This window comes from Streptomyces sp. NPDC055239 (assembly GCF_053606205.1).
The window spans coordinates 54,855-165,101 of sequence record NZ_JBSGRD010000015.1 but is presented as its reverse complement, the minus strand read 5'-3'; the positions used below and the strand labels follow the sequence as shown (position 1 = coordinate 165,101).

Genomic DNA, 110,247 nt, shown 5'->3' with positions numbered 1-110,247 from the left:
CCCCGGCTCCTGGCGGGCGGCGACAGCTCGCACTTCGGCCCCTCCGTCTTCCACTCCGACGACCTCGGCAGGACATGGACGGAACCGGCCAAGGCGGCCGTCAAGTTCCCCAAGGACACCGGGGCATCGCTTGAGCGGGTCTGGCAGCTGCATCCCTCGGCCGCCGAGCCCGATGTCGTCTACGCGGGCACGGAGCCCGCCGCGCTCTACCGCTCACAGGACCGCGGCGAGACCTTCGACCTCGTGCGCCCCCTCTGGGAGCACCCCACACGCGACAAGTGGGTGCCGGGCGGCGGCGGTGAGGGCCTGCACACCGTCCTGACCGACCCGCGCGACCCGGACGCGGTGACCGTAGCCGTCTCCACCGCCGGAGTCTTCCGCACCCTGGACGGCGGCAGGAGCTGGGCCCCGTCGAACAGCGGCGTCTCGGCGGTGTTCCTGCCGGACCCCGACCCCGAGTTCGGCCAGTGCGTGCACAAGGTCGCCAGGGACGCCGGTGACCCGGACCGTCTTTATCTGCAGAACCACTGGGGCGTGTTCCGCAGCGACGACGCGGGTGCACGCTGGACGGACATCGGCGAGGGCCTCCCCTCCGACTTCGGCTTCTCCGTCGTCGCCCACCCGCACCGCGCGGACACCGCCTACGTCTTCCCGATCAGCGCCGACATCGACCGCGTCCCCGCCGACCACCGATGTCGCGTCTACCGCACGACCGACGCGGGCAAGAGCTGGGAGCCGCTCAGCGCGGGCCTCCCGGCCGACGACCACTACGGCACGGTGCTGCGGGACGCGATGTGCAGCGACGACCAGGACCCCGCCGGCATCTACTTCGGCAATCGCAACGGCGAGGTGTACGCGTCGGCGGACGACGGGGACACCTGGCAGGAGTTGGCGTCCCATCTGCCCGACGTACTGTGCGTCAGGGCGGCGGCCATCGGTTGATCGGCGCCCCCGTTACGGCAGTAGGGTGACGCCGTGGCATCACGACCCTTGCATGAAATCGTCGAAGCGGGCTGGGCGAAGGCCCTCGAACCCGTCGCCGGGAAGATCACCGAGATGGGCGACTTCCTGCGCGCGGAGATCGCCGCGGGACGCACCTACCTCCCGTCCGGGCCGAACGTCCTGCGGGCGTTCCAGCAGCCCTTCGACGAGGTGCGGGTGCTGATCGTCGGTCAGGATCCCTACCCGACCCCCGGGCACGCGGTGGGTCTGTCGTTCTCGGTCGCGCCCGAGGTGCGTCCGCTGCCCGGCAGCCTCATCAACATCTACCGCGAGATGGGCTCCGACCTGGGCGTCCCGCAGCCGTCGAACGGCGACCTCACGCCCTGGACCCAGCAGGGCGTCCTGCTGCTCAACAAGGCGCTCACCACGGCTCCGGGGCGTCCCGCCGCGCACCGGGGCAAGGGCTGGGAGGAGGTCACCGAGCAGGCCATCAAGGCGCTCGCCGCACGCGGGCGGCCCCTCGTGTCCATCCTGTGGGGGCGCGACGCCCGCAACCTGCGCCCACTGCTCGGCCCGCTGCCTTCGGTCGAGTCGTCGCACCCCTCGCCCATGTCGGCGGACCGCGGATTCTTCGGCTCGCGCCCCTTCAGCCGGGCCAATGACCTCCTCGTCCAGCAGGGCGGTCAGCCGGTGGACTGGCGGCTTCCGTGACGGACGACGCCGCGTGTGTCATCGGGGTCGACTCGGGCGGCTCCGGGATGCGGGTCGCCCTGGACCGTCTTGACGGCCTCGCCCGCCCCGCCCCGGTGAGCTCCAAGGAGCCCGTGCGCACCGGCGCGTTCGGCATCGACGCCGAGCACTTCATGGAACAACTGGTTCCGCTGGCGCGGGAGTTGCTCGAACACGCGGGCGGCGGCCGGATCACCGCCGTGGCCATCGGGGCTTCGGGCATGGCGACCCTCGGCGACGACCTGCGCACGCAGCTGCCGTCCGAGCTCCAACAGGCTCTGGGTGTACGGCGCTCGGTGCTCGCCGCGGACGCCGTCACCGCGTACGCGGGCGCGCTCGGCGACCGTCCCGGCGCCGTCGTCGCCGCCGGTACGGGCATGATCGCGATCGGCACGGACCTGACCGCCTGGCACCGCGCCGACGGCTGGGGGCATCTGCTCGGCGACTGCGGCGGCGGCTCCTGGATCGGCCGCGCGGGCCTGGAGGCGGCGATGCGGGCTTCCGACGGCCGGCGCCACGGTTCGAAGGCGCTGCTCGCGAGGGCCGAGGAGCTCTTCGGCCCCGTGTCGGGACTGCCGGGCCGGCTCTATCCCCGTACGGACCGGCCCGCGATGCTCGCCTCGTTCGCGCCCGAAGTGGCGCGCTGCGCCCCTGACGACCCCGTGGCCGATGCGATCCTGCGGGACGCCGCCCGGCACATCGCCGATGCCGCGGCCGCCGTCTGCCCGGCGCCCGGCGCGGTGGGCCCGGGTGAGCGGCCCGAGGTCGCCCTGACCGGAGGCCTGTTCAAGATGGGCGACGCGCTGCTCCACCCGGTACGGGCGGAGCTTGAGGACCGCCTGCGGCACGTACGCCTTGTCCCCGCCGCGGGAGACCCGCTGGACGGCGCCGTGCGCATAGCCGCCGATGTCGCCATGAACCGGCTGCGCCTGCCGCTCGACCCGCGCATGCTCACCGTGCACACGGTGGACGCCCAGTAGGACAATTGACCACCTCGGATGACCACTCCGTCATGTGACAGGCGACCTCCACGTAACTCATAAGACAAAAGTGGACTTATACCGCCCACCTGTACCCTCCCCGAACAGTGAAGCCCCGAAGACCAGTAGCATGCGGGGCCATGAGCTCCCCCACCGGGCCCGCATCAGGCCTGCCCGTACGAATGCCGCGACCCCGCCAGCCAGGGCGGCACCGCCGCCCTGAGCCCGTGGCGGCTCCCGAGAACGCGCCCGCGCTCGTTCTCGCCGTACCGGGCGTACCCAGCACCGCCACGCGCAGTCTCGCCGAAGAGGTCGTGAGCATCGCCCGCTCCGAGCTGCCCGGCCTCGACGCCCGTATCGGATACCTCGACGGGACCGAGGACGCGACGGTCACCTCGTTCCCGGAGTTCCCCTCGCTGCAGTCCGTGCTCGCGCACGCCGCCACCGAGCGCACCGCGCGCTATGAGCAGGCGCGCGAGGCGGGATCGGACGTCACCGAGCCCGACGGCCCCGTCGCCGTCGTGGTGCCCCTCCTCGCGGGCCCCGACAGCGCGCTGATGCGGCGCGTGCGTCAGGCCGTGATGGACAGCCGCGCCCCGGCCGAGCTGACGGACGTCCTCGGCCCGCACCCGCTGCTCGCCGAGGGGCTGCACGTACGCCTGTCGGAGGCCGGGCTCGCCCGCGCCGACCGCGCCCGCCTGTTCACGGTGGCCACCGCGGCGGACGGCATCGTCCTCGCCACGGTCGGCGGCGAGGAGGCCGTGCAGGCCGCCGGGATCACCGGCATGCTGCTCGCGGCCCGCCTCGCGGTGCCGGTGATGGCTGCCGCGCTCGACCAGGAAGGTGCCATCGCGGACATGGCCGAGCAGCTGCGCGGCTCCGGCTCCACGCAGCTGGCGCTCGCCCCGTACCTGATCGGTCCCGAGATCGACGACAGCCTTCTCGAGGCCGCCGCCAAGGAGGCCGGCTGCTCCATCGCCGAGTCGCTCGGTGCCTACCCCGCGATCGGCAAGCTCGCCCTCGCCAAGTACGCGACGGCGCTCGGGATCGCCCCGCAGCAGCCGTCGGGCGCGCCGGTCCACTGACCGCACCGCGCCTGGCAGACCTGATGCCGTTACGCCGATGGGCCCGCCCCCTGATGCAGGGAGCGGGCCCATCGGCGTACGCGGGTGCCTCAGCCGAAGATCACGCAGGAGGCGGCCGGAGCCTCGATCGAGCCCTCGCGGCGCGGGATGCCCGTCTCCGGGTCGACGGAGAACCAGGTCACGTCGCCGGACCGCTCATTGGCCGCGTACAGGAACCGCCCCGACGGGTCGACGGCCAGGTCACGCGGCCAGTGGCCGCCACAGGGGACGGTGGCGGTGAGCCTCGGCCGCGCGCCCGCCTCCTCGAGGGCGAGCACCGAGATGACGTCCTGGCCCCGGGTCGCGGTCCACAGGAAGCGGCCGTCGGGCGCGACGACGACCTCGGAGGGGTAGGCCTCGCCGTCGCCGTCCGTGGGTCCCGGCAGGACGGCCGCCTCGCCGAGCGGCTTGAGGGCTCCTTCGGCGGCGTCCCAGGCGCAGATCGTGATGGTGGGCGCGAGCTCGTTCAGGACGTACGCGAGATCTCCGCGCGGGTGGAACGCGAGGTGCCTGGGCCCTGATCCCGGCCGCAGCGCGACCTCGCGGTGCAGGGTCGGCTCGCCCGCCGCCGTGAGCTCGCAGACGCGTACGGAGTCGGTGCCGAGGTCTACGCTCACCACCCAGCGTCCGCTCGGGTCGGGCAGGACCTGATGGGCGTGCGGCCCCTGCTGGCGCTGCGGGTGGGGACCCGCGCCGGTGTGCGCCAGGACGCCGGACGGGGTGGCGGCGAGGCTGCCGTCGGGGCGCACGGTCACGGCGCTGACGCTGCCGGAGCCGTAGTTGGCGGTGAGGACGTGCCCGGCGTGCAGGGCGAGATGGGTGGGAGCGGCCCCGCCGACCGCCACCGGCTTCCCTGCCTGCTCGGGCTTGTCGCCGTCGACGCGGTACGCGGCGACGGTGCCGTCCGAGATCTCGCTGACGGCGTAGAGCATGTCACCGGCGGCCGAGAGCGCGAGGTACGAGGGGTCGGCGAGCGTGTCCGTGGCGCCGAGGACGGTCAGCGCGCCGCTGTCCGCGTCGACGGCGGCGGTGAGGATCCCGGCCCCGCCCGCCGCGGTGAAGGACCCGATGTACGCCCGTCTGCTGTCGCCGTACGCCCGTTGACTGATCCCGTACCTGCCGACCACTGCGTTCCCCTCTCGACTCTCGACCGAGCACCGCGTCCAGGGGGCACTCGTGCGGCAGACGCTAGCAGCCGGTCTAGACCAAGGGGGCCCGGGTCGGGGCGTCCCGGACCAGGACGTCGCCGCTCTCGCCGCGCGCCCTGGCGAGGGCCTCGGGGTGGTGGACGTAGGCGGGGTGGCGCTCAACGGTGTCGTACGTGCGGTGGAAGACGGGGGTCGCGCTGCCGGAGAGCGGGGGCACGATCCAGGACCAGTCGGCACCCACGGTGCGGCCCCTGCTCTCCTCGCGGGCCAGGTGGGCCAGGAAGCGCCGGGACTCGGTGTGGTGGTCGGTCATGGTGACACCGGCCCGGTCGAAGGAGTGGAGCACCGCCCGGTTGAGCTCGACAAGGGCGCGGTCCTTCCAGAGCGAACGGTCGCTCGCCGTATCGAGCCCGAGCCGTTCGGCGACGCGCGGCAGCAGGTCGTAGCGGTCCCTGTCGGCGAGGTTGCGGGCACCGATCTCGGTGCACATGTACCAGCCGTTGAAGGGCGACGAAGGGTAGCAAATACCCCCGATCTCCAGGCACATGCAGGCCAGCGCGGGTACCGCGTGCCACCGCAGTTCGAGCCCCGCCCACCAGGGGTGATCAGGGTGTTCGATCGGGACTTCGAGGACGGCGTCGGGCGGCAGCCCGAACCAGCGGGGCCTCTCGCCCGGGCCCTGGACCACCAGGGGCAGGACGTCGAAGGGGGTGCCGGGGCCGCCCGGCCAGCCGAGGCCGCGCGCGAACTCGGTGATCCCGACGTTGCGCGGGTCGCCGACGACTCGTCCGCCGGGGCGCCGGTACCCGGCGTACCGGATGAGCTGCTCGTTCCAGATGCGGGGTCCCGGGCGGCCGGGCGCGTCGGGCGCGAAGACGGTGATGAGGGGCCTGATCCGCCGCCCGCCGCTGACGGCGGCGCGCAGATGGTCCGCCGACGCGGCGGCGATGTCCTCGGCGGCGGTCAGCTCCCTGCGGTCAAGGACGTGCAGGGAGCGCCAGTAGAGACGTCCGATGCAGCGGGCGGCGTTGCGCCAGGCGAGCCGGGCGCCGAAGACGAGCTCGTCGTGGGTGTGGCGGTACGTTCCCGTCCCCGCGATCTCGGCGAGCACCTGGGCGATCCGTGGCGCGGGGTCACCGCGATGGGTCTCGTCGTGGTGCAGGCGGACGAACTCGGCGGCGGCCCGGCGCAGGGCGGACCCTGTCGGCGCACCGTCCGCGGGGCACGGCACCGGCGGGGTGCCGTCGCCCTCGTGGCCCGCAAGACGCTCCGGGCAGGCCGTGTCGGCGGCACGCCGGTGCGCGCGCGGCAAGTTCCGCATGGTGCACCCCCAGGAGGCAGCTCCGGGGCACGAACCGCTCAACCGCTCCCGCGCGGTCCGCACGTCTGTTAGCCGCGGAGTTACCCCTCCGACGGAGTGATCCACCCTGTATGTGCCCGGTGAACATGCCTCAGACGCGGGCGAACTGTCCACGCCGTGTTCGCGGCCAGGGAGGTCTTCGCGACCAGGGAGATCAAGGAGAGGTTGCCGTGGCCGTGGGCCGCGCGGCGTCCTTGATGGCGGGCAGTGCGAGGGCGCCTGCCAGTTCCACCAGTTCCTCGTCGGTCGGGCGGACGGGCCCCTCGGTACCGTCCTCGGCGAAGGCCCGGATGCGTGGGGTGCGGATCCCGGTCTTGTCGGCGATCGCCTGCGGCGTCAGATGCCGGCGGCGCATGGTCTTCTGGAGCAGCTGAGACAGGTCATCCATTGACCTCTCCTGCCCCGCTCGCGTGCGCTCATGCCGTGCGTCTGCGCGCACGGTGTCCGGCGCACGGCGCCGCGGACCCGCTACCCGGGCACGACCGCTACCTGGGCATGACGGCCCGGATGGTCTTGCCCGTGGGTCCACTGGCCACGGAGACCGCCTTGGCCATGTGCTGCACCATGGGCCAGCCGAATCCGCCGGTACCACCGGCCAGATCGGGCGCCCGCTCCTGCGGCGGTCGCGGATCGGCGTCGCCGACCACCACCGTTATGGCGTCCGGCTGCGCCTCCAGGCGCAGGGAGCACGACGCCCCGCGTGCGTGCCGTACGACATTGGTGACGAGTTCGGAGACCGCGAGCTCGACGCTCGCGGCGTCCTGGGAATCCACGGCCGGGTGGAGCCCGCCGAGGAAGGAGCGGGTGAAGTCCCGCGCGTGGGCGACGGCTTCCGGCCTCTTGTCGAAGACCGCCTTGACCGACGGTCCGGCGTCCAGCTGCTCCGGCGGGCCGGTGTTCAGCTTGTCAGACGGTCCGGTTTCCAGTCGCGTCCCTTGCGTCCTCATGAGCCCTCCTCGTACTGGGGGTGGCCTCTGTCCGAATATGGGGTGGCCGCTGTCCGAGATGCACACTTGCCCGGCAATGCGGAACCTATAACCCGTCGACACATAACGGATCTTGTTGCCTCGCGGGGCGCATGAAGCACGCGCGCGGGGGTACGTGCGCCTCATCGGTCGGTCGGGGGACGACGGAGGGCCGGGTGACAGGGGAGGGAATCCATGACAGCGGCAACCGGGACATCCACGGACACCGGGATCGCGGACACCGGCATCGCGGAACTGCCGGACATCGCTTCCCCCCAGGGGATCGGGCCGAAGGACGCCCGCGACCTGTCGAAGCTGTTCTTCAGCAGGCTCGCCGTACTCGAAGAGGGCACGCCGGAGCACCAGTACGCCCGCAACACCCTCGTCGAGATGAACATGTCCCTCGTGCGGTACGCCGCCGGACGGTTCCGCCACCGCAGTGACGACATGGAGGACATCGTCCAGGTCGGCACGATCGGCCTGATCAAGGCCATCGACCGCTTCGAGCTCTCCCGCGAGGTCCAGTTCGCCACGTTCGCCGTGCCGTACATCGTCGGTGAGATCAAGCGGTTCTTCCGGGACACCTCCTGGGCCGTCCACGTTCCGCGCCGTCTCCAGGAGGCCCGCGTCGAACTGGCCAAGGCCACCGACGAGCTCAGCTCCCGCCTCGGCCGCGCCCCCAGGACCAGCGAACTCGCCGAGTTGATGGACCTCACCGAGGAGGAGGTCATCGAGGCCCGGCAGGCAGCCAACGGCTACAACTCCACCTCCCTCGACGCCACCCTCCACGGCGACCGTGACGACAGCGAGGCGGCCCTCGCCGACTTCATCGGCGCGGAGGACCCCGCCATGGAGCTCGTGGAGGACTTCCACGCCCTCGCCCCGCTGCTCGCCCAACTCGACGAGCGGGACCGGCAGATCCTGCGTCTGCGGTTCGTGGACGAACTCACCCAGTCGCAGATCGGCGAACGTCTCGGCGTCTCCCAGATGCACGTCTCACGCCTGCTGAGCCGCACGTTGGCCCGGCTGCGCGAGAAGATGCTCACCACCGGCTGACACCCCCGGTCGGGGGACGGCGGAGGAAGGCGGGAGTTCGGCCGCGCGCGGAGCGCTAGCATCAGTGCGCCGCTGACGTCCGATCGAGAAGGCGATTCCCCCCACGATGGCCGATGACGCTTACCTCTTCCTCCTCCCTGACCGCCACCCCAGGCTGGGGACGGCGCTGGCCGCCGTCGGCCCCCTGGAGTGCGCGGAGATCCCCGCCGTGCACGGCTGGCTGCAGGCGCACGACGTGTCGCCCTCGTCGGAACTGGTCCGGATCCTGCCCGCCGAAGCGGAGGCGTTCATCCCCGAGGAGGCCGAGCGCCTCCTCGTTCCGTTGCGCGAGGAGGAGGCACTGCGGGTCCAGCAGGAGTGCGCGCCCCAGTCCGTCACGGACGTGGAAGGCGAACTGCTGGCGTTCCGGGAGACGACCCAGGACTGGGAGGCCCTGGTGCACCGGGCGTTGGCCGCGGGCGTCCCCGCGCACCGTATCGCCCGGCTGACCGGCCTCGACCCGCAAGTCATCGGCCGCCTGACCGCTGCCCTTTGACCGCTGACCGCGAGGACTTGCCCCCCGGCCGTCGGCCGGCGGCGGTCGGTCGCTTCGTGAAGCGGTGCCACCAATGCCGGCGGCGAGGATGCACGGCGCGTCCCAGCCTGCGGCCGATCAGCAGGTAGCCGAGGACCGCGCCGGTCGTGTTGAGCAGGACGTCGTCGACGTCGAAGGCCCGCCCGGTGACGAGAAAGCCCTGGGCCAGCTCGACGAGCAGCATCACCAGTGCCGTGACGGCTATGACGCGCAGCAGGCCCCGGGCGCGGGGCACGAGCACCGGAAGCAGCATGCCGAACGGCAGGCCAAGGACGATGTTGCCGCCGAGCTGCTTGAGGGTGTCGCGGAACGCGGGCTGTGCGAGATAGTCGCGGATCGAGTCGCCGGGGCGCAGGTTGCTGTGCGTCAACGACTCGGAGGCGGCCGAGGGCTCAAGCGTCAGCCGGGCGAGCAGCACGGCGAAGACCACCGTCCCCGCGAAGGCCAGGAGCATCGCCATCGCACGCGCCCATCCGGAGAGCGGGGGCGCGCCGGGAGCGCGCTGGCTCCCTGCTTCCTTCACGGTCTTGCCCTGCGGAACGGTCTTGCCCTGCGGAACTGTCCGCGCCATCACGAGCCTCCAATTCAGGGGGTGTTCTGTCTGCGCCTTCCGGGCGTCATGTGGGGTCCGTCCGGCCGAACAGACCGGCGTGTCCGGGCGGGAGCTGCGTGAGTATCCGGCGCAGCAGCGCGTCGTCGACGACCTCCGCGACCGTGGCGAGCACCGCGGTGACGGCTCGGCGGGCCTGTCCCGCGTCGACGTCGACGCGGGCGCCCACCGCCGCGACGAACGCCGCGGGCGTCAGAGGTTCGCTGGCGGACGTGCCTTCGGTGAGCAGGGGTTCGTACTGGTGGGGCAGCAGGCGGGCGAGGTCCGTCCGGTCGTCCCCCACCAGATGCGCCCCCAGGACCTCTAGGACGCTCTGCACCGCCCCGGCGGCCTCGTGCCGGATCTCGTAGCCCCCGCGTTCCTGGACGCGGTCAAGCAACACTTCCACCGACTCGTTCACGGCCCATCCCCTCCTCGCTCTCGTCGGCATGGTGGGCGCGCGGCGGCTGCAGGACCGTATCGGCCACGTCGAGCAGCGAAAGCCCGTCACGCGCGCTGACCTCCTGGAGCCACGCGAGCCCCTCGGCGACGGCGCAGTCCTGGCGGGCGGCGACATGGTCGGCGGCCTGGTGGATACGTTCCCAGCGCGCCGCGCGTGTGCTGGTGGCCCACACCGGGCGCCGGTGGCCGGTGGTCTCGTGCACGGGCCGCCAGCGCATCAGCGCCTCAAGGGCCAGAGCTGCGGCGCGCTGCGCGTGGGTGATGTGAGTGGGGGTCACGTCGGTGCGCTCGGTGTAGTAGAGGCACAGCACGCCGACCGGTGTGTCACGGGCGTGCAGCGGGAGCGCGAGGACCCGCCGGGTGCCGGGCAGTTCGTCCGACAGGGGCGGTCCCGTGCGGCACGGGTAGTCGCGCAGGTCCGGCACGAACACGGGCCGCATCCCCAGCGCGGCGCTCACGGAGGGGCCGTCGGCGCGGGTGAACTGTGCGGCCTCGGCCTGCAGGGCGGGTTCGTCGGTGGCGTGCAGGAGCTGCCAGTGCTCGAGCCGGGGCAGCCAGGACAGGGCTGCCCGCTGTGCGCCGAGTGACTGCCTGAACGCCGTACAGAGCCGGTTGGGCAGCGCGCGTCGCCCGACAGCCGCCGCGACCGACACGTCATGCACGATCGACGGTGATTCCTCCGGCATGGTCAACATCCCTCTCCGTCGCGCGCCTCATGGTCCTCCGGCACCCTCCGGGCTGAGGCGCACGGCTTGGCCCGGCGCCCGAAGGAGCGGAAGTTCGTCTACCACGCGAGGGGCCACCTCATGTCTCCTGAGCCCTCATCGGCCGGGCGACATCAGGCAGTCGAGGGGAACGTGCCTGCTCAGGCCCCGATCAGAGGCGTACGAGTCGAAGTGCGCAGCGGCACTGCCAGTTCGACGAGTGCCTTCTCCAGGCCGTGCAGATGGGCCAGCACGGGCTCGGCGGCGGAGGGATGCGGCAGGGCGACGGTGTCGGTGGCCGGTCCGCCGGGCGCCTCGGGCGCGGTGAGTGCCTCCACCGCGGCTTCCACGCGCCAGCAGGCGGCGGCGAGCCGGTCGTCGTGCGAGGCCTCGGGGTCCGCGGCGATCGAGGCGAGCCCGCGCACCTCGCGGGCGCAGGCGTCGAGCAGCGCGAGCACTTGGCGGGCGCGTTCCTTGCGGGCCCGCAGCGGGCTGAACGGGTGCACCAGCGGAGCGAGCGAGAACCGCACCTTCCCCAGGAGCTGCTCCAACTCGGCGACGCGCGGCGCGGGATCGGCGTGCCGGGATCCGGCGAGCCGGGCCGCGGCCTCCTCCGTGCAGGCGTGCACACAGCGCAGGGCGCGCTCGATCCAGGCGTTCGTCGTGGCGTGCGTGGTGACGGGCAGCACGAGGAGCACGGCGAGTACGGCACCGAGCGCCCCTACGCCGGTCTCCGCGACCCGCAGGGCGAGCAGCCCCGGGTCAAGGACCCCCAGCAGCCCGTAGAGCACGCCCGCCATCACGGTGACCGCGAGCATCATCCACGTGTAGGAGACGGCGGCCGTGTAGAAGATCCCGAAGACGCTGACGGCGACGATGACCGCCGAAGGGACCGGCGCGCCGTGCAGCGGGACCGCGAGGACGAAACCGGCCCCGATGCCGATGACCGTGCCGAGCACCCGCCGGAAGCTGCGTACCAGCGTCTCCCCGCTCGACGCGGTGTTCACGAACACCCACCAGGTGGCGCCCACGGCCCAGTACCACCGCTCGTGGGAGAGCACCTGCCCCGCGGCAAGGGCGAAAGCGCCGCCGAGCGCCGCTTGGACCGCCTGCCGGGTGGTCGTCCTGGCAAGGCCCCTGCCGCCCGGCGCTGCGGGCACGGCAGCGGGCGGCAGGTGGCGCTCGTAGCACCACAGCCCGAACCGTACGGACGACGAGGCGCACAGGGACAGCAGGATCGCCGCGAACAGTTCGGGCAGCTGCTCCGGCACCGTGTGCAGGAACTGCGTCGCGAAGAACATCATGAACGCGAACACGCCGAGCGAGTGCCCGCGCGGCCCCCACCGCCGCGCGTACACGCCAAGGCCCATCACACCGAGGAAGGCGATGTCCCGGGCCACGGGTACGTCGTGCAGCAGCGCCGCGAGGGCGAGCACGGGGAACCCGGCCGCGGGCAGCAGAGCCGTGGTGACGGCCTGCCCCTTCACCGTCGCGTCGCCCACGGTGAAGAGAGCGAGCAGCGCCGCGAGCCCGCCTGTGATCGCCGCGGCGAGCGAGTGCCCGGCCAGACCGCACACGGTCACCGCGAGCGCGATGCCGATGACGGCCCGCGCGGCGAACCGCAACCGCACCCGCCCCGGATCCGGCGCCACGAACACGCTCCTCAGCACAGCTTCCCCGCCCCTTTCGCATCAAGATCGGCCTGCTCGCACGCGACCTGCCCGCATGCAAAAGGCGCCGCGGGAATCCGCAGCGCCATCGACAGCCACATCACACCATCAAGAGCCTCACTGGCTCAACAGGCATCAGTTCTACTGAGCCATTGGCCCACCCATGCGTCCATACGCCGCGCCACGGGAGGGCCAACGGACCACGTGTCGGAGAGCGCCCGGGCCGGGGCCATGGCGTAAGCGCCGCTGACCTGGGTAGCTCCCGAGCACCCCGTCGTAGGGCGGTGGTTCTCACGTCTCAGGAGTCGCCATGCCCGGAATGATCGACCGCATCAAGCAGTTCGTCCGCAGCCCTCAGGGGCAGCGGACGATCCGTCAGGTCCGCCAGGCCTCGGCCGACCCCAAGAAGCGGGCCCAGGCCAAGCGGATGCTCGGCAAGATCCGGGGACGCCACTGAGCCTCGCCGAGGGGCTACGGCGCCCTCGGCGGCCACTGCGGGCGCTCGTCCTCCGGCAGGGTGAGGAGGGCCTGGCCGACCGTGCGGTGGGCGGGGAGGAGTTCCGTGCTGCCGGTCAGCGCCAGCATTTCCGAGAGGCGCCGCCCCGCCCCGGCGAGGAGCAGCCTGCCCTCACGGCGGGCGAGCAGCCAGCGCACGGCGAGCAGGCAGTTCAGGCCGCGCGAGTCGCAGAACATCAGCGCCGTCACGTCAAGGACCAGATGCCGGTGCCCGGCCTCGACAGAGGCGCCGAGGGTACGCAGGAAGAACTCCTCGCAGGACTGGTCGAGCTCGCCGCTGACCCGCAGCACCGCGGAGTCGGAGCAACTCGCGAGCTCGGTGATGGTCAGGCGATGGGTCTCTGTGGACATCGCACCCCCATGAGCCATCGTACCGAGACCGGCACAGAAGCCTCTCCCGGCACAGCTCGGCGTGGTTCGCGCCCCGTCGCTACCTCTTGTCGAGGAGCTTGACCCGCAGCCGCCCGAGGATCCGGGTGAGGATGCGCGAGACGTGCATCTGGGAGATTCCGAGCTCCGCACCGATCTCGCTCTGCGTCATGTCTGCGGCGAAGCGCATCGCGAGGATCTTGCGCTCGCGCTCCGGGAGCGCGGCGATGAGCGGCTTCAGGGTGTGCAGGTCCTCGACCTTGTCCAGCTCCGGATCGCGGTAGCCCACGTGGTCGGCCAGCGTGTCGTCGGAGTCGACGCCGTCGGCCGGGAAGTCCAGGGAGGCCGTGGTGTAGCCGTTGGCGGCGGTCAGGCCTTCGCTGATCTCGGCCTCGTCCAGGTCCAGATGCTCGGCGAGTTCCGCCGTGGTGGGGGTGTGCCCGTTGGTCTGCTCGAGGTCGGTCGTGGCCTTCACCAGGTCGAGACGGAGCTCCTGAAGCCGACGGGGAACGCGTACGGCCCAGGTGGTGTCGCGGAAGAACCGTTTGATCTCGCCCATGATGGTCGGCAGCGCGAAGGTGGGAAACTCCACGCCCCGCTGGAGGTCGAAGCGGTTGATGGCCTTGATCAGGCCGATCGTGCCCACCTGGACGACGTCCTCGAACGATTCGTCGCGCGGGCGCATCCGATGCGCCGCGTACTGCACGAGGTTGAGGTTCAGCTCCACCAGCGAGTTGCGTACGTAGGAGTGCTCGGGCGTGCCTTCCTCCACCGCGTCGAGGCGGGCGAAGAGCGTCTTGGAGAGGGCCCTCAGATCGGCCGTGCGCTTGGTGACGGCGGGGGGCAGGGAGTACTCGGAGGCCGTCGGGTCGGCTGCGGCGATGTCGGGGCCGGCGGTATGTCGTTCGGCGAACGACATCGTGGGTCCTTGGCTGCTCGTCGTCGAGGCCACCATCGTCACTCCCGAAACACAAGGCGCCCCCGGGGTGAGAGCGCACCGTGCACGGGCTCTTACCCACCATCTGCCGTTACATTCCCGTGACTTGACTCTCCGTATAAGAACCCTGGAAGTCAGCGCCGGATGCCGGCCTGCCACCCCATCGGGTGAGTGTGCGCCCTGGAGAGCCGGGCAGCGGAAGCGCCATGCAACTCATCAACCGGATCGAACACACCATGGAGCGATGGACGACCAACCTGTGGACTCTGCTGCTTCCGCCCCGGCACAAGCGCGGGGAAGTGGTCGCCATACTGCGCCGACAGTGCGATGACAGCGCGCTGATCCTCGGCCGCGAGCGTGTTCTCGTGCCCAACTCGTTCGTCATCGAGCTGCCGCCGGAGAGCCACCGTCAGCTGAGCACCACCAGTACCGAACTGGGTCGCTACCTCGCCGCTCAGGTGCACCGCCACGCCGCCGAGCAGGGCTACACGTTCGCGGGACCCGTCGCGGTCAGCCTGCGCCCGGCCGGTGGCGACGCCGTCGGCAGGTTCCAGGTGCACGGCCGCATCACCCCCGCGGAACACGAGGTGATCCTCGGGATGATCCCCGGGCAGACCCCTGCGGCAGAAACGCTGTGTTTCGAGCCGACCAATATGTGTGCCGGCCGTGAGAGAAATCAGCGCGACGCGCTCTGAGGCTTTCTTGCGCGACGCCCGGAAGGCATTTTTTACCACACAGAGCCGATCGCACCGTGCTACTGTTGATCTCAGTTGCAGTTGTGGTTCCCAAAAAACTTCAAGTGCCCTCACCAGTCATTCCTTGGCCGGTGGGAGCACTTTTGTATTTCCGGTCATTTCCGGCGGGGCAATCATCGCGGCGACACGGAGTCCGCACAGTGCGGGCTCCGGGCACTGCCCCGAAGGAGATTAAAAATGGCTATTGGCACCGTGAAGTGGTTCAACTCGGAAAAGGGCTTCGGCTTCATCGAGCAGGACGGCGGCGGCCCCGACGTCTTCGCCCACTACTCGAACATCGCCGCCCAGGGCTTCCGTGAGCTCCAGGAAGGCCAGAAGGTGAACTTCGACATCGCCCAGGGCCAGAAGGGCCCGACGGCCGAGAACATCGTTCCCGCCTGACGCTCACGCGTACTTCGTAGCTGGGGCCCGCACCTTGGGTGCGGGCCCCAGCTCGTTCATTTACCGCCATCCAGGCCACGGATTTCCCGCGCATCCGCGCGCGCAGAAATTACCGTCTGCCGGATCGGCTTCACGAATTCGATCCAAGCATTCGCTTCACGAATTCGCTTTACGCATTCCCCCGGCCCGTTCTCGCGATTCTCCGCGCTGTGCTTTCGCTGCGGAAATTCCTTGGTACGTGCCGCATCAAGGAAGGTTCCGCATGAACCGCACTCGTACGAACGACCGCTCCTACCGCTCCAACTCCGGATCAGGCTCCGGCTCCGGCAGGAGCGGGAACCGCTACGGCGGCGCGCCGTCCGGCGGCCGCTCCGGCGGCCCGAACCGTTCGGGCGGATACGGGCGCCGACCGTCCGCGCCCCAGGGCGAGTTCGCCCTGCCGGTCACGGTCACCCCCGCACTCCCCGCCGTCGAGGCGTTCGCCGATCTCGCGATGCCGGCCCCGCTGCTCACCGCGCTCGACCGCGAAGGCATGACCGTGCCGTTCCCGATCCAGGGCGCGACGCTGCCCAACTCCCTGGCGGGCCGCGACGTACTCGGCCGTGGCCGCACCGGCTCGGGCAAGACCCTCGCCTTCGGGCTCGCGATGCTCGCCCGTACGGAAGGCCAGCGCGCCGAGCCGCGCCAGCCCCTCGCCCTGGTCCTCGTCCCCACCCGCGAACTGGCCCAGCAGGTCACCGACGCGCTCACGCCCTACGCCCGCGCCCTGCGGCTGAAGCTCGCCACGGTGGTCGGCGGCATGTCGATCGGCAGGCAGGCCGGTGCGCTGCGATCCGGCGCCGAAGTCGTCGTCGCCACGCCGGGTCGGCTCAAGGACCTCATCGACCGCGGCGACTGCAGGCTGAACCAGGTCGGCATCACCGTCCTTGACGAGGCCGACCAGATGGCCGACATGGGCTTCATGCCCCAGGTCACCGCGCTGCTCGACCAGGTGCGCCCCGAGGGCCAGCGGATGCTGTTCTCGGCCACGCTCGACCGCAACGTCGACCTGCTCGTCCGCCGCTACCTCTCCGACCCGGTGGTCCACTCCGTCGACCCGTCGGCGGGCGCGGTCACCACGATGGAACACCACGTGCTGCACGTGCACGGCGCGGACAAGCACCGCACGACGACCGAGATCGCGGCCCGCGACGGCCGGGTGATCATGTTCCTGGACACCAAGCACGCCGTCGACCGGCTCACCGAGCACCTCCTGAGCAGCGGCGTCCGCGCCGCCGCCCTGCACGGCGGGAAGTCACAGCCGCAGCGCACCCGGACCCTGTCCCACTTCAAGACCGGTCATGTGACGGTCCTCGTGGCGACCAATGTGGCCGCACGCGGCATCCACGTCGACAACCTCGACCTGGTCGTGAACGTCGACCCGCCCACCGACCACAAGGACTACCTCCACCGCGGCGGCCGTACGGCCCGCGCCGGTGAGTCCGGCAGCGTCGTCACGCTGGTCACACCCAACCAGCGGCGCGACATGAGCCGCCTGATGGCCGCCGCGGGCATCACCCCGCAGACCGCCCAGGTGCGCTCCGGCGACGAGGAGTTGAGCCGCATCACCGGCGCCCAGGCCCCTTCGGGCATCCCGGTCACGATCACCATGCCGGCCGCGGAGCGCCCCCGGCGCGGCAGCTCGTCCTCGTCCCGGGGCCGCCGCAGCCGCAGCGCCCAGGACCGGCGCACCGACCGTGCCCCGCGTCGCCCCGCTCAGGGTCCTTCCGCCTCCAGCTCGGCGGCCTAGAGCCTTCGCGCGTTGATCGCTCAACTCTGTCAGCCGTCCCCCTCCTCACCTGTGAGGCACCATGCGCTGCGTCATCGCCCGTTTCCCGTTCGACCTCACCAAGGGTGGCGTCCTCGAAACGATGAAGGGCATCAAGCCCGAGCCGATCACGGGTGACTCCGTGATCATCGGCCGCCGCCACTACCCCATCAAGCAGGTGGGCGCGGTCATCACCCGGCAGGACCGGCGTGACTTCAGCGCCGCGGAAGTCACCCGCGCCATGACGCTCCTCGGCTTCACCTGCCGCACCCCTTCCGAGGACGCGGCCCCGAGCGGCCTCACCCCGCTCCAGACCGCTTCGGCGCTGCTCGGCGCCTCCACTCCCGTGTAGCGGGAGACGCAGGACACGACAGCAGAGCAGCAAGGAGGGCCCCACCGGTACGCCGGTGGGGCCCTCCTTGCGTGCATGCCCCGCACGCATCCGAGTGACAGCACACAAAATCTATGCTCGCCAGCGTAGACATTGGGCTGCCACATGATTAGGGTTTCTCTCGTAGTTGTAGACCAAGAAGGAGGACGGAGGAGCAGACGCCATCAGGATCGCCCGGCCCGCGATCGATTCGGCCCGGGTGCCGCAAGACCCCGGATTGGAAGGTGGTCCTCGGTCACGCATCAGCGATCCCCGCATTCCCGCCTGTTAACGGGCCGGAGAGCGGAAACAAGAGGTCGGCGCAGCAACGAGGCCGACCGATGGTGTTGAATTTCCTTCGGGGCCTTGGTGCCGTACGGCATCAGGGCCCCTCGACGCGTGCCATAACGAGGTGACATGACTGCAGATACCCCGCTCGGTGGTCGTCTGGACGACGACGACTACCCCGCCTACACCATGGGGCGGGCCGCCGAGATGCTCGGCACCACACCCGGTTTCCTGCGGGCCATCGGCGAGGCCCGGCTGATCACACCGCTCCGCTCAGAGGGCGGACACCGGCGGTACTCCCGCTACCAACTGCGGATCGCCGCGCGCGCCCGCGAACTGGTGGACCAGGGCACCCCGGTCGAGGCGGCCTGCCGCATCGTCATCCTCGAGGACCAGCTCGAGGAGGCCAAGCGCATAAACAGCGAGTACCGCCGCGCCGCCGACGAGTCGAGCGGCACCCCGCACTGAGACCGCCCGCGCGCCGTCGTCAGGCCGTCGGAGGCCACACCCCCGGAGCGAGAACTCCCAGCGCATACGCCCGCGCCACCAGTTCCGTCCGGTTCGCCGCGCCCCAGCGCTCCGTCAGACGGCGCAGGTGGTAGGTGACGCCGTCCGGGGTGAGGCCCGTCTCGCGGGCCGCCCGCGCCGTCGTGGCGCCGCCGGCGAGCAGGGCCAGGATGCGCGCCTCCGCCGGCGTCGCGGCTTCCGCGGGGGCCGGATCGGGGGCACGGTCCTCGCCAAGGACGCGGAGCAGCACGAGCAGACCGGGAACCTCGTCGGCCGTGTCGCTCACCGGCTCCGCCGTCAGCTCGCCGTGGCGCCGCACACCGTCGGCCGCCGTCCAGTGCACCGCGACCGGATAGCGCGAGCGGTGCCGCAGCCGCAGCGCCTCGGCGATCCGCAGGACCTGCGTCTTCTCCTCGGGACGGAACAGTTCCAGTACGTTGCGGCCCCGCAGCGTGCCGGAGGTCTCACCCCACTCCGCCGCCATCGCCGAGTTGGCGATGATGATCGCCCCGCTCGCCTCGCAGACCGCGACCGGCATCGGGATGCGGTTGAAGAGGAGCATGGCGCGGTTGCGCCACAGCACGGAGTCCACGGAATTCGCGGGGTCCACAAAGCCCTCGGAGTCCACAGGGCGACTCCTTTCAGCGAGGAGCAGTCAAGAGGGGTGCGTGATTCGTCACTACACAATCATGTAGTGGCGCGGCGCGGGCCCGCGGGGGCCCGCGGTCAAGCTGGGTGTGCAGTGACTTCCGTACGGCGAAAGGCAGTTGTCACGCCATGCCCCCCACCACCATCGCACCGTTCCCTCAGGACGCCGGTCCCGACATCGACGGCGTACCGCTGATCGACATTTCCGCCACCGGGCAGGGGCCTGCCCCGCTGCAGCAGATCATGGAGATGCTCCGCCGTCACGGGCCCGTGGTGCGGCGGCGTCTGCACGGCCGCGAAGCGCTGTTCGTGGGCGATCTCGATCTCGTCACCGAGCTCGCCGACGAGACCCGCTTCGCCAAGCACGTCGGCCCCGCCCTGCAGAACGTGCGCGAGTTCACCGCCGACGGCCTTTTCACCGCGTACAACGACGAGCCCAACTGGGCCCGCGCGCACGACATCCTGATGCCCGCGTTCGCGCTGGGTTCGATGCGTACCTACCACCCGGTGATGCTGCGCGTCGCCAACCGCCTCATCGAGTCCTGGGACCGCGGCGCGCGGGACGGACTCCCCGTTGACGTACCGGGTGACATGACGCGGATGACGCTGGACACGATCGGGCTCGCCGGGTTCGGCTACGACTTCGGGTCGTTCGAGCGTGCCGAGCCGCACCCCTTCATCGACTCCATGGTCCGCTGCCTGGAGTGGAGCATGACGCGCCTGAGCCGTACGCCGGGCACCGACCAGTCGGCGGCGGACGCGGTCTTCCGCGCGGACGCCGACTATCTGGCGCAGGTGGTCGACGAGGTCATCTCCGCGCGAGCCGGTGGCGCCCCCGGCGCCGGACCCGCCGATGACCTGCTCGGTCTCATGCTCAGCGCCTCACATCCGGGCGACGGCACGAAGCTGGACACCGCCAACATCCGCAACCAGGTCATCACCTTCCTGATCGCGGGCCACGAGACGACGTCCGGCGCGATGTCGTTCGCGATGTACTACCTCGCCAAGCATCCCGCCGTCCTCGACCTCGTACGGCGCGAGGTGGACGCCGTGTGGGGCGACACGGCCGACCCCGAGCCGACGTTCGACGACATCGGGCGGCTCACGTACACGCGTCAGGTGCTCAACGAGGCGCTGCGTCTTTGGCCGACGGCTGCCGCGTTCGGACGGCACGCCCGCGAGGACACGCTCCTCGGCGGCCGCATCCCGCTCCGTGCCGGGCAGGGCGTCAGCGTCCTGGCGCCGATGCTGCACCGCCAGCCCGTGTGGGGCGACAACCCGGAGCTGTTCGACCCGTCGCGCTTCACCCCTGAGGCGGAGGCCGCGCGCTCCCCGCACGCGTTCAAGCCGTTCGGAACCGGTGAACGGGCCTGCATCGGGCGGCAGTTCGCTCTCCACGAGGCGACCATGCTCCTCGGCATGCTGGTGCACCGCTACCGCCTTCACGACCACGCCGACTACCGGCTCACCGTCAAGGAGACGCTCACCCTCAAGCCCGACGGCTTCACGCTCACGCTGACGCCGCGCACCGCCGCCGACCGCGTGCACGGCCCGCTGCCCGGCGCGGCATCCGGCCCTGCAGCGGCGGAGCCCGACGCCACCGTGCTTCCCGCACGCGTCGTTCCCGGCACCCGCGCGCTCTTCCTGCACGGCACCAACTACGGAACCTGCCGGGACTTCGCGGCCCGACTCGCCGACGAGGCCGCGTCAGTGGGCTGTGAGACCGAGGTCGCGCCCCTTGACGAGTACGCCGGGGCGCTGCCCGCCGACCGCCCGGTCGTCATCACCGCCGCCTCGTACAACGGGCGTCCCACCGACGACGCCACGGTGTTCGCATCCTGGCTCGACGGCGCCCCGGCCGGCACCGCCGAGAACGTCACGTACGCGGTCCTCGGTGTGGGCGACCGCAACTGGGCCGCCACCTATCAGCACGTCCCGACGCGCTTCGACGAACGCCTTGCGGAGCTGGGCGGCACCCGGCTCCTGGAGCGCACGGCGGCCGACGCTTCGGGCGATCTCGGCGGCACCGTACGCGCGTTCACGTCGCGGCTGCGTACGGCGCTTCTCGAGCGGTACGGCGACCCCGACGCGCTGGAAGCGTCCGATGCCGCCGCTTCCTCGGACGCGTACGAGGTCCGCGAGGTGACCGGTGGTCCGCTGGACGCGCTCGCCGCGCGGCACGGACTTGTTCCGATGACGGTCAGCGAGGCCTATGACCTCACCGCGCCCGGCCATCCCCGTAGGAAGCGCTTCGTACGGCTCGCCCTGCCGGATGGCGTGACCTACCGCACCGGCGACCATCTCAGCGTCCTTCCGGTCAACGACCCGGCGCTCGTCGACCGCGCCGCCGCCGCACTCGGCGTGGACCTGGACGCGGTCATCGACATCCGCGCGAGCCGCCCGCGCCGCGACGGCCTCGCCGTCGACCGCCCGCTGACGGTACGCCAACTGTTGTCACGGCACGTGGAGTTGCAGGACCGGCCCACCGATGTCCAGCTGGCCGTGCTCGCCGCCGCCAACCCCTGCCCGCCCGAGCGGGCCGCTCTCACCACCCTGGCCGACGACGCATCGGCCCGCGCTGCCGACGGGCGCACACTGCTCGAACTGGTCGAGGACTGCCCGGCCCTGCGCGGGGCCCTGGAATGGCCGCGGCTGCTCGACGTGCTCACACCTCTGCGGCCCCGCCACTACTCGGTGTCCTCATCGCCGGGGATGAGCCCCGGCCACGCCGACCTGATGGTGTCCCTTCTGGAGGCACCGGCCCGCTCGGGCAGCGGGCGGCTGTACCGCGGCACGGGCTCCGGCCATCTCAACGGGGTGCGTACGGGCGACACCGTCCTTGCCCGCGTCCAGCCGTGCCGTGAGGCCTTCCGCATCGACCACACGGACGCGGCGCCCGTCATCATGGTCGCCGCGGGTACCGGCCTCGCCCCGTTCCGCGGCACGATCGCGGACCGCGCGGAACTGAGGGCGAGGGGTGCTGAACTCCCTTCTGCTCTCTGCTACTTCGGGTGCGACGACCCGGATGCCGACTTTCTGCACGCCGAGGAGCTGCGGGCCGCGGAAGCCACCGGTGCGGTCTCGTTGCGCCCCGCCTTCAGCGCCTGTCCCGTCGACGGGGTGTCCTTCGTCCAGCACCGCATCGCGGCGGAGGCCGACGAGGTGTGGGACCTGCTGACCGCCGGAGCACGGGTGTACGTCTGCGGCGACGGGTCACGCATGGCACCGGGCGTGCGTGACGCCCTGCGCACGCTCCATCAGAGCCGTACGCCGGGGGCCACAGCCGCGGACTCCGAGCAGTGGCTCGGTGAGCTGACCGCGCAGGGGCGTTACGTCGAGGACGTGTACGCGGCTGGATAAGGGGGGCGGAACAAGCGGCTCACGCCGGGTCCGGGGCGCCGGGCCCGGCGCTCGGGGTGACGCCGCTGCCGAACAGCTCCCCCAGGGCGCGCGTCGTCTCGTCGCTGTTCAGATGGTGCAGGCCCCGGATGCCGAGCCGTGCCGCCCCGCGCAGGTTGTGCTCCAGGTCGTCGATCATGACGCAGGCGGAGGGTTCGACGCCGAGGCGGTCGCAGGCCGTTCGGTAGATGCGGCGGCCCGGCTTGCGCGAACCGATCTCGCTGGAGATGACGACGACGTCCGCGAGCGCGTCCAGGTCGTATCCCTGGTAGCAGTCGTCGCCGAGCGCGTTCGACACGATCGCCACCGGCACACCCTGGGCGCGCAGCCCCCTCAGGGCGGCGAGCATCGTCTCGTCCGGCCGCATTCCCGCCGCGATCGCGGCGACGAGGCCCGTCGGTTCCACGTCCACGTCCACGCCCTTCGCGCGCAGCCGCGCCGCGATGCCCTTCTCGAACTCGGCCTCGCTCATGCGCCCGCACTCGTGCTCCACGAGCAGCGCCGACGACTCCGCGTCCTCGCGGAACAGCCGCTCGATCAGCAGCGGATCGTCGCTCACCCGCGCGGAGTAGGAGCGGAACGAGTCGAGCACGCTGGTGGTCAGCACACCGCCGAAGTCGGTGAGCACCGCACTCGGGGGCGCGTCCGGCCGCTCCTCCGCCGCGTCGGGCACTTCTTTCAACTCTTCCACTTCTGCCTCCTCAGGTGCCGCCCTTGGTGGCGTAGTCGAATCGTCGGTCGATGATCTCAAGGACCTGCTCGCCCCAGCGCAGGTTCGACTCCTCCAACGAGCGGCCCGCCATCAGCGTGAGGTAGGGGCCGATGCGCTCGGCGTCGCGCAGGTACTCCGCCTCTTCGCGGCCGCCGAGGAGGTGGCGGCGCAGCCGTTCGTACCGGGCGAGCTTGCCGCGCGACCACTCCATGCGCTCCTCGATCAGCGCGCGGGTGGCGGCCGGATCGCCGCCGTCCATGGCCTGCACCTTGACCATGAGTTCGTCCCGGATGGCGATGGGCCGGGGCGGCTGTGCGGAGAAGGCGTGCAGATCCCGCAGACCGGCATCGGTGAGCGTGAACATCCGCTTGTTCGGCCTGCGTTCCTGCTGCACCACGCGGGCGCCGATCAGGCCGTCGCCCGCAAGGCGCTCCAGTTCGCGGTAGAGCTGCTGGGGGGTCGCGGACCAGAAGTTCGACACGGACACGTCGAAGATCTTGGCCAGGTCGTAGCCGGACGACTCGCCCTCCAGGAGCGCCGCGAGCACCGCGTACTTGAGAGACATCTGGACACCGTATACCGATGTGATTACTCTCCTTCACACCTATTCAACAAATTGACTATCAACGATTGATTGCGAGGTGTGCGGACATGCAGGCTTTCCGCAAGGCCGTCGAGGCCGACGATCACGCGGCGATGGAGGCCCTCCTGGCCGAGGACGTCGTCTTCTCCAGCCCGGTGGTGTTCCGGCCCTACCCGGGCAGGGCGACGACCGCCGCGATCCTGCGCGGCGTCACACGGGTCTTCGAGGACTTCCGGTACGTGCGCGAGATCAACGACGCCGGAGGGCGCGATTCCGCGCTCGTCTTCGAGGCCCGGGTAGGCGACAAGCAGATCACCGGGTGCGACTTCCTCCACCTCGACGAGAACGGACTGATCGACGAGTTCACGGTGATGGTCCGCCCCCTGTCGGCCGCCCAGGCGCTGGCCGCGGCCATGGGTGCCCAGTGGGAACAGATCATGGGGGATGCGGCGGACGCGTAGGCAGCGGACGCGTAGGCGGCACCCGCCGGGAGATTCCCGCCGCTACCAGGCGCGGGCCGACTCGACGAGACGGTCCCGCACCAGGGCGACATGCGGGTTGTCCGCGGAGCCGGGGCGCTGCACCAGAAAGCCCGTGTTGATCGGGGCGTCCTGCGGGTCGTGCAGGAGCACCAGGGTTCCGGCGGCCAGTGCGTCACGGCAGAGGTAGCGGGGCAGCACGGAGAATCCGGCGCCCGCGGTGACGGCCGAGAGCACACCGCGCAGGTCGGGGACGGTGACGGACGCCTCGCAGGTCAGCCGCTTGCCGAAGACGTGCCGCCAGTAGCGGCGGGCGATCGGCAGGTCCTCGGCGTAGGTCACCAGCGGGACGCCGAGCAGCACCCCAGGACCTTCGGCGGCGATGCGCGCGTCGCCGCCGATGCGCTCGGCCCACGCGGGCGCCGCGACCAGGACGAACTCCTCGTCCGCAAGCGGCACGGAACTCAGGGAGCGCCCACGGGGGCGGTCCGTGGCGATCACCAGGTCATGTCGCCCCGCACGCAGCTCGTCCAGGAGCCGATCGGTAAGGCCGGTGGTCACGCGCAGCCGGACCCCCTTCTCGACCAGCGGTGCGAGCGCGGGCAGCGCGCAGTGGCAGAGCATCTCCGCCGGGCCCGCCAGATGGACGGGCTCCGCCGGGGCGCCGTCGAGGGGGCCGCCGTGCCCGGTGACAGCGGCGAGGGCGTCGAGGGGGTCGACGACACGGGCGGCGAGCGCGTCGGCGTAGGGCGCGGGGGCGACACCGCGCGGCAGGCGCTCGAAAAGCTCCCGGTCGACCTGCCGCTCCAGGGCCCGGATCTGGGTGGTGACGGTCGGCTGCGAGAGGCCGAGCAGGCGGGCGGCGGCGGTGAAGGAACCCGACCGGTACACGGCAAGGAACGTACGCAGGAGGTTCAGGTCCAGCGGGCCCCCGGCTGCGGCTATTCCCGCCGATCCATCGGAATTTCTATCTCCCATATGGGTCAGCCTATTGGATTTCGTTGGGCATCCCCACCTACGTTCGAGGACAGCACCGCCTGACGTTCTGAGCACAGAACGTCAGAGGTTCCAGCCAGACCCCAGCCAGATCTCAGACAGACCCCAGACAGACCCCAGCAAGACCCCTGACAGATCCAGCCAGATTCCAGCCCCGGAGAGACACATGTCCAAGATTCTGTTCGTCGTGACCGGCGCCGACCACTGGACGCTGGCCGACGGCACCCAGCACCCCACCGGCTTCTGGGCCGAGGAGGCCGTCGCGCCGTACGAGGCGTTCAAGTCCGCCGGGCACGAGATCGTCGTCGCGACGCCGGGCGGCGTCGTGCCGACCGTCGACCAAGGGAGCCTGGCGCCCGAGTTCAACGGCGGCCAGGAAGGCGCCGACAAGGTCGCAGCGACCCTCGCGGGCATCAGCGAGTTCCTCCAGCCGCTCAAGCTGCAGGAGGTCGACCTCGCCGACTACGCCGCCGTCTTCTACCCCGGCGGCCACGGCCCCATGGAGGACCTCGCCGTCGACGCCGAGTCCGGCAGGCTCCTCACCGCAGCCCTCGAGTCCGGCAAGCCGCTGGGCGTCGTCTGCCACGGCCCGGCCGCACTGCTCGCCGCCACCAAGGAGGACGGCTCCAACGCGTTCGCCGGGTACGAGCTGACCGGCTTCACCAATGTCGAGGAGACGCAGGCCGGCTTCGCCGAGAAGGCCAAGTGGCTGCTCCAGGACCGGCTCGTCGCGGCGGGCGCCGACTTCAAGGAGGGCACGCCGTGGGCCCCCAAGGTGGTCGTCGACCGTAACCTGATCACCGGTCAGAACCCGGCTTCCGCAGCTCCGTTGGCGGACGAGCTCGTCAAGAAGCTGGCCTGACCCTCATGGGTACCGACCGGCTCGACGAGGTCCTCGACGCCACCTACGACTCCCTCACCCGGTATGGCGTACGGCGCACGACGATGGACGACATCGCCTCCACGATGGGCGTGTCCCGGTCAGCGGTCTACCAGTACGTACGCAACAAGGACGACGCCTTCCGCAAGCTCGCCGAGCGCCTGCACGCACAGGCGCTCGCGCGGGCCCGGCAGGCTGCGGCCGACGACACGTCGAGCGCCGAGCGCATCCGGGGCGTCCTCGAGGCCAAGCTCGACCTGGTCCTGCGGCTCGCCGGGGACTCGCCGCACTCCGCGGAACTCCTCGACGAGAAGGCGCGCCTCTTCGGCGACATCTGCCACGGCTTCACCGGCTCGCTGCGGGGGCTGCTCATCGAGCTGTTCACCGAGGCGGGGACCCCGGCCGCGGTGGAGCCCGCCGAGGCCGCCGACACCTGCATAGCCCTGGTCATCGGCCTGGAGTCCGTGTCCGAAGGGCGCCACCTCTTCGCCCCCGCCACGGACGCGCTCCTGACCGGCCTTCTCGGCTCGCCGGTGACCACTACGGCGACCGGCTGACCGACCTCACCTTCCCCCACTCCCCACATACAGCTCTCCCGAGGAGACCCCTCATGCACCACCCCGAAGCATCCGCGTCCGAAGCGCTCGACCCCGTGGCACTCGTCGCCAAGCTCCGCGCCACGTTCACCACCGGCCGCACCCGGCCCCTGGCCTGGCGCGAGCAGCAGCTCACCCAGCTGCGCTCCCTGTTCACGGAGCACCGTGAGGACATCGCGGACGCCCTCTACACCGACCTGCGCAAGCCGCACTCCGAGGCGTACACCGCCGAAGTCGACCTCCCCGTACGGGAGATCGACCACACGCTGGCCCATCTGGAGGAGTGGCTGAGCCCGCAGCAGCTCGCGCCCGGCGCGCTGGCGGGGCTGCCCGAGGGATCGACCGCCGGTACGCAGTACGAACCGCTGGGCACCGTCCTGATCATCGCGCCGTGGAACTACCCCGTCCAGCTCCTGCTCACCCCCCTCGTGGGCGCGCTCGCCGCGGGCAACACGGCGGTCCTGAAGCCGAGCGAAATCACCCCGTCCGTCTCAGAGTTGATCGCCCGGCTCGTCCCCGAGTACCTGGACACGGACGCCGTCGCCGTCGTCGAGGGCGGCGTGCCGGAGACCACCGCGCTGCTCGCCCAGCGGTACGACCACATCTTCTACACCGGCAACGGCGCCGTCGGCCGCATCGTGATGCGCGCCGCCGCCGAGCACCTCACCCCGGTCACCCTCGAACTCGGCGGCAAGTCCCCGGTGTTCGTGGACCGGGACGTCGACGTGGCCGCCGTGGCCACACGCCTGGCCGAGGCCAAGTTCCGCAACGCGGGCCAGACGTGCGTCGCCCCCGACTACGTACTCACCGACCCGGACACCGCCCCCGCGCTCGCCAAGGAGCTGCGCACGGCCGTGGAGCGGGTGTTCGGCGCGGACCCCAGGTCCTCGGAGACGTACGGACGCATCGTCAACGAGAGGCACTTCGACCGGGTGTCCGCCCTCCTCGGCTCCGGGACGACGGCGTTCGGCGGGCAGAGCGACCGGGACGACGTGTACATCGCACCGACCGTGCTCACCGACGTGAAGCCCGACGAGCCGGTGATGCGGGAGGAGATCTTCGGTCCCGTACTGCCGATCGTGAACGTCGAAGACCTCGACGAGGCCATCGCCTTCATCAACGACCGCGACAAGCCGCTCGCCCTCTACGGCTTCACCGAGAGCGAGACGACGCGGCAGCGTCTGGCCGCGGAGACGTCGTCGGGCGGCCTCGGTTTCGGCCTTCCGATGGCTCATCTCCGCGTCCCGGAGCTGCCGTTCGGCGGAGTCGGCGAGAGCGGCGTCGGCAACTACCACGGGCCGCACTCCATCGCCACGTTCAGCCACCGCAAGGCCCGGCTCGACGTGCCGCTGGGCTGACGGTCAGGAGCGGGGCGAGGCGGAGGTGAACTCGGGTGCCTCCGCAGTGAGTTCCGGCGCCTCCACGGCGTCGGAGCTCACTTCTCCCTCGCGCCGGGCGGGCAACCCGTGCCTGCGGGCGGCGATCACCACGACGAGGACCGGCCGCCCGCGTCGCCGACAGCGGTCTGCAGGAGTGTGGGCGCGGCGGCCACGGCCACCAGGAGGGTGGCGGCGATGGTGAGCGTACGCAGCCTGCGGTGGATGTGAGCGCCCACGATCCAGATGCTCACGAGCGACGCGGCGCCGAAGACCAGCAGGACGACGTCGGTCGAGCCGCCCATGCCGAGGTGGTCGAGGAACGTGGCGATGTACGTGTAGAGGATGGTGTGGGCGAGGACGAAGACCAGCGTGACCGTCAGGACCGGGGTCACGCCGGGCAGCCGCAGGGTGCTCAGGACAGGGGTGCGGCCTTCGCGCCGCTGCCCGGGGTGGTCGGGGACCGACGCGGTGATCCAGCCGAGCCGTTGCTCATGTCGCCCATGCTCGAACCCTCACATTGATGTGAAGGTCAAGCGAGAGGCCGCGAGGTGGTTCGGATGCTGCGGATCGGGGAGCTGTCGGAGCGCACAGGGCCGCCCCGGCGACTGCTGCGCTACTACGAGGAGCAGGGCCTCATCATGGCCGGGCGCGCGGCGAACGGCTACCGCGAGTGCGACGAGCGCTTCGTGGACCGGGTCGTGCAGATCAGAGGCCGCGTGGCATGCCTGACCCGCAACCGGGACGCCATCGCGGAGTACCTCGACGCGGTGCGGGACGGCAGCCCTCCGGACGTGACCGTCGCAACGGCGGCAGCACCCTGAGTGGTTGGCTCCCCAAGGTGCTGCACGCGTATCCGCAGCCGGTGGGTGGTACCCCGTGGCACCCCTACTTCGGCGCCTGGAAGCCGCCGATCTTCCGCTCGAGCAGTTCGGCAAGACGCAGCGGGGTGCGGTCCTCGAACATCGGGCCGATGAGCTGCACTCCCACCGGCAGCCCCTCGGGGGACCGGCCCGCTGGTACGGCGGTGGCGGGCAGGCCGGGCATGGTGGCAAGACCGGCCCAGACGAGCTGGTCGAAGTACGGGTACCCGACGCCGTCGATGTCGAGCCGGCGTCCCAGCACATCGGGGTTGTGGTCGTGCGGGAACGCGGGAGTGGGCGTGATCGGACACACCACGGCATCGAACTCGGCGAAGAGCTGCCGCCAGCCGTGGCGGTGGAGTTCGCGACGGTTGTTCGCCTCGATCCAGTCGCGGTGGCTGAACACCATGCCACGCAGCCGCGTCGCGTCGAGGCTCTGGTCGTCCGCGCTCAGTCCGGCGGCCCGGGTCCGCAGCTCTTCGTACGCGTCGACGGGAAAACGCGCGACGGAGCCCGAGAACAGGAACTGCATGTAGAGCGTCGCGGCTTCGGTCAGATCGGGCAGCAGCGGACTGTGCCGTTCGACGCGGGCGCCGCCGTCGGCAAGCGCGTCGGCCACCCGGTTCACGCCCGCCCGCACGGCGGACCCGGTCGCAATGAGCGGATGCTCCTCGAGCACCAGGACCCGGAAGTCGCCGAGCCGTTCGTGGCGCGCGGGCGGCAGCGTCACGTCGTACGCCTTGCCGTGCGTCATCGGGTCCGGTCCGGCCATGACGTCGAGCAGGAGCGAGAGGTCGCGGGCAGAGCGCGCCATCGGACCGGCGACGGCGAGGTCGAGGTCGACCGGCAACGGCTGCGACGGCGGCACGACCATGCCGCGGGTCGCCGCAAGGCCGACGGTCGGCTTGTGCGCGTAGATGCCGCAGAAATGCGCGGGGGTACGCAGCGAACCGGCGAGGTCGGAGCCGATGGACAGCGCGCCGAATCCGGACGTCAGGGCCGCCGCTGATCCGCCGGAGGATCCGCCCGACGTGCGGTCGTGATCCCACGGATTGTTGGTGGTGCCGTAGATCTCGTTGAAGCTCTGGATGTCTTGCAGCCCCAAGGGCACATTGGTCTTGCCCAGCACCACCGCGCCCGCATCCTTGAGCCGCGACACCTGCACCGCGTCCTCGGCCGGCACATAATCCCGGTGCTGCGGCATACCCCAAGTAGTGGGCAGTCCAGCCATGTTGTAGGACTCTTTGACCGTCACCGGAATACCGAGCAGCGGCCGGACCTCACCGCGGGCGCGCGCCTGGTCGGCGTCGCGCGCGGCGGCCCGCGCACGGTCGAAGTCCGGCACACAGATCGCGTTGAGCACCTTGTCGTCCCGCTCGATCCGGGCGATCGCCTCATCGGTCAGTTCCGCCGAGGTCACTTCACCGGCACGCAGGGCGGCCGACATCTCTTCGGCCGTCTGAAAGTTCGACTCCATGAATCCGACCGTATGGGCCTCCTGAGCAGGGCACCAAATACCAATTCGCGCAACGGAATGGGTGTCTTCATACGCATCGACTTCCCCTCCCACCGCCTCCGCCGTCAGGCCCCCGCTCCGGGCACCACGAGTCCCGACTCGTACGCCGCCACGACCGCCTGGGTGCGGTCCCGCAGCCCGAGTTTGCCGAGCACCCGGCTCACATGGGTCTTCACGGTCTCCTCGCTGACGTGCAACCGCCCGGCGATCTCGGGGTTGGAAAGGCCCTCCGCCATCAGCCGGAGCACCTCGGTCTCTCGCGGTGTGAGCGCGTCGAGGCGGGCCGCTGGTCCCGCGGGCGGTCCGGGTCTGAGGCGGGCGAACTCCGCGATGAGGCGGCGGGTCACGGTAGGAGCGAGCAGCCCCTCCCCCGCGGCCACCACACGCACCGCGTCGAAGAGGCGCTCCGCCGTGACGTCCTTGAGCAGGAACCCTGCGGCGCCCGCGCTCAGCGCGTCGTACACGTGCTCGTCCAGGTCGAAGGTGGTGAGGATGAGCACGCGCGTGCCGGTCCCCGCGAGGTGTCCTGTCGCCTCGATGCCGTCCATCACCGGCATGCGTATGTCCATCAGGACCAGGTCGGGCAGTAGTTCCCGGCAGAGTTCGACCGCCTGCGCCCCGTCGGCCGCCGTGCCGACGACCGTGAAGTCGGGCTGGGTGGCGAGGAGTCCGGCGTATCCGACGCGTACGACTTCGTGGTCGTCGGCGATGACGAGGCGCAGCGGAGCGGATGCGGAAGGGTGGCTCGGGATGCTCATGCGGCATGCTCCCAAGCGGTCGTACGGCGTGCTCCCTCAACGGTCATGCGACATGCTCCCTCACCGGTGCCGGGAACACCGGTGCCGGGAAACTCGCCTCGATGAGGAATCCGCCGCGCCGCGCGGGGCCCGCACGCAGCTCTCCGCCGACCATGGCGGCACGCTCCCGCATGCCGACCAGACCGTGCCCCACATCAAGGTCCGCCGAGGTGTGCGGACTTGGGCCGTTGTCGCGTACGCGCAGGCGCAACGTCGCGTGGGTGTAGAGGAGTTCGACGTCCACGGCGGCGCCCGGCGCGTGCCGCCGGGTGTTGGTGAGGGCCTCCTGCACGATGCGGTACGCGGTGAGTTCGAGGCCGGGATCCAGGGGGCGTACCGGGCCCTCGACGATGAGGCGCACGGCGGCGGCCGACGCGTCGCGGGCCTCGTCGACGAGCTCGCCGAGCTGTTCGAGCCCCGGTTGGGGGCGGCGGTCCGGCGCGGCGGAGCCCGCGTCCTCGCGCAGCACGCCGAGCAGCCTGCGCATCTCGGTGAGTGCCGTACGGGCGGTGTCGCCGATGGCCAGGAAGCGTTCGGCGCCGACTGGGGGCAGGCCGGGAGTGGTCAGCCTGGCGGTCTCCGCCTGCACCGCGATCATGGAGATGTGATGGGCGACGACGTCGTGCAACTCCCGGGCGATCCTGGCCCGTTCACCGCGCGCGGCGTGCTCCAGGAGAGTGTCCGCGATGGCCTGCTCGGCCGCACTGTTCACGAGGGCGGTGTCCCGCGCGCCGCGCGCGAGACCGGTACCGGCTGCGACGGCGGCGCCCACCGCGGTGAGGACGGTGAGGAAGCGGTCCCCCGCCCCGGCGCCCGTGGACGCGGTGGCCGCGTACGCGATGAAGGGCAGAGGGAGAAGGGCCGCCAGGTATTTCAGGCCCCGGCGCCCCGCCTGATGGAGCGAGACGAGCAGCGCGCAGAGACCGGCGCCCGTCAGCACGTGGAACGGCGCGAGGGAGAGCATGCCCGCCACCCCGGCGAGTACGGCCGCGGCGGCGAAGAAGCCGCGCGAGTGGCCCGGGGAGGCGTACGGGCGCGTCCGGTCAGCCTGGTTCAGGAGCGCGGACGCCTCCCGGACGGAACGGCTCCGGCGCACGGCACTCCACGGCGCACTGCCCCAACTCTCCCTCCGCCTCGCCCTCCCCCTCCTCCGCCGCACGCCGCTCCGTCGCCCGGCCGGGGCCGATGCGAAGTCGCCGCCCGCGAGCACCGCGACCGGCAGCGTCGTTCCCAGCGCGAGTGACAGGGCAAGCGGCAGGGGAACATCCCCGTCCGTGCGCAGCAACACCTCGCCCACGGCGCCGAGCGCCAGAAGCGCCGCGGCCACGGCCGGGGTCTCCGGGCGGTGCGCGAGGCGACCGCGCACCGCGCCCCGGTCCGCACCCGCTCCCCAAGTTCTCACCCTCACACGTGTCATTGTCACCGGCCCTGAGCCTGTCGGAGTCCCTCACGTGAGGGATACGAAGACGGCTCCACCGCGTGACGACCCGCGGGCACGGCGTCTCTAATCTCGCTTCCCATGGATGGCATCACAGCAACAAGCGATGGCGGCGAAGCGACCATCGAAGTGCGGGGACTGCGCAAGCGGTTCGGGTCGGTCACCGCGGTGGACGGCCTCTCCTTCACCGTCGTGCCGGGGCAGGTCACGGGGTTCGTCGGCCCCAACGGCGCGGGCAAGTCGACCACCATGCGCATCGTCCTCGGCCTCGACTCCGCGGACGAGGGCACCGCCCTCATCGGCGGCCGTCCCTACCGGGCGTTGCGTACGCCCCTGCTCGAAGTCGGGTCGCTGCTCGACGCGGCCGCCGTGCATCCCAGCCGCCGGGGGCGCGACCACCTCCTGTGGATGGCGCACTCGCACGGGCTTCCGGTGCGGCGCGTCGACGAAGTCCTCGACCTCGTCGGACTCGGCCAGGCCGCGCGGCGCAGGGCGGGCGGGTACTCGCTCGGCATGCGGCAGCGCCTCGGCATCGCGGCGGCCCTGCTCGGCGATCCGCCGGTGCTGCTCTTCGACGAGCCCGTCAACGGGCTCGACCCCGAAGGCATCCGGTGGATCCGCGGCTTCCTGAAGTCCCTGGCGGCCGAGGGCCGCGCCGTGCTCGTCTCCAGTCATCTGATGAGTGAACTGGAGGACACCGCCGACCACTTGGTGGTGGTCGGCCGCGGACGCGTCATCGCCGACACGAGCGTACGAGAGCTCCTCGCCGCCGCGTCCGGCGACCGCGTCGAGGTTCGGACAGCCGAACGGACGACGGCGATGACCGTCCTGTCGGGCGCCGGGGCGAGTGTCGCGGCCACCGGACGCGACACGCTCACCGTCTCCCGTCTTGAAGCGGAACGGGTCGTGGAACTGCTCGGCGGCGCCGGAGTCGCCTTCTCCGGGATCGCCGCGCACCGGGCCACTCTCGAGGAGGCGTACATGGAACTGACGAGGAACGACGTGGAGTTCGCCGCCGAGCACCCGGTCGAGGAGGGCACGCGATGACTGTCACCGAGACCCCTCCTCGCCGTCCGGGCACGGTCGTGGTCGGCCGCGACGGCTTCGCGCAGCTCCTTCGTGCCGAGTGGACCAAGCTGCGCACCGTACGCCGCTGGGGCCTCACCCTGCTTGCCGCTGTTCTGGTAACCGTTCTCATCTCCCTTTTCTCCGCGTCCAGTTCGGGAGTCGACGTCGAGGCAGGCGGCGGCTCGTCCGCGTCCGGCGGCCCCGGCAGACACGTCCGTGACGACTTCACCTTCGTGCACCGCACGCTCCCCGCCGACGGCAGCGTCACGGCGCGGGTGACGGGACCCAGCAGTGTGAACCCAGGCCGGGCGCCCGAGTGGGCCAAGGCCGGAGTGCTCGTCAAGGAGAACACCGAGAGCGGCTCCGACTACGCGGCCCTGATGGTCACCCCCGGGCACGGGGTGCGGTTCCAGGACGACTTCACCCACGACGTCGCGGGCGGCGCGGCGTCCCCGGACAAGCCGCACTGGCTGCGGCTGATCCGGGCGGGCGCCACGATCACGGCGTACACGTCGGCCGAAGGAAACGACTGGCAGAAGATCGGCACCTCCGAGCTCGACAAGTCGACGGGCGCGGTTCCGGTCGGGCTCTTCGTGGCGTCGCCCAACGTCCAGTCCATGAAACGCGAGTTCGGCAATGTCTCCATCAGCGACGATCCGTCGCACTCGACCGCGCGCTTCGACGAGGTAACGGTGAAGGGCGCGGCGAGCGGAGGCGACTGGCATCGCACCGACGTCGGTCAGGCCAACGGCGACCAGGGTGAACTCAGCCGTTCCGGCGGCACGTTCACGCTCACCGGCTCCGGCGACATCGCGCCGGGCGCCCCCATGCAGCCCGATCTCGTCGCGACCGCCCTGAACGGCTCCCAGCTCGGCCTCGTCCTGATCGCCGCGCTCGGTGTCCTGTTCATCACCGCCGAGTACCGGCGCGGCATGATCCGCACCACGTTCGTGGCCAGTCCGCGGCGCGGCCGGGTCCTGGTCGCCAAGGCAGTGGTGGTCGGCGCGGCCGCCTTCGCCGCCGGGCTCGTCGCGGCCCTCGCCTCGTTCCTGCTCAGCATGCCCGTACTGCGGGACAACGGTCACAAGCCGCCGCGGTTCCCCGAGATCAGCTTGAGCGACGGTCCCGCTCTGCGCGCGGTGCTCGGCACGGCGGCTCTGCTCGCCCTGGTCGCCGTACTCGCCATGGCGCTCGGATCGCTGCTGCGCAACACCGCCGCCGCGATCACCACCGTCATCGTGGTGATCGTCCTGCCCCTGATCCTGGTCAGCGTGCTGCCGCTCGGCCTCTCGCAGTGGCTGCAACGCCTCACGCCCGTCGCGGGGTTCGCGATCCAGGAGACGACGCCACGCTACGACCAGGTGGCGAGCCTGTGCCTCCCGGAGGACGGCTGCTATCCGCAGGGCCCGTGGGCCGGCTTGGCGACGCTGGCCGCGTACGCCGTCGTGGTGCTCGGCATCGCGGTGTGGCGCATCCGGAAGAGGGACGCGTGAAGAGCCTCGTGCGAAACGGCCTCGATGTCCGTGCGCGGGACGGCCGCGCGCTCGGGACCGTACACGCCGAGTGGACCAAACTCCGTACGCTGCACAGCACTTGGTGGCTCCTGTTCGCCGTGGTGGCGCTGACCGTGCTCGCGGGCGCGGCCACCGCCGCGTCACTGACCACCGGGGACTGCCCGGTGCCCGCCGAATGCCATGAGGACACCGTGAAGCTCAGCCTCACGGGGGTCTGGCTCGGTCAGGGCGCGGTCGTCGTCCTCGCGGTGCTCACGATGAGCGGCGAGTACGGCACGGGCACCATCCGTACGACGCTGACGACGGAGCCGGGCCGCATACGGCTGCTCGCCGCCAAGGCCCTGGTGCTGTGCACGCTGACGGCGGCGGCCAGTGCCGTCGGGGTGCTCGGCTCGCTCCTCGCGGGGCGCGTGCTGCTTTCCGCCGACGGCTTCGTGACGCCGGGCCTCACCGAGGGGCCGACCTTGCGCGCGGCCTTCGGCACGGTCCTCTACCTCACGCTGGCCGCCCTGATCGCCCTGGGCGCCGCCACCGCGCTGCGCGACACGGCGACTGCCGTCACCTCGGTCCTCGGCCTCTTCTACGCCTTTCCGCTGCTCGCGGGGCTGCTCGCCGACCCCGACTGGCAGGAGTACGCCCGGCGGGCGACCCCCGCGACGGCCGGACTCGCGATCCAGGCGACCGTCGATCTGGATCAGCTGCCGATCGGGCCGTGGGCGGGGATCGGGGTGCTCTCCGCGTACGCGGGCGCGGCGCTCGTCGCGGGTGGATCGGTGCTGCGGATGCGGGACGCCTGAGACGGCGGCGCGCCTGAGGGGGGGCGGGGTCCCGGCCTCTCGTACCCCATGGCCGCCCTCTCGTACCCCATGGACAGCGCCCGAGCTGCTGTGATCTCATCCGTCCGGGCGGATCGATCGACCTTCGGCGTGGATCGGTGGGCCTTCCACGCTGATCAGCAGGCGACCCTTGCGTGCAGCATGTGACCGGCCGCCGTCCAGACCCGCGCGCCCGTGGGGCCGGTCATCTCACTTGCACGCCTCCGCTCAGGCCCGAAAGACCCGCACACATGAAGAAGACCAAGTCCGCGCTCTGGGAATTCCTCCAGGGCCTCGGTAAGACGTTCATGCTCCCGGTGGCCCTGCTCGCGTTCTGCGGCATCATGCTGGGCATCGGCTCTTCGCTCTCCAGCGACGCCGTCACCGACAACCTGACCTTCCTCCAGGGCGAGGGCTTCCACCTCGTCTTCACGTGGATGGCGAGCACCGGCCTCGTCGCCTTCAAGTTCCTCCCCGTGATGTTCGCGATAGCCATCCCGCTGGGCCTGGCCCGCGAGGACAAGGGCGTCGCGGCGTTCTCCGGTTTCGTCGGCTTCGCCGCGATGAACCTGGCGGTGAACTTCTACCTCACCGCCAAGGACGTGGACCTCGAGGACGAGAAGGTCATCGCCCACTACGGCATCGCCGACGTCATCGGCATCCAGTCCATCGATACGGGACTGCTCGGCGCCGTCGCTGTTGGCATCGTTGTCAGCGTGCTCCACCAGCGCTTTCGTGCTCAGCGGATGCCGGACGCGCTCGCCTTCTTCGGCGGTCTGCGGTTCGTGCCGATCATCTCCACGCTCACGCTCAGCCTGCTCGGTCTGCTGATCCCGCTGGTGTGGCCGACGTTCAACGGCTGGATCACGGACCTCGGGCGCGCGATCGGTCACGCGGGTGTCTTCGGCCCCTTCTTCTTCGGCATGGGCGAGGTGCTCCTGCGCCCGATCGGCCTGCACCACATCCTCGTCGCCATGTTCCGTTTCACCGACGTCGGCGGCTCGGGCGCGGTCTGCGGCGACCAGCTCTCCGGCGCCCTCAACCTCTTCTACGCGCAGCTCAACTGCTCGAACCCGCCCGGCGACGCGGTCACCAACGCCACCCACTTCCTGTCCCAGGGCAAGATGGCGGTCTACCTCGGCGGCCTGCCGGGCGCGGCCCTGGCGATGTACCACTGCGCCAACAAGAAGATGCGCCCCGAGATCAAGGCGCTCCTGATCTCCGGCGTCGTCGCGTGCGTCGTCGGCGGCATCACCGAACCGCTCGAGTTCCTGTTCCTGTTCATCGCGCCGTGGCTGTACCTGATCCACGCCGTCCTGGTCGGACTCGGATTCCTGACGGCTGCCGTCCTCGGGGTGTTCATCGGCAACACCGACGGCAACGTCATCGACTGGCTGGTCTTCGGCGTACTGCAGGGCACGACCACGAAGTGGTACCTGATACCCGTCATCGCGGCGGTGTGGTTCGCGGCGTACTACTTCCTCTTCCGCTGGGCCATCGTCCGCTTCGACCTCAAGACGCCGGGGCGCGACGAGCCCGCGGAGGACGAGGCCACGGAGGAAGAGAAGAAGGCCGACCCCGACGGCACGGACGAGGCTCCGCGTGAGCTGATAGCCGGGAAGTACGACGCCGTGGCGATCCTGGCCGCGATCGGCGGCGCCGAGAACATCCAGACCCTGGACAACTGCATCACCCGCCTGCGCATGACGGTCGAGGACGCCGAAAAGGTCGACGAGCCCCGCCTGAAGAAGCTCGGCGCGGTCGGCGTCATCAAGCTCGACGCGCACAACGTGCAGGTCATCATCGGCCCGCAGGTGCAGTCGGTGAAGGACGCGATCGCGTCGATGGTCCGGGTGGGCTGACAGGTGCGACACCCCGGCCACGACCACAGCTACGACTTCGGCACACCCGTCGACCGGCACGGCACCTGGTGCACGCAGTGGGACTACGTGGAGGACCGCTTCGGCGTTCCGGACCTGCTGCCCTTCACCATCTCGGACATGGACTTCGAGACGGCACCCGAGGTCCTCTCCGCACTGCGCGGCCGTCTGGACCACGGCGTGCTCGGCTACTCCCGCTGGCGCCAGGCCGATTTCCTCTCCGCGATCGTCGACTGGTACGGCACACGCCACGCGACGGAGGTGGCTCCGGAGTCGATCGTCTACGGCCCGTCCGTGATCTACCAGATCGCCCAGCTCCTGCGGCTCTGGTCGCGACCCGGCGACGGCGTCGTCGTCCACACACCGGCGTACGACGCCTTCCCCAAGACCGTCGCCGCTCAGGAACGACGGCTGCTCGGCTGCCCGCTCGGTGACTGGGCCGAACTGGAACGGCTGCTCGCACTGCCGGACACGTCGGTCCTGCTCCTGTGCTCACCCCACAACCCCACGGGCCACGTGTGGACGGAGGCAGAGCTGGACCGCATCGCGGAGCTGTGCGGGCGCTACGGCGTCGCGGTGATCAGCGACGAGATCCACTCGGACCTGGCGCACCCGCCGTACGTACACCGCCCATGGGCCCTGCACGGCGCCCGCGGTGGGCGCTGGGCGATCGTCACATCGGCGTCCAAGTCCTTCAACATCCCGGCCCTCACCGGCAGTTACGGCATCATCGGCGACCCCGGGACACGCGACGCGTACCTGCGTCACCTCAAGGAGGCCGACGGACTCTCGTCCCCGGCGGTGCTCTCGCTGGTCGGGCACATCGCGGCCTACCGGGAGGGAGCCCCATGGCTGGACTCCCTGGGCACCTATCTGCGCGGCAACCTCCGACTTGTCGCCGACCGCCTGAACACGGCCTTCCCGGCCCTGCACTGGACGCCACCACAGGCGGGCTACCTCGCCTGGATCGACGTACGCCCCCTGGGAGTGGACGACGAGGCGCTGCAGCGTGAGCTGATCGAGACGCAGAAGGTGGCCATCATGCCCGGCACGGCATACGGCTCCCCCGGCCACCTGCGCCTGAACGTGGGATGCCCGCGTACCAAGGCCGAACGGGGAGTCACGGCGCTGATCGAGGCCGTACGGGCGATCCACATCCAGTGACGTGTGGCCTCAAGTGGCGCAAGAAGCACATGAGTTGTGCGTATGGTCAAGGGGAGGGTGATCGACGCAGGAAAGCGAGGAGGGGCTGCGTGGCAACAGCACCGTCGGCTCGCTGGCACAGGCTGGCCGTCCTCGCGGCCCTGATGCTGGCCGCGTTCACTTTCAACACCACGGAGAACCTGCCGATCGGGCTGCTCAAGCTCATCTCGGCCGACGTGCAGGTGTCCCTCTCGGCGGTGGGCTATCTGGTCACCGGCTACGGGCTGACCGTCGCCCTGGTCTCCCTGCCTCTCGCGCACGCCACCCGGTCCATGCCGCGCCGCCATGTGCTCACCGTGCTGCTGACCGCGCTCGTCCTGTCCAGCCTGATCTCGGCGCTTGGCTCCAGCTACTGGCTGCTGATGGTCGCCCGCCTTGTGACCGCGCTCGCCCAGGCGCTGTTCTGGGCGGTGATGGGTCCGGTGGCGGTCGGCCTGTTCCCACCGGCTGTCCGGGGGCGGGTGATCGGGGTGCTTTCGGTGGCCGGTTCGCTGGCCCTGGTCCTTGGTGTCCCGCTCGGCACGTGGCTCGGGCAGCAGAGCGCGTGGCAGGTCCCGCTCGTCGTGCTGGCCGGTCTTGGTCTCGTCTCCCTCGTCACGATCGCTGTTCTCCTGCCCACGTCCCGTCCGGAGGAGGGGCACGCGGCCTACGGTTCGGCGCCCGACAAGCGGCGGTTCAGGATCGTCCTTGCGACCACCGCCCTGTCCGTCACGGGCGCGTTCGCGGGCTATACGTACCTCGTGAAGTTCCTGGGTGACGTGAGCGGTTTCTCCGACACCTCCGTCAGCGCTCTGCTGATGGTCTCCGGCATCGCGGGCGTGGTCGGCGTGGCGATCGCGGGACCGCTCCTCGACCGCCATCCGCGCGGCACGCTGGTCGTTCCCGTGGCCACCCAGGCGGCCGGCATGCTGGGTCTTTACGCGTTCGGTACCGCCCCGGCCGGAGCCGTCGCGTGCCTGGCGCTCCTTGGCGGCTCGCTCGGCCCGGTGTTCATGGCCACCCAGAACCAGATGCTGCGCTTCGCTCCCGGCCGTACCGAAATCGCCCTTGCGGCCAACTCCGGTGCCTACAACGCCGGGGTCGCGGGCGGAGCGCTGCTCGGCGGCCTCGTCCTGCCCGCCTGGGACGTGCGGGCCACTTTCCTGGTGGGCGGGCTGCTGACCGTCACCGCGTTCGGGGCACTGCTCACCGAGCGGATGCTGCCTCCCGCGGAGCAGGGCCGTCCGGCCGATTCCGGCCGGACGGTGGACAGCAGCCACGCCGAGCGCCGCTGATACCGAAGGGCGAGATCTTCAGCGCCGCGAGGCCCTGGTCGAGTTGCTCGGCCGGGCATCGCGTCAGGGTGTTCCGCCTGGCCAGAAGGCCAAGGCCAGACGCGCCGGACCGTACCATTGGTACAGTCGCAAGGTTCGCCCCTCGCACCAGGGAGACCCCGCACCATGGCCGTCGACGAACTCGACACCCGCATCCTGCGTCTCCTCCTGGAGCAGCCCCGCACCAGCGTCCGTGAGTACGCGCGGGTGCTCGGTGTCGCCCGTGGCACCTTGCAGGCCCGGCTCGACCGCCTTGAGCGGGACGGGGTGATCACCGGGACGGGGCCGTCCCTCTCGCCTGCCGCGCTCGGGCACCCGGTGCTCGCCTTCGTGCACATCGAGGTCACCCAGGGGCATCTGGACGAGGTGGGCGACGCGCTCGCCGCCGTGCCGGAGATCATCGAGGCCTTCTCGATCACCGGTGGCGGCGATCTCCTGACCCGCGTCGTCGCCCGGGACAACGGTCACCTTGAGGACGTGGTCCAGCAGTTGATCCAGATGCCGGGCGTGGTCCGTACCCGTACGGAGATGGCGCTGCGCGAGCGCGTCCCGCACCGGCTCCTTCCCCTCGTCGAGTCGATCGGCCGGGTCTCCGCCGCGCAGCGGTGATCTGCGGCTTTGGCATGCTGGAGTGCATGAGCACCTTCGGCAGGACCTCGGTCATCTTCGATCTCGACGGCACACTCGTGGACAGCGAGCCGAATTATTACGAGGCTTCGCGCGAGCTGCTCGCCGAGCACGGCATCGAGTACACCTGGGCCGACAACGAGAGTTACGTCGGCATCGGCACCCAGGAGACCCTCGCCACGTGGCGGGACCGGTACGGCATCGGCGTACCGGTGGCCGAACTGCTCGCCGAACTCGACCGGCGCTATCTCGTGCTCGCCCGCGCCGAGACCCACGTCTTCCCGGAGATGCGCAAGCTCGTGGAGCAGTTGCACGGAGCAGGGGTGCCGATGGCCGTGGCCTCGGGGTCCTCGCGCGCGGCCATCGACGCGATCCTCTCGGGCACCGGCCTCGACGCGCTTGTGACCACGGTCGTCTCGGCCGACGAGGTCGCGCGGGGCAAGCCCGCGCCCGATGTCTTCCTCGCCGCGGCCGCGCTCATCGGCGCGGATCCGGCCGACTGCGTGGTCCTCGAGGACGCCGCCCCGGGCGCGACGGCGGCGCACGCGGCCGGCATGCGCTGCATCGCGATCCCGTACGTCACCGCCCACACGGACGCACCCGCGTTCGCGTCCGCCGATCTGCTGCTGCGGGGCGGGCAGGGCGAGTTCACGGCGCGGGCCGCGTGGGACTACCTGGCGTCGGTGTCGCGCCCGTAGGCGCGAGCCACGGCGAGCGGATCGGCGACCGGCCGCGCCTTGCCCTCGGCCGCGAGCCGCCGGATGTAGCGGGCCGACCGACCGGTGGACCGGGCGCACCCGGGTCTCCTCCCACAGGGCACGCAGGTCGTCGTCGGTCTGCGCCTGCTGCTCCAACAGCCGGTGAACGCCACGGCCGCGCAGCCGTGATCGCCCTCGGGCAGCCGGTCGGTACCGCCCTCAGGCGGCCCGTCAGTACATGATCCCCACGAGGCCGTCCCCCTGCTCGGCGCAGACGAGTCCGCCCGCGCAACAGGCGCCCCAGCTTCCGGATCCGGGCCCGAAGAGGGTCACCCGCTCCCAGTGCTCCACCGTGGGCCTTGCCCGCGAGAGGCGCAGGCCAAGATCGTCCACCGCCAATTCGGCCGGCGGCGGCTCGTCGGAGGCCGCGGCGAGTCCGGGCAGGACGGCCACGATCTCGGCAGCGGGATAACCGAACAGATCGATGTCGTCCCAGGCCACCGGAGTCGATTCCGCACCGCCCTTGCCGCCCCTGCCGTCCGCCTGGGCCCGCGCCTGGATCTCCACGCGGGCCAGCCGGTCCGTGGCACCCGGGCCGCCACCGCCGAATCCCAGGACGACGCCGTCGAACTCGGCGCCGAAGCTCCAGTCCGGTTCGAAGAGGAGGCCGCCGAGCCAGGCGTCGTGCGCGTGCCGGAGCTCCGCGTACTGGCCCAGGGTCAGCCCCATGCACTGCCGGTGGTGCGTGACTTTGTCGGGCGGCAGCAGTTCCAGGATCTCGCCGGGTGTCATCCCGAACTTCAACAGTCCCGCGCCGCCCGGCAGCTCCACGCCGACTTCTCGCAACAACTCCAACATTGCACCATTGTTCACCCGTCAGCCCAGGTGGCAAGGCTGTTGACGAGATCACACAGAAACCGGTTGCGAGGGCGGCGGTGGGTCGAGGGTCAGGACTGGGGTCGGCTCCCGTGGTTGGCCGCGTGCTTGCGGCGTGCCTTCTTCTTGCGGCGTCGCTTCGATGACATGAGATTCCCCTCTCGCCAGGTTCACCATGAGTGGCTTTTAGTGCGTTTTCTACCGTTCCACACCATGGCCCGACCGGCGACTGGATCTCTGCGCTGTCCCGCTCTCACCGAAGGCCCGCCGGTAGTCGCCGGGCGTGGTGCCCAGATGCGCCCGGAAACGGCGGCGCAGGGCGAGGAGGACGACTTCTAGAAGGTGGGCGCCCGGCCGGATCGCCCGCGCGCTCGTCGACTTCTTCACGGCGTAGAGGACCTGGTCCCCGCTTCTTCACGGCACAGCGGCCCTGGTCCCCGCGCCCGCCCCCGCACCCTCGTCCGCGCGACGGAGCCACACATAGCTGACCGGCTGCGGGTTGTTCCACTCCGCGGCCAGAGCGGGGTCGACGGGCAGGAACCCTGCCCCTCGGTAGCAGCGCAGGGCCGCGGCGTTCCCCGGATGCACGCGCATGAAGATCTCCGTGTATCCGACCCGCAGGGCCAGCTCGGCAAGGCCCCGCACCAGCAGGCGCCCGACGCCCCGCCCGCGGAATCCGGGGGCCACGATGATCCGGGCGAGTTCCGCCTCGTCCTCCTCCTCGTCGCACCACACCTCCCCGTAGGCGCGAAGGCGCTCCCCCTCGACCAGCACGTGACCCCGTACATCCCCGTCCCGCTGCCACTCGGCGACCACCCGCGCGGCGACCGGGAAGTCCCGGAGGCCGCACCACAGGGCCACCTCACCGACGGAGGCCGGCCAGGACGCGACCGTGGCCGCATCCGCCACGGCGAAGGGTCGAAGCTCCATGTACGATCGCTCCCGCCATGCAGATGAATGCCAACTACACCAGTCTCGTCGCCGTCGGCGACTCCTTCACCGAGGGCATGTCGGACCTGCTGCCCGACGGCAGCTACCGCGGCTGGGCCGATCTGCTCGCCGCCCGGATGGCTGCCGTGTCCCCCGGTTTCCGGTACGCGAACCTCGCGGTGCGCGGGAAACTCATCGCGCAGATCGTGGCCGAGCAGGTGGACGTCGCGGCCGCCATGAAGCCCGATGTGATCACCCTGGTGGGCGGCCTCAACGACACGCTGCGCCCCAAGTGCGACATGGTCCGCGTACGCGACCTCCTCGAGGAGGCGGTGGAACGGCTCGCCCCTGCGTGCGAGCAGCTGGTCCTGATGCACAGCCCCGGCCGGAACGGCCCCGTGTTCCAGCGGTTCCGCCCGCGCATGGAAGAACTCTTCGTCCACATCGACGAGTTGGCGACGCGCCACGGCGCCACGGTCGTGGACCTGTACGGATCGGCCGTGCTCGGCGACCAGCGCATGTGGGACGTCGACCGGCTGCACCTGACGCCCGAGGGCCACCGCAGGGTCGCGGAAGCGGTGTGGCAGTCTCTCGGTTACGCCCCCGAGGACGACTGGAATTCCGTGCTCCCGGCCACCGCCCCGCCGAACTGGGCGGCGCGCCGCGTCATAGACGTCCGCTTCGCACGCCAGCACCTCGTCCCGTGGATAGGCCGCCGCCTCACGGGCCGCTCCTCCGGTGACGGCCTCCCGGCCAAGCGGCCCGATCTGCTGCCGTACGGGGACGACCCGCGCGCGTAAGCCTGTACGCGGCGCCGCGTACCCGCCCTACTCCTCCACCTCGTCCTCGAAGTGCAGCGCGATGGACTGCAGCACGTCCGCCGACGTCACATCGGTGCGCCCCTCGTCGTGGGCTTCGGCGAGCTGCGCGAAGGAGAAGGCGAAGGCCGAGGTGATCTGTTCGATGACGGGGCTCAGTTCCCGGCCCACCACCTCGGCGACCTCGATGGGGGTGGCATCGGCGGGGATCTCGATGCGCGGCAGCATCTCCTCGAGCATCGTGCCGACCGCGCCGCTGGGTTCGACCTCGCCTTCCGGGTTCTCCCGTACCTGTCGGCGCATCTCGATCGCCTCGGTCAGGATGCCGACGACTCTTTGGATGATCTCGCGCTGCTCCATGCCGTGAAGCCTAGACGTACGTGGATCACGAGAAGCGGAAGCGATCACGGGAGCGGTCTGGAGGATGCTCCAACGGCCCGGATCTCCCTGACTGTACGGACGGTCAAAGGCCAGGTCGGACGGCAGGTAAACTCAGGACACGTGACTGCCGCGCCTGCAAAGCCCCGTATCCCGAACGTCCTCGCCGGGCGTTATGCCTCCGCCGAGCTCGCCACCCTCTGGTCGCCCGAGCAGAAGGTGAAGCTCGAGCGTCAGCTCTGGCTCGCCGTCCTGCGGGCGCAGAAGGACCTGGGGATCGAGGTGCCGGACGCCGCCATCGCCGACTACGAGCGCGTCATCGACGACGTCGACCTCGCGTCGATCGCCGAGCGCGAGAAGGTCACGCGCCACGACGTGAAGGCCCGCATCGAGGAGTTCAACGCGCTCGCCGGACACGAGCAGGTCCACAAGGGCATGACGTCGCGCGACCTGACCGAGAACGTGGAGCAGCTCCAGGTCCGGCTCTCGCTCGAGCTGGTGCGCGATCGCACCGTCGCGGTGCTCGCGCGGCTCGGGAAGCTGTCGGGCGAGTACGCCGAGCTGGTCATGGCGGGCCGTTCGCACAACGTCGCCGCGCAGGCGACGACCCTGGGCAAGCGTTTCGCGACGACCGCCGACGAGCTGCTCGTCGCGTACCGCCGCGTCGACGACCTCCTTCGCCGCTACCCGCTGCGCGGCATCAAGGGCCCCGTCGGCACCGCGCAGGACATGCTGGACCTGCTCGGCGGCGACGCCGAGAAGCTGACCGACCTGGAGCAGCGGATCGCCGGGCACCTCGGCTTCGACCGCGCCTTCACCTCGGTCGGCCAGGTCTACCCGCGCTCCCTGGACTACGAGGTCGTCACCGCCCTGGTGCAGCTCGCCTCCGGGCCCTCATCGATGGCCAAGACCATCCGTCTGATGGCCGGGCACGAGCTCGTGACCGAGGGCTTCAAGCCGGGCCAGGTCGGCTCGTCCGCGATGCCGCACAAGATGAACACCCGCTCCTGCGAGCGCGTGAACGGCCTCACCGTCATCCTGCGCGGCTACGCCTCGATGACCGGCGAGCTGGCGGGCGACCAGTGGAACGAGGGCGACGTCTCCTGCTCGGTCGTACGCCGTGTCGCCCTGCCCGACGCGTTCTTCGCGCTCGACGGGCTCCTTGAGACCTTCCTGACCGTGCTCGACGAGTTCGGCGCCTTCCCGGCCGTCGTCGCGCGTGAGCTGGACCGCTACCTCCCCTTCCTCGCCACGACCAAGGTCCTGATGGCCTCGGTGCGTGCGGGCGTCGGCCGCGAGGAGGCCCACGAGGCCATCAAGGAGAACGCCGTAGCCTCCGCGCTCGCCATGCGCGAGCAGGGCGCCGAGCGCAACGAACTCCTCGACAAGCTCGCCGCGGACTCGCGGATTCCGCTGGATCGCGCCGAGCTCGACGAGCTCATGGCCGACAAGCTGTCGTTCACGGGCGCGGCCGGTGACCAGGTCGCCGCCGTCGTCGCGCAGATCGAGGTGCTGCTCAAGGAGCACCCCGAGGCCGCTGCCTACGCCCCCGGCGCGATTCTCTAGAACCCTCGGTAGCCGTACCGACCGGTTGCAGCCTCCCGGCGGGGCCGTCGTCCTACAGGCCGACGTCCCTGCTGCGGAAGTCCTCCAGGGACTCGCGCCGCACCAGGAGCCGCGCGTGCCCGTCGGCCACGGCGACCACGGGAGGCCGCCCCACGAGGTTGTAGCCGGACGCCATCGAGAGGTGGTACGCGCCGGCCACCGGCACGCCCAGGATGTCTCCCGGCCTTACGTCGCCCGGCAGTTCGATGTCCGTGGCGAGCACGTCGCCCGCCTCGCAGTGCCGTCCGACGACGGTCGCGGGCGCGGACGGAACCGTGGAGTGCCTGCCGATGAGACGCGGCACGTACCGCACGCCGTACAGCGCGGGCCGCGGGTTGTCGCTCATTCCGCCGTCCACGGCGACGAAGGTGCGTCCGCCGGTGCGTTTGACGGCGAGCACGCGATAGAGGGCGACTCCGGCGGGGCCCGCGATGGCCCGCCCCGGTTCGATGAGCAGCTTGGGCACGGTGAGCCCCGCCGCCGCGCAGCTCTCGGCCAGTGCGGCGCGCACCTTGCGGGCGAGCGTGGTGATGTCGAGGGCTTCCTCGCCGGGGCGGTAGGCGATGCCGTGGCCGCCGCCGAGGTCGAGTTCGGGCAGTGTGACGCCGTGCTGGTCCTTGATGCGGGCCATCAGGCCGACCAGTCGGCGTACGGCTGCCAGGAACGGCTTGTCGGTGGTGATCTGCGAGCCCAAGTGGCAGTGCAGGCCGGTCAGTTCGAGTCCTGGCTGGCCGATGATGCGGGCGATGGCGTGCTGCGCGGAGCCGTCGGTGATCGACAGGCCGAACTTCTGGTCGTCGGTCCCGGTGCGAATCTTGGCGTGACCGCCCGCCGCGATGCCCGGCACCACCCGGACCATCACCTTCTGGCGGCTGCCCTGCGGCACGGCAGCGGCGAGCCGTGCGATCTCGGACGCGCTGTCGATGACGATGCGCCCGACGCCGAGCCGCAGCGCGGCCTCCAGGTCGTGCGGGCTCTTCGCGTTGCCGTGCAGCACGATGCGCTCGGCGGGGAAGCCCGTGGTCACGGCGAGCTCGAGCTCCCCCGCCGAACAGACGTCGAGGCCGAGCCCCTCCTCGGCGACCCAGTGGGCCATCGCGCGGCACAGGAACGCCTTGGCGGCGTAGTGCACTTCGGCGCCCGGAAAGGCGTGCAGGTAGGTGCGGCAGCGCGTGCGTACGTCGCCTTCGTCGATGAGGTAGGCCGGGGTGCCGAATCGCTCGGCGAGCTCGGTGAGCGGTACGCCGCCGACGGCGAGGTCGCCGTGGGCGAGACGCGCGGTGGACGCGGGCCAGACGGACAGGTCGTCGTCGGCGGTGGCGTCCGGGGTGACGGGTTCGTGCAGGGTGGTCATGGGCAGGTTCTCTCTTCGCCTCGTCCTCGTCCTCTTACGGTTCCGCTCGCGGTGCCGCGTCCTCAGCCGATCCAGGTGGTCAGGGCGCCGACCAGTGCGGCGGCCCCGGTGACACGCAGCGCGCCGACGGCCTGCGGGTCCCACTCGCGCCAGGCGGCTGTGCGCCTCTTGGGTGCGGTGACGGGTTGCGCGGCGAGCCGCGGGTCGACGGTGACCTCGTGGACGCCGAGCGGCTCGGTGAGCGCCCGGAGCGCCGGTTCCGAGAGCCTGATCCAGGCCTGACGGGCGCCGAGGGCCGCGCTGAGGCGCTGGGGGGTGGTGAAGGCGACGGCGGTACGGGCGCCGACGGGTGTGCGGAACAGGCGGGCGACGCAGCCCGCGGGTCCCGGCCGGACGGGGACGAAGAGCGGTCCGGCCGGGCCGGGTTCGAGGGGCTCGGGGTCCTCGCCGCACTGTTGCTCTGCCATGGGGTTCCTCCTTGAGGATCCTGTTCGGTGAACGGTGGCCCCCGGGCCCGGGCAGGAACCCGGGGGCGTCTCCTGAAGCTATGCCCGGCCCCGGGTGCCACCTGCCCCTCCATGACGGGACGTTGACGGTGACGGGGCACGTGTTGACGAGGACTTGACGAGGTCACGCCTCGTCCGGACGGCGGCCCGTCCGGACCCGCCCGCCAAGCCGCCCGTCAAGCCCCCGTAAAAGTGACCGCGCGCCGCGTCAGCACCGCATCAAGGTTCGGCGCGGCGGAAATCCCGCCCCTACGAGATACCTACCGTCTCCCTCATGGCCCGACGCATGACGCGCCCCGCACGGCGCACCTCCGGCACTTCCGGCCCCGGCATCTCCGGCACCCCCGGCATCCGTACGACGCCTCTGTGGACGCACGACCGCACCTGGGCCGGGGACGCACGCTCCGCCGCGGCCTGTGCCGCACTGCTGTTCGGGCTGCTGCTCGCGCTCGACGCGGTCACCGGCAGGCTCGTCCCCTGGCGGTCGCTGCTCTGGCTGGGACTCGGTGTGCTCCTGTTCGCCGCGCTCACGCCGCCGCGTGTGGCGGCGCACGACACGATCCTGGTCTCACGGGGTCCGATCCGCGTCCGGACGGTGCGTCTTGATCGTCTCGTGGCGGTGCGCCGGTCCGACGGCATCGCGCCGCGGCTCGTCCTGCGGGACGCGTGGGGCGGAGAGGTCGTACTCGACCCCGAGGTACTCGTCGTCAATCCGCCGCTCTGGCGCCTCGTGGCCCGGGGAGCCCGCACCTCGGCCGCCGACGGCTCGCTCCTGTGCGGGGCGACCGCGCTGCGCCGGCTGTCGGAACGCATCGACCGCGACACGGCCGAGGGAGTCTTCAAGGCCTCTGGCCTGGAGTGATTCCAGGTCGGGCCCCCGACAGGCACGGCGGGGCCCGGACTCCGCCCCGCCGTAGCCGCGCGTCCGTTCGAGATCAAGAGCGCACGGAAGAGGTCAAGGTCACAGCCGTACACGGCACCGAGTGCCAGGGGTTCCGCCCTAGCATCATGCCCATGACGGTCCTGCCTGACGACGGGCTTTCCCTGGCCGCCGAGTTCCCTGATGCGACCCATGAGCAGTGGCAGCGCCTGGTGGAAGGCGTGCTGCGCAAATCGGGTAAGGACGCATCGGGGCCGGCCGCGGAGGAAGCGCTGTCCACCGCGCTCGAAGACGGGCTCATCACCCGCCCCCTGTACACCTCCCGGGACGCCGCGCCTGACGCCGGTTACCCGGGTTTCGCCCCCTACGTCAGGGGCGGCACCGCCGCGGGCGGTGCCGCGGCGGGCTGGGACGTACGGCAGCGGCATGAGACCACCGACCCCGCGGGCACGAATGAGACCGTGCTCGCGGACCTGGAGAACGGCGTCACCTCGCTGTGGCTCGGCGTCGGCCCCGGCGCGCTCCCGGTCTCCGGCATCGAGCGCGCCCTTGACGGCGTCTTTCTCGACCTGGCGCCCATCGCCCTGGACGCGGGCGGCGAAGTCGGTCCCGCGGCACGGGAGTTGTTCCGGCTCTACGAGGAACGGGGCATCCCGAAGGACGCTGCGCACGGCACCCTCGGCGCGGACCACCTCGGCCACGAGGCCCGCACCGGCGAGCGGCTCGACGCCGCCGCCGCGATCGAACTGGCCCGGCTGTGCGGGCAGGAGTACCCCAACCTGCGCGCGCTGGCCGTCGACGCCCTGCCGTACCACGAGGCGGGTGGCTCGGCCGCGCAGGAGCTCGGCGCGTCGCTCGCCACGGCGGTCGCCTATCTGCGCGAGCTGACCGATGCCGGGCTCACGGTCGAAGCGGCCTGCGCCCAGCTGGAGTTCCGGTACGCGGCCACCGCCGACCAGTTCCTGACCATCGCCAAGTTCCGGGCGGCACGGCGGCTCTGGGCCCGCGTGGCCGAGGCCTGCGGCGCCCCGGACGCGGGGGCGCAGCGCCAGCACGCCGTGACCTCATCGGTGATGATGTCGCGCCGCGACCCGTGGGTGAACATGCTGCGGACGACGGTGGCCTGCCTCGGTGCGGGCGTCGGCGGCGCCGACTCCGTCACCGTCCTGCCCTTCGACCACTCGCTCGGCCTGCCGGACGCTTTCGCGCGCCGCATCGCCCGCAACACCTCGACGATCCTCCTCGAGGAGTCGCACCTCGCCCGCGTCATCGACCCGGCGGGCGGCTCCTGGTACGTGGAGCGGCTCACGGACGAACTCGCCCACGCGGGCTGGGAGTTCTTCCAGGAGATCGAGCGCGCGGGCGGCCAGGCGGCGGCCCTGCGCTCCGGTCTGATCGGTGAACGCCTCGCCGCCACCTGGGCCAAGCGCAGCGAGAAGCTGGCCAAGCGGCGCGAACCGATCACCGGTGTCAGCGAGTTCCCGAACCTGACGGAGCGTCCGGTCGAGCGCGTGGCCCCGCCCGCCGGACCGTCGGGCGGCCTTCCGCGCGTCCGCCGCGACGAGGCGTACGAGATCCTGCGCTCGCGCTCGGACGCCCACCTCGCATCGGCGGGTGCCCGCCCCCGGGTGTTCCTCGCCGCGCTCGGCCCCGCCGCCGCGCACACCGCACGGGCCTCCTTCGCGTCGAACCTCTTCCAGGCGGGCGGCATCGAAGCCGTCCACGACCCGGTGTCGGTGGACGCGACGACCGCCGCAGACGCGTTCAAGGCGAGCGGCGCCACGGTGGCGTGCCTCTGCTCGAGTGACGCGCTCTACGAGGAGCAGGCCGCGGAGGTCGCGGAGGCACTCAAGTCGGCAGGTGCGCAACGGGTGTTCCTCGCCGGACGGCCCGCCGAATTCGCTGATGTCGACGCGTACGTCTTCGCGGGCTGCGATGCCGTGTCCGTGCTCTCCTCCACCCTCGACCACATGGGAGTGGCGTAATGGCGATCCCCGACTTCTCCGGCATCGGCCTGACGCCGGACGCCCCGTCCGAGGTCACCAAGGACCAGTGGCGCAGCGCCGTCAAGGAGTCCACCGGCAAGGCCGACGACGACCTCCTGTGGGAGACCCCGGAGGGCATCGCGGTCAAGCCGCTGTACACCGGCGCCGATCTCGAAGGCCTCGACTTCCTCCAGACGTATCCGGGCGTGGCGCCGTATCTGCGCGGCCCCTACCCCACGATGTACGTCAACCAGCCCTGGACGATCCGGCAGTACGCGGGGTTCTCCACCGCCGAGGAGTCCAACGCCTTCTACCGCCGCAACCTCGCGGCGGGCCAGAAGGGCCTCTCGATCGCCTTCGACCTGCCGACCCACCGCGGCTACGACAGTGACCACCCGCGTGTGACCGGCGACGTCGGCATGGCGGGCGTCGCGATCGACTCGATCTACGACATGCGTCAGCTCTTCGACGGCATTCCGCTGGACAAGATGACGGTGTCGATGACGATGAACGGCGCCGTGCTCCCCGTTCTCGCGCTGTACATCGTGGCCGCCGAGGAACAGGGCGTGGCGCCCGAGAAGCTGGCCGGGACCATCCAGAACGACATTCTCAAAGAGTTCATGGTCCGCAACACCTACATCTATCCGCCCAAGCCCTCGATGCGGATCATCTCCGACATCTTCGCGTACACCTCGCAGAAGATGCCGCGCTACAACTCCATCTCGATCTCCGGCTATCACATCCAAGAGGCGGGTGCCACAGCCGACTTGGAGCTGGCGTACACCCTTGCCGACGGCGTGGAGTACCTGCGGGCCGGTCAGGAAGCGGGCCTGGACGTCGACGCGTTCGCGCCGCGGCTCTCCTTCTTCTGGGCGATCGGCATGAACTTCTTCATGGAGGTCGCCAAGCTCCGTGCGGCGCGCCTCCTCTGGGCGAAGCTGGTCAAGCAGTTCGACCCGAAGAACGCCAAGTCGCTCTCCCTGCGCACCCATTCGCAGACATCGGGCTGGTCGCTCACCGCGCAGGACGTGTTCAACAACGTCACGCGTACGTGCGTCGAGGCGATGGCGGCGACGCAGGGACACACCCAGTCGCTGCACACGAACGCACTCGACGAGGCGCTCGCCCTGCCGACCGACTTCTCCGCGCGCATCGCCCGCAACACCCAGCTGCTCATCCAGCAGGAGTCGGGCACGACGCGGTCGATCGACCCGTGGGGCGGCAGCGCGTACGTCGAGAAGCTGACGCACGATCTGGCGCGGCGCGCCTGGCAGCACATCGAGGAGGTCGAGGCGGCGGGCGGCATGGCGCAGGCCATCGAAGCGGGCATCCCGAAGCTGCGCGTCGAGGAGGCCGCGGCCCGTACGCAGGCGAGGATCGACTCGGGGCGCCAGCCCGTCATCGGCGTCAACAAGTACCGCGTGGAGAGCGACGAGCAGATCGACGTCCGCGCGGTCGACAACTCCTCCGTACGCAACCAGCAGATCGCCAAGCTGAAGCGCCTTCGCGAGGAGCGCGACGAGGCGGTCTGCCAGGACGCGCTGCGGGCGCTGACGGCGGCGGCCGGGCGGGACCCCGGTCCTGGCCTGGAGGGCAATCTCCTCGCGCTCGCGGTCGACGCGGCCCGCGCGAAGGCGACGGTCGGCGAGATCTCCGACGCCCTGGAGTCCTCCTACGGGCGGCACGCGGGGCAGATCCGTACGATCTCCGGTGTGTACCGCACCGAAGCAGGCTCGTCCCCGTCCGTGGAACGCACCCGCACGCTCGTCGGGTCCTTCGAGGAGGCCGAGGGGCGCCGTCCGCGCATCCTGGTCGCCAAGATGGGTCAGGACGGCCACGACCGCGGCCAGAAGGTCATCGCCACCGCCTTCGCCGACCTCGGCTTCGACGTGGACGTCGGCCCGCTCTTCCAGACCCCGGCGGAGGTCGCGCGCCAGGCGGTCGAGGCGGACGTGCACATCGTCGGCGTCTCGTCGCTCGCCGCCGGGCACCTCACCCTCGTACCGGCGCTGCGTGCGGAGCTCGCCGCCGAGGGCCGCGAGGACATCATGGTCGTCGTGGGCGGCGTCATCCCGCCACAGGACGTGTCGACCCTCCTGGAGATGGGCGCGGCGGCCGTCTTCCCGCCCGGCACGGTGATCCCGGACGCCGCGTACGACCTGGTGAAACGGCTGGCGGCCGACCTCGGTCACGAGCTGTGAGCATGGCGGCGCCGAGGATCGACATCGACGCGTACGTCAAGGGCGTACTCGACGGGAAGCGGGCGCAGATCGCCCGCGCCATCACGCTCGTCGAGTCGACCCGCCCCCAACACCGCGTGCTCGCGCAGGAGTTGCTGACCCAGCTGCTTCCGCACAGCGGGCGGGCGCGGCGGATCGGCATCAGCGGGGTGCCCGGCGTGGGCAAGTCCACGTTCATCGACGCGCTCGGCACGATGCTGACCGGGCTCGGGCACCGGGTCGCGGTGCTCGCCGTCGACCCGTCGTCGACCCGGACGGGCGGCTCGATCCTCGGCGACAAGACGCGGATGGAACGCCTGGCGGTGGACCCGGCGGCGTTCGTGCGTCCCTCGCCCACCGCGGGGACGCTCGGCGGGGTCGCGAAGGCGACGCGCGAGTCGATCGTGGTGATGGAGGCGGCGGGCTACGACGTCGTACTCGTGGAGACCGTGGGCGTGGGCCAGTCGGAGACGGCGGTCGCGAACATGGTCGACTCGTTCCTGCTGCTCAGCCTGGCCCGCACGGGCGACCAGCTCCAGGGCATCAAGAAGGGCGTCCTGGAACTGGCGGACGTCCTAGCGATCAACAAGGCGGACGGCCCGCACGAGCGTGACGCGCGCTCGGCGGCACGTGAACTGGCGGGCGCCCTGCGCCTGATGCACCCGGCGGACGCGGCATGGACTCCCCCGGTACTGAGCTGCAGCGCGCGGGAGTCCAGCGGCCTCGACGAGGTCTGGGACCGCCTGGAACAGCACCGCTCGCTCCTCGACTCAACGGGCCGCCTCGCCGCCAAGCGACGCGATCAGCAGGTCGACTGGACGTGGACGATGGTGCGGGACGAACTCCTCGACCGGCTGCGGGGGCACGAGGCGGTACGGGAGCTGGCCCCTGGCCTTGAGCAGCAGGTACGGCAGGGCACGTTGACGGCGACGCTGGCGGCGGAGCGGATTCTGGGGGCGTTTCAGGGGGACGGTTAGGGGGTCCTACGTCAAGGATGCGACGCGGGGTATTCGGGCGGGTGGGCGAGCAACATCCGCCGCGAAGCGGCGGTCTAGGTTTGCCCCATGACACCAGCAGGCAACGACGACGCCCCCGTCCTCCTCCACATCGAGGGCCGCACAGGACACATCACGCTCAACCGCCCCCGCGCCATCAACGCCCTCAACCACACCATGGTCCGCCTGATGGACGACGCCCTCTCCGCATACGAGCGGGACGACGCCATCTCCACGGTCGTCCTCACCGGCAAAGGTGCCCGCGGGCTCTGCGCCGGGGGCGATATCCGGTCGATCCACGACGACATCCGCGCGGGCGGCGGCTCCGCGTCCGTAGCCTTCTGGCGTGACGAGTACCGGCTCAACGCCCGCATCGCCCGTTTCCCGAAGCCGTACGTCGCCGTCATGGACGGCATCGTGATGGGCGGCGGGGTCGGCGTCTCGGCGCACGGCAGCGTGCGGATCGTCACCGAGCGCTCCCGCATCGCCATGCCGGAAACCGGGATCGGCTTCGTGCCGGACGTCGGCGGCACGTATCTGCTGACGCGCACGCCCGGCGAACTGGGCACCCACCTCGCACTGACCGGCTCGGCGGTGGGCGCGGGCGACGCGCTGCTCTGCGGCCTCGCCGACCACTACGTGCCCTCGGACCGCCTTCCGGAGTTCACCGCCGCCCTTGCCGACACCGCGGTGAGCGACGCGGTCGCGGAGTACGCCACCGCCGCGCCCGATGGTGAACTCGCCGCCCACCGCGAGTGGATCGACGCCTGCTACGCCGCCGACACCGTGGAGGAGATCGTCGACCGCCTCTACGCCTTCGGCGACCGGGCCGCGAAGGAGACGGCCGAGACCATCATCGGCAAGTCGCCGACCTCCCTGAAGGTCACCCTCGCCTCCCTGCGCCGGGCCCGCGCCCTCTCCTCGCTCGAGCAGGTGCTCGACCAGGAGTACCGCGTATCGGCCACCGCGATCGGCGCACCGGACCTGGTCGAGGGGATCCGCGCCCAGGTGGTCGACAAGGACCGTGACCCGCACTGGTCCCCCGCCGAACTCGCGCAGGTGTCCGACGCGGACGTGTCCCGCCACTTCGCGCCGCGCGACGGCGACGAACTCGGTCTCGAACGCGGACTCGCCCCCGAGGCGGACCCGCGATGCCCCTGATCCAGACGCCCCGCCTCGTCCTGCGGCGCTGGCGAGAAGCCGATGTCGCCCCCATGACCGTCATCAACTCCGACCCCGAGGTGATGCGGTGGATCGGCGACGGCTCCGTCCATGACGGGCAGAAGCAGACCCGGTCCACCATGGAGAGGTGGGAGGAAGGGTGGGAGACCCAAGGCTTCGGGCTTTTCGCGGTGGAGGTCCGCGCCACCGGTGAACTCGCCGGGTTCACCGGGCTCTCCGTCCCGCACTACCTCCCTGAAGTGATGCCCTCGGTGGAGATCGGCTGGCGGCTCGGCCGCTCCTTCTGGGGGCAGGGCCTGGCCACCGAGGCGGCGCGTGCCGCCCTCGACTTCGGCCTCACCGAACGGGGTCTTGATCGGATCGTCAGCATCGTCCAGGTGGGCAACGACGCTTCGGAACGCATCATGAACAAGCTCGGCATGCGCGTGGAGCGGGGAACGTTCGACCCCCACTGCGGGCGCGCCATCCGTGTCCACGCCTTCAACGCGCCCGCTACGGCGGATCTGTCTCCGTGATGACGGCGAGCAGTTGGAAGGGCAGCTCCCTGTCCGACTGGGAGACCCCGAGAGCGATCCACCGCCCGTCGGTCCGCCACAGATGCAGGTCCGGCACGGAGGCACTCAGCGAGCCCCACGGCTCCGGTATGTCCTCGCCCGAATCGCCATCGCCCTCGTCCTCGTCCTCGTAGCTCTCGGCGTCGTAACCGTCGCCCATGGACCGCTCGAAGAGGCTCGCCAGGCTGAATATCCGGGGCGGCCCCCAGCGCTCGGCGAGGAGGACCGTCAGGCCGTCGCGCTCGGCCTCGTACTGCTCCTCGGTCGCCTCCCACTCCGTGCCGTCGTCCTCCCAGAAGTCGTCGCTCGTCAGCAACTCGGCGACGTGATAGCCCGGACCGCCGAAGCCGCCGTGCGACCTGCCGTGCTCCGCGGGGAACTCCCGTGAGCGCAGCAGGTCGATCGCGGCGAGATGCTGTGCGGTACTCATGCCATCCAGTAAAGCGGTCGCCACTGACAACTGTCCCGCCGTCAGGCCCCTGGCGTCACCATCCGGACATCTGCCTCACGCGTCGCGCCGCCGGACCGCCCACCAGCCCGCGAGCAGCGCGACAGCCGCCCATGCCGCCAGGACGGCAAGTCCCGTCCAGGGTCCGAGAGTTCCCGACGGATTCTCGTGGAGCACCAGCTGCCCCGCCCTGTCCGGCAGGAACTCCGCGGCGCCGCTCGCGACGTCCCCGACCACGAAGGACACGATGAGCGTGAACGGGATGAGGATGCTCAGTACGGCGATCCCGCTGCGCAGCACCATGGTCAGGCCCGCGGCGAGCAGCGCCATGAGCGCGAGGTAGACACCGCCGCCGACGCACGCCCGTACGGCACCGTCATGGCCGAGGCCGATGGCGTAGTCCCCCATGAAGGCCTGTCCCGCCAGGAAGCCCACGAAGCTGGTGAGGATCCCCACGCCGAGCGCCAGGGCGCCCACCACCGCGACCTTGGCCCCGAAGAAGAGCCCCCTGCGCGGCACCGCGGAGAGCGAGATCCGCAGGGCGCCGTTCAGGTACTCGGACGACATCGCCGTCGTACCGAAACTGATGGCGGCGATCTGGGCGAAGTTGAGGGCGTAGAAGGCGCCGAAGAGCGGCTCGTAGTCGGCGTTGTCCGCCTCCGCCGTGCCGACCGTGGCGAACACGAGCACGGTGATGGCCACGGTGGCCACGAAGACGGCGATGAGCGAACCGAGGCTGGCGCGCACCGACTTGATCTTGATCCACTCCGAGCGGAGCACGGCGGATGTCGACATGGTCAGGCCTCCTTGCGGGACGTCGGGGTGGCGGCGGCGAACTCGGTGTCGTCGGCCGTGAGGGCGAGGTATGCCTGCTCCAAGGAGGCCTGCTCGTCGGAGAGTTCAAGGAGAGGGATCCCGTGACCTGCGGCGATGGAGCCGATCTCGCCGGCCTGCGCGCCCTCCACCGTCCAGCGGCCGTCGTCCCGCGCGGCCATCACGTACCCCTTGTCCGTCAGGAGGCCCCGCAGCCGGTCGATCGAAGGGGTGCGCAGTAGGACCCGCGGGCTGCTGTGCGCCGCGATGAAGTCCGGCATCGAGGTGTCCGCGAGCAGCCTGCCCCGGCCAAGGACCACCAGGTGGTCGGCGAAGGTGGCCGTCTCGTTCATGAGGTGGCTGGACACGAGGACCGTCCGGCCCTCACGGGCGAGGCGCCGAAGGAGTTCGCGGATCCAGATGATGCCTTCGGGATCGAGGCCGTTGGACGGCTCGTCCAGCATGACGACACGCGGGTCACCGAGCAGCGCCGCCGCTATGCCCAGGCGCTGCCGCATGCCGAGCGAGAACGTCTTGATCCGGCGCCCCGCGATACCGGAGAGACCGGCCTCTTCGAGGACCTCGTCCACGCGGCGCGCGGGGATGCGGTTGCTGACGGCGAGGGCGAGGAGGTGGTTGCGTGCGGTGCGCGATCCGTGCGCGGCCTGGGCGTCGAGCAGGGCTCCCACGTGGCGCAGGGGTTCGTCGATGGCCGCGTAGGGCCTGCCGCCCACCGTCGCGGTGCCCGAAGTGGGCCGGTCGAGGCCGAGGACGAGCCGCATGGTGGTGGACTTGCCCGCGCCGTTGGGGCCGAGGAACCCGGTGACCTTCCCCGGGCGGACGGTGAAGGTCAGTCCGTCCACCGCGCGGGTGGTGCCGTACTCCTTGGTGAGGTCTTGGACGTCGATGCTGGTCATGGGCATAGCCTCGCGGCCGCGGGCGGGGTGGGTCTTCCCCCGCCCGGGGAGTCCGTCTCCCCCTCACGGGGGAGCCGTGCGGGCCTGCCCTGCTGGCACGATGACGTGATGCCCCGCTTCCTCCGGCCGCTGACGCACGCGGTGACCTATACGCGTTGGATGCATCTGCTCATCGGCTCGGGCATCGCCTTGACGAGCGCGTTCATCACGCCGGGTCTCAGCAGCCCGTCGGCCGGAGACTGGGTCCTGATCGCGGTCCAGCCGATCCCGCTCGTGGTGGCGGCCGCGCTGCTGGTGCCGTCGATGCGTCGGGCAGAGGGGCTTCAGGCCCGACTGATGCTGTTCCCGGGGCAGCACGCGCGCGTGCCGGGTGACGACGAGGATCCCGGCATCTCCGTGGCTCCCTCGGCGTCGTGGCGCGACCGGAGCAGGACCGCGCTGTGGGCCGTGCTGCGCCTGGAGGCCGGTTGCGCGGCGGTCTTCGTCACGGTGCAGCTCCTCGGCATCTCACTTGCCCTGATGGGGTCCACGTCCGAGCCCGGTGACGCGTCCGGTCTGCTCGTTCCGCTGCCTGGCCAGAACCCGCTGAACGCGCTGCTCGTGCCCGTCCCGCTCGTGGTGTTCCTGACGGTGATGGTGGCCGCCGGCAGGCTGGCGGCGTGGACCGCGCGCCGACTGCTCGGGCCCTCCCCGGTGGAGCGCCTGGCCGCCCTGGAGGAGCGCACCGAGCAGCTCCTCGAACGCACCCGCATCGCACGGGAACTGCACGACTCCATCGGGCACGCCCTGACCGTGGCCGTCGTCCAGGCGGGCGCCGCCCGAGCCGTGGCCGACCCGGAGTTCACCGACCGCGCCCTGGGCGCCATCGAGGAGACAGGCAGGGCCGCCCTCGAAGACCTGGAGCGTGTCCTGCGGGTGCTGCGCGAGGACGAGCGGCCCGCGAGCCGACGGCCCACGCTCGCCGATGCCGACCGCCTCCTGGAGTCCGCGCGCGCGTCGGGAGCGAAGGTCGACACCGAGGTGACGGGCCCTCTGGAAAGTGTCCCCGGACCGGTGTCCCGCGAGGGATACCGGATGCTCCAGGAGTCGCTCACCAATGTGCTGCGCCACTCCGGACCGGTCCCGGTGCGGGTGCGGATCACGGTCGGTGACGGCTTGCTCGGCATGGAGGTGCGCAACCCCCTGCCCCAGGGGACGCAGCCGACCAGCCGTGGCGGCAGCGGCCTGCGCGGCATCCGGGAACGGGCCACGCTGCTCGGCGGCCGGGCCACCACGGGCCCGCGCGCTGGCGAGTGGCGGGTGCACGTCGAGCTGCCCCTGGGATGACCCCTGGGGTGATCCCCTGAGGTGATCTACGCTGACCGGATGCCGGTCACTGTCCTGCTCGTCGACGACGAACCCCTCGTACGCGCCGGTCTGCGTGCCGTCCTCGAGGCGCAGCCCGACATCGAGGTGGTCGGCGAGGCCGCCGACGGCGCCGCCGTCATTCCGCTCGTGCGCCAACTGCGGCCCGACGTGGTCGCCATGGACGTACGCATGCCCCTCCTCGACGGCATCGAGGCCACGCGTGCCGTCCTGCGCACCGTGCAGGACCCGCCGAAGATCCTGGTCGTGACGACCTTCGAGAACGACGAGTACGTGTACGAGGCGCTGCGCGCGGGTGCCGACGGTTTCCTGCTGAAGCGCGCCCGTCCCGCGGAGATCGTGAACGCCGTGCGCCTTGTCGCGGAGGGCGAGTCGCTGCTGTTCCCTGCGGCGGTACGGCAGCTGGCGGGCGCGTACGGGCGGCAGCCGGGCAACGCGGAGGCCAGGGCCGCCCTCGACCGGGCCGCGCTCACCGAGCGCGAGGCGGACGTGCTGCGCCTCATGACGCGCGGTCTGTCGAACGCGGAGATCGCGGCAGAGCTGATCGTCGGCGCCGAGACCGTCAAATCCCATGTGAGTGCCGTGCTCGCGAAGCTGGGGGCCCGCGACCGGACGCAGGCGGTGATCGCCGCGTACGAATCCGGTTTCGTCGCTCCGGGATGAGCACCGGGGTGAGCACCGGGGTGAGCACCGGGGTGAGCACCGCCGATGGGCACTCTGCGTCACAGGTGGGCCCGGCACTCGCAGCGATCGGCCGCTGCGAGTACGATCCGCCCATCATGCGCACGAGCTGGGAGGACGGACGTTGGGGCGGCTGACCGGCGGGGATCCCTCTCTGCTGCGGCGGATCAACTCCGCTGTGGTGCTGCACGCGCTGCGTGGGGCGGACTTCGCGACACTCACCGAGGTCACCCGGGTGACCGGGCTCTCCAGGCCGACCGTCGAAGGCGTGGTCGAGGGGCTCATCGATGCCGGGCTCGTGGTGGAGACCGCCGCCGAGGAGGGCGCGGCCAGACGCCAGGGACGGCCCGCCCGGAGGTTCCGCTTCCGGGCCGAGGCGGGGCATCTGCTCGGCCTGGAGATCGGCCCGCACCGGGTGGCGGCGGTCCTCTCCGACCTGGACGGCCGGGTGCTCGGCACGGCGGCCAGGGACGTGTCCGAAACGGCCCCTGCCGACGAACGCATCGAGCGCCTTCGCACGGCGGTGGCCGATCTGCTGCGCCGTGGCGGGATCGCCCGCAGCTCACTGCGCGCGGTCGGTGTCGGCAGCCCCGGCATCGTGGAGGCGGACGGCACGGTCCGCCTCGGGACCGCGCTGCCGGAGTGGACTGGGCTGCCGCTCGGCGAGCGTCTGCGCAGATCCTTCAAGTGCCCGGTCCTGGTGGAGAACGACGCGAACACGGCGGCCGTGGCCGAGCACTGGAAGGGCGCCGCGACCGACTCCGACGACGTGGTGATGGTCCTCGCGGGGCTCAGCCCGGGGGCCGGGGCACTGATCGGTGGGCGGCTGCACCGTGGCTACGGCGGCGCCGCCGGAGAGATCGGCGCCCTGCATCTGCTCGGCCGTGACGTGACCCCCGAGACGCTCCTCTCGACCACGGACGAGCCGCTGCACCCGCTGGACGAGCAGGCGGTGGCGGAGGTGTTCGCCCACGCGCGTGAGGGCGACGAGCGGGCGCGGCAGGCCGTCGAGCGGTTCATTCAGCGCCTGGTGCACGACGTGGCGGCCCTTGTCCTCGCCCTGGACCCCGAGCTGGTCGTCGTGGGCGGCTGGGCGGCCGGTCTGGACGGCGTCCTTGAGCCGCTGCGCCGCGAGTTGGCCCGTTACTGCCTGCGGCCGCCCCGGGTGGCCCTGTCGATGCTCGGCGAGGCGGCCATCGCGACGGGCGCGCTGCGCCTTGCCCTCGACCATGTCGAGGAGCAGTTGTTCGCGGTCGAGGGAACGGTGACGGCCCGGCGCTGAGGCGCCGGGCCGGACACGGGTACCAGAAAAGCAGGTATCAGGAAGCGAGGTTCAGGAAGCGAGGTTCAGGAGGCCTGGCGCTCCGCGCCGTGGTGGATCTCGACGCCGCCCGCGTCACCGAACGTGAGGCGGCAGGTGTCGGCGCGATACGTCGCCACGGACACCGCGACGGTGCGTCCCTCGGCGAAGAAGCGGGTCGTCACGACGAGGACCGGGGCTCCGGGCAGCCGGTCGAGCGCCTTGGCGTCGTCCGCGCGGGCCGAGCCGAGTTCGACGGCGCGGTCCTGTCCTTCGAGGCCGAGCCGGTGCAGCTCGCGCAGCACGCCACGCGCGCGTGAGGCTCCGGAGGGGGCGTCGATCGCGGAGAGTTCACTGACGGCCGACATCGCCACGTACAGCAGCTCGGCGGCCACGGGCTGGCCGTGCGAGACGCGTGTGCGGCGCACCACGTGCACCTGCTCGTCGGGGTCGGCCGCCAGCATGCGGGCCACCTCGGCGGGCGGTTGCGCCGGTGCGCAGTCGACGGGCTGCCATGCGTCGCCGACCTCACCGGGCCAGGTGCCCTGTGCGGATCCGACGGCCACGCCCATCCGCGGCGGGGCGACGGTCGTGCCGACACCGCGGCGGCGCTGCAGCCTGCCTTCCAGCTCCAGTTGCTCCAGTGCCTGACGGAGCGTGGCGCGGGCCACGCCGAAGCGGGCCGCGAGATCACGCTCGTTGGGCAGGATCTCGCCGACGGCGAACTCTGAATCGAGTGCCTCGCTGAGCACGGTCTTGAGGTGCCAGTACTTCGGCTCCGGTGCCGCTTCCAGCTGCGTGGTCCCCACCCTGTCCTCCGCAATCCCCGTGTGCCGGCGGCTTTTCAGCGCCTTGTTTATTAAAGGTCCTTGCACTATCTCTGCGACGATAGAGCGGCACCCAACCTTGGTCAAGACCAATCCTCGATCCGTTACAGCCCGCACAGGGACGATGCCACAGAGCATTCACGTGTTGTTGGCGTCGGTCCACGCGCACGTAGCGAACAAGACAGAACCCCCGCCCTGTGTGGACGGGGGTCTGCCGGCTGCGGTCTAGGAGGCGAACGCGACCAGCTTGTCCGGGTTGCGGATGATGTAGACGTCGGTGATCCGCCCGTCGGCGACGTCCAGTTGGAAGAGGGAGTCCGGCTTGCCGTCGACCAGGACAAGGACGGAGTCGGCGCCGTTGGTCTCCAGGAACCGGACCCCGAGCTCCGCCCCCTCCGGTACGCCGCCACGGGCCGCGCCGATGAGGAAGCGGCCCACCTTGTCGGCCGCCTCGATGACGCGCAGCGGCGCCTTGGCCTTGCCGCCGCTGTCGCCGACGAGACGTACGTCCGGGGCGAGCAGGGTCATCAGACCGTCCAGGTCACCGCTGGTGGCCGCGGCGAGGAACCGCTCGGTCAGGTCGCGGCGCTCGCCCGGATCCACCGCGTAGCGCGGCCTCCCCTCGTCGACGTGCTTGCGGGCCCGCGCCGCGAGCTGCCGCACGGCCGATTCGCCGCGGTCCAGCGTGAGGGCGATGTCCGAGTACGGGAACCCGAAGGCTTCCCGCAGCACGAACACCGCGCGCTCCAGGGGCGAAAGAGACTCCAGGACGACCAGGACCGCGAAGGACACGGAGTCGGCGAGAACGGCCCGCTCGGCGGTGTCGGGGACGGTCGGCCCGTAGTCGGTGACGAGTGGTTCGGGCAACCACGGGCCTACGTAGGACTCGCGGCGTGACTGCACGTGGCGCAGCCGGTCGATGGCGAGGCGCGTGGTGACGCGCACCAAGTAGGCACGTGGTTCACGCACTCGCTCCTGGTCGGCCGCCGACCAGCGCAGCCAGGACTCCTGCACGACGTCCTCCGCGTCGGCCACCCGGCCGAGCATGCGGTAGGCCACGCCCATCAGGACGGTCCTGTGCTCTTCGAAGACGTCGGTCACGGAGTCGTCGGTCACGGAGTCGTTCGCCACTCCTCCATCCCAGCCGACGGATCACCCGCTGTCCAGGCGAAGCAGGTGCGTCCCGCCCCACACCGGCCCGCAGGCCGTCCCGCCCACCCTCTTGAACTGGAGGCTACTGAGCGGTAATTGTTGCTGACAAGGTGTCTAAGGTGTCTGAGGACCGTCGCCAGGCGGCGGGGACTGGAGCAGCAATGGCCGCAGAGGTGTCCTTCAGCGTCGAATCGCCCGGCGGTCCGCGAACGATGTCGCTCGCGTACGAACGCGCGGGCGAGGGTGAGCCGCTGCTCCTCCTGCACGGCATCGGCCACCACCGCCAGGCGTGGGACCCGGTGTTCGACATCCTCGCCGCCGAGTACGACGTGACAGCCGTGGACCTGCCGGGCTTCGGAGAGTCCCCCGCGCTCCCCGAAGGGCTCGCCTACGACATCTCCACGGTCGTCTCCGTGCTCGGCGCGCTGTGCGAGGCCCTTGGGATCGAGCGTCCGCACGTGGCGGGCAACTCCCTGGGCGGTCTGCTCGCCCTTGAGCTCGGCCGGGAGAAGCTCGTGCGCTCGGTCACCGCCCTGTCCCCGGCGGGCTTCTGGACGCCCGGGGAGCGGCGGTACGCGTTCAACACGCTGCTCGCGATGCGGCACGGGGCGCGGCTCCTTCCGCTGCCGTTGATCGAGCGGCTCTCGCGGACCGCCGCCGGGCGTGCGGCGCTCACCAGCACCATCTACGCCCACCCCGGGCGGCGCTCACCCGATGCCGTCGTCGCCGAGACGCTCGCGCTGCGCGACGCGACGGGGTTCGAGCAGACCCTCGCCGCCGGGCGCGACGTGCTCTTCAGCGACGACGTGCCCGGCCTCGCGGTCACCGTCGCGTGGGGCGCACGTGACCGGATCCTGCTGCGCCGCCAGGGCGTCCGCGCGAAGCACGCCGTCCCCGAGGCCCGTCTGGTGCGCCTTCCCGGTTGCGGACACGTCCCGATGAACGACGACCCGGCGCTCGTCTCGCGCGTCGTCCTCGACACGTGCCGCCGAGCGCCCGCCGCCCAGCACGCCTGAGCCCAGGGCCACCCCGGCGCCGACGAGCGCACTGCCCACGGCCTGCGGGGCTCCGTAGGCGCCGGTGCCGACCAAGGGAGCGGTGAAGGCCGCAGCGACGGGAATGAGGCCGGAGAAGAGGGTGGCACGCTCGGCGCCGATGCGCTGGATGCCCGAGTACCAGCAGACGAAGCCGATGACGGTGACGATCGCCGCCTGCCACAGCAGGGCCGCCGCCTCGGTGGTGCCGGGCACCCGCAGCCAGTCCCCGCCGTCGGCCACCGCGCCGATGGCGGCGGACTCGACGGCGGCGATCCCGCACACCGTGGCGGAGAGCAGCTTCGGACCGAGCGGCCGCAGCACGGGAACGGCGATGACCGCGAACCCGACCTCACCCGCGAGCGCGCACACGGAGAAGAGGATGCCGACCGCGTCCGTACGCCCCCACCCCTGCACGGTGAAGGCTCCGGCGGCGACGATCAACGCCCCGTACATGACGACTCGCTGCGGCTGCCGCCCCGCAAGGAGCGGCACGACGACCGCCACGACCACCGGGGCGCATCCTACGAAGACACCCGGTACGGCAGGTTCCGCCGTACGTTCGGCGGCGAGGATCGCCAGGTTGAAGCCGACCATCCCGACTGCGGCGAGGAGCGCAAGGCGCCCCCACTGGCGGCGTGTCAGGCGACGGAGCGGCGCCGTGCCGCCCCGCCCGAGCAGCGGCAGGAGCAGCAGGCAGGCAAGGCCGTAGCGCAGGAACTGGCCGCCCGCGTACGGGTAGTCGCCGAGGAGGCTGTTGGCGGTGAAGGAGCCGCCGACGAGGAGGCAGGCGAGGGCCGCGAGCAGGGACCCGCGCGTGAGGTTCGCGTTCATGCCCCTGACGCTATGAACGTAGGCGGACCGGTTTAAGGTCCACTTCCAGGGCTGGTTCGGGGACCACTTCTTCCCTTCTTCCGTTCTTCTTCCCTTCTCAGGAGGCGCGTCCGGTGACATCAGGACCGGGGCAGGCACCTGGCACCGCCGCCTGGGAGCTGCTGCTCCCCGCCGCGTCCGCCCCCGCCCGCAGCCGTGGCCGCAGCCTCAGGTCGGCGCTGCGCGACGCGGTCAGGTCGGGGCGCCTCGCGCCGGGGACGCGGCTGCCGTCGAGCCGGGAGCTCGCCGCCGACCTCGGTGTCTCACGGGGACTCGTCACGGAGGCGTACGAGCAGTTGACCGCCGAGGGCTATCTGCGCAGCGACCGGGGCGCGGGGACCTGGGTGGGCGGCGCGGTGCGGACGGCCGCACGAGGAGCACGCGATCGTGCGCCGCGTCCCGTGCACGCGCGCGTGGACTTCATCGCGGGAACGCCCGACCTCTCCCTGTTCCCGCGCGCCGCGTGGGCGGCGGCGCACCGCGGCGTCCTGGCCGAACTGCCCCACCACGTACTTGGCTACCCGGACCCGCGGGGTCTGCCCCGGCTGCGTACGGCCCTCGCCGAACTGCTCGTACGCCGCCGGGGCGTGGTCGCGGACCCGGAGGGCATCGTCGTCTGCTCCGGAGTGGCGCAGGCCATGGCACTCGTCGGCTTCGTGCTCCACGCGCGCGGGGTGCGTGCCGTCGGCGTCGAGGACCCCGGAAGCCCCCAGCACAGCGAGTTGTTCGCCTCGGCCGGTGTCGCCACGGTGCCGGTCCCCCTCGACGACGAGGGCGTCGTCACCGGCGACTTGAGGGAGCGGGATCTGCGTGCGGTCGTCACCACGCCCGCCCATCAGTTCCCCCTGGGCATCGGCTACTCACCACGAAGGCGCACCGAACTCCTCGACTGGGCGCGGTCCGTGGACGGTCTGATCATCGAGGACGACTACGACGGGGACTTCCGCTACGACCGGGCACCCGTGGGCGCGCTGCAAGGACTCGACCCCGAACACGTCGCGTACACGGGGTCGGTCAGCAAGTCGCTCGCTCCGGGGCTTCGCCTGGGCTGGCTGCTCGTGCCGGAGTCGATGACCGATGAGGTCGTCGCCCGCAAACGGATGATGGACCTGGGCAATCCGGCACTAGACCAGGCGCTGCTCGCGCGCTTCGTCGAACGCGGCGACTACGACCGTCAGTTGCGCCGCTGCCAGCGCGCCTACCGTGAGCGCAGGGACGCGCTCGTCGCGGCGCTCGACGAGCACTTTCCCGGTACGGAGGTGACCGGTATCGCGGCCGGGCTGCATGTCATCGCCCGGCTGCCCGGGAGGTGGGGGCCTCAGGAGTCCTTTCTGCGGCGGGCGTCGGCGGCCGGGGTGGCGCTCCGGCCGCTGAGCGACTACAGACTGAGCGACCAGGGCTCCGCCGTCGGCTCCGGAGTGCGGTTGGTGCTCGGTTACGCACACCTGACGCCCACTCAAATCACTGAGGGAGTACGACTTCTAGCCGACGGGGCTCAGGAGTTGGACCACGCGCGCGTGCAGAGCACCAGGCGGTAGCCGTCGGGGTCCTCGACGGTGACGCCCCACTCGTTCCAGTACGGGTTGGGCGACTGGACGCGGGTGCCGCCGTGCGCTTCGAGGCGGGCCACCAGGTCGTCGGGGACGGGCTCGTCGAGATAGATGACGAGCAGGTCCTCCTCCGTGGGCCGGGGCAGGACCGGCTTGTCCGCCTCGTGGACCAGTTCCAGGTGCCAGGAGGCGTCCGGCCATCCGGCCATGAGCAGGTCGTGCTCACCAGGAGCGGTGCCGCCCTGCGACCTCCATACGACGTCCAGACCGAGGCCGCTCACCCAGAAGCGCTCCGCCGCCGCGAGGTCGCGGGACGGGCGGGCGATGCGGATGTGGCTCTGACCGTTGACAGGCATGGGCTCCCCCTTGTGACGCGGCGCGCTCGACCGTGCGCCTCTGCCGCCGAGCCTAGGCAGCGGGCGATCTTCGCGCATCGGCCGTCCGGCCTCGGGCGCGCGGCGGGGCCCTACGCCTGCGGACCTGCGTCCCGAGACGTACATCAGACGTACATCTCGGGGCCGGTGACCGGGCATCCAGGGGCCGGTGACCGGGGATGTAGACGACATACCGTTCGCACACCGGTTCCCCTGAAGCCGTGGGCAGTTGTTCACTTGTGGTTTGTGTGTGCGCCGCCGCACACCACTAGTTGTAGCCCTGCACACTGGTCTGACCTGTCACTGGAGGCGCATTCATGTCACACCCTCAGCCGAGCCCGTCCCCTCGCCGCCGCAGTGTGCTGCGCGGCTCGCTCGCCGTCCCGGCGGCGCTTGCCGTGCCGGCTCTCGCCGGGGCCGCTCCGGCGCTCGCCCGTTCGGGACGCCCGCGGGCCGAGTGGGGCGCGCAGGCCGGTGACGTGACGGCGCACGCGGGCCTGGTGTGGGTGCGCTCGGACCGTCCGGCCCGCATGATCGTGGAGACGTCCGCCACGGAGTCGTTCCGCAACCCCACCCGCTGGAAAGGCCCGCTGCTCGGCCCGGACACCGACTTCACGGGGACGACGCGGCTGCGCGGGCTGCCCGCGGGCGAGCAGATCCACTACCGCGTACGCCTGGCCGACCCCGACGACCCCAGACGCGCGGGTGAGCCGGTCACCGGCACGTTCCGCACGACACCGAAGGGACGCAAGGAAGGCGTACGTTTCCTGTGGTCGGGCGATATCGCGGGCCAGGGGTGGGGCATCAACCCGGACCGCGGCGGCTGGCGGATCTTCGAGGAGATGCGCCGCAGGGACCCGGACTTCTTCCTGTGCAGCGGCGACAACATCTACGCCGACGGGCCCATCCTGCCGAGCGTCACCCTGCCCGACGGCAGCACGTGGCGGAACGTGACCACGGAGGAGAAGTCGAAGGTCGCCGAGACGCTCGCGGAGTTCCGTGGCGCCTTCCGCTACAACCTCCTCGACGAGAACCTGCGGCGCTTCAACGCGCAGGTGCCCTCCATCGTCCAGTGGGACGACCACGAGGTGAAGAACAACTGGTATCCGGGGCAGATCCTGACCGACGCCCGCTACACGGAGAAGAACGTGGACGTCCTCGCCGGGCGCTCACTGCGGGCGTTCAGCGAGTACTTCCCGATCTCCACGCTCCCGCCGGGCGACGAGGACGGGCGGGTGTACCGCGTACTGCGGCACGGACCGCTCCTCGACGTGTTCGTCCTGGACATGCGCTCCTACCGCAACGCCAACTCCCCCGGCAAGCAGCCCGACGACACCACCGGCATCCTGGGCGCCCGGCAGCTGAGCTGGCTCAAGCGTGAACTGTCGCGTTCGCGGGCCACCTGGAAGGTCATCGCGTCCGACATGCCGCTCGGCCTCGTCGTACCCGACGGTTCGGCGAACTTCGAGGCCGTCGCGCAGGGCGATCCCGGCGCGCCGCTGGGCCGCGAGCTGCAGATCGCCGAACTGCTGCGGCACATCAAGCACCGCAAGGTCACCGGAACGGTCTGGCTGACCACCGACGTGCACTACACATCGGCGCAGCACTACGACCCCTCGCGTGCGGCGTTCAAGGACTTCGCGCCGTTCTACGAGTTCATCTCGGGGCCACTGGCCGCCGGCGGCTTCCAGGCCCTCAAGCTCGACGGGACGTTCGGCCCCGAGCAGCGCTTCATCAAGGCGCCGAACCGCGCCAACACCTCACCGGCCGAGACCCCGCAGTACTTCGGAGAGGTCGACATCGACGGTGACAGCGGCGAGCTGACCGTGCGGCTGCGGCAGGAGGGCGGCGGGGTGCTGTTCACGCAGGTCCTGCAGCCGGGCCGGGTGGGACAGCAGTGATTCGGCCACCGAACGCTCAGTGAGCTGTCATGTCCGAATACCAAGAGCGAGCAAAGAGGAATTAAACGGGCAGAAGGTATCTTAACTCGTCAGTCACAGAACGTTCGTGATCACGCAACACCCTTCCTCCACAGTGGCTGTATGAGTGCTGACATGTCTGATGTGACGCGAACCAAACATGGCCGTCCCGTTCACCACTGGCGGCGGGATCTGGTGGAGCTCGCCGCCCTCTTCACGGCCGTGGCCGTGGCGGACGCGGTGGCGAACATGATCGGGCACGGCCCCGACGGTCCGGCCCTCCTGGTGATCTCGGCCGTGGCGCTGCTCGCCACGGTCGGGTTCCACACATGGTGGGCACGCCGCCACAACCACGCACCGCCGACGGTGGACGATACCGACGCCCGGCCACTCGCCGCCGGGCAGCAGACCGGCTCCATGACGGCCATGGAGCAGGTCGGGGCCACCGCCACGGAGTCGTCCGCAGGGGCGACGACGCTGTGGCGGATGCGCACCACGGTGCGGGACGAGCCGGGCTCGCTCGCCGCCCTGTGCACGACGCTCGCCCACGGCAAGGTCGACATCCTGAGCCTCCAGGCGCACCCGCTGGCCGAAGGCACCGTCGACGAGTTCCTGCTGCGCGCCCCCGCCGATCTGCCCGCGGCGGAGATCACCCGTGGCGTCTCGCACGCGGGCGGCTCGGGCACCTGGATCGAGCGGGCCGACGCCCACGACCTGGTGGACGCCCCCACCCGCATCCTGGGCCTTGCCACCCGCACCGCCCTCGACGCCGCCGAACTGCCGCTCGCGCTGCGCCAGTTGCTGGGCCGCTGCACCATCCGGTCGCTGCCCGCGAAGACGCAGACCGCGTCCGGGCCCCTGGCGGACAAGCCCGTCGAGGGCGCGCTGGAAGGGACGGTGCTGCGGCTGCAGGCGCCGGAGGGTGAAGTGATCACCGTGGAGCGGCCGTATCTGCCGTTCACGCCCACCGAGTTCGCCCGCGCGCGTGCCCTGGTCGAACTCGACACCCGGCTCGGCCCGCGCATCCCGCGCAGCAAGGACGTACTGACGCTCGCCGAGGGCAGCTCCATCACCGTGCGCCGGGCCGACACCACCGATGTGGACGCGGCCAAGGCCATGCACGAGCGCTGCTCACAGCGCACCCTGGGCATGCGCTACCACGGCCCGGTGCGGGACGCCGACCGCTATCTGAACCACCTGCTCAGCCCGCGGTTCGGCCGGACCCTCGCGGTGCAGACCGCGTCGGGGCGCATCGTCGGCATCGGCCATCTGCTCTGGGACGGCGACGAGACCGAGATCGCGCTGCTCGTCGAGGACGACTGGCAGCGTCGCGGCATCGGCAGCGAACTCCTCGGCCGCCTGGTGACGATGGCGGTCGAAGCGGGCTGCGAGAGCGTGTACGCGGTGACGCAGGCGTCCAACACGGGCATGGTCGCGGCGATGCGCGGCCTGGGGCTCCCCCTCGATTACCAGATCGAGGAGGGCACGCTGGTCATCACCGCCCGGCTCGAAGCTACGCCGGTGAGCTCACAGCTGCCGTACGACCAGCCGTCGCAGGAGCAGGCCGAACGGCACTGAGGTCCTGTACCTCTACGTCGTCCGGGCCGAGGGCGCGGTCGAGGTCCTGCCACAGGTCCTCGACGTCCTCGAGCCCGGCCGAAAGCCGCAGCAGGCTTTCGCTCACGCCGGACGAGCGCCGGTCCGCCGCGTCCACGACGCGGTGGCTGATGGACGCCGGATGCTGGATGAGCGTGTCGACGCTGCCGAGGCTGACCGCCGGGGTGATCAACCGCACCCCGGCGGTCACCGCGTGCGGATCGCCCCTGACCTCGAAGGCGACCATCGCGCCGCCGAGCCGCGGATAGTGCACGCGGCGCACGCGCGGGTCGGCCTCCAGGCGCCGCGCAAGTTCCGCCGCGTTCGCGGAGGCAGCCCGTACCCGCACCGGCAGGGTGGAGAGACCCCGCAGGAGCAGATATCCGGCCAGCGGATGCAGCACCCCGCCGGTGGCGAAGCGGACCTGCCGCAGCTGCCGTGCGAACTCCTCGTCACATGCGACGACTCCGCCCAGTACATCCCCGTGCCCGCCCAGGTACTTGGTGGCGCTGTGCAGCACCAGCCGCGCCCCGCTCTCGACCGGCCGTTGCAGGACAGGCGTCGCGAAGGTGTTGTCGGCGAGGAGCGGCACCGTGCCACAGGCGTGGGCCACCGCACGCAGATCGAGTTCGGCCAGGGTCGGATTGGCGGGCGACTCGACGAGGACCAGACCCGTGTCGGGGCGGATGGCATCCGCGATCCCGGCCGGGTCGACCCAGGTGACCTCGGAGCCGAGGAGCCCCGCCGTAAGGAGGTGGTCGCTGCACCCGTACAGCGGGCGCACCGCCACGACATGGCGCAGACCGGCCGCTCCTCGTACGAGAAGGACGGCGGTCAGCGCCGCCATGCCGCTCGCGAACGCGACCGCGCTCTCCGCTCCTTCGAGCCGGGCCAGGGCGGTCTCGAAACGGGCGACGGTCGGGTTCGCGAGGCGGGCGTAGACGGGCGGTCCGTCATCGAGGGCGCCGTCGGCGGCGAAGGCGTCGATGCGCGCCGCCTCGCCGCGTGTGTCGTAGGAGGGGTAGGTGGTGGACAGGTCGATCGGCGCGGCGTGCAGGCCGAGCCCGGCGAGGTCGTCGCGTCCGGCGTGCACGGCTTCCGTGGCGAGGGCGCGTGGTGCGGGCGGTACTTGCAGTCTCGACGTCGCGGCCGGGTGGCCGGATCCGGTGCGGGATTCCGTGTTCGTGTCCATGCCCGACAGCCTGAACAAAGGCCGGTGCCCGATGGTTGAAGCCCGTGCTACGTTCGGCGGGTGGCTGAATCTGTCGTACTGGACCCGGTAGATCTCCGCATACTGCGGCTGCTGCAGAACGATGCCCGGATCACCTACCGCGATCTCGCGGCCCAGGTGGGCGTCGCGCCCTCGACCTGTCTGGACCGGATCACCCGCCTCCGCCGCTCCGGTGTGATCCTCGGGCACCAGCTGCGGCTCGATCCGGCGAAGCTCGGGCGTGGCCTGGAGGCGCTGCTCTCCGTGCAGGTGCGGCCGCACAGGCGGGAGCTCGTCGGGCCGTTCGTGGACCGGATCAGGGCGCTGCCGGAGTCGCGCTCGGTGTTCCATCTGGCGGGGCCCGACGACTATCTGGTGCATGTGGCGGTGGCCGACACGGCGGACCTCCAGCGGCTCGTCCTGGACGAGTTCACGTCGCGGCGCGAAGTGGCACGCGTGGAGACCCGTTTGATCTTCCAGCAGTGGGAGTGCGGACCACTCCTGCCGCCGGGCCCCAGGGCCGATGACCAAGGGGAAAGCTCCGGCCAATCCTGATGACGCGGGTGTGTCCCGCGTACGAGGATGTGCGCATGCCAGACACGAAGATCCCGAGCCCGAACACGAGCGGGAGCAGCAGCCCACTGCCCCGCCAGGTCGCCGACACCTACGTCGACGAGCTCATCGCCCTCGACCCCATCAACGGCACATATCTCGGCGTCAAGGCGAGCCACAGCAAGCTCCCCGACACCTCACCGGCGGGCCAGGACGCCGTCGCTGAGCTCGCTCGCACGACGCTCGCCCGGCTCGACGACGCGGAGCGTCTGCCCGGCGCCGACAGTGACGCCGAGCGCCGGTGCGCGCGGCTCCTGCGGGAGCGGCTCACCGCCGAACTCGCCGTGCACGAGGCCGACGAGGGGCTGCGCGCGGTCGGCAATCTGCACACGATCCCGCACGCGGTGCGCGAGATCTTCACCGTGACACCGATGGAGACGGCCGAGGACTGGTCGGCGATCGCCGAACGCCTGCGGGCCGTGCCCGCCGCGTACGAGGGATATCGCGCCTCGCTCGAACTCGGCCTGGAACGCAAGCTGTTCGCGCCTCCGCGCCCGACGGCCACCTTCATCGAGCAGCTCGGCGAGTGGGCGGGCCCCGGCGGCGACGAGGGCCGCGGCTGGTTCGAGGAGTTCGCATCGGAAGGGCCTGAATCACTCCGCGCCGAACTGGACGCCGCGGCACGCGCCGCCACCGCGTCGGTCGTGGCGCTGCGCGACTGGATGCGGGACGTGTACGCGCCCGCGATCGAGGGTGCCCCCGACACGGTGGGCCGCGAGCGCTACGCCCGCTGGTCCCGCTACTTCAACGGCGCCGACCTGGACCTCGACGAGGCGTACACGTACGGCTGGTCCGAGTTCCACCGGCTGCTCGGCGAGATGCGCACCGAGGCCGAGAAGATCCTGCCCGGCGCGGCCACGCCATGGGTGGCGCTCGCCCACCTCGACGAGCACGGCACGCACATCGAGGGCGTGGAGGAGGTGCGGGTCTGGCTGCAGGAGCTGATGGACGAGGCGATCGAGGCCCTTGACGGCACGCACTTCGAACTCGCCGAGCGGGTACGCAAGGTGGAGTCCCGCATCGCCCCGCCGGGCGGCGCCGCCGCCCCGTACTACACGGGCCCGTCGGAGGACTTCTCGCGTCCGGGGCGGACCTGGCTGCCGACGATGGGCGACACCCGTTTCCCCGTGTACGACCTGGTCTCGACCTGGTACCACGAGGGCGTGCCCGGTCATCACCTCCAGCTGGCGCAGTGGGCGCACGTCGCGGAGAACCTCTCCCGCTACCAGGCGACGATCGGCATCGTCAGCGCCAACGCGGAGGGCTGGGCGCTGTACGCGGAGCGGCTCATGGACGAGCTCGGCTTCCTCAACGACGCGGAGCGCAGGCTCGGCTATCTGGACGCCCAGATGATGCGGGCGCTGCGGGTCATCGTCGACATCGGCATGCACCTGGAACTGGAGATCCCGGCGGACGCTCCCTTCCACCCGGGCGAGCGCTGGACCTCTGACCTCGCGCAGGAGTTCTACGACGCGCACTGCAGCCGCCCCACGGAGTACGTGGCGAGCGAGATGACCCGCTACCTCTCCATCCCCGGCCAGGCCATCGGCTACAAGCTGGGCGAGCGGGCCTGGCTGCTCGGGCGCGAGAACGCACAGCGGCGCCTCGGTGAGGCCTTCGACGCGAAGGCGTGGCACATGGCCGCGCTGTCGCAGGGGTCGCTGGGGCTCGACGACCTGGTGGACGAGTTGTCGGCACTCTGAGGGCCGGGGCGGGCCCGCATCGCTTACGGGACCCGCCCGCCGTCCCTTCTCAGCAGCCGCAGTCCTCCGCGTCCAGCGGAGCCACCAGGGGGTCGGGAGTGCGGCGCTCGCTGCCCTCCCAGGTCTCGAAGGCGAGACCCTCACGGGCCCAGTACTCGAAACCGCCCAGCATCTCCTTGACCTGGAAGCCCAGTTGGGCAAGGGCGAGCGCGGCGCGGGTTCCGCCGTTGCAGGCGGGGCCCCAGCAGTAGGTGACGACGGGGACGGACTTGTCGAGGAGTCGCTCGGCCTGCTCGGGGATGAGCGCGGTGGGCAGGTGTATCGCTCCGGGGATGTGTCCCTGGTCCCAGCACTCGGTCGAGCGGGAGTCGATGACGACGAAGCCGGGGTCGCCGTCGGCGGCGAGCGCCGATGCGACGTCGGACACGTCGGTGTGGAAGGCGAGGCTCGCGCCGAAGTACGCGGCGGCGGCAGCCGGGCCCGTGACGGTCATCGCTTCGGTGTTCATCACTGTGCTCATGGCCAGAAATCTACGGGCGGAGCCGCGCGCCCTGAAGAGCCGATCACCGGCGTACCCCTTGATCAGCCGGGGATTCCCCTGTTACCTCTCAGGCATGACCGGTTATTCCACGGACGCCACCGACTGGCGCATCCTCGATGTCCTCCAGCGTGAGGGCCGCGCCAGCTATGCCGAGCTGGCGCGCGCCGTCGCCATGTCCCCGAGCGCCGTCACCGAACGGGTCCGCCGCCTGGAGGAGGCGGGCGTGATCCAGGGGTACGCGGCCGTGGTGGACCCGGATCGGCTCGGTCTGCCCATCCTGGCGTTCGTGCGTCTGCGCTACCCGAACGGCAATTACAAGCCGTTCCACGATCTGGTCGAGACGACCCCCGAGATACTCGAAGCGCATCACGTCACCGGCGACGACTGCTTCGTGATCAAGGTCGCGGCGCGCTCGATGAGTCACCTGGAGGAGGTCGCGGGGAAGATCGGCGCCCTTGGGTCCGTGACGACGAGCATCGTCTACTCCTCTCCCCTGCCGAGGCGCCCGTTGGGCCGCTGACCCCCGCTGACCCCCGCTGCCCCTCAGACCCCGCCCCGCTGCCGTACGACCGACCCCGCACGGCCCTTCTCGACCTCCAGCTGCGCGTGGACGCGGCGGCGCAGGTCCGCGACGTGGCTCACGATGCCGACGCTGCGGTCCCGCTCCCGCAGTGAGTCCAACACGTCGAGGACCTCGTCGAGCGTCTGGTCGTCGAGACTGCCGAAGCCCTCGTCGATGAAGAGCGTGTCGAGCCGTACGCCGCCGGCCTCGTCGGTGACGACGTCCGCGAGGCCGAGCGCGAGGGCGAGCGAGGCGAAGAAGGTCTCGCCGCCCGAGAGCGTGGACGTGTCGCGCTCGCGGCCCGTCCACGCGTCGACCACGTGCAGGCCGAGGCCCGAACGGCCGCGCCCCGTGCGGTCGTCGGAGTGGACCAGGGTGTAGCGGCCCGACGACATGCGCCGCAGCCGCGCCGTCGCGGCGGCCGCGACCTGTTCGAGCCGGGCGGCGAGGACGTAGGACTCCAGGCGCATCCTGCGTTCGTTGTCCGCCGATGTGCCCGCGGCGAGTCCCGCGAGGCGCGCCACACGGTCGTACTCGTCGCGCAGCGGCGCGAGCCGCCTGGCTCCGGCGGCCGACCGGTCGGAGAGCCGGTCGAGTTCGGCGCAGCGCCGCGTGGCCGCGTCGAGTGCGGAGGCGCTCGCGCGGGCCTGCCTGTCGGCGTCTTCGGCGGCTTCCTGGGCTGCGCGCAGGTCGGCACGCGGTTGCTCGGCGGCGGCTGCCGCGTCCGGCTCGGCGAGGAGGGAACGCACTGCCGCCTGCTCGTTCTGCCACTCGTCGATACGGTGCTGCAGCTCGCGGTGGCGGGCGTCGTCGAGCAGGGCTTCGGCCGCGTCCCCCGGCGTGTCGAACCCCGCACGGAAGGCGGCGTCGGCGAGTCGTGCGTCGGCGTCCTTGAGCCGCTGGGCGGTGTCGGCGGCGACGCGTGCGGCCTCCGCCGCCTCGGTCAGGAGCGCGGCCTGCCGCTCCAGTTGGGCGGCTCGCGCCGCGACGCTTTCGCTCGCACCCCGCGCGCGGGCCAACTCGACGTCCAGGCCTGCCTGTTCGCGGTCGAGAGTGTCCCGCAGAGTCGTACGCGACGCGGCCCGCACGGCGGCTCCCTGCCGGACAGCGACCCTGCGGTCGTGCTCGCGCTCGGCCTGGGCGAGGGCTTCCCTGGCAGCGTGAAGTCCGGAGGCACGACTGCGCGCCTCGGCGTGTTCACCTCGCAGATTCTCCACAAATGCGGCGAGTCGCTCGACGGACGGTACCTCCGGGACCGTCTCCAGGTCTTCGGAAGCGGTGTCCCCGGCGGACGACCCGAGCGCCGCCGCCCCGGCCGCCGCCAACGACTCGCGCACCTCGCCGAGGTGCCGCTCCTGCTCGGTGCTCCGCTCCTGTGCCTGCCGGTACGCGGCGAGCGCCGACTCCTCCGTGGCCCGGTCGACGTGACCGGCACCCTTCGGGGCGAGTGCGGGGTGTTCGGTGGCTCCGCAGACCGCGCAGGGGGCTCCGTCGGTCAGGCCCGCCGCCAGTTCCGCCGCGATGCCGGTGAGGCGCTGCTCCTTGAGGACCAGCCAATGCTCGTGGGCAGCGGTGGCACGCTCACGGGCAGCGAGGGCGCGTTCGTGCGCGGTGGACACTTCCCGGGCGAGGCGGTCGCGACGGCGCGCCGCGTCCAACCTGCCCTGCGCGGGCTCCAGTTGGCCCGCGAGGTGCTCCGCGCGCGTGGCCGCGTCCTGGGCGGATTCAATACGCTCCTGGAGTGCGGACCGGGTCGTCTCCCAGCCGTCGAGCCACCCCGCGGCCTCGCGCGAAAGATCGTCGTCGGCTCGCTCCTCGCGCTCCAACGACGCGCGCTCCGTGCCGAGTTCGGCAAGGCGGTGCTCGGCGCGCCGGGCGGATTCGAGGCCGCCGAGTTCCTCGGAGACCTTGCGCGCGGCGGCGGCGAGCCCCGACGCGCCGGAGTCCGCGAACGTGGCGGGCAGCCGTCCACGCGTGTGCGCCTCGTCGGCGCTCGCACGACGGTGCTCCTCCTCGGTGGCCCGGCGAAGCCCGAGCGCGGGCGCGACCGTCTCGGCCTTGCGGGCCCGCTCCATCCGGGTCTGCCGCTGCCGGTGCTCGTCCGCACGCTCCTGAAGGCGCCGGGACCGCTCCCACGCCTGGTCGAACCGCCCCTGCAGCCGGTCGAGTTCGCGTACGTCGTCGAGAGCGCGCCCCGCTGCGGCCTGCACGGACTCGGCGGCAGTGAGAGCGCACCGGGCGATCGTGTGCCGCTCGCGGGCGCCGGTGCGGGCGACGGCGGCCCAGGTCAGGACGGACTCGGCGAGCCCGGGATCGCCGGGCGACAGCTCGGCCAGCGGCGACGGTGCGTCCCCGACGATGTCCCCGGCGGCCTGCTCCATGCGGTGCGCGTCGGCGAGGAGCTCCCCGTCGCCTCCCCGCACCGCGCCCTCGGCATCGCGCCGCTGCTCGGCGAGCCGCTGCTCGACCGCGGCGAACCTGCGCGTGTCGAAGAGCCGCCCGAGCAGCTTGCCGCGGGCCTCGGCGTCGGCCCGCAGGAAGCGCGCGAAATCACCCTGGGGCAGAAGGACCACCTGGCAGAACTGCTCCTTGCTCATGCCGAGCAGCTGCGTGACCTCCTCGCCGATCTCCTGGTGGGAGCGGCTGAGGTCCTTCCAGGCCCCCTCGCGCCCGGCGCCCCCGGCCTCGTACTCCCGCAGCCAGCTCTGCGCCTTCTCCATGGTCGTGCCGGTGCCGCGCTTCTTCGGGCGCTCCCAAGGCGGCTGCCGGGTGACCTCCAACCGGCGTCCGGCGACGGTGAGTTCAAGGCACACCTCCGTCCGCGTACCGACCTTCGCGTGGTCGCTGCGCAGCGTCACTCCCTGACCGCTGCCCTGCCTGGGGCCAGGCACAGAGCCGTACAGGCCGTAGCAGACGGCGTCCAGGACGGACGTCTTGCCCGCGCCGGTCGGTCCGTGCAGCAGGAAGAGCCCGGCGGCGGAGAGGTCGTCGAAGTCGATGTCCTGGGTGGTGCCGAAGGGGCCGAACGCGGTGATCCGGAGCCGGTGCAGCCTCATCGGGCCACCTCGCCCAGCGCGTCGTCGGCGCGGACGGTGTCGAACGCCGCCCGCAGCACCGCCTGCTCGCGCCCGTCGGGCCCCGTGCCCCGCACATGGGTCACGAAGTCCTCCGCGATCTGCTGGTCGCTGCGGCCCTTGAGGCGCTGGGCGTACGAGACGTCCGGGTCCTCGGGTGCGCGCTCCGGGTCGAAGACGAGGCTCAGAGTGTGCGGGAAGCGCTCACAGAGGCGGGCCATGGGGTCGTCGGGGCGCACCGGGTCGGTGAGCGTCGCCTCGACCCAGGCGTCCTCGTGGCGGGCGAGCTCCGGGTCTGCGAGCAGCGTCTCGATGTCTCCCCGGATGCGGGCGAGCGCTCGCGGCACCGGGCAGTCGATCCGCTCGGCCTCGATCTCCCCCGTCGCGCCGAGGTCGATGAGCCACATGCTCTTGCGGTGCGCGGACTCCGAGAAGGAGTACGGCAGCGGGGAGCCCGAGTAGCGCACGCGCCCGCTGATGGCCTGGCTGCCGTGCAGGTGACCGAGCGCGACATAGTCGACGCCGTCGAAGACCCCGGAGGGCACGGCGGCCACCCCGCCGATCGTGATGTCCCGCTCGCTGTCGCTGACCTCGCCGCCGGTGACGAAGGCGTGGGCGAGGACGACGGAACGGGTGCCCGGCGTCCGCGTTGCCAGGTCGGCGCGCACCCGCTCCATGGCGGCGCCGAGCACCGCCTCATGACCTGCTCGCGCCACCCCGAGCTCGTCCTTGACCAGAGCCGGTTCGAGATAGGGCAGGCCGTAGAACGCCACGTCCCCGTGGCCGTCGGCCAGGACCACGGGCTCCCCGCAGGCGGCCGGCGCGGTGCGCAGGTGGATGCCCGCGCGGCCGATGAGGCCCGCGCCCACACCGAGGCGGCGCGCCGAGTCGTGGTTGCCGGAGATCATCACCGTCGGGACGCCGAGATCCGCGAGCCGGTGCAGCGCGTCGTCGAAGAGCTCGACGGCGGCTAGCGGCGGCACCGCCCTGTCGTACACGTCACCGGACACGACGACGGCGTCCACCTCGCGCTCACGCACCGTGGCGACGAGGTGACCGATGAAATCGGCCTGGGCGCCGAGCATGTTCACGCGGTGGAAGGACCGGCCCAGATGCCAGTCGGACGTGTGCAGAATTCTCAAGACGCCGCTCCGGCCCGCATGCTCACTCAACCCCTCCTGTGCCCGGATCGAGGACCGCCCCGGCACGGGCCCCGCCGACAGCACCCACCACGCTAGCGCCTGTCGGCACCTGCTCGATCACGAACCCCGATCTGCCCCCTGCGAACATCCCGTCCGTCGCCGCCCGCGCGTCAGGCGTCCCCGTACGCCTCTCCCCCGAGCTCGAAGACCGCGCTGCCCGCCGTCGCGTCCGCGAGCCAGGCCGTGAAGGCCTCCACGTCGGTGTCGGGAAGACCGATCTCGATGGTCACTTCGTCCCCGTAGCGAACGTCACGCACCTCGCGCCCCGCCGACCGCAGATCGTTCTGGATCTTGCCCGCGCGCTGGTGGTCGACCGTGACGGTGGCGAGCCTGAAGCGCCTGCGGGTCAGAGTGCCGACCGCGTCGAGGGCCTCGCCGACGGCTCCTCCGTAGGCCCTGATCAGTCCGCCCGCGCCGAGCTTGACCCCTCCGTAGTAGCGGGTCACGACGGCGACGACGTAGCGCATGTCACGCCGCAGGAGCATCTGGAGCATCGGCACACCCGCGGTGCCCCCGGGCTCCCCGTCGTCGCTCGCCTTCTGCACCCCGGCGTCGGCCCCGATGACGTACGCGAAGCAGTTGTGCGAGGCGGACGGGTGCTCCTTGCGGATGCGCGCGACGAAGTCCTGGGCCTCCCGCTCGGTGGCCGCGGGGGCGAGGGCGCACAGGAAGCGCGAGCGGTTGATCTCGGTCTCGTGCACGGCCTCACGGGCCACTGTGCGGTACTCGTCGTGCATCACGCCAGAGTAGGCCCCCGCGCACGCCACGGCCCCGGTACGGTGATCCATTGTGACGTCACCTACGAATCGCGCACGCCAGGCCCAAAGCGGTACGGACGCGCAAGTCCCCGCCGACATCGACGTGTTGCGGTCGCTGCTCGCCGCCGCGCCCGTCACCGTCGTGGAGACCACCCGGGACGAACCGGCCGATCCCTTCCTGTTCCCCGAGGAGGCTGACGTCGTGGCGCGGGCCGTGGACAAGCGGCGCATCGAGTTCGCCACGGTCCGCCGGTGCGCCCGCGCCGCCCTCGCCGAGCTCGGCGTGCCGCCCGTGCCGATCCTGCCCGGGCCCAAGGGAGCGCCGCGCTGGCCCGACGGGATCGTCGGCAGCATGACGCACTGCGCGGGCTACCGCGCCGCCGTCGTGGCCCGCGACTCGGCGATCCTGTCCGTCGGCGTCGACGCGGAGCCGGCCGACCCCCTCCCCGACCCCGGCGTCCTGGAACTGGTCGCGGACGAGGCGGAGCGCACGGCCCTGACCCAGCTCGGCGTCCGGCATCCGGACGTCCCCTGGGACCGGCTTCTCTTCAGCGCCAAGGAGTCCGTCTACAAGACGTGGTTCCCGCTCACCGGACGCTGGCTCGGCTTCGAGGAGGCGCGGATGGACCTGAGGCCGGACGGCACGTTCGCCGCGACTCTCCTCGTCCCCGGGCCGAAGGTGGCGGGGCGCGAGCTGACGGGCTTCCGGGGCACCTGGCTGATACGTGACGGCATAGCCGTCACCGCCATCGTCCTGCCGCTCACTCCTCCCGTTCCTCCCGTTCCCGGTACGTAGGGGCTCCGCCGAGCCACGTGCCGAGCACCCTCACGTGCCGGATGGCCATCGGGTCCACGGTGCGCGGGTCGGCGGAGAGCCGGACCAGGTCCGCGGGCGCACCGGGCACGAGCGCGGTGCGGTCGTCCGCGCCCGCCTGGTGGGCGACGCCGCTGGTGGCCGCCGCGAGCGCCTGCTCCACCGTGAGGCGCTGGTGCGGGGTCCAGCCGCCCTCCGGAAGGCCGTCGAACGTACGCCTGGTGACCGCGACCTGGATGCCCTCAAGCGGTTCGTACGAGCTGACGGGCCAGTCGCTGCCGAAGGAGATCCGCGCCCCGTCGCGCGCCAACTCCCCCATCGGGTACTGCAGGTCGGATCTTTCGGCGCCGATCCGGGGCATCGACAGATCGGTCTGGACCGGGTCGGGCTGTGCCCACAGGGGCTCGAAGTTGGCGATGACGCCGAGCGCCGCGAAGCGCGGCAGGTCGGCCGGGTCGACGAGCTGGACGTGGGTGATCACGGGCCGCCTGTCCCAGGCCGGATTGGCGTGGACGGCGGCCTCCACCGCGTCGAGCGCCGCCCGTACGCCCGCGTCACCGATGGCGTGGATGTGCGTCCTGAAGCCGTCGGCGTCGAACGCGCACACCGCTTCGGCGAGCGCGCGCGGCTCCCACACGGGCATGCCGCAGCTGTGCGGCGCGTCCAGATAGGGGGCGAGCAGCGCGGCCGTACCGCCCTCGATCACGCCGTCGCTGAAGAACTTGACCGTGCGCGCCGAAAGGAGCGGGCCGCCATCGGCTGCCACGCGCCCGCGCGTCGCGTCGAACTGTTTACGCTGCTCGCGCCAGCGGTCGGGGTCGGCGCGCTGGGCCAGGTCGACGCGGACGCTCAGCGCGTCGTGCCGGGCCGCCGCGAGATAGGCCTCCACCATCTCCGGCTCGACCCAGGCGTCCTGCACCCAGGTGATGCCCGCCCGCGCGTACGCCTGCCCCGCGCGGCGCACGGCTTCGACGAGTTCGGCCTCTTCGCGGGCAGGCACCTGGTCGAGCACCAGGTCACAGGCGTGCCACTCGCGCAGGGTGCCGAGGGCCGAGCCGTCGGGGCGCCGGACGATCCAGCCGAGGCGCGGGTCCGGCGTCGTGTCCCGCACGCCTGCTCGCCGCAGCGCTTCCGTGTTGCACCACACCGTGTGGTAGTCGTAAGCGCGCAGGACGACGGGCCGGTCCGGCACCTCGGCGTCCAGCCACCGGGCGTCGAACTCGCCGTCGGGCGCGAGCGCGGGGTCGTAGGAGGCGCCGACGATCCACTCCGCGTCCGGGTGCGCGGCGGCCCACCGTCCGACCTCCGCGACGATCGCGTCGACCGAGGTGAGGTCCTTGATCTGCGGGCCGAAGCTCTCCAGGCCCCCGAAGAGCGGGTGCGCGTGACCGTCACCGAAAGCGGGGATGAGCAGCCCGTCCCCCAACTCGACGATGTCCTCGGCCACTTCGGCGAGCGCACGGGCCTCGTCCCCGAGAGCGACGACGCGTCCGCCTCGTACGGCCAGTGCCGTGGTGTCTCCGTGGATGTCGCTTCCGGTGCGGACCGCCCCCAGGAAGACCCGCGTCACCACCGTCTCGTCCGCCATGCTGTTCGGCCCCTCCATCACACGCTCTCCGCGTCCACTGTCGTCAGCTGTTCGTACGCCCTCGGTGCGCGCCGCCGGATCCGCAGGGCAAGCGCCGCTCCCGCCACGAACAGCACGGGCAGCGGGGCGATGAGGGCCGCGTTGACGCCACCCGAAGCACCCGTCAGGAGATCGAGGTTGGCACACACCAGGGCGATCAGTACCGCGAGGCCCGCGCAGGCGGTCAGCGGCGCCGCGACCACCCGCCAGGCGGGCATGCCCCTGCGCTCGCGCCGGAAGAATCCGTACACCGCGAGCGCGGCGAGCGCCTGCATCAGCATCACGCCGAGGATGCCGGAGCCGTTGCTCCACAGGAAGGTGACGCTGTACGGATCCGCGCCGCTGACGAGGGTCACGCCGACCACGGCGAGCGCGAGGGCCGACTGCGTCACGACCGCCGAGGCGGGTGCCCGCGTTCTGGGGGAAACGGTGCCGAGGCGGCGCGGCAGCAGTCCTTCGCGGCCCAGGGCGTAGAAGTAGCGGGCGGCGCCGTTGTGGAAGGCGAGCGTCGCCGCGAAGGCGCTGGTGATGATCAGCACGTGCATGGAGTCGGCCGCCCAGGCGCCCGCGAACCGCTCGGTGGCCGTGAAGACCATGTCGGCGCCGCCCTCGCCCTTCGCGACGGCCTGGGCGCGGTCGGACCCGTACGCGTTGATGATCGTCCACACCGTGAAGGTGTAGAAGAGCGCGAGGAACGCGACGGCGATGTAGGTGGCGCGCGGCACCGTACGTTCCGGCTCGCGCGCCTCCTCCGCGTAGATGGCCGTCGCCTCGAACCCGACGAAGGCGCCGACAGCGAGCACGAACATGCCGCCCACTCCCGCACCGCCCAGGTGTTCCGGCGAGAGCGTGCCCAGGTCGAGGCCCTGCGGCCCGCCGCCGTGCGCGAGCAGACCGGCCTCGAAGACCAGGAGCACGAGGACTTCGAGGACCAGCGCGACACCGAGGACCTTGGCGCTGAACGTGACCTTCAGATAGCCGAGCACACCGATGGCGACGAGCCCGGCCAGCGCCCAGATCCACCAGGCCACGCGGACCCCGGTCAGATCCTCGAACCCGGACTCGGTGAACCACCCGAAGGCGACGAGCAGTCCGACCTCGATGGCGTTGTACGAGAAGAGCGCGACGTACGCGGATCCCGCTCCGGCCGGGCGTCCGAGCCCTCGGCCGATGTAGGCGTAGAAGGCGCCCGCGTTGCGGACGAAGCGGCTCATCGCGGTGAACCCGGCCGCGAAGACGATGAGCAGCAGCCCCGATATCAGATAGCCGAGCGGCGCGGCCCGGCCCGCCATGCCGATGGAGAGGGGGGCCACTCCGGCCATCACGGTCAGCGGGGCGGCGGCGGCCACGACGAAGAAGACGAGGTCGCCGGTGCCGACGGCGCCGCCGCTCAGGCCCTTGACGTTGGGGGAGGCAGGGGAGGTGGGTGCGGTCACGCGGGTACTCCCGAGAGCAGGTTCCGGGTGGGGCGCAGAACGGTGACTCGTCAACTAAAGCCTTTAGTCCGGGCTGCGCAGGACCGTACTCTGCACAAGGGCAGCTGTGAAGACCGCATCAGGGGAAGGGAGTTGCCGGGCCATGGGCAGAGGGAGACCGCGCACACCGGCGCTCAGCGCGGATCTGATAGCGCGGGAGGCACTCGCGCTGATCGACGCCGAGGGGGCCGACGCGTTCAGCCTGCCCCGCCTGGCCGCGCGGCTCGGGGTGAGGGCCGCCTCGCTCTACAACCATCTGGACGGCCGCGCCGAGGTCGTCGAGGGCGTACGCCGCCTGATCGTCGAGGAGATGGACGTCTCCGCGTTCGAGACGCTGCCGTGGCCCGACGCCCTTGCCGCGTGGGCCCGTTCGTACCGCGACGCCTTCGCCCGGCACCCGCACTCCATCGGCCTGCTCGCCACCACGACCATCAGCTCACCGGCCACACTCAGCATGTACGAGGCTGTCGTCACCGCCCTTTCGCGCGGCGGCTGGCCGCAGGAACGCCTTGTCGCGGCGGTGACCAGCGTCGAGTCCTTCCTCCTCGGCTCGGCGCTCGACCTCGTGGCACCGCCACTGATGATCAACCCTGCCGGGCACGCGCCACGGGTGCCCGTCCTCGCGGCCGCGCTGGAGAGCGCCGGCGGCGGCACCAAGGCGGGGCGGGCCGATGAGGCGTTCGCGTCGGGGCTAGACGCGCTGATACGCGGCCTCGTGGCTCAACTGGCGGAGTTTCGCGGGGGTTAGCCATACGGGGGGGCGCAGACCCCGGGCGGTCAGAGACCGCGTGCGGGGTCGGCGAGCGTCTCCCAGAACATCGCCTCGTAGCGCTGCAACAGCTTCCCGAAGCGCAGAGCCGAGCCTGCCGGGTCCATGCCCCGGTCCATGCCCGCGTGCACCGCGGCGAGCGCCTGCCGTTCGAGGTCGGGCGCGGGCTCGGCGAAGAACGCGAAGAACCCGCAGGCCTCCTCGCTGAAGCCGTAGTGGGCCGGGAGCGCGTGGACGAGCGTCGCGCAGCAGGCGCCCCAGGCCGCGAAGTTGGCGGTCAGGGCGAGGACCACGTCGGCGGGAGTTCCGTTCAGGGCGAGCCAGGCCACGTACGCCGGATAGGCCTGACAGCCCGCGCGCGGCTCGTACGCGTCGGCGTCGGTCTTGGCCACGCCGCACGCCGCGACCAGGGCGTCGAGCCTGCCGAAGGCGAGCGCCTCCCCTTCGGCGAGGGTGCGGAAGAAGGCCGCGCACTCGGCTTCTCCGGCGTCGGCCGAGCGTGCGGCCAGGTGCAGGAAGGAGCGGCGGTCGGCGGGGATCACGGAGCGCTGCTCCAGGGCGAGAGCGGTGATCGCGGAACGGTTCGCGGTGCCGTCCGCAATGAGCGGGACGAGCGGGTTGGCCGCGGGGTCCGGTGCGAGCTCCCGCGTCACGGCGTCGAGCAGTTCCTGTGCGGTACGTGTCATCGTCCGTCCTCTCTGCCTTGTGCATCTGCCTTGCGCGTCTGCCTTGCGCGTTTGCCTTAGGCGTCTGCCTCACGCGGACCGCTCGGCTCGATCCGCCTGCTAGTTTCTACAGTGCTGTAGAAACAAGAAACCGACATACGGAGCTCTCATGGCCCTGTGGGACCGCGTCAAGGAATCCGCATCGACGATGCAGACCCAGCTCATGGCGAAGAAGAACGACCTCAAGAGCGGCGCCTTCCGCGACTCCAGTATGGCGATGTGCGCCCTCGTGGCGGCGGCGGACGGCACGATCGACCCGTCCGAACGCCAGCGCGTGGCCCAGCTCATCGCCTCCAACGAGGTGCTGCAGAACTTCCCCGCCGACGAGTTGCGGCGTCGCTTCGACGAGTACGTCGACAAGCTGACCGCCGACTTCGCGTTCGGCAAGGTCAGCGTGTTGCAGGAGGTCGCCAAGGCGAAGAAGAAGCCCGCCGAGGCGCGTGCCGTGATCCAGATCGGCATCGTCATCGGCGGCGCGGACGGCGACTTCGACCAGACGGAGCGGGCCGTCGTGCGGGAGGCGTGCTTCGCGCTCGACCTGCCGCCGCACGAGTTCGACCTCTGAGGCTCTGAGGCTCTGAGGTCTTCATACCTTTGTGACGCCGGTTGACCGGTGAACTCGTAGGGGGCGTGCGGCCGTTCGCCGCGGGCCCCCTACTCCGCGCCCCCTCTACTCCGCGTCCCCCTACGCCGTGTCGGCCGACGCCAGGAGCCCCCGGAGCATCCGCTCGTCGTCGGGCGACAGCGTGGTGACGAAACTGGCGAGCACCGCGCTGCGGTCGCTCTCGCCGTCGAGCACCTTGCGCATCCGCAGCGCGGCGAGCCCCGCCTCCCCCACCGTCGAGCGCCACACGAACGACCGGCCCGCACGCTCGCGCGTGACGGTGTTCTTGGCGAGCAGCCGGGTCAGGATCGTCATCACCGTGGTGTACGCGAGGTCTCCGCCGATACGTTCCTGCACCCAGGCCGCGTTCACGGGGCCCGGCGCGCCGTGCAGTGTCGCGAACACCTGCGCCTCCAGCTCGCCCTGCCCGCGCCGCCCTGGGCGGGGCTGCCGCGCTTCGCGTTCATGCCGCTCCATGCCCGTGTCCCTCCTGGATGCCTGCTGACAGTCGTCCCGGCCGCTGTCCTGCCGGCTCTCTTGACGGCCCCTTGAGGAGCCCCACATCGTAACGGGACGTGGTGTCGGCCCACGGCACCTCACCTACTTCTACAGTGTTGTAGTTTTTAAGTCCGGCCCTGACCAAGGCCGGTACGCACATCACCTCAGGACTTCAGGAGGACATCGTGGGAGTTTCCCTGGCCAAGGGCGGCAACGTCTCGCTCAGCAAGGAGGCCCCCGGCCTCACCGCCGTCCTGGTCGGCCTGGGCTGGGACGTCCGCACGACCACCGGCACGGACTACGACCTGGACGCCAGCGCGCTGCTCTGCGACGACTCGGGGAAGGTCGTCTCCGACCAGCACTTCATCTTCTACAACCAGCTCAAGAGCCCCGACGGCTCGGTCGAGCACACCGGCGACAACCTCACCGGCGAGGGCGAGGGCGACGACGAGGCCGTCAAGGTGAACCTCGCCGCCGTGCCCGCCACGATCACGAAGATCGTCTTCCCGGTCTCCATCCACGACGCCGAGAACCGCGGCCAGAGCTTCGGCCAGGTCCGCAACGCCTTCATCCGCGTGGTCAACCAGGCCGACAACGCGGAGATCGCCCGCTACGACCTCTCCGAGGACGCGTCGACCGAGACCGCCATGGTCTTCGGCGAGCTCTACCGCCACGGCACGGAGTGGAAATTCCGCGCGGTCGGCCAGGGTTACGCCAGTGGGCTGCGCGGAATCGCGTCGGACTTCGGCGTGAATGTCTGACGTACGCGTCTGACGTGTATGTATGACGCGACGCGAGGACTTCGGTCGTCGCGCAGTCATCCGACCATCGGCGGCAGAAGGAGCGGGACGTGTACGGCGATCCGGCAACAGTGCGCAAGATCCTGACGGAGCTCGGAGACACCTGGGCGGTCGTGGGCCTGTCCACGAACGAGGGGCGGGCCGCGTACGGGGTCGCGGGTGTCCTGCAGCGCCACGGAAAGCGCATCGTCCCGATCCACCCGAAGGCCGAGACGGTGCACGGCGAGCAGGGCTATCCGTCCCTCTCCGCCGTGCCCTTCAAGATCGATGTCGTCGATGTCTTCCTCAACAGCGACCTGGCGGGCCGGGCCGCCGATGAAGCCGTCGCGATCGGCGCGCAGGCGGTCTGGTTCCAGCTGGGCGTCATCGACGAGGCGGCGTACGAGCGGACGCGGGCAGCGGGCCTGGAGATGGTGATGGACCGCTGCCCGGCGATCGAACTGCCGATGCTGCGCTAGTCGATCGGCTCTCCGGGATCTCCGGGATCTCGAGGATCTCCGAGATCTCCGAGTGGGCGCCGAGCAGGCCGAGCACGGCCCGCCGGACAGTGCAGAGGGAGGCGTACGGCCGCCCGGCGTCGGGGCCGGGCGGCCGTACGCCGTGTCAGGCCGCGGCGCCCGCGAGCGCGGGGTGCTCGGCGTCCCGCAGCCGCTCCATCAGCGCGATGCGGGCCCGCGCCACACGCGAGCGGACCGTGCCCACCGGACAGCCGGTGAGCAGCGCGGCCTCCGCGTAGGGCAGCCCCAGGAGCTGGGTGAGGACGAAGGCCTCGCGCCGCTCGTCGGGCAGCGTCGCGAGCAGGTCCGCGAGGACCACGCCGTCGTCGAAGCCCGGCAGGCCCCTCGGCTGGGCCCGCTCGGCGGCGGACTGCCAGTCGTCGGTGTCGCAGAGGCGGGGCCGGGCGGCGGCGTACCGCAGGCTGTCGATCACCGCGCGCCGGGCGATGGAGAGCAGCCACGCACGGGCGGACGAGCGCCCCTCGAAACGGTGCAGGCTGCCGAGGGCCCGCAGGAACGTGTCCTGTGTCAGGTCGTCGGCGGCCTGCGGGTCGCCGCCGAGGTACGTCACGTACCGGCGGACGTCCCGGTGCAGGGCTCGTACGAAGTGCTCGACCGCTTCGGGGTCACCGGCGCGGGCGGCGAGCGCCCAGGCCGTTATCGACTCGTCGGGTGAGCTGGGCAGGGCAGGAATGATCACCTGGTGTCCTTCTCGGGATTCCGGGATTCCGGGACCCGGACGCGCCGTTCGTACGTATATGCGTGCGTGCGTCGGCGGGTCCGGTGAGGGGGTACGGCCGCGCGGGAGTGCGTACGACCGATGCCCGAGCCGTCAGGACGCGCGGCGTGGCGCGGCGGGAACGGCGTCGGGGAACCAGCTGTCAGGCGACAGCGGTCCCGGCGGGCGGACCCCGAGAAGTGATGGCGTGCACGAGGAGCAACTGCCGTGGCCGGCCCGCCGAACGTTGGCGTTGGGCCCTTATGCGGGGACGGTGTGCGGGCGCGGGCAGCGCGAGAGGCACGCGCAGCGGGGCGATGATCCACCCGGCGAAGGCGCGCGCGATACGGAAGGCCGCGCGTTCGCCGTGCGCGAGCCAGAGGCCGCAGAGGAGCGCGGCGAGAAGGTGGGCGGCGAGCATGCCGGTCGGCGACATGCCGCCCATGTCGTGGCCGCCGCCCATGTGGTCCATGTGCTCCATGCGTTCCATGGGGGACCCTGGCGAGGGCATGGCGGGCATGGCCGCCCCTCCCGCCGTCGCTCCCGACCCGGGCATCGGCGCCGCGCAGAGCATGTGCTGCACCCACCGCCGTACGAGCGGCTCTCCACCCGAGGGCTGCGCGGCGGCCTGCGCCAGGGAGAACCCCGAGTGCAGGGCGGCCTGGACCACCAACGTCACGGAGACGACAAGGGGCAGTCCACGCTCGCGCCCGGCGAGCGCCCACCCCGTGCCGCCGACTGCGACGGCCGCGGCGCCAAGCGTCCACCAGGGCACCGACGTGCCCGACATCAGCACGTGCCCCAGGGCAGCGAGCAGCACACAGGCTGCCGCGAACACCGCAGCCCGCACCGCGCGAGAACACCACCCAGCAGTCATGGCGGGGTCATCTTTGCATTCGCGCTCCGCCCCGCATAGGTGAGGAGGAGCCTTGCCCTAGCGCGCCGAGTCCTCGAGCAGCTTCAGGGCAAGGGCCTGCGTCCGCGCGTCGGCCTTCTCGGGGCTTCCGGTGTCGTACGGCGGGTCCGGGTCGTACTCGACGGCGAGCTGCATCGCCTGCGCGACCTTCTCGTCGGAGAGGCGGGATGCGAGGTGCAGGCCCATGTCGATGCCCGCGGAGACGCCCGCCGCCGTGATGATCTTCCCGGTCTCGACGAAGCGGCCGGGGGTGTAGACGGCGCCGACCTTCTCCAAGTAGGGGCGCGATGCCCAGTAGGTGGTGGCGGGGAGTCCGCGCAGCAGGCCCGCCGAGCCGAGGATGAGGGAGCCTGTGCAGACCGAGGTGGTCCATGTGGAGCGGCGGTGGATGCGGCGGATCCACCGGTGGACGTCGGCGTCCTCCATCATCGCGACGACTCCGCGATTGCCGCCGCCGGGCACCAGCAGCACGTCGGCTCCGCTGACCTCGCTCATGGCCCGCTCGGCCACCAGCGTCAGTTCACCGGTGTCGGTGCGGACCGGGCCCGCCCTCCGGGCGACCGTCGTCACGCGCACGCCCGGTACGCGGCAGAGCACTTCGTACGGGCCGACGGCGTCCAGGGCGGTGAACCCGTCGTAGAGGAGAACGGCGACGTTCAGCGCCTTCTCGTCGTCCTGGCCGGGTGCGTCGGGTGCGTCGGGTGCGTGACCACCGGCCGCGCGCGCCGGGTGGTCCGACGCGGCGGCGAGGCCGACCGCGCCAAGCGTCCCGGCCACCGCGCCCCGCAGCAGCCGACGACGGCCCGTACCGGCCTCGAGCTCAGCCGCGCTCATCTCGTCTCTCAACTCTCCTCCTGGTCATACCTGTTGGCCGGTCGGCCGGTCGGCCGCCCGTGCGACACAACTCAGGAGTCGGTCGCGGCGGGACCCGAGTTCCCGTAACTCGCGAGTTCCCGTAACTCGCGCCACAGTTGACCTCAACCAGGCTTCAGGAACGACTCTGACCCCATGAACCACACTCCAGGAGCAACAACAACCGAAGCGGCAGTCGACTGGCTGAACCAGCACGCCCACCCCATCAACACCTCCGCAACGCAGGCTGAGTTGACCGACCTGCGCCCATTGGCCGATGCGGCGGCGGGCGCCGAGATCGTCGCGCTCGGCGTGGGATCCCGTGCGACGCACGAGCTGTCCGTCCTCCAGCACCGGATGCTGCGCTTCCTGGTCGAGGACCAGGGATTCCGTTCTCTCGTCCTCGAAGGGGACGATCCCGCACGGCTCGGGCTCGACGCGTACGTCCTGACCGGGGCGGGCGATCCGGAAGCGATGCTCTCCGAAGCCCGTTCCTTCTGGCGCACGGGGGAGATCCTCGACGTACTGCGCTGGATGCGCGCCCACAACGAAAGCAACCCGCACGACCCCGTTCAACTGGCCGCGCTCCCCACGCAGTCGGCGCCGCCCGGTGTCGGTCTCGCGGAGATCGAGCGGGCCCTGGCCGACGACGCGGTCCGGTGGCACGAGCGCACCCGGCAGAAGACCGTCTACTGGGGCGGCCTCACCCACACGGCCGTCGGCGACCCCCGTACGGTGTCATCGCCCGTGCCCCAGACCCACCGCAACGCGGGCGGCCACCTGCGCGAGCACTTCGGCAACGGTTACGTGTCCGTCGCGCTGACCTTCCACCACGGAACGGAGTACCCGGTGCCGCCGGCGGAGTTCGCCGAGGCGGTGCTCGGCGCGGCCGACCTGCCCGCGTACTTCCTCGACCTGCGCGCACAGCACCCCGCGCCCGTGGACGCCTACTTCAGCGCCCCCGCGAGGACCCGCATCGTCGGCCCCTTCTACGACGCGCGCGAGGACGCCGCCCATCACCTGTCCGGCAGTTCCCTCACGGAGTGGTTCGACGCGGTGGCGCATGTCCGCGAGGTGACGCCGGCCAAGTCCTTGACGGCTAGGGTGCGGTGACGTGACGCCCCCGCAGTCTGCGCAACCTGCGTACCGCCTCGACCCCGGCGGCGGCCGAAAGGGCCAGGCCGAAGGCGAGCAAGAGGCCCTTCACCGGCTCGTCGCCGAAGCTCGCCCCGCCGATGAGCCCGATGGCCGTACTGCTGACCGCCCAGAGCCCCGCCCCCGCGGCGTCCAGGGCGGCGAAGCGGTGGAAGGGGAAGCCCATGCTGCCGGTGGACAGGCCGGAGGCGACCCGCCCTCCGGGCAGGAAGCGCGCCGCGACCACAAGGGCCGCGGCATGCCGTTCGACCATTGCGCGCCCCCACGCGTAGCGGCGTCTGCCGTGTTCGCCCCGCATCAGGCGTGCCACCGCCCGTGGCCCGAGCCACCGCCCCACGCCGAAACTGAGGCAGTCGCCGCACAGCGCGCCCACCGCGGCGACGGCGCCGAGCAGGGCGAGGCGCGGGAGTTCCGGGCCGATGAGCACCGCCGTCATCACGACGGTCGTCTCGCTCGGCATCAGGGGCACCAGTGCGTCGAGGCCGGCCACGAGGAAGACGATCAGCCAGATCCAGGGCGAGTCGAGCCTGGCCTGGAGCGCGTCGGCCAGACGGCCGAGCAGCTCAGACATGAGCGGGCATCTCATGCTCGCCGACGGCCGCTTGGGCCGCTGCGGCCAGTTCACGCCGGTCGGAGCCGTGCAGCGGTGCGTGCGCGGTGACCCGCACGGTCAGTGCCCGGGCGCGGGCGACGCGGTGCAGTGAGGCCCCGAAGGTCTCGTCGCCCAGGAAGGCGGCCGTGGTGCTGCGGGTGCCGTGCTGGTAGTAGCGGATGGTCACAGGACGCACGGGTGCGCCCGCGTCGGCCGCCGCCTGGAAGGTGGCCCGGCGGAACCGGCCGCCGGGGACGGAACACCAGGTCGTCGCCTGGGGAAAGACGAGGACGGAGCGTCCCGAGCGCAAGGTCGACGCCAACTCTGCCACCACGTGCGGGAGTTGGCGTAGCCCGTCGCGGTCGATGAACTGCGTACCGGCTCGACGGGCGAGCGCACCGATGACCGGCCACCCGCCCACCTCCCGCTTGGCGAGGACCGTCACCGGCTCGACGGCGAGCAGGCTGACGACGTCGAGCCAGGAGATGTGATTGGCGACGATCAGGGTGCCGGTGCTGGTCCGGCGGGTCCTGTGGGTCCCGTCCGCCGTCAGCCGCTGCGGCCCTCCCTCGAGGCGTACACCAAGGGCGCCAAGGATGCCCCAGGCCCGCGCCCGCAGCGCGCGGGGCTCGGCGAGGCGCTCGCCCTGAGCCACGCCCAGGCCGATCTCGTACGCCAACGCCGCGTACCGGCGGGCGATTTCGGCCGACGGTACGCGTGGCGCCGAGCCGGTGACGCAGGCCGGGGTGCAGGCCAGGGTGCCGAGCGCGGCCGTGGCTCCCCCGGGGCTCATTGCGTCTCGCCCAGGAAATAGCGGCGGTAGCGGTCACCGAGCCGGTCCATGTCGAGGAGGACGAAGAAGTCGGCGACGCCGAATTCGGGGTCGTGCGCGGGCGCCCCGCACATCCACGCGCCGAGGCGGAGGTAGCCCCTCAGGAGCGGCGGCAGGTCGGCGTAGGCGGGCCGCTCCACCGTGGGCACGGTGGGCGCCCAGGGGCGCCGGGGGTGCACGCGCAGGTCGGGCGGCGACGCGTGCTTGGACGTGCCGAGCAGCCAGGCGTTGGAGGCCGCCTTGCCGCCGTCGGAGAGCGGCACCGAGGCGCAGCCCGCCAGATAGCGGTGGCCGGAGAGCAGGACGTAGCGGGCGAGCGCCGACCACATCAGGTTGATCACGGCACCGGAGCGGTGGTCGGGGTGCACGCAGGAGCGGCCCGCCTCGATCGTGGAGGACCGCAGCTCCTCCAGTGCGCACAGGTCGAACTCGGCGTCGGAGTAGGACCGCTGGGACCTGCCGGGCGGCAGGAGCCGGTAGGTGCCGACGACCTCGCCGGTGGTGGTGTCGGTGACGATCAGGTGGTCCGCGAGGTCGTCGTAGGCGTCCACGTCGTGGCCGGGCAGGGAGGTGTGGAGCGTGGCGCCCATCTCCTCGCCGAAGACGCGGTACCGCAGTCGCTGCGCGGCCCGTATCTGTTCCTCGGAGTCGGCGATGGAAGTGACGTACGAGCCGGGAGCGGCGGGGGTGGTAGCGGAAGGGGCGGGAGCGGGGGCGGCGGGTGTCCGGGCAGCTGATGTCGAGGGCATGACAGTTCCGGTCTCCGTTCGGGGAGGGGTGGTCGTGGCCGGAGGGTGGCTCAGGCGTCGCGGCGCCGGAGGATCGCCATGGCCAGGGTCAGGGAGGCGGCCGTCCAGGCGGCGAGGAGCAGCAGCCCCGTGGCGGGGCCGTAGAGATCCGCGTCGCCCGTGAGGAACTGCGTGCCCGCCGCCTGGGGCAGGAACTGCGCCAGGTTCGTGAGGAAGTCGAGGGGAATCGATTGGAGGATCGTCGGCACGATGAGCAGCAGCACGAACAGCACGGTGATGGTCCCGGCTGAACTGCGCACGATGGCCGCGAGGCCGATGGTCAGGACACTCATGAGCATCAGGTGAACGGCGACGGCAAACACCCGGCCCGCCACGTGTGCGAAGTCGAACGTCGACTCGTCCATGGCCGCCGCGCCCGCCACCACTCCGAGCACCGCGAGCACGATCCCGGCGCCGAACGCCACGACCCCGACGGTGAGGCTCTTGGCGGTCAGCAGGCGTGAGCGGTCCGGCACACACTGGAAGGTGTTGGTGATGCTCCCGGTGGCGTACTCGCCGGTGACGCAGAGCATGGCGAGCCCGGCGACGATGAATTCGACGCCGTAGACGGTGGCGAGCGTCGCGGGGTCGGCGGGCGAGGCTCCCGCGTCATGGGTGACCGCACCGACGCACGCGGCCGTCACCCCCATCACGGCGGTCGCCGTGAGGAGGAAGTACCAGGTCGAGCGGAGCGAGAACAGCTTGGTCCACTCGGCGGCCACGGCCCCGCGAAGACCACCGCCGCCGCCCGTCCGCGACGGTGTGCGACGCCGCTCGGAGATCTGTGGGCTCACAGCCGGGCCTCCGGAAGTCTTGGTGCTCACAGCCGGGCCTCCCCGAACTCGACGCTGCCTGCGGTCAGTTCCATGTATGCCTCTTCCAGTGACGCCTCGACGGCGCGCAGCTCATGCAGTCGTACGTGTGCTTCGTGGGCCAGATCGCCGACGCGCTCCGGCGTCAGGCCGGTCACCACCAGCTCGTGCGCCGACACCCGCCGGACGTCGTGCGCCTCCGGCGCGAGCCGTCCCGCCAGGGCGTGCAGACCGTCCGGTTCGGGCCCGCGCACGCGGACCGCGTTGCGAGAGCCGCGCGCGAGGATGTCCCGCATCGGCGCGTCCGCGATGAGCCGTCCCTTGCCGATCACGACGAGGCGGTCCGCGGTGACCTCCATCTCGCTCATCAGGTGGCTGGAGACGAACACCGTCCTGCCCTGCTCGGCGAGCGACCGCAGGAAGCGGCGGATCCAGAGCACGCCGTCCGGGTCGAGGCCGTTGACCGGCTCGTCGAGCATCAGCACCTCCGGATCGCCGAGCAGCGCCCCCGCGATGCCGAGGCGCTGCCCCATGCCCAGCGAGAAGGAGCCCGCCTGCTTGCCCGCCACGTCGCCGAGCCCCGTGGCGTCGAGCACCTCGTCGACACGGCGTGCGGGGATGCCGTGGCTGCGCGCCATCGCCAGGAGGTGCTTGTGCGCGCTGCGACGGGGGTGCACGGCCTTGGCGTCCAGGAGCGCGCCGACCTCCCGCAGGGGGTGCGCGTGGTCGGCGTACCGCTTGCCCTTGATGAGAGCGGTGCCGGATGTGGGGTGGTCCAGGCCCAGGATCATGCGCATCGTGGTGGACTTGCCCGCGCCGTTCGGCCCGAGGAACCCGGTGATCTTCCCGGGCGCCACATCGAGGGACAGCGCGTCGACGGCGGTCTTCTCGCCGTATCTCTTGGTCAGGTTCCGCAGTGTGAGCATTCGTTCCCCAAGTCCCTCTCGGTGCCTGCGCCTTCGGTGGTCGCACCGGCTGCGACGACAGGAACGCTATGAAGCGACGGGACACGGAACAGGGGACCTTGGTCAGCACCTGCCCTGCACTTTCGTAAGGTCTCCGGCGGCCGGGTAGCGTGCTCGCATGATCCGAGTGCTGCTTGCCGACGACGAGGCGATGATCCGGGCCGGAGTGCGGGCGATCCTCGGCACCGCCGAGGGCATCGAGGTCGTCGCCGAGGCGGCCGACGGGCGCGAGGCGGTCGACCTCGCCCTCAAGCACCGCCCGGACGTCGCACTCCTCGACATCCGGATGCCCCGGCTCGACGGCCTCCAGGCGGCGGCCGAACTGAGCCGGGTCTCGCCCGGCACGGCCGTCGCGATGCTCACCACGTTCTCCGAGGACGAGTACATCGCGAGCGCGCTCGGCTCCGGCGCGGCCGGTTTCCTCCTCAAGTCCGGCAATCCGCGCGAGCTGATCGCCGGGGTGCAGGCCGTCGCCGAGGGCGGCGCGTACCTCTCCCCGTCGATCGCGCGGCGGGTCATCTCCCACCTCGGCGCGGGGCAGCTCGGCAAGCAGGCCACCGCAAGGACCCGCATCGAAGGCCTTACGGCACGCGAGCGCGAGGTGCTCGCCCTGGTCGGGGCGGGTCTCTCGAACGCGGAGATCGCCCAGCGGCTGCACGTCGTCGAGGGCACGGTGAAGGCGTACGTCAGCCAGGTCCTCGCCCGTCTCGGCTTCAAGAACCGGGTGCAGGCCGCGATCCTCGCGTACGAGGCGGGACTCGTCGGCGAGGAGTGAGCGCCCGCGCCCCGGGAAGACCCCTTACTTTCGTCGGGGGCGCGGGCAGGGGGTGATCGGCGATCCTTGGCGGATGCGCGGCAGACACGGCTGGCTTTCCCGGCTCTTCGACATCGGTCTTTGGCTCGTGGTGTGCGCGCCGCCGGTCTCGGCCGCCGTCGGTCTCGACGGACGTGACGCGGTCGTGGCGGCCGTGGGCGTTCCGCTGCTCGGGGGTGCCGTGGCGTTCAGCAGGCGGTGGCCGCTCGTGGCCCTTGCCGTGCCGGTCGCGCTGAGTCTGCTGACGGACGCGGAGATGCTGACGCCCGTGTACTGGGCGGCGCTCGCCCTCTTCGGATATCTCGCGGGCAGCCGCAGCGTCGCGGTGCGTCCCGCTCTGTGGTTCTTCGGGGCGGCGTCCGCTGCCGGGCTCGTGCTGTGCGCGGTCGTGTCGAGCGATCTGTGGGGCTGGCCCACGATGCTCCTGACGCTGCTGATCGGCGTGGTGCTGCCCTGGCTGCTCGGCCGCTACCGCCGCCAGTACGCCGACCTGATGGCCACCGGATGGCGGCTCGCCGAGCGCATGGAACACGAGCAGCAGGCCGTCGCCGACCGCACCCGCATCCGCGAACGGGCCAGGATCGCGGGCGACATGCACGACTCGCTCGGCCACGACCTGACGCTCATCGCGGTCCAGGCGGGCGTCCTGGAGGTCGACCCCACGCTCGACGCCCGCCAGCAGGCGGCCGTCGGCGAGCTGCGCGAGGCGGCGGGCGCGGCGACCGAACGGCTGCGGGAGATCATCGGCGTCCTGCGGGCCGACGACGAAGTGCCGCCGCGTGCGCCGTCGGAGGAGAGCGCGGACGCCGTGGTCGAGCGCGCGCGGGCCTCCGGGGTCGAGGTCACGCTCGAACGGTCGGGCCGTACGGAGGAGCTGCCGCCGATGGTCGCTCTCGCCGTCCACCGCGTACTCCAGGAGTCCCTGACGAACGCCGCCAAGCACGCCCCCGGCGCGGCCGTCCGGGTCCGCCTCGTGCGAGAGCTGGTGCAAGAGGGCGTGCGAGAGGGCGTGCGAGAGGACGACACGCTGCGCCTGACGGTGGTGAACGGCCCGGCGCCGGCGGGGCGTCTGCCGGGCGTCGCCTCGGGCGGCAGCGGCCTCGTCGGCCTCGACGAGCGGGTGCGCCTTGCGGGCGGGACGCTGCGGGCGGAGCCCACGGACGACGGCGGCTTCGCGGTGACCGCCGAGCTGCCCGCGGCGGGAGCGGCGCCGCGCGCCGCCGACGTGCCCCGGCCGACCACGTCCGCCCGTGAACTGGAGCTGGCCAGAGTGCAGATCAGGCGGCGGCTCACACAGGCGGTCCTCGCGCCGCTCGCCGTGCTCGCCGGGATCCTGCTGCTCATGATCCCCCTCAGCCTGATCAGCTCGGTCTGGTCGGTCCTCGACCGGGACGTGTACGAGGGCCTGACGACCGGGGAGCCGCGCGGCGAGGTGGAATCCCGGCTGCCGCAGTTCACCAGGGACGGCCCACCGGACGGCACACCCGCGACGCCGCGCGGCCAGGACTGCACGTACTACAACACGCGCTTCATGTCGTCCGACGGCTACCGCCTCTGTTTCGCCGACGGGCGGCTCGTGTCCAAGGCGGTCGTGGGCGACGACGAATGACGGGGACGAATGACGGGGCGTCCTGTGTGACGGTACAGACTCAAGGTGGTCGTACAGACTCAGGCAGCACCCGCGAACGAGAGGCAGTCATGGCGACGACGCACCACGATCCGGCCGGGCGGCTCCCCCTGGAGGGCATCACTGTCGTCAGCCTCGAACAGGCCGTCGCCGCGCCCTTCGCCACCCGTCAGCTGGCCGACCTCGGCGCCCGCGTGATCAAGGTCGAGCGCCCCGGCGGCGGTGACTTCGCCCGCCGCTACGACACCACGGTGCACGGCCAGGCCAGCTACTTCGTCTGGCTCAACCGCTCCAAGGAGTCCCTCACCCTGGACCTCAAGTCCGATGAGGGCAAGGAGATCCTGCACGAACTCCTCGCGGGCGCCGACGTGTTCGTGCAGAACCTCGCCCCCGGCGCGGCCGACCGCCTCGGCCTCGGCTCGGAGGAACTCCAGGACCGCTACCCCTCGTTGATCCCCTGCGCCCTCACCGGGTACGGCACCAGCGGCACTTGGGCGGGCCGGAAGGCGTACGACCTGCTTGTGCAGTGCCAGACCGGGCTGCTCTCGCTGACCGGCACCCCGGACGAGGCGGTGCGGGCGGGCATCTCCGTCGCGGACATCGCGGGCGGGATGTACGCCTACACCGGCATCCTCACCGCGCTCTTCACTCGGGCGACCACCGGGCGCGCACCAGCCGTCGACGTGTCCCTCTTCGACGCGCTCGCCGAGTGGATGAGCCAGCCCGCGTACTACACGCGCTACGGCGGTACGCAGCCGCCACGCGTGGGCGCCCGGCATGCCACGGTCGCGCCCTACGGCCCTTTCACCGCCTCCGACGGCAAGGACGTACTGCTGTCCGTGCAGAACGAACGCGAGTGGGCCGCCCTGTGCGAGCAGGTCATCGGGCGGCCCGAGCTGACCGACGATCCGCGGTTCGCCACCGGCTCCGACCGCGTCGCGCACCGCGACGAACTCGACGCGATCATCTCCGCGCGCTTCGCCGGACTCGACAGCGAGGAGGCGATGGAACTGCTCGACCGCGCCAACATCGCCAACGCGGGCGTCAATTCGGTCGCCGAGTTCCTCGACCACCCCGCGCTCACCGAGCGCGAGCGCTGGCGGGAGGTCGCGGTCCCGGGCAGCTCGTCCCCCGTACAGGCGCTGCTGCCGCCCGCGAATCTGAGCGGCGTCGACCCGCGCATGGAGCCCGTACCGGCCGCGGGCGAACACACCGAGCGGATCCTCGGGGAACTGGGGCGCGCCCCTGACGACATCGCCCGGCTGCGCGAGGAAGGTGTGTGCGGGGCCTGAGCCCCGCCCGCATCAGGCGACGCCGAGCCCCTCGAGCACCACGGCGTTCGGCAGCTCGGCGAACACCTTGCCCGGCACGATGAGCTTGCCCCGGCGCCCTCCGCTGCCGACCAGGACGTAGGGCAGGTCGACGACGGCGGCGTCCACGAGCAGCGGCCAGTCGGCGGGCAGGCCGATCGGGGTGATGCCGCCGTACTCCATGCCGGTCTCGCCGGTAGCCGTGTCCATCGGGGCGAACGAGGCCTTACGGGCGCCGAGTTGGCGGCGCACGACGCCGTTCACGTCGACGCGGGTCGTGGAGAGGACCAGGCACGCGGCGAGCGAGGCCTCGCCACCGCGCTTGCCCGCGACGACGACGCAGTTCGCGGACTGCTCCAGGATGTCCTGGCCGTAGTGCTCCACGAAGGTGGCGGTGTCGGCCCACTGCGGGTCGGTGTCGACGTGGAGCACCTGCTCGGCGGGGACGCTGCCGCTCCACCCGCGCACGGCCTCGGCGACGGGCGCCACCAGGAGGTCGAGGGCCTCGGGCGCGGGGCGGACGTCGTCGAAATTTCCCATGGGTGCACGCATGGCCGCACGCTAACAAACCCGGCGGGACCCAGGACTCGGGGTTCAGTACGAGGAGGCGTGTGCCGGCGGCACCGACACCGACATGGTCATCTCCACCGGGTCGGCACCCTTGTTGTGGTACCCGTGCGGAAGGTTCGCCTCGAACGACGCGGCCGATCCGGCGGGCACGAGGTGCTCCACGCCGTCCACGAGGAGCGTCAGCTCGCCCGCCGAGACGTGCAGCAGCTCCATGGTCCCCGGCGGGTGCGCGTCGGAGTCGCTGCCTTCACCGGGCATCAGCTTCCACGCCCACAGCTCGAAGGGCCCGCGCGCCTCGGTCCCGACAAGGAGGGTCGTGCTGCTGCCCGCTTCCGTCGACCACATCCGCACCGCCTGTTCCGGTGGCACGAGTCGGACGTGGGAGCCCTGTTCGTAGTCGAGGAGGGTGGTGATGCTGACGCCCAGGGCGTCGGCGAGCTTCACCGTGATGCCCACGCTGGGGTTGGTCCTGGCCTGCTCGATCTGGATGATCATGCCGCGACTGACGCCCGCGCGGGCCGCGAGCGCGTCGAGCGTGAAGCCCCGTTCCGAGCGCCAGCGCTTGAGGTTGCGCGCGAGCGACTGAGTGAGCTGGTCGAGGTCCGACACATTCCGTCCAATATTATGGATGACAGAGTTCAAGATACTGAACTACGGTGTGGTGCACCTAAAGGTTCACCACACTGTACTGCGAGGATCCCCGATGACCGCACTGTTCGCCTTGGCCACCAGCCTGCTGTACGGCCTCGCCGACTTCGGCGGCGGGCTGCTGACCCGGCGGATCCCCGCGCTCACCGTGGTCGTCGCCTCGCAGACCGTCGCCGTGATCGTCCTCGGCGTGATCGTGGTCGCCACGGGCGGCTGGACGGAGTGGGGCCCGCAGCTGTGGTTCGCGGTGGCCGCCGGGCTCCTCGGCCCGGTGGCGATGCTCGCCTTCTACAAGGCCTTGGCCATCGGCCCGATGAGCGTGGTCTCACCGCTCGCCTCCGTGGGCGTCGTCGTACCGGTGGCGGTGGGTCTCTTCCTGGGCGAGCGGCCAGGGGTCCCGCAGTTCGCCGGGCTCGCCGTCGCCATCGTGGGCATCGTGCTCGCGGGCGGCCCCGAGCTGCGCGGCGCCCCCGTGCAGCGGCAGGCCGTCCTGCTCACCCTGCTCGCGGCCTTCGGCTTCGGCGCGGTCCTCGCCCTCATCTCCGAGGCGTCGAGCAACCTCACCGGCCTGTTCCTCGCCCTGTTCGTGCAGCGCGTGACGAACGTGGCCGCGGGCGGGACCGCGTTGTTCGTCTCGGTGAAGCGCGGCGGCGTCGCGCTCCCCGAGGGCACGGGCATGGGGTTGATCTGGGCAACGCTCCCGGCACTCGCCTTCGTGGGCCTTGCCGACGTCGCGGCCAACGGAACGTACTCACTGGCCGCCCAGAACGGCCCGATCACCCTGGCCGCGGTGCTCTCCTCGACGTACCCGGTGATCACGGCGCTGGCAGCACGGGCGGTACTGAAGGAACGACTGCGGGGCGTGCAGGCGGCGGGGGCGGGGTTGGCACTGGTGGGAACGGTATTGCTGGCCAGCTAGCAGCGCCCCGAGGGGAGAGCCCCGTACTCACCCCTCCCCCAACTCCCCCAGGGCAAGAAGCTGTTCCGGCGTGACCCCGTCAGGAATAGGCACAGGCGCAGGCGTCCGAAGCGGCGGCTGCCACCCCGCATCCGCGTCCCACGTGCGCACGACACGGGCAGGCGCCCCGGCCACCACGGCGTGGTCGGGGACATCGCCCCGCACAACGGCACCTGCGGCCACCACGACATTGCGCCCGATCCGCGCCCCGGGGAGGATCACCGCGTTCGTACCGATCCAGCAGCCGGGTCCGATCTCGACGGGCTCCATGCGCGGCCACTGCTTACCGATGGGCGTGTGCGGATCGTCGTACGAGTGGTTCGTGGAGGTCACGTACACCGTGGGCCCGAAGTAGCAGTCGTCGCCGATCGTCACCGTCGTGTCGGCGATGACATGGCTGCCCCGGCCGAGCACGACGCCGTTGCCGATGCGCAGGATCGGGTCGGGGCCGAGGTCAAGGTCGGGCATCATCCCGGCGGTGAGAGTGACCTGCTCGCCGATGATGCAGTGGTCGCCGATGCGGATCCACGGCTCACCGAAGACGGTCCCCTGCGGGAAGGCGAGCCTCGTGCCCTCGCCAAGGGCGCCGAACCGCAGCCGCCCGGGCCGCCGCGCGGTCACGGCCCCCGTCTCCCGCACCCACGCCCAGCCCGCGTGGACGGCGCGCTGGGTCGCGCGGCGCCGCCAGTCGGCGACCGCGGATGAGAACGTGTTCCTGTTCTTCGGCACGCGCTCACGTTACTCAGCCGCACGGGCCCCGGTGAGCCCGGACCCCTGTGATCTTCACCCCACACGGCTGCGCGCACGCCCGCGTCCCGTACCGTTCCGCCAGGCGCGAGACACGTACGACGTACGAATGGAGAGTTCCGATGAGCCACGAGGCACTCATCACCGGGATCGGCGGCAAGCACCCGAAGATCGATCAGGACGCCTTCACCGCGCCCACCTCGGTCGTCATCGGCGAGGTGACGCTGCACGCCGGTGCGAGCGCCTGGTACGGGGCGGTGCTCCGCGCCGACGGCGGGCCGATCGTCGTCGGCTCCGACAGCAACATCCAGGACAACTGCAGCCTCCACGTCGACCTGGGCTTCCCGATGATGATCGGCGAGCGGGTCTCGGTCGGCCACAACGCCGTTCTGCACGGCTGCACCGTCGAGGACGACTGCCTGATCGGCATGGGCGCGACGGTGCTCAACGGCGCGGTGATCGGCGCCGGTTCGCTGGTCGCGGCGCAGGCTCTGGTGCCGCAGGGGATGATCGTGCCGCCCGGCTCACTCGTCGCGGGCGTACCGGCCAAGGTGCGCCGCCCGCTCACCGACGAGGAGCGCGCGGGCATCACCCTCAACGGCACGATGTACGTCGAGCTGGCCAAGGCCCACCGGGACGCCCACGCCGAGTGAGGCCGGCGAGGCGCGTGAGGTCAGTGAGAGGGGTCGGCGGCCGGAACGGACACCGCATCGGCCGCCGCCTTCGGCTCCGACTCCCCGCCGCTCCCGGCCTCGCGCACCGCCGCTGACTTCTTGGCGCGGCGCTTGACGAGCAGCATGGAGCCGACGCCGATCAGCACGGCGATGGCCAGACCGAAGTACGAGAACCGCTTGAGCCAGTCCTCGGCGACGACGCCGATGTAGTAGATGACGGCGGTGGTGCCGCCCGCCCAGATGATGCCGCCCAGGACGTTGGCGATGAGGAACTTCCAGTACGGCATGCGAAGGACGCCCGCGAGCGGTCCCGCGAAGATCCGCAGCAGGGCGACGAAGCGGCCGAAGAAGACCGCCCACATGCCCCACTTCTGGAAGGACTGCTCGGCGCTGCCGACGTTCGCGGCGCTGAAATGCTTGGGGAACTTCCGTTCCAGCCAGGCCAGGAGTGGCCGGCCGCCCTTGCGTCCGATCGCGTATCCGATGGAGTCGCCGATGATGGCGCCCGCGGTGGCGCAGATCCCGAGGACGACGGGGTTGAGCTCGCCGTGCTGCGAGGAGAGCAGCGCCGCGGAGACGAGGACGATCTCACCCGGCAGCGGAATGCCCAGGCTCTCCAGACCGATGACCACGCCCACCAGCGCGTAGATACTGACGGCCGGTACGGTCTCCAGCCATTCCTGGACGTGCAACGCCGGTTCCTCCTGTGCTGGTGTGCCTGTACCCGGCGTGCGCGATCCCCCCGGAGCGCGCACGCCGGGCAGCCTACCCGCTCACCCGGCGTCGTCGGCCGGGGCGGAGCCCTCTCGGTCCCAGAGGTCGCAGCGGTGCTCACGGGCAACCGCGGTGCTCAGTTCGTTCCCGCCCGCGGACGCGGTGCGCAGCGAGAGCACCTGGCCCGGCCGCGTGCGCTGGTCGGGCGCGGTGGGCTGGCCGTGGGCGCGGGGCGGACCGCCGTGGATGAAGGAACCCCAGTACTGGACCATCTGCCGCGCCAGGTCCCGCTGTTCCGCGTTGAGCGGCGTCGGGAGCCCGAAGTGCTTGAAGAGGTACTGCACTTCATTGACGTGGGTGGCCCCGAAGTCGAACGTCCTGCCCGCATCGCGGATCGAGGCGAAGGGCGGGGATGTGCGGTCGGCGAACTCGTAGGCGTAGACGGGGCCGCGGCCCGCGAGCGTCCTGTCCATGCGCAGCGCCGTGCAGGCGAACGTCCGGTCGCCCTGAGCGGCGGCGTACGCGTGCGTCGGCGAGGCGTGTTCGGCCACCGGATAGCGCTCCAGGACCTTGGCGCCAAGGTCGGCGCCGTACGCCTGGGCGAGCGCGCCTGGATACTGCTCCTCGGTGAGCGGCTTGCCCTGCCCGTCGAACTGCCCGTAGGCGAAGAGCCGCCCTTCGTCGCTGTTCGCGCCGTTCAGGACGGGCACGCGTGAGGCGCTCCCGTTCTTGTACGCCTGCTCCGGCTGGACCGGCAGGAATTCGCCGCCCGCCACCGGACCCCAGTCGAACCCGGCCTGCGCCGCGAGGATCTCCTCGGCGGGCTTCTCGCGCAGACAGGCGGGGGCGGTCGCCGGGTCGGGGCAGCCCGCCTTCTTCGCGAAGGCCGCGCCCTGCGTGAGCGCCTCCTTGCGCTCGCGGGCCGCGCAGTCCCCGTACGCGCCGCTCTCCACGATGGCCGCGCGGTAGAGGCCCTTGGCGGCGGGCGAGGCGAGCTGGGTACAGACGGAACGGCCGCCCGCGGACTCGCCCGCGACGGTGACGCGCTGCCGGTCGCCGCCGAACGAGCCGATGTTGGCGCGCACCCAGCGCAGGGCGGCCTGCTGGTCGAGCATGCCGTAGTTGCCCGAGACGCCGTCGGACGCCTCACCGTCGAGCCCGTCCCCGGCGAGGAACCCCATGGCGCCGAGGCGGTAGTTGACGGTCACGACCACGGTGCCGGTGTCGCGGGCGAAGGCGTCGGGCACGATGTCCTCGCCCGCGCCCGCGGTGAGCCCGCCGCCGTGCAGCCAGACCAGGACGGGACGCTGCTTGTACTGTCCCTCGGGCGTGTAGACGTTGAGGTCGAGGCAGTCCTCAGTGTGGCTGGGATTCTCGTAGCCGGGATCCCAACTGGAGCTCTGCACACAGCGGTTGCCGAACGCGTCCGCATCGCGCACGCCCTTCCAGGACTTGGCAGGCCGGGGCTCCTTCCACCGGAGGTCGCCGACGGGTTGCCGTGCGTACGGGATTCCGAGGAACTGCCGCCCCTCGGCGGTGGCTTGGCCGCGCAGCCAGCCCCCGTCCGTACGGACGAGCGCGCCGCCGCCCGTGCGGGGCCCGTCCTGCGGTGCGGTCTGCGGTGCGGCCTGCGCGGCGTGCGGTGTGAGCAGGGCCGCGGCGGCGGCCATGACGACGAAGGCGGACGTGTTTCGTCCCGTTCTTCTCCTGCGGCTCATGCGGCGACTCCCCTGGCTGACGTCGACCCACTGGCGGCGGGAAAACTATGACGGTCGTTGACTCGTGTCAATGAGTTGAACGGAAGACCAGGGAATCGGAGGAGAAGAAGTCACAAGAGAGAGCCCGAAGCACGCGGAAAGAACGGCGTCACGCCGGCCGGTACCCCCGTAGCCCGGCCGGCGTGACGCCGCTGTGTTCAACGAACGTACGGAAGCCAACGCCCGTACGCGACTCAGTTATTGGGACGCAGCGTCCAGACGACGGTCATCTCGCCGGTCACGGCCCCGTCCTCGCGCTGGATCGCGATCGACACCGGGAACTCGGGACGCTGCCCCGCGTCCAGCTCGGCGACGACCTCGGCGGCCGGGCGCCCGAGGGTCGCGGTGGCGGTCACCGGCCCCATGGCGAGCTTCTTGTACGCGATGTCGGCGCGGACGGCGAGGGGCACGGCCCGCGAGAGCTGCTCCCCGAACGCGGCGAGCACGATCGCACCGCTCGCCGACTCCCCCAGCGTGAACATGGCTCCGGCGTGCGGCCCGCCGACATGGTTGTGGAAGTCGCCCTGATCGGGCAGGGCGACCACGGCCTTCTCGGGCGTGGTCTCGCGGAACTCGAGGTTCAGGGTCCGGGCCATCGGCACGGTGGCGGCGAGCATCTCGCCTATCGACATCTGGTCAGCGCTCATGGGGCGATGTTACCCACGGGTAGCGTTCTTTGGCCACCACCGCGGAGCGGTAACAGTTCGCGGGAAGAAAGAAGGACATCGGGACCCTTCGCCATTTGAACCGATTCGCCCTTCAGGGTCCCAATTGACAGCGCTCGAACCAGCCCACTAACTTATCGCGGGCCACGCACTCAACCGGTCTAATTCCGGGGAGAGTTGCCCGAATGAGAAACACCTTCAGAGAAGGGTCTACTTTGAGCAAGAAATCGTCGTCCTGGGCGATTGCCGCGGCGCTCGTCGCGGCCAGCCTCTCCTTCGTCAGTCCGGCCTCAGCCACCTCGGCGCCGGACTACTCCGCATCCAGCGCGACAGGTATCACCGGCTGCGGCAAGTACTCCCATAGTTACAAGACGAAGAAAAGGGCGGCCGTCCACTCCGGTCCGTCAGCGGGCACCAGGGTCACAGGCCACCTCTCCAAAGGGACAAAGGTCAAAAGCAAGTGGCGCTGCACGAATTCGGGGCATTACTGGATCTGCTACAAGAGCTGTGTCATCGATGCAGACACCCCGGTAATCAAGGGCAAGTTCGTCTACGCCGGCCACCTGCGCAGGGTCTAAAAGGGCAGATGCCCTAGGGTTGCCCCCCATGTGGCCAGGACAGCAGCCGCCCGGGGGCGAGCAGAACCCGCAGGACCAGAATCCCAATCCGTACCAGCAGCCGGGGTACCAAGCACCCAACCCCTACCAGCAGTCGGGTTACCAGCAGCCCAACGCGTACCAGCAGCAAGGGCAGTGGGGCACTCCTCCGACCGCGCCGGGAGCACCTCAGCAGCAAGGCGGAGGCGGCGGGAACAGAACCAAGGTGATCGCCCTCGTGGCGGCCGCCGCTGTCGTGGTGGCCGCAGGCGTCACCGGATTCCTCGTCCTGGGGGGCGACAAGGAGGAAAAGGACTCCGCCGCCCCCCAGAAGTCCTCCGCCGGAAAGCCCGGCCCAGCCGACTCCCCGACGGAGAAGGGCGACGAGCGCGGCACCGACAACAGCCCCGAGCCAACCGTGAAGGGCTGGCAGGCCGTGGTGAATCCCAAGCGCGGAACGGTATTCGACGTACCGCCCGGCTGGGAGGTCAGGTCTGCGAAATCCTCCGTCGCGTTCGAGGACGTCAAGACAGGTGATCCGCTCATCACCATGTCCGCTCCCGCGTACTACAAGTCGAAGTGGTGCAGCTCCGACGACGACAAGGACGGCCGGAGCGAGGACAAGGCCCTCTCGGCTGCTGGCACCAAGGGGGCGAACGGCGCGAAGAACACCGACGAGGTCGCGGTGAACACGGTCTGGTGGTGGGTGTTCGGCGCTTACACACAGCCCGACAAGAAGAGCATCTCGGCGGACGAGAAAGCCAAGCCGTACACCACCACGTCGGGCATCAAGGGCAGCATCGCCTGGGCACGGTCCAAGAACACGCCACAGCCCACCAAGTGCGACTCGGACGGCAAAGCGATCACCTTCGGCTTCAAGAACTCCGAGGGTGAGTACGTCGCCTGGAGCCTCTACAGCGCCCAGGACGTCAAGGACGAGGTCCCGGACGAGACCATCATGAAGATCCTCAGCACGGTGCGTCTGTACGAAGACCCGTCTGAGTCCTGAGCCGACTCGTACACCGGTGGGGCTTGTGACCCGATGTGCCGACGCCCCGGCGGGGGCAGCGATGACATCAGGCCACAGGCCCCTCTATGGTTACTGCTCATGTGGCCAGGACAGCAGCCGCCCGGGGGCGAGCAGAACCCGCAGGACCAGAATCCCAATCCGTACCAGCAGCCGGGGTACCAGCAGCCGAACCCGTATCAGCAGCCGGGATACCAGCAGCAGCCTCACTCGGGCTCCTTCTCGCAGCCCGAGCAGCCGCAGTGGGCGGCGCCCACACCACCGCCCATGCCGCCCCAGCCGGGCGGCGGCGGTCAGGGCGGGGGCGGAAACAAGACGAAGGTCACCGCGATCGCCGCGGCGCTCGCCGTCCTGGTGGCCGCCGGAGTGACCGGCTTCCTCGTCCTCGGTGGTGACAAGGACGACGAGGCGAACGGAAAGGCGGGGAATGCTCCCGCCAAGTCCACTTCCCCGAAGCCGAAGCCGAAGCCGAGCCCGAGCGACGAAGGCGGCGGCACCGAGCGCGGCACGGGCGGCGGCCCGAAGCCGACGATCAAGGGCTGGCAGGTCGTCGTGAACCCCAAGTGGGGCACCGCCTTCGACGTCCCCGCCGACTGGGAGGTGCAGACCGGCGACACCTTCATCGGCTTCGAGGACAACGAGAAGGGTGACGGCAGCGTGCTCATCGGCATGTCCGCGCCCGCGTACTACAAGTCGAAGTGGTGCTCCTCCGACGACGACAAGGACGGCACGGCCAGCGACGCCGCCCTGGGCGCCGTCGGCACCAAGGGCCAGAACGGCGCCAAGAACACCAAGGACGTCGCGCGCAACGACTCCGCGTGGTGGGTCTTCGCCGGCTACACGGGCCAGAAGAAGGCCGACAAGAAGAAGATCAAGATCGGCAAGCCGGAGTCGTTCACCACCACGTCGGGCGTCAAGGGCACCGTCGTGACCTCCACCACGTCCGGTGTCGTCAAGGAAGACAAGTGCGACACGAACGGCAAGGCCACCACGTTCGCCTTCATGAACTCCGAGGGTGAGTACGTCGCGTGGTCGATGTACGGCGCCAAGGACGTCAAGGACGAGATCCCGGACGCGACGATGCGGAAGATCCTGAAGACGGTACGGCTGAACGGCGACGGCGACGACTCCTGAGCAGCCGCCACCTTAGGCGGCCCGTAGTCCTATAGGCCCGTAGAGAAACGGTTTGGCAAGTCGGTGTTCCGGCGGCGATAGTCCCCTGGTGACCCATCCCGCCGCCGTGCGCCGCCCCTCCTGGGCCGGGCGCAACTACAGCCTGCTGACCGCCGCCGCGATCGTGACCAACCTGGGCAGCCACGGCGCCCTGATCGCGGCGGCGTTCGCTGTGCTCGACTCCGGCGGCGACGGCGGGGACGTCGGTCTGGTGGCGGCGGCGCGCACGCTGCCGCTCGTGCTGTTCCTGCTCATCGGCGGCGCCGTCGCCGACCGGCTGCCGCGCCACCACGTGATGGTCGCGGCCAACGCGCTCAACTGCGTCTCGCAGGCGGTCTTCGCGGTACTCGTCATCTCCGGCACGCCTCCGCTGTGGTCGATGATGCTGCTCACCGCGCTCGGCGGCACCGGCCAGGCGTTCTTCGGCCCGGCCGCCGAGGGCATGCTGATGTCGACCGTCAGCGGCGAGCAGGCGAGCCGCGCCTTCGCGCTGTACCGCATGGCGATGCAGGGCGCCGGGCTCGGTGGCGCGGCGCTCGGCGGTCTGATGGTCGCCGCGATCGGCCCCGGCTGGGTGCTCGCCGTGGACGCGGCGGCGTTCGCGGTGGCCGCGGCCCTGCGCTCGTTCCTTGACGTGAGCCACATACCGGCGCGGGCGCCCGGCGGCGGGCTGCTCTCCGATCTGCGGGAGGGCTGGCGGGAATTCATCGGCCGCCCCTGGCTGTGGGCGATCGTCGCGCAGTTCTCCGTGGTGGTGGCGGTGGTCGGCGCGGCCGAAGCCGTCTTCGGGCCGCTGGTCGCCCGGGACGAGCTCGGCGGCGCGGGGCCCTGGGGCCTTGCACTCGGCGCGTTCGGCGCGGGCACGGTCGGCGGCGCGTTCCTGATGATGCGGTGGAAACCGCGGCGCCTGCTGCTCGCGGGCACCCTCTGCGTCTTCCCGCTCGCCATGCCTTCGGCGGCGCTCGCGGTGCCGTTGTCGGTGTGGGGTCTTGCAGCGGTGATGTTCGTCAGCGGCGTCGCGATCGAGGTGTTCGGCGTCTCCTGGATGACGGCCATGCACCAGGAGATCCCCGAGGAGAAGCTTTCGCGGGTCGCCGCGTA

110 protein-coding genes and 2 pseudogenes (2 of these 112 running past the window's edge) are annotated in these 110,247 nt (G+C 71.3%); 59 read left to right on the top strand and 53 right to left on the bottom strand.

Annotated elements, in window-relative coordinates; all coding sequences use genetic code 11:
• The 4 genes from ACWFRJ_RS37010 to ACWFRJ_RS36995 all read left to right on the top strand — a co-directional run.
• Positions 1-942 carry the 3' portion of a WD40/YVTN/BNR-like repeat-containing protein gene (locus ACWFRJ_RS37010; RefSeq protein ID WP_453541340.1) on the top strand. It extends 150 nt beyond the left edge of the window, so the window shows 942 of its 1,092 coding nt (coding positions 151-1,092); its start codon lies off the left edge, out of view; its stop codon occupies positions 940-942.
• 33 nt (positions 943-975) lie between these two features.
• Complete coding sequence (locus ACWFRJ_RS37005; protein WP_383281493.1) at positions 976-1,653, top strand: uracil-DNA glycosylase; 678 nt, start codon at positions 976-978, stop codon at positions 1,651-1,653.
• On the top strand, positions 1,650-2,651 hold the full coding sequence (locus ACWFRJ_RS37000; RefSeq protein WP_453541337.1) for an N-acetylglucosamine kinase: 1,002 nt from the start codon (positions 1,650-1,652) through the stop codon (positions 2,649-2,651). Before ACWFRJ_RS37005 ends, ACWFRJ_RS37000 begins: the two co-directional genes overlap by 4 nt.
• Positions 2,652-2,791: 140 nt before the next feature.
• On the top strand, positions 2,792-3,736 hold the full coding sequence (locus ACWFRJ_RS36995) for a sirohydrochlorin chelatase (protein ID WP_453541335.1): 945 nt from the start codon (positions 2,792-2,794) through the stop codon (positions 3,734-3,736).
• A gap of 89 nt (positions 3,737-3,825) precedes the next feature.
• Here ACWFRJ_RS36995 and ACWFRJ_RS36990 read toward each other — a convergent pair whose 3' ends face one another.
• The 4 genes from ACWFRJ_RS36990 to ACWFRJ_RS36975 all read right to left on the bottom strand — a co-directional run bounded on the left by ACWFRJ_RS36990 (position 3,826) and on the right by ACWFRJ_RS36975 (position 7,230).
• Complete coding sequence (locus ACWFRJ_RS36990) at positions 3,826-4,902, bottom strand: lactonase family protein (protein WP_453541332.1); 1,077 nt, start codon at positions 4,900-4,902, stop codon at positions 3,826-3,828.
• A gap of 73 nt (positions 4,903-4,975) precedes the next feature.
• On the bottom strand, positions 4,976-6,154 hold the full coding sequence (locus ACWFRJ_RS36985; protein WP_453541591.1) for a nitric oxide synthase oxygenase: 1,179 nt from the start codon (positions 6,152-6,154) through the stop codon (positions 4,976-4,978).
• Positions 6,155-6,437: 283 nt separating this feature from the next.
• Positions 6,438-6,671: an XRE family transcriptional regulator gene (locus tag ACWFRJ_RS36980; protein ID WP_453541329.1), complete on the bottom strand. Its 234-nt coding sequence runs from the start codon at positions 6,669-6,671 to the stop codon at positions 6,438-6,440.
• A 97-nt stretch (positions 6,672-6,768) separates the two neighbouring features.
• Positions 6,769-7,230 (bottom strand): ATP-binding protein, encoded by a 462-nt coding sequence (locus ACWFRJ_RS36975; RefSeq protein WP_453541326.1) that lies wholly within the window; start codon positions 7,228-7,230, stop codon positions 6,769-6,771.
• A 213-nt stretch (positions 7,231-7,443) separates the two neighbouring features.
• Between ACWFRJ_RS36975 and ACWFRJ_RS36970 the strand changes: the two genes are divergently transcribed.
• Positions 7,444-8,304, top strand: a complete 861-nt coding sequence (locus ACWFRJ_RS36970) for an RNA polymerase sigma factor SigF (RefSeq protein ID WP_453541323.1) — start codon at positions 7,444-7,446, stop codon at positions 8,302-8,304.
• 106 nt (positions 8,305-8,410) lie between these two features.
• A complete protein-coding gene (locus ACWFRJ_RS36965; RefSeq protein WP_453541320.1) occupies positions 8,411-8,839 on the top strand; it encodes a DUF6003 family protein in 429 nt (142 codons plus the stop codon).
• On the opposite strand, the gene ACWFRJ_RS36960 is transcribed toward ACWFRJ_RS36965, so the two are convergent.
• The 4 genes from ACWFRJ_RS36960 to ACWFRJ_RS36945 all read right to left on the bottom strand — a co-directional run bounded on the left by ACWFRJ_RS36960 (position 8,811) and on the right by ACWFRJ_RS36945 (position 12,303).
• The gene (locus ACWFRJ_RS36960; RefSeq protein ID WP_453541317.1) at positions 8,811-9,449 is read right to left on the bottom strand and encodes a VanZ family protein; all 639 of its coding nucleotides are present in this window, start codon (positions 9,447-9,449) and stop codon (positions 8,811-8,813) included. The genes ACWFRJ_RS36965 and ACWFRJ_RS36960 overlap by 29 nt on opposite strands.
• A 46-nt stretch (positions 9,450-9,495) precedes the next feature.
• Complete coding sequence (locus ACWFRJ_RS36955; RefSeq protein WP_453541314.1) at positions 9,496-9,888, bottom strand: DUF2267 domain-containing protein; 393 nt, start codon at positions 9,886-9,888, stop codon at positions 9,496-9,498.
• Positions 9,860-10,615: a GAF domain-containing protein gene (locus tag ACWFRJ_RS36950; RefSeq protein ID WP_453541311.1), complete on the bottom strand. Its 756-nt coding sequence runs from the start codon at positions 10,613-10,615 to the stop codon at positions 9,860-9,862. The genes ACWFRJ_RS36955 and ACWFRJ_RS36950 overlap by 29 nt, the downstream gene beginning before the upstream one ends.
• Positions 10,616-10,794: 179 nt before the next feature.
• A complete protein-coding gene (locus ACWFRJ_RS36945; RefSeq protein ID WP_453541308.1) occupies positions 10,795-12,303 on the bottom strand; it encodes an FUSC family protein in 1,509 nt (502 codons plus the stop codon).
• 310 nt (positions 12,304-12,613) lie between these two features.
• On the opposite strand from ACWFRJ_RS36945, the gene ACWFRJ_RS36940 reads away from it, so the two are divergent.
• Complete coding sequence (locus ACWFRJ_RS36940) at positions 12,614-12,760, top strand: hypothetical protein (RefSeq protein ID WP_453541305.1); 147 nt, start codon at positions 12,614-12,616, stop codon at positions 12,758-12,760.
• Positions 12,761-12,774: 14 nt separating this feature from the next.
• On the opposite strand, the gene ACWFRJ_RS36935 is transcribed toward ACWFRJ_RS36940, so the two are convergent.
• Complete coding sequence (locus ACWFRJ_RS36935; protein ID WP_389905576.1) at positions 12,775-13,170, bottom strand: STAS domain-containing protein; 396 nt, start codon at positions 13,168-13,170, stop codon at positions 12,775-12,777.
• Between the two features lie 79 nt (positions 13,171-13,249).
• The gene (locus ACWFRJ_RS36930; RefSeq protein ID WP_453541588.1) at positions 13,250-14,107 is read right to left on the bottom strand and encodes an RNA polymerase sigma factor SigF; all 858 of its coding nucleotides are present in this window, start codon (positions 14,105-14,107) and stop codon (positions 13,250-13,252) included.
• 224 nt (positions 14,108-14,331) lie between these two features.
• Here ACWFRJ_RS36930 and ACWFRJ_RS36925 point away from each other — a divergent pair, with 224 nt between their 5' ends.
• From ACWFRJ_RS36925 to ACWFRJ_RS36905, 5 genes are all read left to right on the top strand, one after another.
• The gene (locus ACWFRJ_RS36925) at positions 14,332-14,820 is read left to right on the top strand and encodes a DUF3662 domain-containing protein (RefSeq protein WP_453541302.1); all 489 of its coding nucleotides are present in this window, start codon (positions 14,332-14,334) and stop codon (positions 14,818-14,820) included.
• Positions 14,821-15,057: 237 nt separating this feature from the next.
• Entirely contained in the window at positions 15,058-15,261 is a 204-nt protein-coding gene (locus tag ACWFRJ_RS36920) for a cold-shock protein (protein ID WP_361840963.1), read from the top strand.
• 262 nt (positions 15,262-15,523) lie between these two features.
• Positions 15,524-17,050, top strand: coding sequence for a DEAD/DEAH box helicase (locus tag ACWFRJ_RS36915; protein ID WP_453541299.1), 1,527 nt, complete (start codon positions 15,524-15,526; stop codon positions 17,048-17,050).
• A gap of 61 nt (positions 17,051-17,111) precedes the next feature.
• Positions 17,112-17,420, top strand: coding sequence for an SCO5918 family protein (locus tag ACWFRJ_RS36910; RefSeq protein WP_453541296.1), 309 nt, complete (start codon positions 17,112-17,114; stop codon positions 17,418-17,420).
• Positions 17,421-17,855: 435 nt separating this feature from the next.
• The gene (locus ACWFRJ_RS36905) at positions 17,856-18,194 is read left to right on the top strand and encodes a helix-turn-helix domain-containing protein (RefSeq protein WP_453541293.1); all 339 of its coding nucleotides are present in this window, start codon (positions 17,856-17,858) and stop codon (positions 18,192-18,194) included.
• Positions 18,195-18,213: 19 nt separating this feature from the next.
• Here the strand turns inward: ACWFRJ_RS36905 and ACWFRJ_RS36900 are convergent, their stop codons facing one another.
• Positions 18,214-18,795 carry a PAS domain-containing protein gene (locus ACWFRJ_RS36900; protein ID WP_453541585.1) on the bottom strand — a complete coding sequence of 194 codons (582 nt, stop codon included), beginning with the start codon at positions 18,793-18,795 and terminating at the stop codon, positions 18,214-18,216.
• A 215-nt stretch (positions 18,796-19,010) separates the two neighbouring features.
• Here ACWFRJ_RS36900 and ACWFRJ_RS36895 point away from each other — a divergent pair, with 215 nt between their 5' ends.
• A complete protein-coding gene (locus tag ACWFRJ_RS36895; RefSeq protein ID WP_453541290.1) occupies positions 19,011-22,241 on the top strand; it encodes a bifunctional cytochrome P450/NADPH--P450 reductase in 3,231 nt (1,076 codons plus the stop codon).
• 19 nt (positions 22,242-22,260) lie between these two features.
• Here the strand turns inward: ACWFRJ_RS36895 and ACWFRJ_RS36890 are convergent, their stop codons facing one another.
• Both ACWFRJ_RS36890 and ACWFRJ_RS36885 read right to left on the bottom strand, forming a co-directional pair.
• A complete protein-coding gene (locus ACWFRJ_RS36890) occupies positions 22,261-22,971 on the bottom strand; it encodes an HAD family hydrolase (protein ID WP_453541287.1) in 711 nt (236 codons plus the stop codon).
• Between the two features lie 10 nt (positions 22,972-22,981).
• Positions 22,982-23,557, bottom strand: a complete 576-nt coding sequence (locus ACWFRJ_RS36885) for a PadR family transcriptional regulator (protein ID WP_453541284.1) — start codon at positions 23,555-23,557, stop codon at positions 22,982-22,984.
• 86 nt (positions 23,558-23,643) lie between these two features.
• Here ACWFRJ_RS36885 and ACWFRJ_RS36880 point away from each other — a divergent pair, with 86 nt between their 5' ends.
• A complete protein-coding gene (locus ACWFRJ_RS36880) occupies positions 23,644-24,036 on the top strand; it encodes a nuclear transport factor 2 family protein (protein ID WP_453541281.1) in 393 nt (130 codons plus the stop codon).
• A gap of 42 nt (positions 24,037-24,078) precedes the next feature.
• On the opposite strand, the gene ACWFRJ_RS36875 is transcribed toward ACWFRJ_RS36880, so the two are convergent.
• A complete protein-coding gene (locus tag ACWFRJ_RS36875; protein WP_453541278.1) occupies positions 24,079-25,032 on the bottom strand; it encodes a LysR family transcriptional regulator in 954 nt (317 codons plus the stop codon).
• A gap of 184 nt (positions 25,033-25,216) precedes the next feature.
• Between ACWFRJ_RS36875 and ACWFRJ_RS36870 the strand changes: the two genes are divergently transcribed.
• Genes ACWFRJ_RS36870 through ACWFRJ_RS36860 form a run of 3 tightly spaced genes read left to right on the top strand, consistent with a single transcriptional unit; the run spans position 25,217 to position 27,884 of the window.
• Positions 25,217-25,912, top strand: coding sequence for a type 1 glutamine amidotransferase domain-containing protein (locus ACWFRJ_RS36870; RefSeq protein WP_453541275.1), 696 nt, complete (start codon positions 25,217-25,219; stop codon positions 25,910-25,912).
• Between the two features lie 5 nt (positions 25,913-25,917).
• The gene (locus tag ACWFRJ_RS36865; RefSeq protein ID WP_453541272.1) at positions 25,918-26,487 is read left to right on the top strand and encodes a TetR/AcrR family transcriptional regulator; all 570 of its coding nucleotides are present in this window, start codon (positions 25,918-25,920) and stop codon (positions 26,485-26,487) included.
• A 53-nt stretch (positions 26,488-26,540) separates the two neighbouring features.
• A complete protein-coding gene (locus ACWFRJ_RS36860; protein WP_453541269.1) occupies positions 26,541-27,884 on the top strand; it encodes an aldehyde dehydrogenase family protein in 1,344 nt (447 codons plus the stop codon).
• Between the two features lie 134 nt (positions 27,885-28,018).
• On the opposite strand, the pseudogene ACWFRJ_RS36855 reads toward ACWFRJ_RS36860, so the two are convergent.
• Positions 28,019-28,387 (bottom strand): annotated as a pseudogene (locus ACWFRJ_RS36855) (MFS transporter); the annotation flags it as partial.
• Between the two features lie 78 nt (positions 28,388-28,465).
• Here ACWFRJ_RS36855 and ACWFRJ_RS36850 point away from each other — a divergent pair.
• Positions 28,466-28,726 carry a MerR family DNA-binding transcriptional regulator gene (locus ACWFRJ_RS36850; protein WP_453541582.1) on the top strand — a complete coding sequence of 87 codons (261 nt, stop codon included), beginning with the start codon at positions 28,466-28,468 and terminating at the stop codon, positions 28,724-28,726.
• A gap of 64 nt (positions 28,727-28,790) precedes the next feature.
• On the opposite strand, the gene ACWFRJ_RS36845 is transcribed toward ACWFRJ_RS36850, so the two are convergent.
• From ACWFRJ_RS36845 to ACWFRJ_RS36835, 3 genes are all read right to left on the bottom strand, one after another.
• The gene (locus ACWFRJ_RS36845) at positions 28,791-30,242 is read right to left on the bottom strand and encodes an amidase (protein ID WP_453541266.1); all 1,452 of its coding nucleotides are present in this window, start codon (positions 30,240-30,242) and stop codon (positions 28,791-28,793) included.
• Between the two features lie 104 nt (positions 30,243-30,346).
• Entirely contained in the window at positions 30,347-31,039 is a 693-nt protein-coding gene (locus ACWFRJ_RS36840; RefSeq protein ID WP_453541263.1) for a response regulator, read from the bottom strand.
• Positions 31,040-31,082: 43 nt separating this feature from the next.
• Positions 31,083-32,486 (bottom strand): sensor histidine kinase, encoded by a 1,404-nt coding sequence (locus ACWFRJ_RS36835; protein ID WP_453541260.1) that lies wholly within the window; start codon positions 32,484-32,486, stop codon positions 31,083-31,085.
• A 111-nt stretch (positions 32,487-32,597) separates the two neighbouring features.
• On the opposite strand from ACWFRJ_RS36835, the gene ACWFRJ_RS36830 reads away from it, so the two are divergent.
• The 8 genes from ACWFRJ_RS36830 to ACWFRJ_RS36795 all read left to right on the top strand — a co-directional run bounded on the left by ACWFRJ_RS36830 (position 32,598) and on the right by ACWFRJ_RS36795 (position 41,634).
• A complete protein-coding gene (locus ACWFRJ_RS36830) occupies positions 32,598-33,563 on the top strand; it encodes an ABC transporter ATP-binding protein (RefSeq protein ID WP_453541257.1) in 966 nt (321 codons plus the stop codon).
• Positions 33,560-35,077 carry an ABC transporter permease subunit gene (locus ACWFRJ_RS36825; protein WP_453541254.1) on the top strand — a complete coding sequence of 506 codons (1,518 nt, stop codon included), beginning with the start codon at positions 33,560-33,562 and terminating at the stop codon, positions 35,075-35,077. Before ACWFRJ_RS36830 ends, ACWFRJ_RS36825 begins: the two co-directional genes overlap by 4 nt.
• Positions 35,074-35,895: an ABC transporter permease gene (locus ACWFRJ_RS36820; protein WP_453541252.1), complete on the top strand. Its 822-nt coding sequence runs from the start codon at positions 35,074-35,076 to the stop codon at positions 35,893-35,895. The genes ACWFRJ_RS36825 and ACWFRJ_RS36820 overlap by 4 nt, the downstream gene beginning before the upstream one ends.
• 269 nt (positions 35,896-36,164) lie before the next feature.
• On the top strand, positions 36,165-37,775 hold the full coding sequence (gene malX, locus ACWFRJ_RS36815; RefSeq protein WP_453541250.1) for a maltose/glucose-specific PTS transporter subunit IIBC: 1,611 nt from the start codon (positions 36,165-36,167) through the stop codon (positions 37,773-37,775).
• Between the two features lie 3 nt (positions 37,776-37,778).
• The gene (locus ACWFRJ_RS36810) at positions 37,779-38,957 is read left to right on the top strand and encodes a MalY/PatB family protein (protein WP_453541247.1); all 1,179 of its coding nucleotides are present in this window, start codon (positions 37,779-37,781) and stop codon (positions 38,955-38,957) included.
• Positions 38,958-39,046: 89 nt separating this feature from the next.
• On the top strand, positions 39,047-40,270 hold the full coding sequence (locus ACWFRJ_RS36805; protein ID WP_453541244.1) for an MFS transporter: 1,224 nt from the start codon (positions 39,047-39,049) through the stop codon (positions 40,268-40,270).
• Between the two features lie 165 nt (positions 40,271-40,435).
• Entirely contained in the window at positions 40,436-40,918 is a 483-nt protein-coding gene (locus tag ACWFRJ_RS36800; RefSeq protein WP_453541241.1) for an Lrp/AsnC family transcriptional regulator, read from the top strand.
• A gap of 26 nt (positions 40,919-40,944) precedes the next feature.
• Positions 40,945-41,634, top strand: a complete 690-nt coding sequence (locus tag ACWFRJ_RS36795) for an HAD family hydrolase (protein ID WP_453541238.1) — start codon at positions 40,945-40,947, stop codon at positions 41,632-41,634.
• Positions 41,635-41,865: 231 nt separating this feature from the next.
• On the opposite strand, the gene ACWFRJ_RS36790 is transcribed toward ACWFRJ_RS36795, so the two are convergent.
• Positions 41,866-42,492, bottom strand: a complete 627-nt coding sequence (locus ACWFRJ_RS36790; protein WP_453541235.1) for a hypothetical protein — start codon at positions 42,490-42,492, stop codon at positions 41,866-41,868.
• Positions 42,493-42,924: 432 nt separating this feature from the next.
• Entirely contained in the window at positions 42,925-43,440 is a 516-nt protein-coding gene (locus ACWFRJ_RS36785) for an N-acetyltransferase family protein (RefSeq protein WP_453541232.1), read from the bottom strand.
• A gap of 17 nt (positions 43,441-43,457) precedes the next feature.
• Here ACWFRJ_RS36785 and ACWFRJ_RS36780 point away from each other — a divergent pair, with 17 nt between their 5' ends.
• The gene (locus ACWFRJ_RS36780) at positions 43,458-44,240 is read left to right on the top strand and encodes an SGNH/GDSL hydrolase family protein (RefSeq protein ID WP_453541229.1); all 783 of its coding nucleotides are present in this window, start codon (positions 43,458-43,460) and stop codon (positions 44,238-44,240) included.
• Positions 44,241-44,267: 27 nt separating this feature from the next.
• Here ACWFRJ_RS36780 and ACWFRJ_RS36775 read toward each other — a convergent pair whose 3' ends face one another.
• Positions 44,268-44,618 (bottom strand): hypothetical protein, encoded by a 351-nt coding sequence (locus tag ACWFRJ_RS36775; RefSeq protein WP_389905531.1) that lies wholly within the window; start codon positions 44,616-44,618, stop codon positions 44,268-44,270.
• A 141-nt stretch (positions 44,619-44,759) separates the two neighbouring features.
• Here ACWFRJ_RS36775 and purB point away from each other — a divergent pair, with 141 nt between their 5' ends.
• Positions 44,760-46,202, top strand: coding sequence for an adenylosuccinate lyase (gene purB / locus ACWFRJ_RS36770; RefSeq protein ID WP_453541225.1), 1,443 nt, complete (start codon positions 44,760-44,762; stop codon positions 46,200-46,202).
• A gap of 52 nt (positions 46,203-46,254) precedes the next feature.
• Here purB and lysA read toward each other — a convergent pair whose 3' ends face one another.
• Entirely contained in the window at positions 46,255-47,595 is a 1,341-nt protein-coding gene (lysA, locus tag ACWFRJ_RS36765; RefSeq protein WP_453541223.1) for a diaminopimelate decarboxylase, read from the bottom strand.
• 62 nt (positions 47,596-47,657) lie between these two features.
• Positions 47,658-48,062: an SAV_915 family protein gene (locus tag ACWFRJ_RS36760; RefSeq protein ID WP_453541220.1), complete on the bottom strand. Its 405-nt coding sequence runs from the start codon at positions 48,060-48,062 to the stop codon at positions 47,658-47,660.
• A gap of 313 nt (positions 48,063-48,375) precedes the next feature.
• Between ACWFRJ_RS36760 and ACWFRJ_RS36755 the strand changes: the two genes are divergently transcribed.
• The 6 genes from ACWFRJ_RS36755 (at position 48,376) to ACWFRJ_RS36730 (ending at position 55,877) form a co-directional block, all read left to right on the top strand.
• Positions 48,376-48,963, top strand: a complete 588-nt coding sequence (locus ACWFRJ_RS36755; protein WP_453541217.1) for a hypothetical protein — start codon at positions 48,376-48,378, stop codon at positions 48,961-48,963.
• Positions 48,964-49,115: 152 nt separating this feature from the next.
• Positions 49,116-50,966, top strand: a complete 1,851-nt coding sequence (gene mutA, locus ACWFRJ_RS36750) for a methylmalonyl-CoA mutase small subunit (protein WP_453541214.1) — start codon at positions 49,116-49,118, stop codon at positions 50,964-50,966.
• The gene (gene scpA / locus ACWFRJ_RS36745; protein ID WP_453541211.1) at positions 50,966-53,167 is read left to right on the top strand and encodes a methylmalonyl-CoA mutase; all 2,202 of its coding nucleotides are present in this window, start codon (positions 50,966-50,968) and stop codon (positions 53,165-53,167) included. Before mutA ends, scpA begins: the two co-directional genes overlap by 1 nt.
• A gap of 2 nt (positions 53,168-53,169) precedes the next feature.
• Positions 53,170-54,162: a methylmalonyl Co-A mutase-associated GTPase MeaB gene (gene meaB, locus ACWFRJ_RS36740; protein WP_453541208.1), complete on the top strand. Its 993-nt coding sequence runs from the start codon at positions 53,170-53,172 to the stop codon at positions 54,160-54,162.
• A gap of 87 nt (positions 54,163-54,249) precedes the next feature.
• Entirely contained in the window at positions 54,250-55,341 is a 1,092-nt protein-coding gene (locus tag ACWFRJ_RS36735) for an enoyl-CoA hydratase/isomerase family protein (protein WP_453541205.1), read from the top strand.
• Complete coding sequence (locus ACWFRJ_RS36730; RefSeq protein WP_453541202.1) at positions 55,332-55,877, top strand: GNAT family N-acetyltransferase; 546 nt, start codon at positions 55,332-55,334, stop codon at positions 55,875-55,877. Before ACWFRJ_RS36735 ends, ACWFRJ_RS36730 begins: the two co-directional genes overlap by 10 nt.
• Here ACWFRJ_RS36730 and ACWFRJ_RS36725 read toward each other — a convergent pair.
• The 3 genes from ACWFRJ_RS36725 to ACWFRJ_RS36715 all read right to left on the bottom strand — a co-directional run bounded on the left by ACWFRJ_RS36725 (position 55,855) and on the right by ACWFRJ_RS36715 (position 58,094).
• On the bottom strand, positions 55,855-56,346 hold the full coding sequence (locus ACWFRJ_RS36725; RefSeq protein ID WP_453541199.1) for a hypothetical protein: 492 nt from the start codon (positions 56,344-56,346) through the stop codon (positions 55,855-55,857). The two genes, ACWFRJ_RS36730 and ACWFRJ_RS36725, sit on opposite strands and share 23 nt — an antisense overlap.
• Positions 56,347-56,421: 75 nt before the next feature.
• Entirely contained in the window at positions 56,422-57,159 is a 738-nt protein-coding gene (locus ACWFRJ_RS36720) for an ABC transporter permease (RefSeq protein WP_453541196.1), read from the bottom strand.
• A 2-nt stretch (positions 57,160-57,161) separates the two neighbouring features.
• The gene (locus tag ACWFRJ_RS36715; RefSeq protein WP_453541193.1) at positions 57,162-58,094 is read right to left on the bottom strand and encodes an ABC transporter ATP-binding protein; all 933 of its coding nucleotides are present in this window, start codon (positions 58,092-58,094) and stop codon (positions 57,162-57,164) included.
• Between the two features lie 108 nt (positions 58,095-58,202).
• Here ACWFRJ_RS36715 and ACWFRJ_RS36710 point away from each other — a divergent pair, with 108 nt between their 5' ends.
• From ACWFRJ_RS36710 to ACWFRJ_RS36700, 3 genes are all read left to right on the top strand, one after another.
• Positions 58,203-59,420, top strand: a complete 1,218-nt coding sequence (locus ACWFRJ_RS36710) for a histidine kinase (protein WP_453541190.1) — start codon at positions 58,203-58,205, stop codon at positions 59,418-59,420.
• A 39-nt stretch (positions 59,421-59,459) separates the two neighbouring features.
• Positions 59,460-60,122 (top strand): response regulator, encoded by a 663-nt coding sequence (locus ACWFRJ_RS36705; protein WP_453541187.1) that lies wholly within the window; start codon positions 59,460-59,462, stop codon positions 60,120-60,122.
• A gap of 142 nt (positions 60,123-60,264) precedes the next feature.
• Entirely contained in the window at positions 60,265-61,422 is a 1,158-nt protein-coding gene (locus ACWFRJ_RS36700; protein WP_453541184.1) for an ROK family transcriptional regulator, read from the top strand.
• Positions 61,423-61,487: 65 nt separating this feature from the next.
• Here ACWFRJ_RS36700 and ACWFRJ_RS36695 read toward each other — a convergent pair whose 3' ends face one another.
• Positions 61,488-62,249, bottom strand: coding sequence for a GntR family transcriptional regulator (locus ACWFRJ_RS36695; protein ID WP_453541182.1), 762 nt, complete (start codon positions 62,247-62,249; stop codon positions 61,488-61,490).
• 243 nt (positions 62,250-62,492) lie between these two features.
• Positions 62,493-63,383: an RNA polymerase sigma factor SigJ gene (gene sigJ, locus ACWFRJ_RS36690; protein ID WP_453541180.1), complete on the bottom strand. Its 891-nt coding sequence runs from the start codon at positions 63,381-63,383 to the stop codon at positions 62,493-62,495.
• A 197-nt stretch (positions 63,384-63,580) separates the two neighbouring features.
• On the opposite strand from sigJ, the gene ACWFRJ_RS36685 reads away from it, so the two are divergent.
• The gene (locus tag ACWFRJ_RS36685) at positions 63,581-64,435 is read left to right on the top strand and encodes an alpha/beta fold hydrolase (protein ID WP_453541579.1); all 855 of its coding nucleotides are present in this window, start codon (positions 63,581-63,583) and stop codon (positions 64,433-64,435) included.
• Between the two features lie 495 nt (positions 64,436-64,930).
• Here the strand turns inward: ACWFRJ_RS36685 and ACWFRJ_RS36680 are convergent.
• A pseudogene (locus tag ACWFRJ_RS36680) lies at positions 64,931-65,287 on the bottom strand (EamA family transporter); the annotation flags it as partial.
• Positions 65,288-65,400: 113 nt separating this feature from the next.
• Between ACWFRJ_RS36680 and pdxR the strand changes: the two are divergent.
• Positions 65,401-66,864, top strand: coding sequence for a MocR-like pyridoxine biosynthesis transcription factor PdxR (gene pdxR, locus ACWFRJ_RS36675; protein WP_453541177.1), 1,464 nt, complete (start codon positions 65,401-65,403; stop codon positions 66,862-66,864).
• Here the strand turns inward: pdxR and ACWFRJ_RS36670 are convergent.
• Positions 66,822-67,232 (bottom strand): VOC family protein, encoded by a 411-nt coding sequence (locus tag ACWFRJ_RS36670; protein ID WP_453541174.1) that lies wholly within the window; start codon positions 67,230-67,232, stop codon positions 66,822-66,824. The two genes, pdxR and ACWFRJ_RS36670, sit on opposite strands and share 43 nt — an antisense overlap.
• Positions 67,233-67,567: 335 nt before the next feature.
• On the opposite strand from ACWFRJ_RS36670, the gene ACWFRJ_RS36665 reads away from it, so the two are divergent.
• Positions 67,568-69,151 carry an alkaline phosphatase D family protein gene (locus ACWFRJ_RS36665; RefSeq protein WP_453541171.1) on the top strand — a complete coding sequence of 528 codons (1,584 nt, stop codon included), beginning with the start codon at positions 67,568-67,570 and terminating at the stop codon, positions 69,149-69,151.
• A 153-nt stretch (positions 69,152-69,304) separates the two neighbouring features.
• Positions 69,305-70,747, top strand: a complete 1,443-nt coding sequence (locus tag ACWFRJ_RS36660) for an N-acetyltransferase family protein (RefSeq protein ID WP_453541168.1) — start codon at positions 69,305-69,307, stop codon at positions 70,745-70,747.
• Here the strand turns inward: ACWFRJ_RS36660 and ACWFRJ_RS36655 are convergent.
• The gene (locus ACWFRJ_RS36655; protein WP_453541165.1) at positions 70,683-71,975 is read right to left on the bottom strand and encodes a trans-sulfuration enzyme family protein; all 1,293 of its coding nucleotides are present in this window, start codon (positions 71,973-71,975) and stop codon (positions 70,683-70,685) included. The two genes, ACWFRJ_RS36660 and ACWFRJ_RS36655, sit on opposite strands and share 65 nt — an antisense overlap.
• A 42-nt stretch (positions 71,976-72,017) precedes the next feature.
• On the opposite strand from ACWFRJ_RS36655, the gene ACWFRJ_RS36650 reads away from it, so the two are divergent.
• Together ACWFRJ_RS36650 and ACWFRJ_RS36645 are read left to right on the top strand one after the other, a co-directional pair.
• On the top strand, positions 72,018-72,530 hold the full coding sequence (locus ACWFRJ_RS36650; protein WP_453541162.1) for an Lrp/AsnC family transcriptional regulator: 513 nt from the start codon (positions 72,018-72,020) through the stop codon (positions 72,528-72,530).
• 35 nt (positions 72,531-72,565) lie between these two features.
• A complete protein-coding gene (locus ACWFRJ_RS36645) occupies positions 72,566-74,290 on the top strand; it encodes a DUF885 domain-containing protein (protein WP_453541159.1) in 1,725 nt (574 codons plus the stop codon).
• Between the two features lie 49 nt (positions 74,291-74,339).
• On the opposite strand, the gene ACWFRJ_RS36640 is transcribed toward ACWFRJ_RS36645, so the two are convergent.
• Complete coding sequence (locus ACWFRJ_RS36640) at positions 74,340-74,810, bottom strand: rhodanese-like domain-containing protein (RefSeq protein WP_453541156.1); 471 nt, start codon at positions 74,808-74,810, stop codon at positions 74,340-74,342.
• 94 nt (positions 74,811-74,904) lie between these two features.
• Between ACWFRJ_RS36640 and ACWFRJ_RS36635 the strand changes: the two genes are divergently transcribed.
• Positions 74,905-75,351 carry an Lrp/AsnC family transcriptional regulator gene (locus ACWFRJ_RS36635; protein ID WP_453541153.1) on the top strand — a complete coding sequence of 149 codons (447 nt, stop codon included), beginning with the start codon at positions 74,905-74,907 and terminating at the stop codon, positions 75,349-75,351.
• Between the two features lie 23 nt (positions 75,352-75,374).
• Here the strand turns inward: ACWFRJ_RS36635 and ACWFRJ_RS36630 are convergent, their stop codons facing one another.
• From ACWFRJ_RS36630 to ACWFRJ_RS36620, 3 genes are all read right to left on the bottom strand, one after another.
• Complete coding sequence (locus tag ACWFRJ_RS36630) at positions 75,375-78,449, bottom strand: AAA family ATPase (protein WP_453541150.1); 3,075 nt, start codon at positions 78,447-78,449, stop codon at positions 75,375-75,377.
• Positions 78,446-79,609: an exonuclease SbcCD subunit D gene (locus ACWFRJ_RS36625; RefSeq protein WP_453541147.1), complete on the bottom strand. Its 1,164-nt coding sequence runs from the start codon at positions 79,607-79,609 to the stop codon at positions 78,446-78,448. The genes ACWFRJ_RS36630 and ACWFRJ_RS36625 overlap by 4 nt, the downstream gene beginning before the upstream one ends.
• Before the next feature lie 170 nt (positions 79,610-79,779).
• On the bottom strand, positions 79,780-80,406 hold the full coding sequence (locus ACWFRJ_RS36620; RefSeq protein ID WP_453541145.1) for a YigZ family protein: 627 nt from the start codon (positions 80,404-80,406) through the stop codon (positions 79,780-79,782).
• 124 nt (positions 80,407-80,530) lie between these two features.
• Between ACWFRJ_RS36620 and ACWFRJ_RS36615 the strand changes: the two genes are divergently transcribed.
• Positions 80,531-81,223, top strand: coding sequence for a 4'-phosphopantetheinyl transferase family protein (locus ACWFRJ_RS36615; protein WP_453541576.1), 693 nt, complete (start codon positions 80,531-80,533; stop codon positions 81,221-81,223).
• Here ACWFRJ_RS36615 and ACWFRJ_RS36610 read toward each other — a convergent pair.
• Both ACWFRJ_RS36610 and ACWFRJ_RS36605 read right to left on the bottom strand, forming a co-directional pair.
• Complete coding sequence (locus ACWFRJ_RS36610) at positions 81,189-82,829, bottom strand: amidohydrolase (RefSeq protein WP_453541142.1); 1,641 nt, start codon at positions 82,827-82,829, stop codon at positions 81,189-81,191. The genes ACWFRJ_RS36615 and ACWFRJ_RS36610 overlap by 35 nt on opposite strands.
• Before the next feature lie 17 nt (positions 82,830-82,846).
• Positions 82,847-84,304, bottom strand: coding sequence for an APC family permease (locus ACWFRJ_RS36605; protein WP_453541139.1), 1,458 nt, complete (start codon positions 84,302-84,304; stop codon positions 82,847-82,849).
• A gap of 142 nt (positions 84,305-84,446) precedes the next feature.
• On the opposite strand from ACWFRJ_RS36605, the gene ACWFRJ_RS36600 reads away from it, so the two are divergent.
• Positions 84,447-85,091, top strand: a complete 645-nt coding sequence (locus ACWFRJ_RS36600; RefSeq protein WP_453541136.1) for a TetR/AcrR family transcriptional regulator — start codon at positions 84,447-84,449, stop codon at positions 85,089-85,091.
• 29 nt (positions 85,092-85,120) lie between these two features.
• Here ACWFRJ_RS36600 and ACWFRJ_RS36595 read toward each other — a convergent pair whose 3' ends face one another.
• Positions 85,121-85,798 (bottom strand): transcriptional regulator, encoded by a 678-nt coding sequence (locus ACWFRJ_RS36595; protein ID WP_453541133.1) that lies wholly within the window; start codon positions 85,796-85,798, stop codon positions 85,121-85,123.
• Between the two features lie 148 nt (positions 85,799-85,946).
• Here ACWFRJ_RS36595 and ACWFRJ_RS36590 point away from each other — a divergent pair, with 148 nt between their 5' ends.
• The gene (locus ACWFRJ_RS36590) at positions 85,947-86,402 is read left to right on the top strand and encodes a tellurite resistance TerB family protein (protein WP_453541130.1); all 456 of its coding nucleotides are present in this window, start codon (positions 85,947-85,949) and stop codon (positions 86,400-86,402) included.
• A gap of 120 nt (positions 86,403-86,522) precedes the next feature.
• Here ACWFRJ_RS36590 and ACWFRJ_RS36585 read toward each other — a convergent pair whose 3' ends face one another.
• The gene (locus ACWFRJ_RS36585) at positions 86,523-86,918 is read right to left on the bottom strand and encodes a BlaI/MecI/CopY family transcriptional regulator (protein ID WP_453541127.1); all 396 of its coding nucleotides are present in this window, start codon (positions 86,916-86,918) and stop codon (positions 86,523-86,525) included.
• 206 nt (positions 86,919-87,124) lie between these two features.
• Between ACWFRJ_RS36585 and ACWFRJ_RS36580 the strand changes: the two genes are divergently transcribed.
• On the top strand, positions 87,125-87,700 hold the full coding sequence (locus tag ACWFRJ_RS36580) for a TerD family protein (protein WP_361843358.1): 576 nt from the start codon (positions 87,125-87,127) through the stop codon (positions 87,698-87,700).
• An 89-nt stretch (positions 87,701-87,789) separates the two neighbouring features.
• Positions 87,790-88,197: a CoA-binding protein gene (locus ACWFRJ_RS36575; protein WP_453541124.1), complete on the top strand. Its 408-nt coding sequence runs from the start codon at positions 87,790-87,792 to the stop codon at positions 88,195-88,197.
• A gap of 145 nt (positions 88,198-88,342) precedes the next feature.
• On the opposite strand, the gene ACWFRJ_RS36570 is transcribed toward ACWFRJ_RS36575, so the two are convergent.
• The 3 genes from ACWFRJ_RS36570 to ACWFRJ_RS36560 form a co-directional block, all read right to left on the bottom strand.
• The gene (locus ACWFRJ_RS36570) at positions 88,343-88,936 is read right to left on the bottom strand and encodes a sigma-70 family RNA polymerase sigma factor (RefSeq protein WP_453541121.1); all 594 of its coding nucleotides are present in this window, start codon (positions 88,934-88,936) and stop codon (positions 88,343-88,345) included.
• 181 nt (positions 88,937-89,117) lie between these two features.
• A complete protein-coding gene (locus ACWFRJ_RS36565) occupies positions 89,118-89,831 on the bottom strand; it encodes a hypothetical protein (RefSeq protein ID WP_453541118.1) in 714 nt (237 codons plus the stop codon).
• Positions 89,832-89,888: 57 nt separating this feature from the next.
• Complete coding sequence (locus ACWFRJ_RS36560; protein WP_453541116.1) at positions 89,889-90,704, bottom strand: DJ-1/PfpI family protein; 816 nt, start codon at positions 90,702-90,704, stop codon at positions 89,889-89,891.
• Positions 90,705-90,878: 174 nt separating this feature from the next.
• On the opposite strand from ACWFRJ_RS36560, the gene ACWFRJ_RS36555 reads away from it, so the two are divergent.
• Positions 90,879-91,835 (top strand): erythromycin esterase family protein, encoded by a 957-nt coding sequence (locus tag ACWFRJ_RS36555; protein WP_453541113.1) that lies wholly within the window; start codon positions 90,879-90,881, stop codon positions 91,833-91,835.
• Here the strand turns inward: ACWFRJ_RS36555 and ACWFRJ_RS36550 are convergent.
• From ACWFRJ_RS36550 to ACWFRJ_RS36530, 5 genes are read right to left on the bottom strand one after another with little or no spacing between them, the layout of a single operon-like run.
• Positions 91,822-92,448, bottom strand: coding sequence for a DedA family protein (locus ACWFRJ_RS36550; RefSeq protein WP_453541110.1), 627 nt, complete (start codon positions 92,446-92,448; stop codon positions 91,822-91,824). The genes ACWFRJ_RS36555 and ACWFRJ_RS36550 overlap by 14 nt on opposite strands.
• Positions 92,441-93,262, bottom strand: coding sequence for a lysophospholipid acyltransferase family protein (locus ACWFRJ_RS36545; RefSeq protein WP_453541107.1), 822 nt, complete (start codon positions 93,260-93,262; stop codon positions 92,441-92,443). Before ACWFRJ_RS36545 ends, ACWFRJ_RS36550 begins: the two co-directional genes overlap by 8 nt.
• Positions 93,259-94,050 (bottom strand): GNAT family N-acetyltransferase, encoded by a 792-nt coding sequence (locus tag ACWFRJ_RS36540; protein ID WP_453541104.1) that lies wholly within the window; start codon positions 94,048-94,050, stop codon positions 93,259-93,261. Before ACWFRJ_RS36540 ends, ACWFRJ_RS36545 begins: the two co-directional genes overlap by 4 nt.
• A 50-nt stretch (positions 94,051-94,100) precedes the next feature.
• Positions 94,101-94,913, bottom strand: a complete 813-nt coding sequence (locus tag ACWFRJ_RS36535; protein ID WP_453541101.1) for an ABC transporter permease — start codon at positions 94,911-94,913, stop codon at positions 94,101-94,103.
• A complete protein-coding gene (locus ACWFRJ_RS36530) occupies positions 94,910-95,827 on the bottom strand; it encodes an ABC transporter ATP-binding protein (RefSeq protein ID WP_453541098.1) in 918 nt (305 codons plus the stop codon). Before ACWFRJ_RS36530 ends, ACWFRJ_RS36535 begins: the two co-directional genes overlap by 4 nt.
• Before the next feature lie 157 nt (positions 95,828-95,984).
• On the opposite strand from ACWFRJ_RS36530, the gene ACWFRJ_RS36525 reads away from it, so the two are divergent.
• The 3 genes from ACWFRJ_RS36525 (at position 95,985) to ACWFRJ_RS36515 (ending at position 99,599) form a co-directional block, all read left to right on the top strand.
• Entirely contained in the window at positions 95,985-96,641 is a 657-nt protein-coding gene (locus ACWFRJ_RS36525) for a response regulator (protein WP_453541095.1), read from the top strand.
• Between the two features lie 73 nt (positions 96,642-96,714).
• A complete protein-coding gene (locus tag ACWFRJ_RS36520) occupies positions 96,715-98,289 on the top strand; it encodes a sensor histidine kinase (protein WP_453541092.1) in 1,575 nt (524 codons plus the stop codon).
• Between the two features lie 89 nt (positions 98,290-98,378).
• Entirely contained in the window at positions 98,379-99,599 is a 1,221-nt protein-coding gene (locus ACWFRJ_RS36515) for a CaiB/BaiF CoA transferase family protein (protein ID WP_453541090.1), read from the top strand.
• Positions 99,600-99,611: 12 nt separating this feature from the next.
• On the opposite strand, the gene ACWFRJ_RS36510 is transcribed toward ACWFRJ_RS36515, so the two are convergent.
• Entirely contained in the window at positions 99,612-100,169 is a 558-nt protein-coding gene (locus ACWFRJ_RS36510) for a YbaK/EbsC family protein (RefSeq protein ID WP_453541087.1), read from the bottom strand.
• Positions 100,170-100,211: 42 nt separating this feature from the next.
• Positions 100,212-100,796 carry a helix-turn-helix domain-containing protein gene (locus tag ACWFRJ_RS36505; protein ID WP_453541084.1) on the bottom strand — a complete coding sequence of 195 codons (585 nt, stop codon included), beginning with the start codon at positions 100,794-100,796 and terminating at the stop codon, positions 100,212-100,214.
• 94 nt (positions 100,797-100,890) lie between these two features.
• On the opposite strand from ACWFRJ_RS36505, the gene ACWFRJ_RS36500 reads away from it, so the two are divergent.
• On the top strand, positions 100,891-101,754 hold the full coding sequence (locus tag ACWFRJ_RS36500; protein WP_453541081.1) for an EamA family transporter: 864 nt from the start codon (positions 100,891-100,893) through the stop codon (positions 101,752-101,754).
• A gap of 27 nt (positions 101,755-101,781) precedes the next feature.
• Here ACWFRJ_RS36500 and ACWFRJ_RS36495 read toward each other — a convergent pair whose 3' ends face one another.
• Complete coding sequence (locus ACWFRJ_RS36495) at positions 101,782-102,522, bottom strand: acyltransferase (RefSeq protein WP_453541078.1); 741 nt, start codon at positions 102,520-102,522, stop codon at positions 101,782-101,784.
• A 140-nt stretch (positions 102,523-102,662) separates the two neighbouring features.
• On the opposite strand from ACWFRJ_RS36495, the gene ACWFRJ_RS36490 reads away from it, so the two are divergent.
• The gene (locus tag ACWFRJ_RS36490; RefSeq protein ID WP_453541075.1) at positions 102,663-103,193 is read left to right on the top strand and encodes a gamma carbonic anhydrase family protein; all 531 of its coding nucleotides are present in this window, start codon (positions 102,663-102,665) and stop codon (positions 103,191-103,193) included.
• A gap of 20 nt (positions 103,194-103,213) precedes the next feature.
• Here ACWFRJ_RS36490 and ACWFRJ_RS36485 read toward each other — a convergent pair whose 3' ends face one another.
• The 3 genes from ACWFRJ_RS36485 to ACWFRJ_RS36475 all read right to left on the bottom strand — a co-directional run bounded on the left by ACWFRJ_RS36485 (position 103,214) and on the right by ACWFRJ_RS36475 (position 106,332).
• Positions 103,214-103,906 carry a DedA family protein gene (locus ACWFRJ_RS36485; protein ID WP_453541073.1) on the bottom strand — a complete coding sequence of 231 codons (693 nt, stop codon included), beginning with the start codon at positions 103,904-103,906 and terminating at the stop codon, positions 103,214-103,216.
• A gap of 81 nt (positions 103,907-103,987) precedes the next feature.
• On the bottom strand, positions 103,988-105,646 hold the full coding sequence (locus ACWFRJ_RS36480) for a carboxylesterase/lipase family protein (protein WP_453541070.1): 1,659 nt from the start codon (positions 105,644-105,646) through the stop codon (positions 103,988-103,990).
• A 233-nt stretch (positions 105,647-105,879) separates the two neighbouring features.
• Positions 105,880-106,332 carry a DUF4442 domain-containing protein gene (locus ACWFRJ_RS36475; protein WP_453541067.1) on the bottom strand — a complete coding sequence of 151 codons (453 nt, stop codon included), beginning with the start codon at positions 106,330-106,332 and terminating at the stop codon, positions 105,880-105,882.
• 233 nt (positions 106,333-106,565) lie between these two features.
• Here ACWFRJ_RS36475 and ACWFRJ_RS36470 point away from each other — a divergent pair, with 233 nt between their 5' ends.
• The 4 genes from ACWFRJ_RS36470 to ACWFRJ_RS36455 all read left to right on the top strand — a co-directional run.
• On the top strand, positions 106,566-106,928 hold the full coding sequence (locus tag ACWFRJ_RS36470) for a hypothetical protein (protein WP_453541065.1): 363 nt from the start codon (positions 106,566-106,568) through the stop codon (positions 106,926-106,928).
• A gap of 28 nt (positions 106,929-106,956) precedes the next feature.
• A complete protein-coding gene (locus ACWFRJ_RS36465) occupies positions 106,957-107,955 on the top strand; it encodes a hypothetical protein (protein ID WP_453541063.1) in 999 nt (332 codons plus the stop codon).
• A 99-nt stretch (positions 107,956-108,054) separates the two neighbouring features.
• Positions 108,055-109,107, top strand: a complete 1,053-nt coding sequence (locus ACWFRJ_RS36460; RefSeq protein ID WP_453541060.1) for a hypothetical protein — start codon at positions 108,055-108,057, stop codon at positions 109,105-109,107.
• Positions 109,108-109,195: 88 nt separating this feature from the next.
• On the top strand, positions 109,196-110,247 hold the 5' portion of the coding sequence (locus tag ACWFRJ_RS36455; RefSeq protein ID WP_453541057.1) for an MFS transporter. It continues 325 nt past the right edge of the window; only the first 1,052 of its 1,377 coding nucleotides appear in the window; the start codon lies at positions 109,196-109,198; its stop codon lies beyond the right edge, outside the window.

What these genes read in the sequence shown, in the direction of transcription:
- ACWFRJ_RS36475 (WP_453541067.1), bottom strand. Translation starts at nt 106,332, where the DNA reads ATGAGCGCTGACCAGATGTCGATAGGCGAGATGCTCGCCGCCACCGTG.
- ACWFRJ_RS36960 (WP_453541317.1), bottom strand. Translation starts at nt 9,449, where the DNA reads ATGGCGCGGACAGTTCCGCAGGGCAAGACCGTTCCGCAGGGCAAGACC.
- ACWFRJ_RS36875 (WP_453541278.1), bottom strand. Translation starts at nt 25,032, where the DNA reads ATGGGAGATAGAAATTCCGATGGATCGGCGGGAATAGCCGCAGCCGGG.
- ACWFRJ_RS36785 (WP_453541232.1), bottom strand. Translation starts at nt 43,440, where the DNA reads ATGGAGCTTCGACCCTTCGCCGTGGCGGATGCGGCCACGGTCGCGTCC.
- ACWFRJ_RS36520 (WP_453541092.1), top strand. Translation starts at nt 96,715, where the DNA reads ATGCGCGGCAGACACGGCTGGCTTTCCCGGCTCTTCGACATCGGTCTT.
- scpA (WP_453541211.1), top strand. Translation starts at nt 50,966, where the DNA reads ATGGCGATCCCCGACTTCTCCGGCATCGGCCTGACGCCGGACGCCCCG.
- ACWFRJ_RS36560 (WP_453541116.1), bottom strand. Translation starts at nt 90,704, where the DNA reads ATGAGCGCGGCTGAGCTCGAGGCCGGTACGGGCCGTCGTCGGCTGCTG.
- ACWFRJ_RS36600 (WP_453541136.1), top strand. Translation starts at nt 84,447, where the DNA reads ATGGGCAGAGGGAGACCGCGCACACCGGCGCTCAGCGCGGATCTGATA.
- ACWFRJ_RS36460 (WP_453541060.1), top strand. Translation starts at nt 108,055, where the DNA reads ATGTGGCCAGGACAGCAGCCGCCCGGGGGCGAGCAGAACCCGCAGGAC.
- lysA (WP_453541223.1), bottom strand. Translation starts at nt 47,595, where the DNA reads ATGACCACCCTGCACGAACCCGTCACCCCGGACGCCACCGCCGACGAC.
- ACWFRJ_RS36790 (WP_453541235.1), bottom strand. Translation starts at nt 42,492, where the DNA reads ATGTTGGAGTTGTTGCGAGAAGTCGGCGTGGAGCTGCCGGGCGGCGCG.
- ACWFRJ_RS36825 (WP_453541254.1), top strand. Translation starts at nt 33,560, where the DNA reads ATGACTGTCACCGAGACCCCTCCTCGCCGTCCGGGCACGGTCGTGGTC.
- ACWFRJ_RS36620 (WP_453541145.1), bottom strand. Translation starts at nt 80,406, where the DNA reads ATGCACGACGAGTACCGCACAGTGGCCCGTGAGGCCGTGCACGAGACC.
- ACWFRJ_RS36685 (WP_453541579.1), top strand. Translation starts at nt 63,581, where the DNA reads ATGGCCGCAGAGGTGTCCTTCAGCGTCGAATCGCCCGGCGGTCCGCGA.
- ACWFRJ_RS36665 (WP_453541171.1), top strand. Translation starts at nt 67,568, where the DNA reads ATGTCACACCCTCAGCCGAGCCCGTCCCCTCGCCGCCGCAGTGTGCTG.
- ACWFRJ_RS36565 (WP_453541118.1), bottom strand. Translation starts at nt 89,831, where the DNA reads ATGACTGCTGGGTGGTGTTCTCGCGCGGTGCGGGCTGCGGTGTTCGCG.
- ACWFRJ_RS36870 (WP_453541275.1), top strand. Translation starts at nt 25,217, where the DNA reads ATGTCCAAGATTCTGTTCGTCGTGACCGGCGCCGACCACTGGACGCTG.
- ACWFRJ_RS36640 (WP_453541156.1), bottom strand. Translation starts at nt 74,810, where the DNA reads ATGAGCACAGTGATGAACACCGAAGCGATGACCGTCACGGGCCCGGCT.
- ACWFRJ_RS36880 (WP_453541281.1), top strand. Translation starts at nt 23,644, where the DNA reads ATGCAGGCTTTCCGCAAGGCCGTCGAGGCCGACGATCACGCGGCGATG.
- ACWFRJ_RS36590 (WP_453541130.1), top strand. Translation starts at nt 85,947, where the DNA reads ATGGCCCTGTGGGACCGCGTCAAGGAATCCGCATCGACGATGCAGACC.
- ACWFRJ_RS36755 (WP_453541217.1), top strand. Translation starts at nt 48,376, where the DNA reads ATGGCCCGACGCATGACGCGCCCCGCACGGCGCACCTCCGGCACTTCC.
- ACWFRJ_RS36900 (WP_453541585.1), bottom strand. Translation starts at nt 18,795, where the DNA reads ATGCTCCTCTTCAACCGCATCCCGATGCCGGTCGCGGTCTGCGAGGCG.
- ACWFRJ_RS36510 (WP_453541087.1), bottom strand. Translation starts at nt 100,169, where the DNA reads ATGCGTGCACCCATGGGAAATTTCGACGACGTCCGCCCCGCGCCCGAG.
- ACWFRJ_RS36585 (WP_453541127.1), bottom strand. Translation starts at nt 86,918, where the DNA reads ATGGAGCGGCATGAACGCGAAGCGCGGCAGCCCCGCCCAGGGCGGCGC.
- ACWFRJ_RS36720 (WP_453541196.1), bottom strand. Translation starts at nt 57,159, where the DNA reads ATGTCGACATCCGCCGTGCTCCGCTCGGAGTGGATCAAGATCAAGTCG.
- ACWFRJ_RS36670 (WP_453541174.1), bottom strand. Translation starts at nt 67,232, where the DNA reads ATGCCTGTCAACGGTCAGAGCCACATCCGCATCGCCCGCCCGTCCCGC.
- ACWFRJ_RS36915 (WP_453541299.1), top strand. Translation starts at nt 15,524, where the DNA reads ATGAACCGCACTCGTACGAACGACCGCTCCTACCGCTCCAACTCCGGA.
- ACWFRJ_RS36910 (WP_453541296.1), top strand. Translation starts at nt 17,112, where the DNA reads ATGCGCTGCGTCATCGCCCGTTTCCCGTTCGACCTCACCAAGGGTGGC.
- ACWFRJ_RS36905 (WP_453541293.1), top strand. Translation starts at nt 17,856, where the DNA reads ATGACTGCAGATACCCCGCTCGGTGGTCGTCTGGACGACGACGACTAC.
- meaB (WP_453541208.1), top strand. Translation starts at nt 53,170, where the DNA reads ATGGCGGCGCCGAGGATCGACATCGACGCGTACGTCAAGGGCGTACTC.
- ACWFRJ_RS36555 (WP_453541113.1), top strand. Translation starts at nt 90,879, where the DNA reads ATGAACCACACTCCAGGAGCAACAACAACCGAAGCGGCAGTCGACTGG.
- ACWFRJ_RS36490 (WP_453541075.1), top strand. Translation starts at nt 102,663, where the DNA reads ATGAGCCACGAGGCACTCATCACCGGGATCGGCGGCAAGCACCCGAAG.
- ACWFRJ_RS36975 (WP_453541326.1), bottom strand. Translation starts at nt 7,230, where the DNA reads ATGAGGACGCAAGGGACGCGACTGGAAACCGGACCGTCTGACAAGCTG.
- ACWFRJ_RS36895 (WP_453541290.1), top strand. Translation starts at nt 19,011, where the DNA reads ATGCCCCCCACCACCATCGCACCGTTCCCTCAGGACGCCGGTCCCGAC.
- ACWFRJ_RS36735 (WP_453541205.1), top strand. Translation starts at nt 54,250, where the DNA reads ATGACACCAGCAGGCAACGACGACGCCCCCGTCCTCCTCCACATCGAG.
- ACWFRJ_RS36725 (WP_453541199.1), bottom strand. Translation starts at nt 56,346, where the DNA reads ATGAGTACCGCACAGCATCTCGCCGCGATCGACCTGCTGCGCTCACGG.
- ACWFRJ_RS36865 (WP_453541272.1), top strand. Translation starts at nt 25,918, where the DNA reads ATGGGTACCGACCGGCTCGACGAGGTCCTCGACGCCACCTACGACTCC.
- ACWFRJ_RS36530 (WP_453541098.1), bottom strand. Translation starts at nt 95,827, where the DNA reads ATGCTCACACTGCGGAACCTGACCAAGAGATACGGCGAGAAGACCGCC.
- ACWFRJ_RS36935 (WP_389905576.1), bottom strand. Translation starts at nt 13,170, where the DNA reads ATGTCCACAGAGACCCATCGCCTGACCATCACCGAGCTCGCGAGTTGC.
- ACWFRJ_RS36500 (WP_453541081.1), top strand. Translation starts at nt 100,891, where the DNA reads ATGACCGCACTGTTCGCCTTGGCCACCAGCCTGCTGTACGGCCTCGCC.
- ACWFRJ_RS36940 (WP_453541305.1), top strand. Translation starts at nt 12,614, where the DNA reads ATGCCCGGAATGATCGACCGCATCAAGCAGTTCGTCCGCAGCCCTCAG.
- mutA (WP_453541214.1), top strand. Translation starts at nt 49,116, where the DNA reads ATGACGGTCCTGCCTGACGACGGGCTTTCCCTGGCCGCCGAGTTCCCT.
- ACWFRJ_RS36540 (WP_453541104.1), bottom strand. Translation starts at nt 94,050, where the DNA reads ATGCCCTCGACATCAGCTGCCCGGACACCCGCCGCCCCCGCTCCCGCC.
- ACWFRJ_RS36840 (WP_453541263.1), bottom strand. Translation starts at nt 31,039, where the DNA reads ATGAGCATCCCGAGCCACCCTTCCGCATCCGCTCCGCTGCGCCTCGTC.
- ACWFRJ_RS36645 (WP_453541159.1), top strand. Translation starts at nt 72,566, where the DNA reads ATGCCAGACACGAAGATCCCGAGCCCGAACACGAGCGGGAGCAGCAGC.
- ACWFRJ_RS36950 (WP_453541311.1), bottom strand. Translation starts at nt 10,615, where the DNA reads ATGCCGGAGGAATCACCGTCGATCGTGCATGACGTGTCGGTCGCGGCG.
- ACWFRJ_RS36705 (WP_453541187.1), top strand. Translation starts at nt 59,460, where the DNA reads ATGCCGGTCACTGTCCTGCTCGTCGACGACGAACCCCTCGTACGCGCC.
- ACWFRJ_RS36885 (WP_453541284.1), bottom strand. Translation starts at nt 23,557, where the DNA reads ATGTCTCTCAAGTACGCGGTGCTCGCGGCGCTCCTGGAGGGCGAGTCG.
- ACWFRJ_RS36775 (WP_389905531.1), bottom strand. Translation starts at nt 44,618, where the DNA reads ATGGAGCAGCGCGAGATCATCCAAAGAGTCGTCGGCATCCTGACCGAG.
- ACWFRJ_RS36920 (WP_361840963.1), top strand. Translation starts at nt 15,058, where the DNA reads ATGGCTATTGGCACCGTGAAGTGGTTCAACTCGGAAAAGGGCTTCGGC.
- ACWFRJ_RS36730 (WP_453541202.1), top strand. Translation starts at nt 55,332, where the DNA reads ATGCCCCTGATCCAGACGCCCCGCCTCGTCCTGCGGCGCTGGCGAGAA.
- ACWFRJ_RS36715 (WP_453541193.1), bottom strand. Translation starts at nt 58,094, where the DNA reads ATGACCAGCATCGACGTCCAAGACCTCACCAAGGAGTACGGCACCACC.
- ACWFRJ_RS36995 (WP_453541335.1), top strand. Translation starts at nt 2,792, where the DNA reads ATGAGCTCCCCCACCGGGCCCGCATCAGGCCTGCCCGTACGAATGCCG.
- ACWFRJ_RS36610 (WP_453541142.1), bottom strand. Translation starts at nt 82,829, where the DNA reads ATGGCGGACGAGACGGTGGTGACGCGGGTCTTCCTGGGGGCGGTCCGC.
- ACWFRJ_RS36710 (WP_453541190.1), top strand. Translation starts at nt 58,203, where the DNA reads ATGCCCCGCTTCCTCCGGCCGCTGACGCACGCGGTGACCTATACGCGT.
- ACWFRJ_RS36830 (WP_453541257.1), top strand. Translation starts at nt 32,598, where the DNA reads ATGGATGGCATCACAGCAACAAGCGATGGCGGCGAAGCGACCATCGAA.
- ACWFRJ_RS36780 (WP_453541229.1), top strand. Translation starts at nt 43,458, where the DNA reads ATGCAGATGAATGCCAACTACACCAGTCTCGTCGCCGTCGGCGACTCC.
- ACWFRJ_RS36480 (WP_453541070.1), bottom strand. Translation starts at nt 105,646, where the DNA reads ATGAGCCGCAGGAGAAGAACGGGACGAAACACGTCCGCCTTCGTCGTC.
- ACWFRJ_RS36930 (WP_453541588.1), bottom strand. Translation starts at nt 14,107, where the DNA reads ATGTCGTTCGCCGAACGACATACCGCCGGCCCCGACATCGCCGCAGCC.
- ACWFRJ_RS36860 (WP_453541269.1), top strand. Translation starts at nt 26,541, where the DNA reads ATGCACCACCCCGAAGCATCCGCGTCCGAAGCGCTCGACCCCGTGGCA.
- ACWFRJ_RS36965 (WP_453541320.1), top strand. Translation starts at nt 8,411, where the DNA reads ATGGCCGATGACGCTTACCTCTTCCTCCTCCCTGACCGCCACCCCAGG.
- ACWFRJ_RS36525 (WP_453541095.1), top strand. Translation starts at nt 95,985, where the DNA reads ATGATCCGAGTGCTGCTTGCCGACGACGAGGCGATGATCCGGGCCGGA.
- ACWFRJ_RS36465 (WP_453541063.1), top strand. Translation starts at nt 106,957, where the DNA reads ATGTGGCCAGGACAGCAGCCGCCCGGGGGCGAGCAGAACCCGCAGGAC.
- ACWFRJ_RS36545 (WP_453541107.1), bottom strand. Translation starts at nt 93,262, where the DNA reads ATGAGCCCCGGGGGAGCCACGGCCGCGCTCGGCACCCTGGCCTGCACC.
- ACWFRJ_RS36550 (WP_453541110.1), bottom strand. Translation starts at nt 92,448, where the DNA reads ATGTCTGAGCTGCTCGGCCGTCTGGCCGACGCGCTCCAGGCCAGGCTC.
- ACWFRJ_RS36980 (WP_453541329.1), bottom strand. Translation starts at nt 6,671, where the DNA reads ATGGATGACCTGTCTCAGCTGCTCCAGAAGACCATGCGCCGCCGGCAT.
- ACWFRJ_RS36515 (WP_453541090.1), top strand. Translation starts at nt 98,379, where the DNA reads ATGGCGACGACGCACCACGATCCGGCCGGGCGGCTCCCCCTGGAGGGC.
- malX (WP_453541250.1), top strand. Translation starts at nt 36,165, where the DNA reads ATGAAGAAGACCAAGTCCGCGCTCTGGGAATTCCTCCAGGGCCTCGGT.
- ACWFRJ_RS36800 (WP_453541241.1), top strand. Translation starts at nt 40,436, where the DNA reads ATGGCCGTCGACGAACTCGACACCCGCATCCTGCGTCTCCTCCTGGAG.
- ACWFRJ_RS36845 (WP_453541266.1), bottom strand. Translation starts at nt 30,242, where the DNA reads ATGGAGTCGAACTTTCAGACGGCCGAAGAGATGTCGGCCGCCCTGCGT.
- ACWFRJ_RS36635 (WP_453541153.1), top strand. Translation starts at nt 74,905, where the DNA reads ATGACCGGTTATTCCACGGACGCCACCGACTGGCGCATCCTCGATGTC.
- ACWFRJ_RS36970 (WP_453541323.1), top strand. Translation starts at nt 7,444, where the DNA reads ATGACAGCGGCAACCGGGACATCCACGGACACCGGGATCGCGGACACC.
- ACWFRJ_RS36795 (WP_453541238.1), top strand. Translation starts at nt 40,945, where the DNA reads ATGAGCACCTTCGGCAGGACCTCGGTCATCTTCGATCTCGACGGCACA.
- ACWFRJ_RS36630 (WP_453541150.1), bottom strand. Translation starts at nt 78,449, where the DNA reads ATGAGGCTGCACCGGCTCCGGATCACCGCGTTCGGCCCCTTCGGCACC.
- ACWFRJ_RS36660 (WP_453541168.1), top strand. Translation starts at nt 69,305, where the DNA reads ATGTCTGATGTGACGCGAACCAAACATGGCCGTCCCGTTCACCACTGG.
- ACWFRJ_RS36595 (WP_453541133.1), bottom strand. Translation starts at nt 85,798, where the DNA reads ATGACACGTACCGCACAGGAACTGCTCGACGCCGTGACGCGGGAGCTC.
- ACWFRJ_RS36925 (WP_453541302.1), top strand. Translation starts at nt 14,332, where the DNA reads ATGCAACTCATCAACCGGATCGAACACACCATGGAGCGATGGACGACC.
- ACWFRJ_RS36760 (WP_453541220.1), bottom strand. Translation starts at nt 48,062, where the DNA reads ATGGCAGAGCAACAGTGCGGCGAGGACCCCGAGCCCCTCGAACCCGGC.